Genomic DNA, 96,481 nt, shown 5'->3' with positions numbered 1-96,481 from the left:
ACGTCGATCGTCAGCGGAGGCCCAGCCTCCTGAGACTTGCGGGAGCCCGGCCGAAAGGTCGGGCTCCTTGCATTTGGGCCATCCGCCCGCCCGCGCCGCCCCTGGGATAAAAGTCTCGTGAGACGCGGCTTGCGGCGCACGTTGCGACCCATCATTGTCCATCGCGTAGAAAAATCCACGCGAGGAAGCGCATGGCCTGGGATGATCTTGACGCGGGCAAGTCGCGGGACGAACGCCAGGCCCTGGCCGACCTGCTCGCCGCCCGCCCCCTCGACGACGGCGAACGCGCCGCCGTCCGCGCCGAGGCCGAGATGCTGGTCCGCGCGGCCCGAGCCAGCGCCCGCCGCCAGGGCGTGGTCGAAGGCTTCCTGCAGGAGTTCTCGCTCTCCACCCGCGAAGGCCTGGCGCTGATGTGCCTGGCCGAGGCCCTGCTGCGCACGCCCGACGAGGCGACCCGCGACCGCCTGATCGCCGAGAAGATCGGCTCGGCCGACTGGGCCTCGCATCTCGGCCAGTCCGGCAGCCTGTTCGTCAACGCCTCCACCTGGGGCCTGATGCTCACCGGCAAGCTGGTCGAGGTCGACGACGACGCCCGTCGCGACCTGCCCGGCTTCCTGCGCCGCATCGCCGGCCGCGTCGGCGAGCCGGTGATCCGCGCCGCCGTCGCCCAGGCCATCCGCATCATGGGCGAGCAGTTCGTGCTCGGCCGCGATATCGAGGCGGCGCTGAAGCGCGCCGGCTCGGAAGGCTATCTCTGCAGCTTCGATATGCTGGGCGAGGGCGCCCGCACCGCCGGCGACGCGGCGCGCTACGAGGGCGCCTACGCCGCCGCCATCGAGGCGGTCGGCCGCGCCTCGAAAGGCGCCGGCCCGGAGGCGGGCCACGGCGTCTCGGTGAAGCTCTCGGCCCTGTCGCCGCGCTATGAGGCGACCCATGAGGCGCGGGTCTGGGACGAACTCTATCCGCGCCTGCTGCGCCTGGCCGAGATCGCCGCCCGCCACGACGTCAATTTCACCATCGACGCCGAGGAGGCCGACCGCCTCGTCCTGTCGCTGAAGCTGCTAGACCGGCTGGCGCGCGAGGCGTCGCTGGGCGCCTGGAACGGGCTTGGCCTCGCGGTGCAGGCCTATCAGAAGCGCGGCCCCGCGGTGATCGACGCCGTCGCGGCCCTGGCGCGCGACAGCGGCCGCAGGCTGATGGTGCGCCTCGTCAAGGGCGCCTACTGGGACAGCGAGATCAAGCGCGCCCAGGTCGCCGGCCGGCCCGGCTATCCGGTCTACACCACCAAGGCGGCGACCGACCTGTCCTACCTCGTCTGCGCCCGCCGGCTGATCGCGGCCGCCCCGCACCTCTACGCCCAGTTCGCCACCCACAACGCCCACACCCTGGCCGCCGTGCGCCGCATGGCCGACGAGGCCGGGGTGAAGATCGAGTTCCAGCGCCTTCACGGCATGGGCGAGGCGCTCTACGGCGCGGCCCGCGAGCTCTACGGCGACGTCACCCTGCGCGCCTACGCCCCGGTCGGCGGCCACGAGGACCTTCTGCCCTACCTCGTCCGCCGTCTGCTGGAGAACGGGGCCAACAGTTCCTTCGTCCACCTGCTGCTCGACGAGAACACTCCGCCCGCGACCGTGGTGGTCGATCCGATCGGCGTGGTCGAGGCGGCCGGCGCCGGGCCGCATCCGCGCATCCCCCTGCCGGTCGACATCTACGGCGGGTCCCGCGCCAATTCGATGGGCGTCGACCTCAGCGTCGCCGCCGAGCGCGAGGCCCTGGTCGCCGCCGTCGAACGCTTGCCGCAGGTCGGCTCAGGCCCCGAGGCGGTGCGCAATCCCGCTGACGGCGCGGTGGTCGGCCATGTGAAGGAGGCGACGTCCGAGGAGATCGACCGCGCCTTCGCCGCCGCCCGCAAGGCGCAACCGGCCTGGGACGCCGCCGGCGGCCCGACCCGCGCCAAGGTGCTGCGCGCCATGGCCGACGCCCTGGAGGCCAACCGCGACCGCCTGATCGCCCTCTGCGCCCGCGAGGCCGGCAAGACCCAGGCCGACGGCGTCGCCGAGGTGCGCGAGGCCGCCGACTTCTGCCGCTATTACGCCCACCTGGCCCTGACCAGGTTCGCCGGACCCGAAGCGCTCAAGGGCCCGGTCGGCGAGACCAACACCCTGGAGCTGCGCGGTCGCGGGGTCTTCGCCTGCATCAGCCCGTGGAACTTCCCCCTGGCCATCTTCACCGGCCAGGTCTGCGCCGCCCTGGCCGCCGGCAACGCGGTGGTCGCCAAGCCGGCCGAGCAGACGCCGCTGATCGCCGCCGAGGCCGTGCGCCTCTATCACGCCGCCGGGCTCGACCCGGCGCTGCTGGCCCTCGTCCCCGGCCGGGGCGAGACGGTGGGGGCCGCCCTCGTGTCCCACCCCCTCTGCGCCGGCGTCGCCTTCACCGGCGGAACCGACACCGCCGGCCACATCAACCGCGCGATCGCCCGGCGCTCCGGCCCGATCATCCCGTTCATCGCCGAGACCGGCGGGCTCAACGGCATGTTCGTCGACTCGACCGCGCTCAGGGAGCAGGTGATCGACGACGTCATCCTCTCGGCCTTCGGCTCGGCCGGCCAGCGCTGCTCGGCCCTGCGCTTGCTGTTCGTCCCGCACGATGTCGCCGATTCGCTGATCGAGGGGCTGAAGGGCGCGATGGACGCCCTGGTGGTCGGCGACCCCGCCGATCCGGCCACCGACGTCGGGCCGGTGATCGATCCGGACGCCAAGGCCGCTCTGGAGGCCCACCGCCAGCGCCTGGACCGCGAGGCCAAGGTGCTGCACGCCTTGCCCACGCCCCCGACCGGGACCTTCTTCAGCCCGATGCTGGCCGAGCTGCCGCCTGGCGTCGCCGGCGCCGGCTTCCTCGACCGCGAGGTGTTCGGCCCCATCCTCCACATCGTCCGCTATCGGCCGAGCGAGCTGGCGGCCGTGGCCACCGCCCTGGCCGCCAAGGGCTATGGCCTCACCCTCGGCGTCCACTCGCGCATCGAGGCCTTCGCCGAGGAGGTCCGCGCGGCGGTTCCGGCCGGCAACGTCTACGTCAACCGTTCGATCATCGGGGCGGTGGTCGGGGTGCAGCCGTTCGGCGGCGAAGGCCTGTCCGGCACCGGCCCCAAGGCCGGCGGCCCCAACGCCCTGTCCCGCTACGCGGTGGAGCGGGCGGTGAGCGTCAACATCACCGCCCAGGGAGGCGACCCCAGCCTGTTGAACCTCTGAGCGACCGCCCTCGCCCCCTTCGACGCCGCCTGCGGCGGCGCTCAGGACAAGCTTCGAGGCCGCTTCGCGGCGCCTCAGGGTGAGGACGACTTTCGGCTCAGCATCTCATTCGAAATCCTCACCCTGAGGTGCGAGCGCAAGCGAGCCTCGAAGGGCGAGGGTTTCGCCCCCTTCTAGCCCGCCGCCAGCACCCAGACCCCCACCGCCGCGAAACACGCCGCCGCGCCCCAGCGGATGTATTTCAGCGGCAGCTTCGTCGCCGCCTTCTCGCCGATGAACACCGCCGGCCCGTTGGCCAGCATCATGCCCAGGGTCGTGCCGGCGGCCACCGTCAGCACGTCGTGGAATCGGGCGGCGAGGGCGGCGGTGGCCACCTGGGTCTTGTCGCCCATCTCCACCAGGAAGAAGGCCACGGCGGTGGTCAGGAAGATCGAGCCGTGGCCGATCGGCTTCGGTTCGGCCTCGTCCTCCTCCAGCTTGTCGGGAATCAGCGCCCAGCCGGCGAAGGCCAGGAAGGCGAGGCCCAGGATCCAGCGCATCCACGGGCCTTGCAGAAAGGCGCCGGCGGCGGCCCCCACGGCGGCGGCGAGGGCGTGGTTGGCCAGGGTGGCGACCAGGATGCCCGCCAGAATCGGCCACGGCTTGCGGAAGCGGGCGGCCAGCAGGATGGCCAGCAGCATGGTCTTGTCGCCGATCTCGGCGACAGCCACGAGCCCGGCGGAGACCCCGAGGGTCGAAAGGGCGTCGATCACGATTCGATTCGTCTCCGCGGGGCCTTAAGCACGACCAATGACGCCGCGTCGGCGGCCCCGCATGGTCCGCCCACGGCGTCAAAGGTCTCGCCGAACCGCCCCGGGCCTCGCGGCCCGTCTTGGTCCCGGTGCGCCATGGAGCCGCGGCTCCAAGTGTGTTGACGCATCCCCCGCTGATCGGCGCGGGCGGCTACTCCCCAGTGACGGCGGGGATTTACGCCTTGGCGCCTCTCCGATCAAGCGCCATGGTGCGACTGCGCGTTAACCTTTTGTTGACGAAAAAAATGCGCTCGGCGACCGCTCTGGGCGTTGACGACTCTTTCACGGTCAGGCCCCATATGTAGGGGCAGGTGATGCTTCGCATACCACATGTATGGGCTGCGGAGCGGGGCCGGGGCCGCGCGAAGGCGCTGAAAGGGTTCAGGAATTTACGGCGATGATGGGCGACGCAGCACACCAGATGACTTCCGAGACCAACCCGTCGGCCGACGCCGCGCCGATGGAGCGGGCGCAACCGGTCCTGCACCTGGTGCCGAAGACGCCGGTCGTGGTCGATCGCTCGCGCGACGCCCTGCTGACCGAGTTCGGCAAGACCACCCTGGAGGACCGCTACCTCCTGGCCGGCGAGAGCTATCAGGACATGTTCGCCCGCGTCGCCACGGCCTTCGCCGACGACGATGAGCACGCCCAGCGCGTCTACGACTACATGAGCCGCCTGTGGTTCATGCCCGCCACCCCCGTGCTGTCGAACGGCGGCGCCGGTCGCGGCCTGCCGATCAGCTGCTTCCTCAACGCCGTGAACGACAGCCTCGACGGCATCGTCGGCGTCTGGAACGAGAACGTCTGGCTGGCCGCCAACGGCGGCGGCATCGGCACCTATTGGGGCGGCGTGCGCTCGATCGGCGAGCAGGTGAAGGGCGCGGGCAAGACCAGCGGCATCATCCCGTTCATCCGCGTGATGGACAGCCTGACCCTCGCCATCAGCCAGGGCTCCCTGCGCCGCGGCTCGGCCGCCGTCTACCTCGATATCCACCACCCGGAGATCGAGGAGTTCCTCGAGATCCGCAAACCCTCGGGCGACTTCAACCGCAAGAGCCTGAACCTTCACCACGGCATCTCGATCAGCGACGAGTTCATGCACGCCGTCCGCGACGGCGAGATGTTCGGTCTGCGCTCGCCGAAGACCGGCGAAGTGGTGAAGGAGGTCTCGGCCCGCATGCTCTGGCAGAAGGTGCTCGAGCTGCGCCTGCAGACCGGCGAGCCCTACCTGATCTTCTCCGACGCGGTGAACCGCGCCCTGCCGAGCCACCAGCGCGAGCTGGGCTTCAAGGTCCGCCAGTCGAACCTCTGCAGCGAGATCATGCTGCACACCGGCAAGGACCACCTGAACAACGACCGCACCGCCGTCTGCTGCCTGTCGTCGGTCAACGCCGAGACCTTCCTCGAATGGCGCGACGAGCCGCGCTTCGTCGAGGACGTCATGCGCTTCCTCGACAACGTGCTGCAGGACTTCATCGACCGCGCCCCCGACGCGGCCTCGTCCGCCCGCTACGCCGCCATGCGCGAGCGCTCGGTCGGCCTCGGCCTGATGGGCTTCCACTCCTTCCTGCAGAAGCAGAACGTGCCGTTCGAAAGCGCCCTGGCCAAGAGCTGGAACATGCGCCTGTTCAAGCACCTGCGCCGCGAGGCCGACAAGGCGTCGGTCAAGCTGGCCGAGGAAAAGGGCGCCTGCCCGGACGCCGCCGAGCGCGGCGTGATGGAGCGCTTCTCGCACAAGCTGGCCATCGCCCCGACCGCCTCGATCTCGATCATCTGCGGCGGCACCAGCGCCGGCATCGAGCCGATCCCGGCCAACATCTACACCCACAAGACCCTGTCGGGCTCCTTCGCGGTGAAGAACCCCTACCTGGAGCGCCTGCTCGCCGAGAAGGGCCTGAACACCGACGCGGTGTGGAACTCGATCCTCGAGAACGAGGGTTCGGTTCAGCACCTCGACGGCCTGACCCAGGACGAGAAGGACGTCTACAAGACCGCCTTCGAACTCGATCAGCGCTGGGTGGTCGAACTGGCCGCCGACCGCACGCCGGAAGTCTGCCAGAGCCAGTCGGTGAACCTGTTCATCCCCGGCGATGTGGATAAGTGGGACCTGCACATGCTGCACTGGCAGGCGTGGGAGCGTGGCATGAAGTCCCTCTACTACCTGCGCTCCAAGTCGGTGCAGCGGGCCGCCTTCGCCGGCGCCGACGGCGGGTCGGAAGCGGCCAAGATGGTCGAGGCCGCCGCCAAGACCGACTACGAGGAATGCCTCGCCTGCCAATAGGGCGAACGGCGGTCATCAAAGCTTGTAAGGGAATCTTTCGCCCCGGCGCTCATCCGAGCGCCGGGGCTTTCTTTTTCTCGTCATCAAATCCCTGAATTCCTTGAGGATACGCTCGCTAGGAATCCGCGGAACGAATTCAAGCCCCACTGGTTTGAAAGTTCGTGATGGTGGCTGGCGCGCCGCAGTTTTTTGATGCACCGTCGGCTTGTGGTGGGAAACGGGGGTCCGCGTGCGGATCGTCTTGGGAACGGCCTTAGCGCTGCTGGCGGCACAGACCGCCCAGGCGCAAATGCAATTCTCCGCCGGCGCGTCCGCGTCGGATCGCGGCGCCGACTCCCGCCTCGCCGCCGTTAACGCCGCCGCCTTCGCCAAGCCCCAGAGCCAGGCCCCCACCGTGGTCGGCGTCGCCCTGCGCGGCCAGCGCCCGGTGGACGCCGCGGCGGCCGAGCTGGTCGACGGGCCCTTCGCCACGCCGCTCGCCGGGGCGGCCGACGTCGCCAGCCTGATGGACGGCATGCGCTATGACACCGGCCGTGGCCTGGCCACCTCGTGGGACGCCCAGCAGTTCACCCTGCCCAGCCGCTCCGGCGGCGCGGTCGACAGCGTGCGCCTCTCGGTGGGCTCGCCGACCCTGATCCCGGGCCTCGGCCCGCGCGACCTGCAGGCCGAACGCTTCTCGCCCGACGCCTTCGACGTGACGGTGACGCGCGGCTGGCCTCGCGCCGTCGCCTTCAACGCCGGCAGGCTCAATGTCGACCTGTCGCCCCACGCGGGCCTGGGCATCGGCAACACCGGCGGCTCGGCCGAGGCCGGCGCCGTCGTCCGGGTCGGCCAGAATCTCGAGGACCGCGTCTCCGAGGCCCTGGGCGCCGGCGGGGTGATGAACGGCAAGGCCTTCGGCAATCGCGACCGCTGGTACCTGTTCGCCGCCGCCAGCGGGAAGGCCGTGGGCCTCAACGTGCTGCGGCAGGACGGCGACTGGAGCCGCGCCGGCTGGTCGCAGGACCCGACCTCCACCCTGGTCGGCGACGCCCAGGTGGGTGTCGGCTGGCGACGCGGCGCGATGCAGACCTCGTTCGGCTACGTCCATCGCAAGATGAAGATGAAGGACACCTTCATGGGCCTCTCGACCCAGCAGGACGAGATGCTGGCCCTCAGCTTCAGCTACCGCCCGCATAAGTAGGGCGTCCCCAACCTGTTAAGCGGATCCACATTCCTTAATCCCTCCCCCTGGATGGGGGAGGGGCAGGGGTGGGGGTGGAAGCGGTTCCGCCGTCACTGACTGGCCAAATGGCCACTGCCCAAAGTCACGTTCGAATCGTCGGGAATGCGCGTCATGCCGGCACGCTGCCGTAGCGGACAGGGCGCCACCCCCATCCCTGCCCTTCCCCCATCCAGGGGGAAGGATCGTGTTTCTTCGGACCCGCCGCGAAGGTTTCGATCTCGAACTCGAAGCCGCGCCCTACCCCTCCCAGCCCGCCTCGAACGGATAGCGCTCCGCCCAGAAGGCCTTCAGCCGCGGGTCGGCGTCCACGCGCCGGATGCACGGCGCCATGCGCGGCGCGACCTCGTAGAACCGCCGCCGGCGCGGCCGGAAGCGCGAGACCACGGCGACATAGAGATCGAGCACCGTCAGGGTATCGCCCAGGATATAGCGGCCCGGGTCGACCTGGGCGTCCATCCGCGCCCAGCATTCGGCGATGCGCGCCTCGGTCCGCTCCACCAGCAGGGCCTCCGACGCCGCGCCCTCGGTCAGGCGCGAGGGATCGTCCTTCACCCAATAGAGCGAATAGATCGCCGCCGAGACGTAGGACATCCAGCGCAGGAACTGCGTCCGGTCGGCGTGGCCCGGCGGCGGGGCGAGGTTCGCCTCGGGGAATCGCTCGGCGATCCAGATCAGGATGGCGGCGCTCTCGGTCATCACCTCGCCGCCGTCGATCACCAGCGCCGGCACCTGGCGCATGGGATTGACCTTGGCCACCTTGGCCTGCTCGCCCGGCCCGGCCCAGGTCGCGGCCTCGACGACGGAGAAATCGACGCCGGCCAGGGTCAGCGCCGCCTCGACGGGCACGGAACCGGAGCCGGCGGCTCCAAACAGCTGAATCACGGCTGCGTCACTCCGTCCCCAGGTCGCCCACAACATCTTGATGAAGGGGCGCTTGCCCAACGCAAGATGTCGTAGTCTTCTATTAAGGCTGAATCAGGCCTCCTTCGGCCATTCGCCATCCAACCTTCGTTTCCGGACTCTCGCATGAGCGCCTCGACCCTTCAGACCCTGCCCGGCCTGCTGACCCCGTCAGGCGCCTATAAGCCCTTCCGCTATCCCTGGGCCTACGACTTTTGGAAGAAGCAGCAGCAGGTCCACTGGATGCCCGAGGAAGTGCCCCTCGGCGAGGACTGCAAGGACTGGGCGGTCAGCCTCAACGACCGTGAGCGCAACCTGCTGACCCAGATCTTCCGCTTCTTCACCCAGTCGGACATCGAGGTCGCCGACAACTACATGGAGCGCTACGGCCGGGTATTCAAACCGACCGAGGTGAAGATGATGCTGTCGTCCTTCGCCAATATGGAAACCATCCATATCGCGGCCTACGCCCTGCTGCTCGAGACCATCGGCATGCCGGAGAGCGAGTTCGGCGCGTTCATGGAATACGACGCCATGAAGGCCAAGCACGACTTCATGGGCAGGTTCGGCGTCGAGACCAACGCCGACATCGCCCGGACGCTGGCCATGTTCGGCGGCTTCACCGAGGGCCTGCAGCTGTTCGCCAGCTTCGCCATGCTGATGAACTTCCCGCGCTTCAACAAGATGAAGGGCATGGGCCAGATCGTCTCGTGGAGCGTGCGCGACGAAAGCCTGCACTGCGAAGGCATCATCAAGCTCTACCACGCCTTCAACAAGGAGACCGGCGCGGTGACGCCGCAGGTCGCGGCCGACATCGTCGAATGCTGTAGGACCGTTGTCGAGATGGAGGACAAGTTCATCGACCTCGCCTTCGAGGCCGGCGACGTCCAAGGCATGACCCCGCACGACATCAAGCAGTACATCCGCTTCATCGCCGACTGGCGCCTGCGCCAGCTGGAGCTGCCGATCGTCTATGGCATCAAGGAAAACCCGCTGCCCTGGCTGCAGAGCCTGCTCAGCGGCGTCGAGCACGCCAACTTCTTCGAAGCCCGCGCCACCGAATATTCCAAGGCCGCCACCAAGGGCCAATGGCACGGCGAAGAGGGCGTCTGGGGCGAGTTCGACCGCATGCTGGCCCGCCGCGGCGAGAACCTGCTGCCGGCCGAATAGGCCGTGTCGAAGGTCGCTCCAGGGGGCGCCCCCAGGGTCGCTGTCGTCACCGGCGGCGGCTCCGGCATCGGCCGGGCCTGCGCCCTGGCGCTGGCCGCCGCCGGCTGGTCGGTCGCCGTCACCGGCCGCCGCGCCGAGGCCCTGGACGAGACCGTCGCCCTCGCCGGACCGGGGCAGGCGATGTTCGCCGTCGCCGCCGACATCACCAGGCCCGACGAGGTGGCGCGCCTGTTCGCGGCGGTCATCGACCGCTTCGGCCGCCTCGATCTGCTGTTCAACAACGCCGGCCGCAGCGCCCCGCCGGTGGCCTTCGAGGATCTCGATTTCGCGACCTGGCAGGCGGTGGTCGACATCAACCTCACCGCCAGCTTCCTCTGCGCCCAGGCCGCCGTCCGCCAGTTCAAGGCCCAGTCGCCCCAGGGCGGCCGCATCATCAACAACGGCTCGATCTCGGCCCATGTCCCGCGCCCGAACTCGGCCGCCTATACCTCGACCAAGCACGCCATCACCGGCCTGACCCGCAGCCTCAACCTCGACGGCCGCCCCTTCGACATCACCTGCGGCCAGATCGACATCGGCAACGCCGGCACCGACATGACCGCCCGCATGGCCAAGGGCGTTCTGCAACCGGACGGCACGACCAGGGTCGAACCGACCATGGACGTCGCCAACGTCGCCGACACCGTGGTCTTCATGGCCAGCCGCACCCCCGACGCCAACATGCCGTTCGTCACGGTGATGACCGCCAAGATGCCGTTCTTCGGGCGGGGGTAGGGGGCGGACAATCGAATTTGGGGCGCGACGGCTGAGGCGAAGAGGCCTCAGCGTCCGACCAATGCGCGGGGTGTAGGGTGAAAGTTCTCTATTTTGGGGCGGGCGCTAGCTTTGGGTCGGAAGGCGACCCGAGCATGCAGCCACCTAGGGGCGACGAACTGTTTGGCGCGCTCAGGCGACGTTACCCCACGACGTGGGGAAGAATTTCACCTCCGCAAAACCTTCGTGGATTCGAGCAAATTATGCAGTGGCTCGTTGGCGCATTTAACGCCGGCGGCGTTAGGGGTGTTGCGACCCGAAGCGAGGTCATCGCTCTCAACAAGCAGATGGCCCTTCTGTTGGCCGCCTACTGCCCATCGGAGTTTTCACTTTATCGAAAATTGTTCTCGAGTCTCGGCGGGGCTCCCGATGACCTCGTGCTTGCGTCGCTGAACTACGATTTATTGCTGCAACGAGCGGCGGCGGCTAGTGAAGTAGAGCTGAGCTATCCAGGATATGGGGGATACTTCAACCGAGAATATACCGGGTGTCGCCTCTATCTGCCCCACGGTAGTTCCGGGCTGATTACTAGGAGTGCTATAGCGCGTGATAATATCAATGAGGGCCCCGCTAATCAGGTCATGTTTCGGCTGCAAGATACCGCCGGATCTTACATGGAAACGAATATTTTCAAATTGAATCAACTTTATAAGGAAAATGAACTAAACCCAGTTCTCTCGATGTATCATCCCGAAAAGCCCGATACCGGTCTGGGGGACTCGATACAGCTTTGTCGAGATTCTCTTGCAGAGGAAATTCGTGCCGCGCAGAAAGTCGTCATCGTGGGTGCGCGATACCAGCAACATGATACGCATTTATTTTCGCCATTCTTCAACAGCGAATGTGAGATTGTTGTTTGCTCGGGCCACGAAGATGAGGAAGAGTATCGTCGGATTTTCGGTGGACGTGTAAGGGGGCTAGGTGGCTACTGGCGAGACAACTTTGACACGGTTATCGCCGAGTTGAGATAATCCTATGCAATGCATCCATGACTAAAACAAATATGGATTCCAGCGGGGTGCAGGGCGAGCCTGGAAAGCATCCTCGCCTCAACTAAGCTGATGATGGCTCAGGTGCTGGCGATCACTCACCCGGCACCCACCGTAGCGGTGCTTCGAGGGTCGACTTCGACGACTTTACGTCCGCATCTGACGTTTCCGTCTGCTTCGCTGGATGGGTGACCCCACAGCCCGTCAGTCCTGATGAAACGCCCGCCGCCGACTTCGCGCGGCCGGTGCTGGAGCGCCAGCTCGCCAAGCTGGAGCGTCTGGCCGACATCGGCATGGAGATCGCCGAAAGCCTTCGCGGGCGCGTCGCTGAAGCTTCCGAGCCGGTCGATCCCGTCGCCGTCACCCTGGCCTTCAGCCGGGTCTCGCGCGCCGTGCGCCTGACCTGCGCCCTGCAGGTCGAGGTGATCGACAAGCTGCGCGGCGTCGGCCGGATCGAGGACTACGAAGCGGGCCTCGCCGCTCCTGCGACGCCGACCGCCGCTAAGGAAGATCCGCGCCTGCGCGCCCGCAAGGACGACATCGCCGCCACCGTCACCGGCATCATCGATGAGATTCACAAGGACGCCGAGGGCGGCGAGGCGCACGAGCGCTGCATCCGTGAAGCCACCGAGCGCCTGAAGGAGGCGGAAGACCTCGGGGACATCCTGTCCCGGCCGTTCGAGGAGGTCGTCGAGCAGATCTGCCGGGACCTGGGGCTGTCAAAGGGCGGGGAAGGCGGAGTTATCTTGAAGTCTCCCTCCCCCTGGATGGGGGAGGGATCAAGGGTGGGGGTGGCGCCGCGTCCGGAGGAGGCGCTCCCTGAAGAACGTTGCGACGTTACTTCTGCATCCTCTCCGGTCTACTCACCGCTTGCCGAACCGCTTCCACCCCCAATCCCTGCCCTTTCCCCCATCCAGGGGGAAAGGAGAGAAGTTGCGCCGCCCTACACTCAACCCCCAGACCCCGACGCGCTCCCCGGCTATCCCGTTGGCCTGCCCGGCGAACTGCCGCCCAGGGGGCGCCGCCCCCAACCACCGCCCCGAAACTACACCCACGGCTGGGACTAAGCCGGACGGCGCCGCCGCGCGCCCGTCACCCCGCGACGGTCCCTTCCTCTTCCGGTCCCAGCTGCCCTTCCCACTTGGCGACCACCACCGAGGCGACGGAATTGCCGACCACGTTGGTGGCCGAGCGGCCCATGTCGAGCAGGTGGTCGACGGCCAGAACCAGCAGGAGGCCGGCCTCGGGCAGTTTGAAGTAGGTGAGGGTGGCGCTGATCACCACGAGGCTGGCGCGCGGCACCCCGGCCATGCCCTTGGAGGTGACCATCAGCAGCAGCAGCATGGTGATCTGCTGGGCGATGGAGAGCTCGACGCCGTACACCTGGGCGATGAACAGGGTCGCGAAGGTGCAGTACATCATCGACCCGTCCAGATTGAACGAGTAGCCCAGCGGCAGCACGAAGCTGACGATGCGGCGCGAGACCCCGAACTGCTGCAGCACCTCTAGGGTGCGCGGATAGGCGGCCTCGGAGCTGGCGGTGGAGAAGGCCAAGAGGGCCGGGGTGCGGATGATCCCCACCAGCTTCAGCGCGCGGGCGCCGACGAAGGCGGCGCAGGCGGCGATCAGCACGCACCACAGGATGCCCATCGACAGATAGAAGCCGCCGACGAACTTGGCGTAGGTCAAGAGGACGCCGAGGCCCTGGGTCGCCACCGTCGAGGCCAGGGCGGCGAAGATGGCGATCGGGGCCAGCTTCATCACATAGCCGGTCACCTTCAGCATGATGGCCGTGACCTGCTCGACCAGTTGCAGCACCTGCGGCGCGCGGTCGTCGACGGCCGCCACCGCGGTGCCGACCAGCACCGAGAACACCACGATCTGGATGATCTCGTTGCGGGCCATGGCGTCGATGATCGAGGTCGGCACCAGGTGGGTGACGAATTCCTTCAGGGTGAACTTGGCGGTGTCCACCGTCGCGGCGGCGTCGCCCGCCGGGATGTCCAGATGCATGCCGACGCCGGGCTGGATGATGTGGACCATGATCAGGCCGATGGTCAGCGAGACCAGCGAGGCGCAGATGAACCAGCCCATGGTCTTCACCCCCACGCGGCCGATCTGGGCGGCGTCCTCCATGTGGGCGATGCCGCTGACCAGGGTGGCGAACACCAGGGGCGCGATGATCATCTTGATCAGCCGCAGGAAGAGGTCGGTGAGGATGCCCAGCCCGTCCGCCACCGAGGCGATCTGCCCGGGCGTCAACGTCGCGTTGCAGATCCAGCCTACGACAATGCCGAGCAGCATGGCGCCGACGATGAAGTAGGCGAACAGGCGATTCATGGACGGTTTCTCCCCCCGACCGACATCGCCGGGGTGACAATTGACCCTGTTTGGCCCGCCCGCCGCAAGGCCATGGGCGCGGAATTCTCCTTCCGGGTCCGCCGGATGACCCCGCCGCTCGCAACCCCCACCGTGGCTGAGCTATAAGGGACCATGACAAACGAAGAGAAAGCCGCGGCGGTCGTCGATCAGCTGACCGAACACTACCAGCAGGCCGTCGAGGCCCTGCGCTCCGCCCTGAAGACCTATCTGGAGACCGGCGAGCATCCGGTCGCCCAGACCCGCCTCGAAGGGGTCTTCGCCTATCCCGAGCTTCGCCTCACCTACGCGCCGACCGGGCGCACGCCGAAGCTGCCGCGCGCCTTCGCGCGCCTCAGCCGCTCGGGCGTCTACGCCACCACCGTCACCCGGCCGGAGCTTTACCGCGACTTCCTGATCGAGCAGTTGACCCTGCTGTTCGGCGACTTCGAGGTCGAGGTCGAGGTGCATCGCTCGATGCAGGAGATTCCGTTCGCCTATGTGCTCGACGCCTCCATCGATCTCAACCAGGCCGACGTCCGCTCGGAGGATCTCGCCCGCTACTTCCCCGCCACCGAACTGGCCTTCATCGGCGACGAGGTGGCCGACGGCCTGTGGGACGCGGCCCTGGAGGACCACCGGCCGCTCAGCCTGTTCGACGGCCTGCGCACCGACTTCTCCCTGGCGCGGCTGAAGCACTACACGGGCGCCCCGGCCGAGCACACCCAGCAGTACATCCTGTTCACTAACTACCACCGCTACGTCGACGAGTTCGTGGCCTGGGCCTGCGCGGAGCTGAAGAAGTCGGGCAGCCCCTATTCGGCCCTCTCCTGCGCCGGCAACGTCGTGGTCACCGCCGAGACCGAGGAGCCGGAGCTGACCATCGCCGCCGGCGCCTGGCGCAAGCACCAGATGCCGGCCTATCACCTGATGGCCCCCGGCGGCCGGGGCGTGACCCTGGTCAACATCGGCGTCGGCCCGTCCAACGCCAAGACCATCTGCGACCACCTGGCCGTGCTGCGTCCGCAGGCCTGGCTGATGATCGGCCATTGCGGCGGCCTGCGCGACACCCAGACCATCGGCGACTATGTGCTGGCCCACGCCTATCTGCGCGACGACCACGTGCTCGACGCCGTGCTGCCGCCGGAGATCCCCATCCCCTCGATCGCCGAGGTGCAGCGGGCGCTCTATGACGCGGCCAAGCAGGTCAGCGGCGACACCGGCGAGGCGCTGAAGCGGCGCCTGCGCACCGGCACCGTGGTCACCACCGACGACCGCAACTGGGAGCTTCGCCACACCCTCTCGGCCCTGCGCTTCAACCAGAGCCGGGCGGTGGCCATCGACATGGAGAGCGCCACCATCGCCGCCCAGGGCTATCGCTTCCGGGTGCCTTACGGGACGCTGCTCTGCGTGTCCGACAAGCCGCTGCACGGCGAGCTGAAGCTGCCGGGCCAGGCCAACGCCTTCTATGAGCGGGCGATCAACCAGCACCTGCAGATCGGTCTCGCGGCCGTGGAGCTGCTGCGGCAGGAGGGGGCGCAGCTGCACTCGCGCAAGCTGCGGGCCTTCGACGAGCCGCCGTTCCGGTAAGCCGACGATGCGCCATGTCGCCCGCCTGACCCTGCCCTGGCGCGAGCCGGCGGCGGCCCTGGCGCCCTTCGCGGACGAGCCCTGGGCGCTGGCCCTGGTCTCGGGCGGCGGCGGCCCGCGCGGCCGCTGGTCCTATGTGCTGCGCGCGCCCCAGGCGACCCTGACCGTCGCGCCGGACGCCGCCATCGACGCCTTCGCGGCCCTGCGCGACCTGGCGGGCGAACCGGCGGCGGCGCTCGCGGACGGTCCCCCGTTCCAAGGCGGCCTGGCGGGCCTCGCGGCCTACGAACTCGGCGCCCGCGCCGAAGGCCTCGCCCTGGCGCGCACGACCTGGCCCGACCTGGCGGTCGGCCGTTATGCGGCGCTGCTCGCCTTCGATCACGAGCGGCGCGAGGTCGTCGCCCTCGGCCGGGGGGCCAGCCTCGCGGAGGCCGAGGCGCGCGCCGGCGAGGCGGCCGCCTGGCTCGACGCGCCGTCTCCCGCGCCGGCGGCGGGCGCGCTGTCCTCCACATTCGAAAGCCTCGATGCGCCGTCGTCCTACGAGGCGGCGGTGGCCGAGGTGGTCGAGCGCATCCGGGGCGGCGAGCTGTTCCAGGCCAACATCGCCCGTCGCTGGGCCGGCCGCCTGGCCGCCGACGTCCGGCCGGTCGACGTGCTGCGGCGGCTGATCGCCGAGAGCCCGGCGCCCTTCGCGGCCTACCTGCGCCTCGAGGGCCGCGCCCTGGTCTCCAATTCGCCGGAGCGGTTCGTCAGCGCCGGCGCCGGCGGCGAGCTGGAGACCCGGCCGATCAAGGGCACCCGACGGCGCGGCGCGACACCGGCCGAGGACGGCGCCGAGCGGGACCGGCTGGCGGCCAGCGCCAAGGACCGGGCCGAGAACCTGATGATCGTCGACCTGATGCGCAACGATCTCGCGCGCGTCTCGTCGCCCGGCTCGGTGGCCGCGCCGCGACTGTTCGAAGTCGAGAGCTTCGCCAATGTGCATCACCTGGTCTCGACGGTGACCGGCCGCCTCGCGCCGGGGGCCTCGCCGCTCGATCTTCTCGCCCGGGCCTTCCCGCCCGGTTCGATCACCGGGGCGCCCAAGGTGCAGGCGATGAAGCTGATCGCCGGGCTGGAGCCCCCGCGCGGGCCCTATTGCGGGGCGCTGTTCTGGGCCGGCTGCGACGGCGCCTTCGATTCCAGCGTGCTGATCCGCACCCTGGCGCTTGAGCAGGCCGACGGCGGCTGGGTCTTCGAAGCCCGTGCCGGGGCCGGCATCGTGGCCGACAGCGACCCGCTCGCCGAACGCCTGGAGACCGAGGCCAAGATCGCCGCCCTGCAGGGAGCCCTTCGATGACCGACCTCGTCCCGCTCGACGACCGCGGCTTCACCCTCGGCGACGGCCTGTTCGAAACCCTGTTGGTCGAGGATGGACAGATCGCCTTCTGGCCCGAACACGTCGCCCGGCTGACGGCCGGCTGCGCGACGCTGAGTCTGCCGACGCCGGATCCGTGGGCTCTTAGCTCCGCCGCCGAGGCGGCCATCGCCGGAACGACCGAACGCCTGGCCTTGCGGCTGACCGTGACGGCGGGCGGCGGCGGCCGAGGGCTGGACCGGCCGGCCGAGCCGGCGCTCCGCATCGTCGCCAAGGCCTTCCTCGCCCCGGCCTCCGACGACGCCTTGACGTTGGCGACCTCGACCGTGCGGCGCAACGACGGCTCACCGGCCTCGCGCCTGAAGACCCTGGCCTATCTCGACAATGTGCTGGCGCGCGCCGAGGCGCGGGCGGCCGGGGCCGACGAGGCGGTGATGCTGAACACCCGGGGCGAGGTCGCCTGCGCGGCGGCCGGCAACCTGTTCTGGATCGCCGGGGGACGGCTGTTCACCCCCGCGCTCGATTGCGGGGTGCTGGCCGGGGTGACCCGGGCCCGCGTCGTAAGGGCGGCGGCGGTGCTCGGCGTCGACGCGACGGAGGTGAGGGCGGGGGCCGGGGCCTTGGCGTCGGCGGAGGCGATCGTCGTCACCAACAGCCTGATCGGCCTGCGTCCGGTCTCGGCCCTGGACGGGCGACGCCTGGCGCCGCACGCCCTAGTCGAACGGCTCGCCGGGCGGCTCTAGGAGGTGCGCATCACCTTGCTGGAGCGGCGCGGCTTCAGATAGAGCCTATCGGTGAAGGTGAGCGGCTTCGGGAAGAGTTTCCCGAACGGCGATGTGTAGGTGTAGGTCGATTCCGACACCACGATGCTCTGGCCGTTGGGCACCAGACCGGCCGGCAGCTCGTATGGCCCGCTCGCCTTGTCCATCCCGCTGGCCTCGCTCCAGTCCACGGTGGCGGCGCCCTTGTCGTCGACCGAGACGCTGGTGACCCGCACGCCGAGGGTCTCGGAGGGGAAGGGCGCTATGATCGACTTGGCGATCAGGAAAATGTCGGCGATCTCGGCGTCGGTGAGTTGGCTCGACTGGGTGACGAGGTCGCCCACCGCCGAAGCGACGTGGTTGGCCCGGCGATCAGCCATCATCGCCTGGGTGATGTCGGCGATGCCCAGGTAGCCGCCGATCATCACCGGGGCGATGAACGCGAATTCGATTGCCGAGACGCCGCGCCGATCGCGCCAGAATCTCTTTCCGAAGCTCAGCATTGGGTGAACGGCTCATTGCGGAAGGCGACAGCCGAACTGATCAGCCGGGTGTTGCCCTCCAGATTGATAAGGGCCGAACTCAGCAGCGGCGTGATCAGCGGCCACCTGTAGTAGGTGCGCACCAGCACGATGCTACAGCCGACGCCGGGGATGAAGGTCTCTTCCTGGTCTGGGTTGATGCCGCCGTTCTCGGACCCGCCGGGGTTCCCCTGGTTCGCGAAGCTGCCGAACACCCGCACGTCGATCCTGAGATTGCCGGTGCAACTCGACCCCAGCCAGGCGACCTGGCTACAGACGTCGGCCTTGAAGGCCGCGGCGTCGTCCTTGGCGATCTGCAGCTCGCCGGTGCGGATTCGCCGCGCCGCGTCCTCGGTGGCGTTGTCGAGGTTGGTCTGCACCAGGAACACCAGGCCCAGCTCGACGATCGCGAACAGCAGGACCATGAAAGGCGCCGCAACCAGGGCGAACTCGACCGCCGTCGCGCCACCGTGGGCGCGACGAAACCGGCGCATGAGCTGGACGAGCGTCTTCATGCCGCGACCCTAGCGGGGCAAAGCTAATCGCTATTTAAAAGCCACGCTTAAACTCGGCCTTGCGGTTACTTGACGGGCTGGGCCGCCGAGCGCGTCCGTTCGCTGTAACCCGTATAGGGCGTGCTGCGGTCCTGGTACACCGCTTGCGACTCTCCTGGCATCGCCACATGTTCGCAGCTGGAGCCGCAGACCAGATTGTTGCGGGCCGTGCCCCTAAAGAACGCCACGCGGTTCTCGTCGCCCGGCACCACGACGATTTGTCGGGCGAAGACCGCGCGGCCGCCAGCGTCGAAGGCGGTGACCGTCGTCAGGCCGTATTGCTTGCCGAGCAGGATCGCGCCCCCCGAGTCGAGCAGGGTGACGTCGGCGATCATCGGGTTGCCGACCACCACGTCCCGCGCCGGCGCCGAAAAGCCCACCTTCACGCTCTGATCGATCGGCACGCTGAGCGTGGCCTGGGCGTGGGCGGGTTGCGCCGGAACAAGAATGAGCGCCGGCAGAGCCAGGGCGAAGGCGGCGGCGATGATGTGGCGCATGACGGCGTCCCGGATCGGTCTGTCCGGTCAGGGTCGTGAGATTTGGTCAACAAAGCCTGAAGCGTCTTCCTGGTCTTCACCGATGATTCAGCCGCCTTAACGGCGCTTAAGACGTCAGGGCGCGGACCACATATAGAATTGCGCGGAATATGATTTACATGGGGTATGGTTAACGGAAACTCATAGTAAATAAAAAATAATCATAGAATTCAATTGCCTGCACTTGCCTTGTTTACTGGCCATTAAATGCGGTGCGCGATGTTGTCCCTCGTTTTCGGGGGTAGGCAGGTCGAACGGCTTGTCCCTTCTCAACCTGCTTATTTAATGGAGATTCTCATGTCGAAGTTCGTGACCAAGTTCCTGAAGGACGAGTCCGGCGCCACCGCCATCGAGTATGGCCTGATCGTCGCCCTGATCGCCGTGGTGATCATCACCGCCGTGCAGCTGATCGGCACCAACCTGAATACGAAGTTGAACACGGTTGCTACCAAGCTCGGCGAATAAGCGTCTCGAAGGACAGCATCCTTTGAAAACGGGGGGCCGCGGAGAGATCCGCGGCCCTTCCGCTTTTCCGGCCTGAGCTTCCAGGCCAAGCGCCGCCGCAACGAACTGTTCACCCGCGCGGGCGATGATCCGGCCATGCTCGCCAATCTCATCCTGCTCGTCTTCCCGGCCCTGGCCATCGTGGCCGCGCTGAAGGATGCGACGACCTACACCATCCCCAACTGGATATCGCTGGCGCTGGTGGCGGCCTTCATCCCCGCCGCCCTTGTCTCGCATCTGTCGCTTGGCGCGGCGGGCCTTTCGCTGCTGACCGGCGTCGTCTTCCTGTTGGCGGGCATGGGCATGTTCGCCCTCGGCTGGATCGGCGGCGGCGACGCCAAGTTCATGGCCGCGGCGGCGCTGTGGCTGGGCTGGCCGGCGTCGGCGACCTTCATCCTGGTGACTGCCCTCTGCGGCGGCGCACTGTCGGTGGGGCTGATGAGCCTGCGCTCGAACATGCTGCGGCCTTTCACCCTGCAGGCGCCGCCGTGGATCGGGCGACTGGCCACGCCCAAGGCCGACGCCCCTTATGGCGTGGCGATCTGCGTCGGCGCCCTGTTCGCTTTTCCGCTCAGCGGCCCGGCCGCGGCGCTGTCGAACCTGTTCCCCGGATAACGGCGCCGCTTAGGCGGACGTTAACCATAGGAACGCAAAAGCTGGTTTGGGCGCCAGAAGGCGACCGCCCCCGCGCCGGCCCGCAGAATCAGGCCGGCCGATCGAGTTCACGGCGCCTGACGGCCGCCGACCCGCAAGAGACACGATGAGCCCCGGACGCGTCATCATCATCGTCATCGCCGCCGTGGCCGCCATCGGTTGCGCGCTGCTGCTGCGCGGCGCCCTCGGCGGCAAGGCCGCCGCGCCGTCGCCCGCCGTCGCCGAACGGGCCACGACCCGCGTGCTGGTGGCCAAGCGCGACCTCGCCATCGGCGACCGGCTGCAGGTGTCTGACCTCGGCTGGCAGGATTGGCCGGCCGACGCCTTGAATCCCAACCTGATCACCGACGGCGCCCCGCCGACCAAGGACTCCGAGAAGTCCAGCGCTTCCAAGATCGCCGGCGCCGCCGGCGAGATGATCGGCGGCGCCGGCCCGATGCAGGCGTATCAGGGTTCGATCGTCCGCGACCCGATCCTCAACGGCGAGCCGATCCTTGCCCGCAAGCTGGTCCGCAGCGGCGAGGGCGGCTTCATGTCGGTGGTGCTGGCGCCGGGCAAGCGCGCCATCGCCCTGCCGGTCACCGTCGACATCGCCGCGGGCGGCTTCATCCTTCCGGGGGATCACGTCGACGTGCTCCATAGCCACGAAGTCGACCTGCTCCAGGCCATGGGGGGCTCCCAGCAGACCAAGACCGAGTTCGTCGCCGACACGGTGCTGACCAATGTACGGGTCCTGGCCATCGATCAGGCCACCGAAGTTCAGAAAGACGCCAAGTCGTTGATCGGCGCCACCGCCACCCTCGAAGTGGGGCCGAGCGACGCCGAGCTCCTGACCCGCGCCAAGGCCCAGGGTTCGATTGTCCTCACCCTGCGCTCAATCACCGACTCCGGGGGCTTCTCGGGCGCGACGAAGATCAATCGGGGTGAGCAGAACGATCAGGGCAACCTGGTCCGGATTCATCGCGCCGGGGCCACCGAAATCGTCGGAGTGCGCCCATGATCCGCCTGAACCTGGTCGCCCGCCTGCTGCTGACCGCTGTCCTGGCGGGGACGCCGCTCGCCTCGGCCGTCGCCGACGGCCCCGTCATGGCGCCCGTGCGCCGCGCCGCGCCGCCGCCGGGGGAGCGGGCCGTCGCCGAGCCAGCCCCCACGCCGGTCTCGGTGCTGCGGGTCGATCTGTCGTCCAACGGCTCGCGCTCGCTGGCCATTCCGCTCGGCAAGTCGGCGATCGTCGAGTTGCCGGTCGATGTGCGCGACATGATGGTCACCAGTCCGGACATCGCCGACGCCGTGATCCGCACGCCGCGCCGCATCTATGTGCTGGGCGTGAAGACGGGGCAGACCGACGCGGTGTTTTTCGACGCCGCCGGCCGCCGCATCCTGTCGTTGGACATCCGGGTCGATCAGGACGTCGCCGCGATCGGCGAAACCATTCGCCGGGTGCTGCCCGGTTCGCAGGTGCGGGCCGAGGGTGTCAACGGCGGCGTGATCCTCAGCGGTCTGGTGATGACCGCCTCGGATTCCGACCGCGCGACGCGCATCGCCCAGCAGTTCGTCGGCAAGCCCGAGAACGTCCTGAACATGCTCAGCATCGCCGGCAAGGACCAGGTGATGCTGAAGGTGCGCATCGTCGAGGTGCAGCGGAACATCATCAAGCAGCTCGGCTTCAACTCGAGCGCCCTGCTGAACCAGCTCGGCGAGCCGCAGTACTCCCTGGGCTTCACCCCGACATACGGCGTCAACGGCGGCCTGCTCGGCGGCGCCAACGCGGGTTTCAACCTGGACACCACCCAGGGGCCGGTCATGCAGCGGCCCTGCGGCTACGCGCCGCCGAACGACAGCGTGATGTGCGACTATATCGTGCGGCGGGGCGTCAACGCCGACACCGCCACGGTCAAGAAGGACCTCATAGGCGACCCCGGCCTGAACAAGGCTTCGGCCATGATGCAGGCCTTCGAGCGCGTCGGCCTGGTGCGCACCCTGGCCGAGCCGAACCTGACCGTGGTCTCCGGCGAAGCCGGCAAGTTCCTGGTCGGCGGCGAATTCCCCGTGCCGGTGGGCCAGGACACCACGGGCCGTGTCGCCCTCGAGTTCAAGCCCTACGGCATCGGCCTCGGCTATACGCCGGTGGTGATGTCGGGCGGCCGCATCTCGCTGAAGCTGTCGACCGAGGTCTCCGAGCTCTCCAGCCTCGGCGCCTTCAACCTGACCACCGGCGACTCCACGCTCACGGTGCCCGGCCTGTCGGTGCGCCGCGCCGAGACCACGGTCGAGCTGCCCTCCGGCGGCTCGCTGATGATCGCCGGCCTGCTGCACCAGCAAACGAAGCAGAACATCGACGCCCTGCCGGGGATGACCAGCCTGCCGGTGCTCGGCGCCCTGTTCCGCTCGCGCGACTATCTCAACGGCGAAAGCGAGCTGGTGGTCATCATCACGCCCTATCTGGTCGAAGCTCAGGACGCAGGGCGCCTGCAGACGCCGGCCGACGGCCTGCGCATCGCCAGCGATCCGGAGACGGTGCTGCTCGGCCGCCTGAACTCCGTCGTCAGGGCCGCCCAGAACAGCAATGGGCCGAGCACCCCGGCCAGCCGCCCCTACCAGGGCCCCATCGGCTACGTGATCGAGTAAGGCCATGCGCAAGCCCTTCCCCGCCATCACCCTCCTCGCAACGGCCGCCTCGGCCGCGATCCTCGCCGGCTGCGTCTCGCCGACGCGCGAAGATCCAAGGACCGGCGCCCTGACCGACACCGAGCAATGGGCGGGCAAGATCGCGGTCGACGCCCATCCCGAGGAACTGTTGCTGGCGATCCATCCCACGGGTCTTTCGGTCACGCAGGCCGCGGCCCTGAAGGACTTCATCGAGCAGTGGGCGTTCTCGGAGGGCGGACGGATCACCGTGCGGGCCCCCGAGCCCCGCGCCGCCGCGCCGGCCGGTCCCATCGTCGTGCGGATGGCGGAAGAGGCCCGCGACTTCCTGGTTTCCCAGGGCGCGCCGCCCCAGCGCATCGAGATCGCCGCCTATGACTCGACCGGCGCCGTCGAGGCGCCGCTGGTGGTGTCGTACGACCGCTACGCCGTGACCACGCCGACCTGCGGCGCGGACATGGAAAACCTCACCCGCACGATGACGAACCGGGCGAGCGCCAATTTCGGTTGCGCCGTCACCGCCAACATGGCCGCCCAGCTGGCCAATCCTGGCGACCTGCTGCGGCCGCGCGACAGCACCCCGTCCGATGCCGGCCGCCGCCAGACGGTGCTGGACAAGTACCGTCGCGGCGAGACCACCGCCTCAGCGCGTGAGGAACAGGCGACCGGCGCAATCTCGAGGGCGGTGAACTGATGCGACCCGGCGCTTCGCAGCCTGAAGATTTCGACCTCGATTTCGACGCCGAAGACGAGTTCGCCGCTCCGCCGGCGACCGGCTGGGCCTCGGGCCCCGACGCCGTCGACGCGTTCGCCGAATTCCCGCCCGCCCAACCGGAGCCGTCGGCGGCGAGCTTCACGACCGACGACTTCGCCGATCTCGGCGGCGAGACCGGTTACAATCCGGTGGGCGATCTGATCGCCGGGGCCAAGGCGGCCCTGACTCCCGATGGAGATGCGTTCGCGCCGCCGCCGGTAGCCGCGGCGCAGGCCTATACCCCCACCTATGGCGGCCCGTCCGGCGAGGCCGGCGTGCCGCGCATCGCCATCCACGTCTTCTGCGATCAACCCTCGACCGCCGCGCTGTTCGAGCAGACGGCGCAGGATCGCCGCATGTCGCGCGCCTCGGTGCTGCTGCGCGAAGGCGGCCTGGCGGCGGCGGTGGATTTCTATCAGAACCAGCCGACCCCTTCGTTGATCATCGTCGAGACCCTGGATCCGGCGACCCTGCTGCTGGAGCAGCTCGACCGCCTGGCCGAGGTCTGCGATCCGGGCACCAAGGTGATGGTCATCGGCTCGGCCAACGACATCGCCCTCTATCGCGAGCTGATGCGCCGCGGGGTCAGCGAATACATCGCCCCGCCGCTGCACGGCCCGCTGCAGATCATCAACGCCGTTTCCGGCCTCTACGCCGATCCGGCCGCGCCGTTCATCGGCCGCCAGGTGGCCGTGGTCGGGGCCAAGGGCGGGGTCGGCTCGTCGACCCTGGCGCATAATCTGGCCTATTCGATCTCGGAGCGGATTCAGGCCGGCACCGTGATCGTCGACCTCGACCTGCCGTTCGGCACCGCCGGCCTCGACTTCAACCAGGACCCTCTGCAGGGCGTGGCGGACGCGCTGGGTCAGCCCGATCGCCTCGACCAGGTGCTGATGGACCGGATGATGGTCCGCTGCACGGACCGCCTGTCGCTGTTCGCGGCCCCGGCCAATCTCGACCAGGACTACGAGATCCCGCCCGACGCCTATGAGGAGGTCTCCCAGAAGATCCGCAGCTCGGCGCCCTATGTCGTGCTCGACCTGCCGCATGCCTGGAGCGCCTGGAAGCGCCGGATCCTGCTGTCGAGCGACGACGTGGTGGTCGTGGCCACGCCCGACCTCGCCTCGTTGCGCAACGCCAAGAACATCGTCGACCTGGTGCGCCAGGCCCGCCCGAACGACCAGCCGCCGCGGCTGGTGATCAACATGGCGGGCGTGCCGCAGCGCCCGGAACTGCCGATCAAGGACTTCGGCGACGCGCTGGGCCTGACCCCGTCGCTGGTTCTGCCCTTCGATCCCAAGCTGTTCGGCGCCGCGGCCAACAACGGCCAGATGCTGGCCGAGGTGGGGCCGAAGTCGAAGGCGGCCGAGGGCATCGATCACTTCGCGCAGCTGATCAGCCGCCGCGACCCGCCGCCGGCGCCGAAGACCTCCCTCCTCGCAGGCCTGTTCAAGAAGAAGTAGATCGTGTTCGGCAAGCGCACAGATCCCGGAGGCGATGCGACCCTGGAGGCGCGACGGGCCCCTCCGCCCGCGCCCACCGGCGGAGCCGCCATCGCCACGCGTCCGCAGAAGATCGGGCCGGAGGCCGGCCTGGCCCCGGCGACGGGCGCCAGGCCGACCCCCAAGGCCACGGCCGGCCTCGACCAGCTCCGCGCCGCTCAGGGCGCCGCGCCCAGCCAGGTCGTGCGTGAACAGAGCGACTATTATCACGCCACCAAGACCACGATCTTCAACGCCCTGATCAACACCATCGACCTAGCGGCGCTCGCCCAGCTCGACACCAAACAGGCCGGCGAGGAGATCCGCGACATCGTCGCCGAGCTGGTGGCGATCAAGAATGTCTCGATGTCGGTGTCCGAGCAGGATCACCTGGTTCAGGACATCATCAACGACGTGCTGGGTTATGGCCCGCTGGAGCCCCTGCTGGCGCGCGACGACATCGCCGACGTGATGGTCAACGGCGCGGGCCGGGTGTTCATCGAAGTCAGCGGCAAGGTGCAGCTGACCAATGTGCGCTTCCGCGACAACGCCCAGCTGATGAACATCTGTCAGCGGATCGTCAGCCAGGTCGGCCGCCGGGTCGACGAAGCCTCGCCGATCTGCGACGCGCGCCTGCCGGACGGCTCCCGCGTCAACGTCATCGCCCCGCCCCTGGCCCTCGATGGTCCGACCCTGACCATCCGGAAGTTCAAGAAGGACAAGCTGACGATGAAGCACCTGGTGGACTTCGCGTCCATCAGCCCCGAAGGGGCGCGGGTGCTCGGCGTCATCGGCGCCTGCCGCTGCAACATCGTCATCTCCGGCGGCACCGGTTCGGGCAAGACGACGCTGCTCAACACCATGACGGCGTTCATCGACCCCAGCGAGCGCGTCATCACCTGCGAGGACGCGGCGGAACTGCAGCTGCAGCAGCCGCATGTGGTGCGCTTGGAAACCCGGCCTCCGAACCTCGAGGGCCAGGGCTCGGTCACCATGCGGGATCTGGTCAAGAACTGCCTGCGGATGCGTCCCGAACGCATCATCGTCGGCGAAGTGCGCGGACCGGAGGCCTTCGACCTCCTGCAGGCGATGAACACCGGCCACGACGGCTCGATGGGCACGCTGCACGCCAACAGCCCGCGCGAGGCGATCAGCCGGATCGAGAGCATGATCACCATGGGCGGCTACGGCCTGCCCTCCAAGACCATCCGCGAGATGATCGTCGGTTCGGTGGACGTGATCATCCAGGCTGCCCGCCTGCGCGATGGCTCGCGGCGCATCACCCACATCACCGAGGTGGTCGGCCTCGAGGGCGACGTCATCGTCACCCAGGACCTCTTCGTCTACGAGATCACCGGGGAGGACGAGCACGGCAAGGTGCTCGGCCGCCATCGCTCCACCGGCATCGCCCGCCCCCGCTTTTGGGATCGCGCCCGCTACTACGGGCTGGAGCGCGAACTGGCCGACGCCCTCGACGCGGCGGAATAGGCCATGCTCCCGATCGCCGCCGCGGTTCTGCTGTTCATCACCATCGCCGGCCTGGGCTTCGCCTTCGCCGGCGGCGACTCCCAGCAGGCCCGCACGCTCAAGCGCGCCCAGGCCCTGGTGGCGGCGAATGAAACGGCTGCGCGCGCGCGTGCGCGCGTGAAGGGCGCCTCGGTGAGCCCCGAGGAGCGCCGCAAGCAGATCGTCAAGACGCTGCGCGACCAGGAGAAGCAGGCGAAGAAGGCCTCGCTGACCCTCGCGGCCAAGCTGCAGCAGGCGGGCCTGGCGCCCGACGTGCAGAAGTTCTGGATCATCAGCGGGGGCCTCGGGCTGGTGGTCGCGGCCGCCACGATCGCCCTGAAGCAGGCGCCGCTGATCGCCCTGGGCGCGGGGTTCGCGGCCGGGATGGGCCTGCCGCGCTGGGTGATCGGCTTCATGGCCAAGTCGCGTTTCAAGAAGTTCACGGCCAGCTTCTCGGACGCCATCGACATCATCGTCCGGGGCATCAAGTCCGGCCTGCCGGTGCATGACTGTCTGAAGATGATCGGCCGCGAACTGCCCCAGCCGCTCGCCGGGGAATTCGTCCGCCTGACCGAGAACATGGCCATGGGCATGACCAACGATCAGGCCCTCGAGAGGATGTATGAGCGGATGCCCACCCCCGAGGTGCGCTTCTTCGCCATCGTGCTGGCCATTCAGCAGAAGTCTGGCGGCAACCTCGCCGAGGCGCTGAGCAACCTTTCGGGCGTGCTGCGCGCGCGCCGCATGATGCGCGAGAAGATCAAGGCGATGTCGAGCGAGGCGGTGACCTCCGCCTTCATCATCGGCTCGCTGCCGCCGGCCGTGGTGCTGCTGATCACCATCACGTCCCCCGCCTACATGGCGCCGATGTTCTCGGATCCACGCGGCCACCTGCTGCTGCTGATCGCCGGCGGCATGATGTCGATGGGCGTTTTCGTGATGCGCAGAATGATCAACTTCAAGATCTGAGCGGGGAGGCGTCGTGGACTTCGTCACCTTCCTGACCGACCCCGACAACCTGCTCACGGGGTTCGTGGCGCTGGTGGCCTTCGCCACCATCGTCACCCTGGCCGCGCCGCTGTTCAGCCAGACCAATCTCGAAGGGCGGCTGAAGTCGGTGGCCAACCGTCGGGAAGAGCTGCGGCGGCGCTCGCGCCAGGCCATGGCCGCCAAGGGCAGCAGCCTGCGGCACACCGACGAAGGCCTCTACAAGCAGGTGGTCGACCGCCTGCAGCTGTCCAGGCTGCTGGAAGACCCCAAGGTGGTGGACAAGCTGGCCCAGGCCGGCTTCCGCGGACCGAGGCCGGTGTCGACCTTCTACTTCTTCCGGTTCGTCATGCCGTTCGCCTTCGCCCTGGCGGTGGCGCTCTATCTCTTCGTGATCAACGATTTCGGCCTGCCGGTGATGACGCGGTTCACCGCCTGCGTCGGCGGCCTGACGCTCGGCTACTACGCCCCCAACGTCTACATCACCAACGTCGCCACCAAGCGGCGCGAGTCGATCGTCTCGGCCTTCCCGGACGCGCTCGACCTGCTGCTGATCTGCGTCGAGAGCGGCATGTCCATCGAGGCCGCCATTCAGAAGGTCAGCCAGGAGATCGGCTCGCAGTCGATCGAACTGGCCGAGGAGCTGTCGCTGCTCACCGCCGAGCTCAGCTATCTGCCCGAGCGTCGCCTGGCCTACGACGGGCTCGCCCGCCGCACCAATCACCCGGGCATCAAGTCGGTGACCACGGCGATGATCCAGGCCGAACGCTACGGCACGCCCCTGGGCTCGGCCCTGCGGGTGATGGCCAAGGAGAATCGCGACCTGCGGCTGTCGGCGGCGGAGAAGAAGGCGGCGGCGCTGCCGGCCAAGCTGACCGTGCCGATGATCCTGTTCTTCCTGCCGGTGCTGTTCATCGTCATCCTCGGGCCGGCGATCATCAAGATCCAGGACGTCATGGCCAAATAGGCCCGCGCACCCCGGCTCGGGCGGGTGTGTGAGAGCTTATTCCCTGGAGTTCGACGTTTTGTTGCGACCGCGAGGGGCGCGTGCTATCAGGCGCGCGGCTTTGGGCGGCCGAGGAGCTAACTCCTTATCGCCCGCGTGCTTTCCCAAGCGCATTCAAGCCTTTAAGTCGGTGAAGGTTGATTCCTGAGCCGGCTCGCGCAACGCACCGGCGGGTTGAAAAGAGTGGCTGACGACATCAAGGCGACGGACGCGGGCCAACGCTACGCCCAGGCCCTGTTCGACCTGGCGGACGATAACGGCGCAATTCCGGCCGTGGAGGCGGATCTCAAGTCGCTGAAGGTCATGCTCGCGGAGAGCAAGGACCTGGCCCGCCTGATGTCCTCGCCGGCTTTCTCCAGCGAAGATCGCGCCAAGGGGCTGACGGCCGTGGCCGAGCGCGCCAAGCTGTCGCCGCTGACCCGCAAGTTCCTCGGCGTGCTGGCCGCCAACGGCCGGGCCGCGCTTCTTCAAAGCGCCATCGCAGGCTTCCTGGCCCTGTCGGCCAAGCGTCGCGGCGTCGTCGCCGCCGAGGTGACCACCGCCATCGCCCTGACCCCGGCCCAGCAGAAGGGCGTCGCCGCCGCTCTGCGCACGGCCCTGGGCAAGGACCCTGAAATTTCGACGCGCGTCGATCCCGCCATCCTCGGCGGCATGAAGGTGCGCGTCGGCTCCCGCCTGTTCGACGCCTCGCTGAAGTCGCGGCTCGACTCCCTGAAATTCGCCCTCAAGAGAGCGTAAGAGACCATGGACATCCGCGCCGCCGAAATTTCGGCCATCCTCAAGTCCCAGATCGCCAACTTCGGCGAGGACGCCGACGTCACCGACGTCGGTCAGGTGCTCAGCGTCGGCGACGGCATCGCCCGCGTCTACGGCCTCGACCAGGTGCAGGCCGGCGAGATGGTGGAGTTCCCCAGCGCCGGCGTGAAGGGCATGGCCCTGAACCTCGAACGCGACAACGTCGGCGTCGTGATCTTCGGCTCGGACGCCGCGATCAGCGAAGGCGACGAAGTCCGCCGCCTCGGCGAGATCGTCGACGTGCCGGTCGGCAAGGGCCTGCTGGGCCGCGTGGTCAACCCGCTGGGCGAGCCGATCGACGGCAAGGGCCCGATCCAGGCGACCGAGCGTCGCCGCGTGGACGTGAAGGCCCCGGGCATCATCCCGCGCAAGTCGGTGCACGAGCCGATGCAGACCGGCCTGAAGGCCATCGACACCCTGATCCCCGTCGGCCGCGGCCAGCGCGAGCTGATCATCGGCGACCGTCAGGTCGGCAAGACCGCCGTCGCCATCGACGCCATCCTGAACCAGAAGTCGGTCAACGCCGGCGAGGACGAGAGCGCCAAGCTCTACTGCATCTACGTGGCCATCGGTCAGAAGCGCTCGACCGTCGCCCAGATCGTCCGCACCCTCGAGGAAAAGGGCGCGCTGGAATACACCATCGTCGTCGCCGCGACCGCCTCGGACCCGGCCCCGCTGCAGTTCCTGGCCCCGTTCGCCGGCTGCGCCATGGGCGAGTGGTTCCGTGACAACGGCATGCACGGCCTGATCATCTATGACGACCTGTCGAAGCAGGCCGTCGCCTATCGTCAGATGTCGCTGCTGCTGCGCCGCCCGCCGGGCCGCGAAGCCTATCCGGGCGACGTGTTCTACCTGCACTCCCGCCTGCTGGAGCGCGCCGCGAAGCTGAACGAGGACTACGGTTCGGGCTCGCTGACCGCCCTGCCGCTGATCGAGACCCAGGCCAATGACGTGTCGGCCTACATCCCGACCAACGTGATCTCGATCACCGACGGCCAGATCTTCCTGGAATCCGACCTGTTCTACCAAGGCATCCGTCCGGCGGTGAACGTCGGCATCTCGGTGTCGCGCGTGGGTTCGTCGGCCCAGATCAAGGCGATGAAGCAGGTCGCCGGGCCGATTAAGGGCGAGCTGGCCCAGTACCGTGAAATGGCCGCCTTCGCGAAGTTCGGCTCCGACCTCGACGCCTCGACCCAGAAGATGCTGGCGCGCGGCGAGCGTCTGACCGAGCTGCTGAAGCAACCGCAGTACAGCCCGCTGGCCGTCGAAGAGATGGTCTGCGTGATCTACGCCGGCACCCGCGGCTATCTCGACGGCATCCCGACCAAGTCGGTCGGCCGCTTCGAAAGCGAGCTGCTGGCCCGCCTGCACGGCAAGCACAAGGGCCTGCTGGACGGCATCCGCACCAAGAAGGCCCTGGACGACAAGCTGGAAGGCGAGCTGAAGAGCGCGCTGGAAGCCTTCACCTCGACCTTCGCCTGACCCCGACGACGCGACACGAAAGACGGTAGCGCCGAATGGCCAGCCTAAAGGAAATGCGCAACCGCATCGCCTCGGTTAAGGCGACGCAGAAGATCACCAAGGCGATGCAGATGGTCGCCGCGGCGAAGCTGCGCCGCGCCCAGGATGCTGCGCAGAACGCCCGGCCCTACGCCGAGCGGATGGCCGCCGTGATCGCCAACCTGGCGTCCGGCGTGTCGGGCTCGGCGGCGCCGCGCCTGCTGGCCGGCACCGGCCGCGACCAGGTCCACCTGGTGGTGGTCGCCGCCGCCGACCGCGGTCTGGCGGGGGGCTTCACCACCTCGATCATCCGCGCCGCGCGCGAGCACATCGCCAGCCTGCAGGCCGCCGGCAAGACGGTGAAGATCATCGCCGTCGGCAAGAAGGCCACCGCCCAGCTGCGTCGCCCCTATGGCGACATGGTGGTCGAGAACTTCGACCTCTCGGCGTCGCGAACCTTGACCCTGGCGACGGCTCAGCCCGTGGCCGATCTGGTCATGAGCCTCTACGAGGCCGGCGAGGCCGATGTGGTCAGCCTGGTCTACAGCCGCTTCAAGTCGGTGGTCACCCAGACTCCGACGGTCAGGCAGCTGGTCCCGGCCGTGGTCGAGGCCGGCGCTCCCGTGACCGACCTCGGCGGCGCCACCTACGAGTACGAGCCTTCGGAAGAGGGCATCCTCGAGACCCTGCTGCCGCGCAACATCACGGTGCAGATCCTCGCCGCCCTGCTGGAAAACATGGCCGGCTTCTACGCCAGCCAGATGACGGCCATGGACAACGCCACGCGCAACGCCGGCGACATGATCAGCCGCTACACGCTCGAATATAACCGCTCACGCCAGGCGCAGATCACCAAGGAGCTGATCGAGATCATCTCCGGCGCCGAAGCCATCTGATTTTAGCCTGACGACAGTCTGAAAGACCGAGAAACGAACATGGCCACCGCCCCCAAGGCTCCGAAAGCCGCCGCCCCCAAGACCGCCGCCGTGAAGGCCGCCGCTCCCAAGGCCGCCGCTGCTCCGAAGGCCGCCGCCAAGAAGCCGGCCGCCCCGAAGACCACCAAGGCGACCGCCGCCGCCCCGGTCGTCTCGAACGCCGTGGCGACCGGCCGCATCGCTCAGGTGATCGGCGCCGTGGTCGACGTCGAGTTCGACGGCGCCCTGCCGGCGATCCTCAACGCGCTGGAAACCACCAACGTCGACCAACGCACCGGCGAAACCTTCCGCCTCGTGCTGGAAGTCGCTCAGCATCTGGGCGAGAACGCGGTCCGCACCATCGCCATGGACACCACCGAAGGCCTGACCCGCGGTCAGCCGGTGGTCAACACGGGCGCCTCGATCCGCGTGCCGGTCGGTCCGGCCACCCTCGGCCGCATCATGAACGTCGTCGGCGACCCCATCGACGAAGCCGGCCCGATCGCCACGACCGAGCGCCGCGCGATCCACGCCGAGGCCCCGTCGTTCGCCGACCAGTCGACCTCGGCCGAAGTGCTCGTCACCGGCATCAAGGTCATCGACCTGCTCTGCCCCTACACCAAGGGGGGTAAGATCGGCCTGTTCGGCGGCGCCGGCGTGGGCAAGACCGTGACCATGCAGGAGCTGATCAACAACATCGCCAAGGCCTACGGCGGCTATTCCGTGCTGGCCGGCGTCGGCGAGCGCACCCGCGAAGGCAACGACCTCTATCACGAGATGATCGAGTCGAACGTCAACGTGGCGGGCGGCGGCGAAGGCTCCAAGTGCGCCCTGGTCTACGGCCAGATGAACGAACCGCCGGGCGCCCGCGCCCGCGTGGCCCTGACCGGCCTGGCCCAGGCCGAGTACTTCCGCGACGAAGAAGGCAAGGACGTGCTGCTCTTCGTCGACAACATCTTCCGCTTCACCCAAGCCGGCGCCGAAGTGTCGGCCCTGCTGGGCCGCATCCCGTCGGCCGTGGGCTATCAGCCGACGCTCGCCACCGAGATGGGCAACCTGCAGGAGCGCATCACCTCGACCAACAAGGGCTCGATCACCTCGGTGCAGGCCATCTACGTGCCCGCCGACGACCTGACCGACCCGGCTCCGGCCACCTCGTTCGCCCACTTGGACGCGACCACCGTGCTGAGCCGCGACATCGCCGCCCAAGCCATCTTCCCGGCCGTGGACCCGCTGGACTCGACCAGCCGGATCATGGACCCGCTGGTGATCGGCGAAGAACACTACGGCGTCGCCCGCCAGGTGCAGGAAATCCTCCAGCAGTACCGCTCGCTGAAGGACATCATCGCCATCCTGGGCATGGACGAGCTGTCGGAAGAGGACAAGCTGACCGTGGCCCGCGCCCGCAAGATCCAGCGCTTCCTCAGCCAGCCGTTCCACGTGGCCGAGCAGTTCACCAACAGCCCCGGCAAGTTCGTGTCGCTGGAAGAGACCATCTCGTCCTTCAAGCGCATCGTGGCCGGTGAAGGCGACGCCTATCCGGAAGGCGCCTTCTACATGGTCGGCGGCTTCGACGAAGTCGTGGCCAAGGCCGAGAAGATGGCCGAGGCGGCCTAAGCTCAGTGTCTGATCTCGGCGACGACGTCTCGAACTACTGCTGCGAAGATCTCGAAACCGTCCTGGCGACAGGCGGCGAGGACGCGGCCGTATTCGAACATGAGAGCGGGCTGATCCTGCTCAACGCCGGGCGCATCGAACAGGATGGCGAGGAGGGCGCGCTCCTCCTCACCGTCCAGTTCTGCCCGTTCTGCGGCACGGAGCTGCAGAGCGATGACGATATCGACGCCGCGTTGGAGGCGGTGAACTGATGGCCAAGCTGCATTTCTCCCTCGTGGCCCCGGAGCGTGAAGTGTTCTCGGGCGAGGTCGACCAGGTCGACGCCCCCGGCGCCGAGGGCGACTTCGGCGTCCTGGCCGGGCACGCCCCGTTCATGACCGCCCTGAAGGAAGGCCGCGTCACCGTTCGCGACGGCTCCGCCGTGCGCGCCTTCGACATCCAGGGTGGTTTCGCCGACGTGACCCCGCAAGGGCTGACGATTCTGGCGGAACACGCCTCGGAAGCAGCCTGAAGTCACAACGCCGCCGCAAAAAACGGATAGAAGCCTTGCGAGCCGTTGGCAGTCGGCTTTTTATGCCACGGCCCAGTTCAAGTTAGGGAAGACACCACGATGCGCCTCGCGCTGCTCAGCCTGACCGCCGCCGCGGTCGCCACCGCCGCCTTCGCGCAGGACGCCGCCATGCCCCCGCCGGTCGCGCCGCCTGCCGCCCCGGCGCCCGCCGCCGATCCGATTGCGGCTCCGGCCCAAGCCCCGGCCGCCGACCCGATGGCGGCTCCGCCGGCCGCCCCGGTCGCCGAAGCTCCGCCGGCCCCGCCGGCGCAGGAACTGGCCCCGATGCCGACCGATCCGCAGACGCTCGCGGTGATCGAAGCCGTCGAGAAGGTCTGCAGGCCGGCGACCGCCGGCGGCGACCTCAACCAACTCGCCAAGGCGGACGGCTTCGTCATGAGGCGGAAGCTGTGGACCAAGGCCATGGCCCAAAAGCCCTATCAGATCGTCATTCAGCCGAAGTCGGCCGCCAACCCGAACGTCTGCACCCTGACGATCGACTTCCCGGCCGAGACCGGCCAGGCCTTCGCCAACGGCCTGCACGCCTGGGCTTCGCGCCAGGACCCGATCATGCAATCGCAGAACGTCTACGCCGTGCCGCCGGTCGGCAAGATCAAGCGCACCACCCTGTCTTGGGAAACCAAGACCGCCGGGCCCTATACGGCGATGTCTGTCGGTCTGCTGCGCACCGTGGATGACAAGCCGGTGCTGAAGAACGCCGACCAGGCGGAACTGCTGTTCCAATACCGCCCGCAGTAATGTCGATACCCGATCAGGTCGGCGTCTTCGGCGTCGGCCTGATCCTCGTGGCCTATGCCGGCGGCGCCGTCGGCAAAATGGACCCGACCCGATGGCCGGCGCTGACGCTCAACCTCGTCGGCGCCGTCCTGATTCTGATCTCCCTCGCCTATGACTTCAATGTCGCCTCCTTCCTGATGGAGGCGGCCTGGGCCGCGGTCGCCCTGTTTGGCTTGCTGCGTATCGCCGTGAAGCGGAGGGCCTGATCAGGCCGCCTGCTTCTGCCGTCGGAGCCACTCAAGCCCCGCCGCCGCCACCGCCTCCCAACCCGGCTCGCCGGGCAGCCAGTGGCTCATCTCCTCGAACAGCAGGAATTCGGCGCCAAGCCGTTCGGCCGTCTGTCGCACCGTGGCCGGCGGATGGATGGTGTCGCGCCCCCCGGCCGCCACCAGCGTCGGCGCCGCCGAGGGCGCGAGGCGCGTAGTCATCATCGGGTCCAGCCACCAGTTCAGCGTTTCGAACAGGGCGCGGCCGCTTTCCGAGGTCATGCGGGCGAACAGCCGGGCGCGCTCGGCCTCCGGCAGCCGGTCGACGCTGAACTGGTCCGACAGGGTGCGGTCCGGCGGAATGGACTGCAGCCAGTAGGGGCCGAGGGCGTAGAGCCCGAAGGCGGAGGCCGCCTCCTCCATGCTCGCGCCGGCGACGCCCCAGGGCGCGGAGGGGGCCAGCAGCATCAGTCCCGCCAGCGGCGTGCGGGTCGCCGCCAGGGCCGAGGCCAGGCCGCCCATGGAGTGGCCCACCAGCAGCGGCGGTTCGGTGCAGGCGCGGCAAGCGTGAACCACGGCGTCGGCATAGTCGCGCATGGAAAGGCCGGCGGGGTTCTCGCCAGGGGCGTGACCGGGCAGATCGGGCGCAATCACGCTGTGCCCGGCGGCTTCGAAAGGTTCGCGGAAGCGGTCGAACGTCCAGCCGCCGCAGAAGGCGCCATGGATCATCACCACCGGCGTGGGCGCACGGCTCATGGTCTTGGGCTCATGAACGGGCGAAACCTCGGAAGGCGGCGATCACCTGCCGGTAGGCGTCGCGCTTGAACGGCACCACTTCGTCGAGCGCCTCGTCGATGAGCGCCCAGCGCCAGGCCTCGAACTCCTGCTCGCCGTGGGCCATCAGGTCGACCTCGTCGTCGGTCCCGTCGAAGCGGAAGGCGAACCAGGCCTGGCGCTGGCCTTTCCATCCCTTGGCGGCCTTGGAGCCGTTGTGGCCGGGCGGGAAGTCGTAGACGATCCAGCCTTCGGTGCGGCCGAGCAGAGTGACCGAGCGCACGCCCGTCTCCTCATAGAGCTCGCGGCGAGCGGCCGCTTCCAGGTCCTCGCCGGCGTCGACGCCGCCTTGCGGGAACTGCCAGTTGAACGGCCCCGGGGTCTGGAAGCGCTTGCCCAGCCACACCTGGCCGTCACGGTTGAACAGCGCCACGCCGACGTTGGGCCGATAGGAGGTCAGGTCGAGATCCATGCGCCGCAGATAGCCCCCTGACGGCGCATGTCCAGCGCCGTCGCCCCAACGGCCGCTACTTCTTGATCAGCGCCGAGGCCGGGGCCAGTTGCAGGCCGCGCTGGCCGACGCCGCGCGCCCACCGCGCCGCTTCGTTGATGGTGACCGGATAGGCGAAGCCCGAACCCAGGGCCTGGCCCTTGTCGAAGGCGGAGGCTTCGAGCGCGGCGAACTGGCGCTCGATGGCTTCGGCCGAAAGCTGGTCGTCGACGATGCGGTCGGCCGAGGCTCTCAGGGGGCCGCCGCGACGGCGCGCCTGGCCGTCGTCGATGAAGGCGAGGCCCCGGCGGGCGACCGCGCCGCTGAAGGCGGCCATGGCCGGATCGGAGCCGACGAAGCGAGCGCCGAGATAGTTGGTCAGGCCGAAGTAGCCCGTGGCGCGCGACATCAGCCACTCCAGCTTCTTCACCGTTTCGTCCGGCCGGTTGGCGACCAGCAGGGTGTAGGGGCCGGGGTCGTTGCTCGGATAGTCGGCCGGCTCCATCGGCGTCTCGAGCAGCACCTCGTGGCCGGCGGCGCGGGCCATGTCGATCCAGCCCTGCAGGCCCTCGGAATAGGGCGCGAAGGAGAGGGTCACCTCGGGCGGCAGGGTCTCGATGGCCGCGCGGGTGGTCTGGGCGTTCAGCCCCAGGCCGCCGACCACCAGGGCCACCTTCGGCGCGCCGCTGGAGACGAAGGGGCGGGCGTAGGCCTGGGCCGGCGTGCGGCCGTCGGCCGCGATGATCGGCAGGGGCGCGCCGCCGGGGCCGGGGGCGTAGAGGCCGGCGATCGGGGCGGCGGGCAGGGGGGCGCCCATGGCGAACTGTGGGGCCGCCGCCTCGGCGTGGCCGCCGTCCTCGACGGTGATCACCGCCTCGCCCAGGCCTTCGATGGGGTGATCCGAAAGGGCCAGGGTGTCGGGCGTCAGGGCGGCCTCGCCCTGGGGTTCGTGGCCCAGGGCCTCGCGCCAGCCGACGGGCGCGTGGTCGACGGCGCCGATCTTGGTCAAGGGCACGCGCAGCACCGGCGCGCCGGCGCCGGGGTCGCCGGTGAAACCCACCAGGGCGACCAGGGTGATCAGGAACAGAAGGGCCGCCCCGCCCGCGCTCACGTAGGGGTTCTGGGCCAGCGCCACGGCGCGAGCGCCGACGCCCGGACCGGTGGGCTCCGGTCGGGGAGCGTGGGGGACGAGGACCTTTTTGGAGAACATGCGCGAGGCTCGAAACTTATGGTCCGAGCCTCGCCGATCATGGTTAACGAAGCTTGAGGATCAAGCTTCGCCGGCCTCGCGGCCCCTCGGGCGCGGCTATTTGCTGACCGGCGCCGGAGCCTTGGTCACGGGGGTCACCTTGGCGACCACCTCGGCGATCTTGGCGGCCGGCTTCGGCAGCTTCGGCGTGGCTTCGACCGAGCCGTACTTCAGCACGTCGAGCGCACGGCTCAGCTGGAAGTCCTTCTTCTCGTCGAAGCTCTGAGGCGGGGCCTCGGCGGGCATGTGCACGCCCCGACGCTCCTTGCCGTCCTGCGAGTCGAGGGCGTTGCGGAAGCTGGCTTCCGACATGTAGGCGCGGTTGGCGATGTCCTGCGCCTGATCGCGGGTCTGGGCGACTTCGAGGTCCGGCTCGATGCCGGTCTTCTGGATCGAGCGGCCGGACGGCGTGAAGTAGCGCGCCGTGGTCAGCTTCAGAGCCCCATCGGCGCCGCCGCGCAGCGGGATCACCGTCTGCACCGAGCCCTTGCCGAAGCTGGTCAGGCCGACGATGGAGGCGCGCTTGCGGTCCTGCAGGGCGCCGGCGACGATCTCGGCGGCCGAGGCCGAGCCCGTGTTGACCAGCACCGTCATCGGCAGGCCGCGGGTGATGTCGCCCGGGCGAGCGTTGTAGCGTTCGATGTCGCGCGGATCGCGGCCGCGCTGGCTGACCACCTCGCCGCCGTCGAGGAACAGGTCGGACACGCCCACGGCCTGATCCAGCAGGCCGCCGGGATTGTTGCGCAGGTCGAAGACCAGGCCCTTCATGCCGGGGTTCTTGGTCTGCAGATCCTTGATCGCGGCCGAGACTTCGTCGGTGGCCTTCTCGTTGAAGCCCGACAGGCGCACGTAGCCGTAGTCGCCTTCCATGCGGGCGGTCACCGCCTTCGGCTTGATCACTTCGCGAGTCAGCTTCAGGTCGAACGGATCGACCTTCTCGCGGGCGATGGTGATGGTCACGGCCTCGCCGGCCGGGCCGCGCATCTGCTTGACGGCGTCATTGACGCTGAGGCCGAGCACGCTGGTGCCGTTGACGGCGGTGATGTAGTCGCCGGGTTGGACGCCGGCCTTCTGGGCCGGGGTGCCGTCGATCGGCGAGACGACCTTGATCACGCCCTCTTCGCTGGAAATCTCCAGGCCCAGGCCGCCGTACTCGCCGCGGGTGGTGTCCTGCATGTCGTCGAAGCTGTCGGGCGTCAGATAGTCCGAGTGCGGGTCGAGCGACGAGACCATCCCCTGCAGGGCGGCTTCGATCAGCTTCTTCTCATCGGGCGCGGTGACGTACTGACGCTCGACGGTGTCGAGCACGTCGCCGAACAGCTCCAGCATCTGGTAGGTGCGGGCCTTGGGCTGGGCAGCCGCCTGCACGGCGCTGTTCACGTAAGCCATGGACCCCGCGCCGAGCACAAAGGCCGAGGCGCCGATGATCAGGTACTTCTTCATGCCCAACGAGGCTCCCTGACGGCCCATCGGCCGCCGCTAAACTACGCCCGCCCGTACAACGCCACTCAATCGAGGCCCTATCGAGACGCGGTCTTCTGCGTCGGCAGGGTCAGCCAGCGGCCCGGATCGGCCGGGACGCCGTTCTGTCGAACCTCGATATAGAGATCCGGCGTTGATTTTCCCCTATCCGGCATGCGTCCGACAGGCGCCCCTGCCGCGACGGATTGTCCGGGGGACGCCGAAATCTGTTCAAGGCCCGCCAAGACAAGATGGTAGGCGCCGTTGACGCGGAGAATCAAGACGAGCCCCCAGCCCTTCACCGGACCGGCGAACGCCACCGTCGCATCCGCCGGCGACGCGACCGGCGATCCGCTCGCCGTGCGCAGAAATACGCCATCGGCCGGGCCGAGCGGGCCGGCCTCCTCGCCGAACCCGCGGGTCAGCGTTCCCTTGGCGGGGGGCAGAAGAGACGGCATGGACTCGCCCTGCGGCGGGGCCAGGACGGCCGCCTCGCTCAGCACATTGACGATGCGGTTGCGGCGTTCGGCCGCGCGGCTCTCGGCGGTGAACAGGTCCTCGCTGGCGGCGGCGGCCTGCCGGCGCAGGCCGGAAATTTCGCGCGTGCGGGCCGCCAGGGCTTCGCTGCGGGCCTGAAGCGCGGGAGTCATGGCGCGGATCAGGATGGCGGCGCGCACCGCGTCGCGGGCGTCGGACGAGCGGACCAGCAGGGCGGGCGGCGGATCGCGGCGGAACAGCTGCAGGGCGCCGAGCAGGCGGGAAAGCCGGGCCCGGGCCGCGCCCAGATCGCGGGTCATCGCCCCTTCGCGGCCGGCCAGCTGAGCCAGGCGCTGGCGCTGGGCGGCGATGTCGAGCCCGTCCTTGGCGGCTTCGACTGAAAGGTCGGCGGCTTCGGCCCTCAGGCGCGCGGCGGAGGGTGCGGCCTGACGCGCAGGGGCGGGGGCGGCGAGCGCCAGGCTCGCCGCCACGACCGCCGAAAAGGCTAAAGCCTTAGGCGAGCTTTTGAAGCTCCAGGGCGAGATCGGTCCGCTCCCACGAGAAGCCGCCTTCGTTGTCCGGCGTGCGGCCGAAGTGGCCGTAGGCGGCGGTGCGGGCGTAGATCGGCTTGTTGAGGCCCAGGTGCTCGCGGATGGCGCGCGGGGTGGCGCCGCCGATCAGCTCCGGCAGGATCTTTTCCAGCTTGGCCGGATCGATTTCACCGGTGCCATGGGTGTCGACGTAGAAGCTCAGCGGCTGGGCCACGCCGATCGCATAGCTGATCTGGATGGTGCACTTCTTGGCCAGGCCGGCGGCGACCACGTTCTTGGCCAGGTAGCGGCAGGCGTAGGCGGCCGAGCGGTCGACCTTGGTCGGATCCTTGCCCGAGAAGGCGCCGCCGCCGTGCGGCGAGGCGCCGCCGTAGGTGTCGACGATGATCTTGCGACCGGTCAGGCCGCAGTCGCCGTCCGGACCGCCGATCTCGAAGCGTCCGGTCGGGTTGACGTGCCACTTGGTCTTCTTGGTGATCAAGCCCTGCGGGATCACCTCGAGGACGTAAGGCTTGATCAGGTCGAGCATGCGCTTGGAGGTGGCGATCTTGCCGCCGATCCGCTTGGCGTGCTGGTGGCTGACGACGATCTGCAGCACTTCCTTCGGCACGCCGTTCTCGTAGAGCAGGGTGACCTGGCTCTTGGCGTCGGGTTCGAGGCCTTCGCATTCGCCCGAGTGACGGACCTCGGCCAGGCGCTTCAGGATGTTGTGGCTGTACTGGAGGGTGGCCGGCATCAGCTCCGGCGTCTCGTCGGTGGCGTAGCCGAACATGATGCCCTGGTCGCCGGCGCCTTCATCCTTCTTGTCGGTCGAGTCCACGCCCTGGGCGATATGAGCCGACTGGCCGTGCAGGAAGCAGGCGAACTTGGCCTTCTTGTAGGAGAAGCCCTTCTGGTCGTAGCCGATGTCCTTGATCGCATCGCGGACCTTGGGCTCCAGGCTCTTGATGATGTCCTTGGTCTGCTCCTTCGAGCCGGCGCGGACTTCCCCGGCCAGCACGATGCGGTTGGTGGTCACCAGGGTCTCGCAGGCGACGCGCGCCTGGGGCTCTTGGGCGAGGAAGGCGTCGACGACGACGTCGCTGATGCGGTCGGCGACCTTGTCGGGGTGACCCTCGGAAACGCTTTCGCTGGTGAAGATGTAGGACGAACGGCTCAAGGGGACGCTCCCGGCGTTGAATGCGGCGGCGACCATATAAAGGAAGCTTTATGTCCGCAAGGTGAAGCGCCGGCCGTTTCATTACGTCCGGGGCTGACGCCGGGCGGTGTTTTGCTGCAGGCTGGCGGGGAGGGGCGATGACCAGGGCCAGCTTCGATCTTTCCGCCGCTGAGGCGCGGCGCATCGCCCTGGCCGCCCAGGGCTTCGGCCGGAGTCGTTCCGGCGCGGCGGGTCCGGGCGCGCTTGCGCGCGCGCTGGAGCAGGTGCAGCTGCTGCAGATCGACAGCGTCAATGTGCTGACTCGGGCGCATTACCTGCCGCTGTTTTCCCGGCTGGGCGCCTATCCGCGCGCCCTGCTCGACGTCGCCGCCTGGAGCCTGCCGGGCAGGAGGCCGCGCCGGCTTTTCGAATACTGGGCGCACGAGGCCTCGCTGCTGCCGTTCGAGCTGCAGCCTCTGCTGCGCTGGCGCATGGCGCGGGCGCTGCGCGGCGAAGGGATCTGGAAGAACGTCTCCGAGCACGGAAGCACGCGGCGGGCGCACGCCGAGGCCCTGCTGGAGCGCATACGGGATGAGGGGCCGCTGGCCGCCTCGGAAGTCGGCGAGGCGAAGGGACCCGGCGGCTGGTGGGGCTGGAGCGACGCTAAACGGTCGCTGGAGTGGCTGTTCTGGTCGGGGCAGCTGACCACGGCGACGCGGAAGTCGAGCTTCGAGCGGCTCTACGACCTGCCGGAGCGGGTGCTGCCGGGCGAGGTGCTGAACGCCCCGACGCCGGACGAGGCGGACGCCCACCGGAGCCTGCTGCTGCGCGCCGCCCGGTCGCTTGGCGTCGCCACCGCCGGCGACCTGCGCGACTATTTCCGCCAGAAGCCCGCCGACGCCCTGCCGCGCATCGCCGAACTGGTGGAGGCGGGCGAGCTGACGCCGGTGAAGGTCGAGGGCTGGCGGCAGGCAGCCTATCTGCACCGCGAGGCCAGGACGCCCCGCGGCGCGACCGGCACGGCCCTGCTGGCCCCGTTCGACCCGCTGATCTGGGAGCGCAGCCGCGCCGAGCGGCTGTTCGGCCTCGACTATCGCATCGAGATCTACGTCCCCGCCGAGAAGCGGAAGTACGGCTACTACGTGCTGCCCTTCCTGCTGAACGGGCGGATCGTCGCCCGGGTCGATCTGAAGTCGGATCGCAAGCGCGGCCGGCTGCTGGTGCAGAGCGCGCATTTGGAGCGCCACGCCGAGGCGGGGGCGGTCGCTGAGCCGCTGATGGACGAGCTGGGGCGCATGGCCGGGTGGCTGGAGCTGGAGGGCGTGGAGATCGTTGGGGGCGGGGCGCTGGCGGAGGCGCTGCGTGGTCCCCCTTCCCCCTGTTGAAGGGGGAAGGGGGAAAGCAAAACGGGCGGACCTTGCGGCCCGCCCGTCTCGTAATCGGAACTGGATCGAAGCTTACGGCGTGCCGATCGAGGCGACGTCGATCTTGAAGCCCGGGCCCATCGTCGACGACAGGCTGATGCGCTTCACGTAGGTGCCCTTGGCGCCCGACGGCTTGGCCTTGTTGAGGGCGTCCACCAGGGCCACGACGTTGGCCTTCAGCGCATCCTCGGTGAACGAGGCCTTGCCGATGCCGGCGTGCACGATGCCGGCCTTTTCGACGCGGAACTCGACGGCGCCGCCCTTGGCGTCCTTCACGGCCTGACCGACGTTCATGGTCACGGTGCCGACCTTCGGGTTCGGCATCAGGCCGCGCGGGCCCAGCACCTTACCGAGACGACCCACCAGGGCCATCATGTCCGGCGTCGCGATGACGCGGTCGAAGTCCATGAAGCCGCCCTGGATCTTTTCCATCAGGTCTTCGGCGCCCACGGTTTCGGCGCCGGCGGCGGTGGCTTCATCGGCCTTGGGGCCGCGAGCGAAGACGGCGACGCGAACGTCACGGCCGGTGCCCGACGGCAGGTTGACCACGCCGCGGACCTGCTGGTCGGCGTGACGCGGGTCGACGCCGAGGTTGATGGCGATTTCGATGGTTTCGTCGAACTTGGCCTTGGCGTTGGTCTTCACCAGCGAGATGGCTTGCTCGAGGGCCAGGTTGGCGTTGCGGTCGCCGGTCCAGGCTTGGATGCGCTTGGCTTGCTTGGTCATCGGTTAGGCCTCCACAATCTTCAGGCCCATCGAACGGGCGGAGCCCTCGATGATCTTCGCGGCGTGGTCGAGGTCGTTGGCGTTCAGGTCCTTCATCTTCTTCTCGGCGATCTCGCGCAGCTGCGTGCGGGTGATCTGGCCGACGGTCTCGCGACCGGTCAGCTTGGCGCCCGACTTCAGGCCGGTCGCTTGCTTGATGAAGAAGGTCGCCGGGGGCGTCTTGGTGACGAAGGTGAACGACTTGTCCTGGTAGACGGTGATCACGGTGGGGAGGGGGGTGCCCTTCTCCACGTTCTCGGTGCGGGCGTTGAACTCCTTGCAGAAGCCCATGATGTTCACGCCGCGCTGACCCAGCGCCGGACCGATCGGCGGGGACGGCGTGGCCGAACCGGCCTTCACCTGCAGTTTGATATAGCCCAAGATCTTCTTGGCCATGTCTGTCTCCTCTGAGCGCCGGCCACCTAAGGCCGGCTATGAGCCGTGGTTCGGGCAGCCCCTCCCACGGATTTGACCCTCCCTGGACCGGAGTCCGCGAAGGGAGCGGGGCGTATAACGGACGAAGGGCCCGACCGCAAGGTCGAGCCCTTCGCTAAGTCCTGAACCCGATTGCGAAATCAGGCGATCTTTTCGACCTGGCTGAAGTCGAGGTCCACCGGGGTGGCGCGGCCGAAGATCGACACCGCGACCTTGAGGCGCTGACGCTCGTCGTCGACTTCCTCCACCGAGCCGTTGAAGCCGGCGAAGTTGCTGTCGGTGATCTTCACCTGCTCGCCGATCTCGAAGGTGATGGCGGGCTTCGGACGCTCGACGCCCTCTTCGATGGCGCCGATGATGCGGGCGACTTCCTTTTCCGACACCGGCATGGGCTTGGAGCCCGCGCCGAGGAAGCCGGTCACCTTCGGGGTGTTCTTGATCAGGTGGTAGGCCTCGTCCGAGAGGTGCATCTTCACCAGGACGTAGCCCGGGAAGAACTTGCGCTCGGCGTTGACCTTGCGGCCGCGGCGCACCTCGATGACGTCCTCGGTCGGCACCAGGATCTCGGAGAAGCTGTCTTCCAGGCCCTGGGCCTTGGCTTGCTCACGGATCGAGTCCCGCACCTTCTTCTCGAAGTTCGAGTAGGCGTGGACGATGTACCACTTGTGGTTCGGGTTGGAGGCTTGGGGAGCGGTATCGGTCATTGGGTCGGCTTAGCCCCCGGTCGCGAGCTTGAGGATCTGGTTGATGCTGAAACCCAGTCCCAGGTCGACCAGTTTCAGGAAAATGGCGGTGATCGCCACCATGATGAGCACCATCACCGAGGTGATCCAGGTTTCCTTGCGGGTGGTCCAGGTGATCTTCTTGGCCTCGACGCGCACTTCCTTGAAGAACTGCGCGGGGCTGGTCTTGCGGCGCGGCGCGGCCTCGGAGGGCGCGGGAGCGCCGCCGGCGACGGCCGGCGTCTGCATGGCCGCGGCCGATTTCGCGGCGCGGCTCTTGATGGCGGACGGGCTGGACCCGGGTTTTCTGGCCATAGGCGACTAGTCTTCTCTTGCGCCGGGGGCGGATGACCGCCTTTGGCCGTTTCGGGGCGGCTCGCCGCCCATCGGCGCGCCGTACCGGACATATAGGGTGGCAGGAGTGGAGGGACTCGAACCCACGGCCCTCGGTTTTGGAGACCGATGCTCTACCAGCTGAGCTACACTCCTGTACAACCCGAGCCCTTGAGTTTCGCCGGATGCTCCGTTTCGAGAAAGCGGACGCCCAGAAGTGGGCGGGGCCAGCAGTCCGAGCCCGCCGTGGCGGGGAAGCATCCAACAATCCTCATGGGGGTTGAGCGAGGGCTTATGCCGGAACGCCGGACGTTATTCAAGGCGCTCAGCGCACCTTGCTGATCGGCAACACCGCGAGGGCTCCGGCGGCCGCGAAGGCGCCCGCCGCCGCGAACAGCACGCCGTAGTCGTCGCGGCCGAGAAACAGGATCGCCGGGGCGATGGCGGGGGCGATGGTCTGGGGCAGGGCGCTGGCCATGTTGAACACCCCGAGGTTCTTGGCCGCATCGGTTTCGCGGTCGGGCAGAACGTCGGTGACGAGCGCCAGGTCGACGCCAAGGTAGAGGCCCTGGCCGAGGCCGGCGAGGGCGAAGGCGAACAGATAGCTTTCCACCGTCCCGCTGGCCGCGACGCCCCACAGCGACACGGCGTAGGCGGCGGCGGCCACGGCCACGAAGGCTTTGCGCCGCCGCAGCAGGTCCGACAGCTTGCCGCCGACCAGGCTGGCGACGCAGACCAGGCCCGACGACAGCAGCGCCGAGAGGAAGATGATGCGCGGCACGTCCGCCTCGGGGGCCCTGATGTGGTGGATGAGGAAGAAGGCCTGGTAGTTCAGCAGGAAGGCCAGGCCGAGCATGAATAGGAAGCGGCTGGCCCAGGCCCAGGCGAAGTCCGGCGCCCGGCGCGGATCGATCCAGAAGGCGGCGAGCCACCGCAGCAACGGCTCGCGCGGCCGCGCCGCGGGCGGCGCGCCGTGGTCGGGAACGAGGCAGGCGAAAGCGGCGATCAACGCCAGCGCCGCCAGGGCCGGCGCCATGAGCATCGCCGGAAGGTTGGGACTCAGCGCCTGGGCCAGGAAAGTTCCCAGCACCTGGCCGACGGGCAGGCTCACGCCGAGCACGCCGGAGATCCAGCCGCGCTGACGCTCGGGAACCTGGTCTGGCAGGACGGCGACGAGCCCGGCGAGCGCGGCGTTGATCGACAGCTGGGTCAGGCACCAGCCGGCCAGCAGGATCGCGACGGAGGGCGCCGTGGCCACGACGGCGATTCCGATCACGCCGCCGGCGGCGCCGCCGATCATCCAGGGCCGGCGGCGGCCCCAGGGCGAGATGGTGCGGTCGCTGAGCCGCCCGGCGAGGACGCTGGCGGCCATGGCGACCACGGCGCCGACGCCGAGCACCAGCGACAGGGCGGCCCCCTCGTTGGCTGGCGAAATCCGGTGGATGCGCAGCGGCAGGGTGACGATCAGCGGGGTCAGGATCGCCATCCACGCCCCGATCATCGCCAGGGCGTAGAGGCCTATGAACAGCCAGCTTGGTCTTCGGGGATCGCGCGCGCTTTCGCCTGGTTCGATCACGTCCGCCCTCGCGCCGGGCGTCCCGTCATCGGCGCCTCGGCGCGCCCTTCCTGCCACGACCCCGGCGATCCGTCAGCGCGATCTTCATCCCCAGCCGATCCGGCGGGCCCCTCAGGGGAGAACTGGGGAGCCCGCCGCGGCGCGGCGCGTTGCAGCGGGGAAGCCTTCGAGGAGCCCGACATGACCCAAGCTTCCCCCGACGCCGGCGCCAAGGCCCGGCCCAGCAACCGCTCGGTGGAACACGAGAACCAGCGCCCGACGCGGGAGGGCGAGCCTCCCCGTCCGGCCACCGAACCCGTCGGAGCCGCCAAGTCGTCGCAGACCGGAAAGACCCGGGCCGATCCCGGCTCGGGTCGGAACTAGGCCGTCATCAGCCGGCGGGCGGAGTTTCCGCCGGCGCCTGCGCCACCGGGGCGGTGCAGCTGATGCCGAGATAGTCGAACTTCACGTCGGTCAGCACCGTGCCGCAAGGCGTGGTCTGGCCGTTGTCGCGGCCGGAAAGGGACACGCCCTTGCCGCGGGCCGTGTCGATGCCGGCGTTGGTCACGTCATAAATGGCGCCGCCGGGGCCTTTCATCGTCTTGCAGGCGTTGTCGGCCGAAACCTTCACGCAGCCCATGACGGCGGCCGCCGTTCCCGACACCAGCGTCGCCTTGGCCTCCGCCTCCGCCCGCGCCGAACTGGCGCCCTGGCCGCACGCCCCGCACATCAATCCAAGCACACCGACCGCCGTCGCGGTCGCAAGCCACCGTCCGTTCATAGGTGTCTCTCCCTGGTCTTGTTGGTCCTTTCGGACAGTGAGAGCTTGCGCCGCTTCGATGGGCGTTTCCTTGCGATTTTCGGCCCGCAAGCGCGGCCCCGCCCCTTTCTTTGAAATTTTTGGCAAAAATCTTCTAATCAACGTCAAGATTGCTAATGCGCTCGCGCAGTTGACATCGGGGGCGCCTTCCTCACTTAAGAAGCCGTCGCCGACCTGGGCCGTGGCGGCGCACCTATCGAATTGCTTGAGAGCACGACGGATTTTCCGATGACGGCCACCGACGCCCCCACCGCTCCCGCCGCCGCCGCGCCTTCCGGCGCGCACCATGTCGAAACCGTGCTTTGGGTGAAGCACTGGACCGACCGGCTGTTTTCCTTCGCCATCACCCGGCCCTCGACCTTCCGCTTCCGGTCGGGCGAATTCGTGATGATCGGCCTGCCGCCCCGCGAGGAGCTGGGCGAGAAGAAGCCGATCCTGCGCGCCTATTCGGTGGCCTCGCCGCATTTCGCCGAAGAACTGGAATTCTTCTCGATCAAGGTGCCTGACGGCCCGTTGACCTCGCGCCTGCAGCAGATTCAGGCCGGCGACCAGATTCTGCTCGGCAAGAAGCCGACCGGCACCCTGGTGCTCGACGCCCTTAAGCCGGGCAAGCGCCTGTTCCTGTTCGGCACCGGTACCGGCCTGGCCCCCTTCCTGTCGGTGGCGCGCGACCCCGACGCCTACAGCCGCTTCGACCAGGTGATCGTCGCCCACGGCGTGCGTGAAGTGCAGGAACTAGCCTACCGCGATCTGTTCGGCGGCGAAATCCACGAGGATCCGCTGGTCGGCGACGAAGCCAAGGCGCAGCTGGTCTATTATCCGACCGTGACCCGCGAGCCGTTCGAGCGCCAGGGCCGGATCACCGACCTGATCTCGGGCGGCAAGCTGTTCGCCGACCTCGGTATCCCGGGCGGCAAGTTCGACCCCGAGCATGACCGCGCCATGCTTTGCGGCTCGATGGCGATGATCAAGGACACCGCGGCCCTGCTGGAGGCGCATGGCCTCGTCGAAGGCTCCAACGCCGAACCGGGCGACTTCGTCATCGAGCGCGCTTTCGTCGGCTGACGCCGACTTCGAACGCAGCATTGCCGGCTGACGCCGACGGGGAGCGCACCTTCGCCGGCTGACCGGCGCATCCGGCCCGCGATGATGGCGAGGGCGTCGGCGGCGTGCTAAGCCGCCAGGCGGGGCTAGAAGGAACCGTATGCGCATCCAGTTGCTCGGCCGGGCGGGGAAGTTCGCGGTCCACCTGACGCTGGCCTTCCTGGCCTGGCTGCTGGCGGAGACCATGGCGACCGGTCGCGCCGCCGGTCTCGCGAGCGTCGCCGCCGGCGGCCTGTTCGCCCTCAGCGCGGGCCTGGTCGAGATCGTCTTCCGTGTCGAGCGGGCGCCGTGGCGGTTCGTCGCCGTGCCGGACGTCCTGCGTCTGGCCCGGTCCGCCGTGGCGACCGGTCTGCTGTTCGCGGCCCTTTCGGCGGTCGTCGCGCCGCGCCTGGGCCTGGCTGCGCCGGAGAGCGTCCGCACGCTCGTGCTCGCCGTCATCTTCGCCTTCCTGGCTTTGGCCGGCCTGCGGATCCTGCGGCGCGCCCTGCTCGAAGGCGGCGTGGGCGCCGTTCTGATGCGTCTGCGTCCCGCGCCCCGGGCGGCGGCGGCGCGCACGCCGCTGCTGATCGTCGGCCCGGCCGCAGACGCCGAGGCCTTCCTTCGCGCGCCCGAAGCCGCGCTCGGCGATCGATATTCGGTGATCGGGGTGGTGACGCCCCACGCCCGCCATGTCGGCGACGAACTTCGCGGCGTCTGCGTGCTCGGCGCGACCGACGACTTCGACGAGGTGATGGCCACCCTGAGCGCCGGCAGCGCTCACCCGCGGGCCATCCTGTTCCTCAGCCCGCCGGATATCCTCGGCTCCGAGCGGCTCGGCCGGCTGAAGAGCGACGGCGTGCGCTTCCTGCGCCAGCCGGGGGTGATCGACCTCAACACCGCGCCGGGGGCCGTCGGCCGTCTGCGCGAGATCAGCCTCGAGGAACTGCTCACCCGTCCGCCCGTGGAGCTGGACCGGGAGGCCGGCCGCGCCCTGGTCACCGGCCGCCGGGTGATGGTCACCGGCGCCGGCGGTTCGATCGGCTCGGAGCTGGTCCGCCAGATCGCCGCCGCCGACTGCGAGCGCCTGATCCTGCTCGACAGCAGCGAGGCGGCCCTGTTTCAGATCGAGCGCGAGGTCGCCGAGTCGCGGCCGCAACTGGCCCTGCGCTCGGTGCTTTGCGATGTGCGCGACCCGGCGCGACTTAACGCCGTCTTCGCCGCCGAACGGCCGGGCGTGGTCTTCCACGCCGCCGCCCTGAAGCATGTGCCCCTGGTCGAACACAATCCGGCCGAGGGCGTGCGCACCAATGTGCTGGGCGCGCTCAATGTGGTGCGCGCCGCGCGGGCGGCGGGGGTCGGGCACCTGACCTTCATCTCCACCGACAAGGCCGTGGCGCCGGCCAGCGTCATGGGCGCCACCAAGCGGGTGGCCGAGGCCATCGTCCGCCAGGCCTCCAGCCCGGCGTCCAAGGGGCCGCGCGAGGTCTCGCCCCTGCGCACCAGCGTGGTGCGGTTCGGCAATGTGCTGGGCTCGGCGGGCTCGGTGGCCACCATCTTCCGTCGGCAGATCGAGCGCGGCGGTCCGATCACCGTCACCGACGAGGGCATGGAGCGGTATTTTATGACCATTCCGGAGGCGGTGTCGCTGGTGCTGCGCGCCGCCGCCATGGCCGCCGCCGACGCCAGCACCGAGCCGGGGGTGATGACCCTGGAGATGGGCGAGCCGGTGCGCGTCATCGATCTGGCCCGCCGCATGGTCGAACTGCAGGGCCTGACGCCCGGCCGCGACATCGCCATCGAGATCACCGGCCTGCGCCCCGGCGAGAAGCTGACCGAGGAACTCGTCGACGTGAACGAGGTCCAGACCCCCTGCGCGCCGGGGGTCAACCAGGCCGCCGTCGTCGGCCCGGCCGAGCGGGTCACCGACCACGACCTCTCGGAGTTGGAAGCCCTGGCCCTCACGGGCAGCGAAACCGCCCTGCGCGACGCCCTGTTCGGCCTGGTCGATCGCCTCCGGGGCGTCGACCCCGTCGTCGCCGCGCCGCCGCCGGCCACCCGCAAGCGCGGGGCGCGGGGGTAGGGGTCAACCCCCGGCGTCACCTTGGGACGTAGCGCGGATGTGATCGCGCGGAATCGACTCGACTCCAGGGCTCATTCGTTAATAGAACAAATTGAGAACTTGGAGATGAGCGGACGATGTCCCGCACCATGCGCCTGGCGGCCATGCGGGCCCAGATCGCCGCCCTGGAGGCGGGGACTCGGACTCCGACTCGCGTGCTCCCCTTCGGCGATCCGGCCATCGACGACTGCTTCCCGCACGGCGGCCTGCCGCTCTCGACCTGGCATGAAGTGGCCGGCGAGGGGCTGGAGATCGAGACCGCGGCGGCGGCGGGCGCCTTCGCCGCCCTGCTGGCCCGCCCGCTCGCTCAGAACAGCGTTTCCGGGGGCGCGGTGGTCTGGGTGCTGCGACGCGACGACCTGCATGCGCCGGGCTTGGCCAGCCTCGGTTTTCCGGTCTCCCGGCTGATCCTGGTCAAGGTGAAGGACGAAGCGGAGGCCCTGTGGGCCCTGGAGGACGCGCTCGGCGCGAGCGGGGTGGCGGCGGCGCTCGGCGAGGTGGAGGCCGTGGACCTGACCGCCGGCCGGCGGCTGCAGCTGGCCTGCGAACGCAGCGGGGCGACCGGGGTGGTCGTGCGCCGTCGGCCGTTCGGCGGCCCGCCTTCCCGACGGCGCGAGGCGGCGGGCTCGGCGGCGGCCAGTCGCTGGCGCGTGGCCCCGGCCCCCGGCGGGGAAGAAGACTTCGGGCTGGGCCCCGCGCGCTGGCGCGTGGCGCTCGACCGCTGCCGGGGCGGACGCCCCGGCCAATGGCTGATGGAGGAGGCCCGCAATGGCCCGCATGCTCTGCGTGTGGTCGCCGCTGTGGCCGATCGTGACCTGGCGGCGCAAGCGCACGCCGGGGCGCGACGCCTCGCAGGCTGAACCGCCCCCCTCTCCCTTCGTGCTGATCGAGACCGTCGCCGGGGTGCGGCGGCTTTCGGCCGTCGACGAGGCTGCGGCCGGGCTCGGCCTGTTCGTCGGCCAGAAGGCGGCGGACGCCCTGGCCCTGGTCCCCGAACTCGCCTTCGACGAGGCCGATCCGGCCGGCGACGCGGCGGCCCTGGAGGCGCTGTGCGACTGGGCGGTGCGCTTTTCCCCCGCCGTGGCCGTCTGCGCGCCCGACGGCCTGTTCCTCGACATCGAAGGCGTCTCCCACCTGTGGGGCGGCGAGGACGCCCTGCTCGACGACCTGGTGAGGCGACTGGAGCGTGACGGCGTGCCCGTGCGCGCCGCCGTCGCCGACACCGCCGGCGCCGCCTGGGCCCTGTCGCACCATGGCCCGGCGTGGACCATCGCCCCGCCCGGCGGCCACGGGCCGCTGCTCGAACGTCTGCCGGTGGCCGCCCTGCGGCTGGAGGCGGCCGACGCCGCCCAGCTGGCGCGCCTCGGCCTGGTCCGCATCGGCCGGCTGACCGACCAGCCGCGCGCGGCGCTGGCCCGCCGCTTCGGCCGCGCCCTGATCCTGCGGCTCGACCAGGCCCTCGGCCTGGCCGGCGAGGCCCTGAGTTTCCGCCGCCCCCCGACGCCGTGGGTGCATCGCCTGGCCTTCGCCGAACCGATCAGCGTGATCGACGACCTCCGCCGCGTCGCCCGCGACGTCGCCGAGGCCTTGTGCGCCCGGCTGGAAGAGAAAGGGCTGGGCGCCCGGCGCTTCACCTTCGGCTACCACCGGCTGGACGGCCAGGCGGCCTATCGCACCGTCGGCCTGTCGCGATCCGGCCGCGAGGCGTCCCGCATCGCCAAGCTGGTCGCGCCCAAGCTGGAGGACATCGATCCCGGCTTCGGCATCGAGGCCGTCACCCTGTTCGCCGAGGGAGTGCAGGCGCTGACCGAGGCGCAGGACGGGCTGGAGAGCGCCGGCCGCCTGCCCGCCGAAGCCAGTCTCGCGGCCCTGGTCGACCGTTTGACCAATCGCCTGGGCGAGGACCGCGTCTGGCGCGCCGAGCCCCACGCCAGCCACGTGCCGGAGCGGGCGGTCAGCCGAAAGCCGGCCTTGGATGGCCAGGCCGTCGGCGACTGGGATCCCGACCGCCCGCGCCCCTTGCGCCTGTTCGCCCGGCCCGAGCCGATCACCGCCCTGGCGGAAATCCCCGACAATCCGCCCAGGCAATTCAACTGGCGCGGCCGGTCGCACCGCGTGGTGCGGGCCGAGGGGCCGGAACGCATCGGCGAGGAATGGTGGCGGCGGCCCATCGAGGCGGTCGGTCCCGACCGGGTGCGCGACTACTATCGGGTCGAGGACGACAGCGGCGCCCGTTACTGGCTGTTCCGCGCGGGACTCTACGGCGCCGGCGAGCCGCGCTGGTTCCTGCACGGTCTGTTCGGATGACCGTGCGCTACGCCGAACTGCAGGCGACCAGCAACTTCTCCTTCCTGCGCGGGGCGAGCCACGCCGAGGAGCTGATGCTGACGGCCGAGGCCCTGGGGCTGGAAGCCCTGGGCGTCTGCGACCGCAACACCCTGGCGGGCGTCGTTCGCCCCTGGACGGCGCGCAAGACGCACCACCTCAAGGTGCGGCCCCTGACTGGTTGCCGGCTGGACTTCATGGACGGTCGCCCGAGCGTGCTGGTCTATCCCTCCGACCGCGAGGCCTATGGTCGTCTCACCCGTCTGCTCACCGTCGGGCAACTTCGCGGCGAGAAAGGCGAATGCCACCTCGGCTGGCGTGACTTTCTCGACCACGCCGAGGGGCAGCTTGTGCTCGTCGTCCCGCCCGACCGCCTGGACGAAGCGTTCGAGGCCGACCTCGCCCGCATGGCCGGCGACATGCGCGGCTCGGTGTGGCTGGCCGCCCATCGCGCCTATGCGGCGCAGGACCTGAAGCGCCTCGCCCGGCTCGACGCCCTGGCGCGCGAACACCGCGCCCCGATGGTCGCCACCGGCGACGTGCTCTATCACGGCCCCGAGCGCCGCCCGTTGCAGGACGTGATGACCTGCATCCGGGAGGGCTGCACCATCGAGACCGCCGGCCTGCGTCTGGAGGCCAACGCCGAGCGGCATATCAAGACCCCCGCAGAGATGGCCCGCCTGTTCGCCCGCTGGCCGCAGGCGGCGGAGCGGAGCCTGGAGGTGGTCGAGCGGATCAAGTTCGACCTGGGGCAACTGAGCTACGAATACCCGGACGAGCCGGTGCCGCCCGGCTCCACGGCGATCCGACATCTGACGAAGCTGTCGTGTGAAGGCGCCCGCAAGCGTTACCCCGACGGGACGCCCGCCAAGGTGATCCAGAACCTGTTCACGGAGCTGCGTTTCATCCGCAAGCTCGGCTACGCCAACTATTTCCTGACGGTGCACGACATCGTCGAATGGGCGAGGGGCCAGGGCATCCTTTGCCAGGGGCGCGGTTCGGCGGCCAATTCCTCGGTCTGTTTCTGCCTGGGCGTCACGGCGGTCGATCCCGCCAAGCACAAGCTGCTGTTCACCCGCTTCCTGTCCGAGAACCGCAACGAGCCGCCGGACATCGACGTCGATTTCGAACACGAGCGGCGTGAGGAAGTGATGCAGTACGTCTACCGGCGCTACACCCGCGACCGGGCCGCCATCGTCGCCACCGTCATTCATTATCGTCCGCGCAGCGCCATCCGCGATGTCGGCAAGGCGCTGGGCCTGACCGAGGACATCACCGCCGCCCTGGCCAAGACCGTGTGGGGCAGCTGGGGCTCAGGTCTGCCGGAGGAGCATATCCGCCAGGCCGGGCTCGATCCGGACAATCGCGAGATCAAGCGGGCCGTGGCCCTGGCCACCGAGCTGATGAAATTCCCCCGCCACCTGTCGCAGCATGTCGGCGGTTATGTGCTGACCAAGCGGCGACTCGACGAGACCGTGCCGATCGGCAACGCGGCCATGAAGGACCGCACCTTCATCGAGTGGGACAAGGACGACATCGACAGCATCGGCCTGATGAAGGTCGACGTGCTGGCGCTCGGCATGCTCACGGCCTTGCAGCGTGGGCTGAAGATGCTGGCCAAGGATCACGGCCGCGAAATCCTCGACATCGCCGACATTCCCGAGGAGGACCCGGCGGTCTACGCCATGCTGTCGAAGGCGGACTCCATCGGCGTGTTCCAGGTCGAGAGCCGGGCGCAGATGTCGATGCTGCCGCGACTCCGACCCCACAAGTTCTACGATCTGGTCATCGAGGTGGCGATCGTGCGGCCTGGGCCGATCCAGGGGAACATGGTCCATCCCTATCTGAAGCGCCGCAACGACCCGAAACTGATCGACTATCCGAAACCGTCTCCGGCGCATGGCCCCCAGGATGAATTGGAAGGCGTTCTCGGCGACACGCTCGGCGTGCCGCTGTTCCAGGAGCAGGCGATGCGCCTGGCCATCGAAGCGGCGAAGTTCTCGCCCGCCGACGCCGACGGCCTGCGACGCTGCATGGCGACCTTCAAGAACGAGGGCGATCTCAACGTCTACCGGGACAAGTTTGTGGGCGGGATGGTCGGCCGGGGCTATCCGCCGGAGTTCGTTGAGCGCTGTTTCGAGCAGATCAAGGGCTTCGGCTCCTATGGTTTCCCCGAGAGCCACGCCGCCAGCTTCGCCAAGCTGGTCTACGCCTCGGCCTGGATGAAATGCTTTTACCCGGATGTCTTCTGCGCCGCCCTGCTGAACAGCCAGCCGATGGGCTTCTACCAACCCGCTCAGCTTGTGCGTGACGCGCGGGAGCACGGGGCGGAGGTCCGCGAACCGGACGTGCTGTTCAGCGACTACGACAGCACCCTGGAGACGGCGTCCGATCCGGGTGCTCGGCTGAAGGCGCTTCGCCTCGGGTTGCGGCAGGTGAAAGGCCTGAAGAAGCCGGACGCGGAGGCGATTGTCGACGCCCGCCAACGCGGCGCCCGCACCGTGCAGGACTTCGCGCGGATGAGCGGCGTCAACCGCCGCGCCCTCGAATTGCTGGCCGAGGCCGACGCCTTTCGCTCCACCGGCCTTTCGCGCCGCGAGGCGTTGTGGGCGGTGAAGGGCCTGGCGCCGGAGCTGAACGCCGAGACCGCCGCGCCGCTAATGGCAGGCCTGCCGCTGTTCGAGGCGGCGGCCGCCCTGCCGGTGATGACCGAGCCGCAGGAGGTGACGGAAGACTACCGCACCTACGGCCTCTCCCTGCGCCGCCACCCCTGCGCCTACTTCCGCCGCGCCCTGGACGAGCGCGGCTGCGCCCCGGCCAAGGCCCTGCCCATGCTGAAGGACGGCGCCCGCGTCGCCGTCGCCGGCCTGGTGCTGATCCGCCAGCGGCCAGGGACCGCCAAGAACGTCACCTTCCTGACCCTGGAGGACGAGACCGGGCCTCTGAACGTGGTCATCTGGCAGCGGGTGTTCGAGGCGCACCGCCGCATGGTGATGACCGCGTCGATGCTGCTGGTGAAGGGCGCGATCCAGAGCGAGAGCGGTGTCATCCACGTGGTCGCCGAAGGCTTCGAGGACCTGACGCCTCACCTCGCCAAGCTGCGCGCGGAGCCCGCCGCCGCCGACCAACCGCCGCCGCCGCAGATGCGCTCGCGCGTCAGCGGCCGCCTGGTCCGCAGCCGGGATTTCCATTGAGCAAACAAAAAAGCCCCTCCCGCGAGGGAGGGGCTTTCGGCCTCGTCGGGAACGAGGCGGATCAGAACTTCAGCGCCCGGACTTCCTTCACGTGCGGCAGGCCGGCGATGTCGGCGAGCAGGGCCTCGTGCGGCGCCTGGTCGACGCCGACCAGGGCGATGGCGTCCTCGCCCGCGTCGACGCGGCCGAGGTTGAAGGTGGCGATGTTGACGCCCGCGGTGCCCAGGGCGGCGCCGAGGGCGCCGATGAAGCCCGGCTTGTCGAGGTTGTTGACGTAGAGCATGGCCGGCGAGAAGGCCGCGTCCAGCTCCATGCCCTTCACTTCGACGATGCGCGGCTGGCCGCCGATCACGGTGCCGGCGAAGGCGCGCTTGCCCTTCTCGGTGGTGATGGTGATGCGCATCAGGCTGTCATAGACCGGGCTGTCGTCCTGGCGGCTTTCCGAGACGACGATGCCGCGTTCCTTGGCCACGGCCGGGGCGGAGACCATGTTGATCTCGGCCAGCATCGGGCGCAGCACGCCCGACAGGGCGGCCGCCGACAGCGGCTTCACGTTCAGGCCGCTGACCGCGCCCTCATAGGCGATGTCGATGGCCTTGATGCCGAAGTCGACCATCTGGCCGGCGAAGGCGCCCAGCTTCTCGGCCAGGGCCACGAAGGGCTTCAGGCGCGGGGCTTCCTCGGCGGTCACCGACGGGCTGTTGAGGGCATTGGTCACCGCGCCGGTCAGCAGGTAGTCGCTGATCTGCTCGGCCACCTGCAGGGCCACGTTCTCCTGGGCTTCGTTGGTGCTGGCGCCCAGGTGCGGGGTGGCGACCACCTTGTCCGAACCGAACAGCGGGTTCTCCTTGGCCGGCTCGGCCGAGAACACGTCGAAGCCGGCGCCGGCCACGTGGCCCTCGTCCAGCAGCTTGCGCAGGGCCGCCTCGTCGACCAAGCCGCCGCGGGCGCAGTTGACGATGATCACGCCCTTCTTGGTCTTGGCCAGGGCCTCGGCCGACAGGATGTTGCGGGTCTTGTCGGTCAGCGGGGTGTGCAGGGTGATGAAGTCGGCGCGGGCCAGCAGCTCGTCGAGCTCGACCTTCTCGACGCCCATTTCCACGGCGCGTTCCGGCGACAGGAAGGGGTCGTAGGCCACGACCTTCATCTTCAGGCCGCGGGCGCGGTCGGCCACGATGCCGCCGATGTTGCCGGCGCCGATCAGGCCGAGGGTCTTGGCGTAGAGCTCCACGCCCATGAAACGGTTCTTCTCCCACTTGCCGGCCTGGGTCGAGGCGTCGGCGGCGGGCACCTGGCGGGCGACGGCGAACATCATGGCGATGGCGTGCTCGGCGGTGGTGATCGAGTTGCCGAACGGGGTGTTCATCACGATGATCCCCTTGGCCGTGGCGGCGGGGATGTCGACGTTGTCCACGCCGATGCCGGCGCGGGCGATGACCTGCAGCTTACCGGCGGCGGCGATCACGTCCTTGTCGAGCTTGGCGCCCGAACGGATGGCGATGCCGTCATAGTCGCCAATCACGGCGATCAGCTCGTCCTTGGTCAGGCCGGTCTTGGTGTCGGTTTCGACGCCGCGATCCTTGAAGATGGCGACGGCGGCGGGGCTCAGTTTGTCGGCGATGAGAACGCGGGGGGCCATGGGGCTTGGTTCCTTCTGAACCCTTCCCCCTCGAAGGGGGAAGGGCAGGGATGGGGGTGATGCTGAGTGGGAGGCCGTGCGTTGGTTGACGCCGTAGTCACCCCCACCCTCGATCCCTCCCCCTTCGAGGGGGAGGGAAGAAGATCAGGCGGCTTGCAGTTCGGCGGAGACCTGGGCGAAGGCCCAGTCCAGCCACGGCGTCAAGGCTTCGACGTCGGAAACCTCGACCGTCGCGCCGCACCAGATGCGCAGGCCCGGAGGGGCGTCGCGATAGCCGCCGACGTCGAGGGCGACGCCTTCCTTCTCGAGCTTGGCCGCCAGCTTCTTGGCGAAGTCGGCCTGGGCGTCGGCCGAGAGGCCAGTCACCTTGGGATCGACCACCTTGAGGCAGACGGAGGTGTTGGAGCGAATCTCGGCGCTTTCGGCCAGGAAATCGACCCAGTCGGTCTTGGCGACCCAGTCGGCCAGGGCGCCGACATTGCGGTCGGCGCGGGCCTTCAGCTCGGCGAGGCCGCCGATCGAGGTCGCCCAGCGCAGGGCGTCCAGGTAGTCCTCGACGCAGAGCATCGACGGGGTGTTGATCGTCGCGCCCTCGAAGATATCGGCCGAGATCTTGCCGCCTTTAGTCATGCGGAACAGCTTCGGCATCGGCCAGGCCGGGGTGTAGCTCTCCAGGCGGGCGACCGCGCGGGGCGACAGGATCAGCACGCCGTGGGCGGCTTCACCGCCGAGGGCCTTCTGCCAGGAGAAGGTGACGACATCGAGCTTGGCCCAGTCGAGGTCCTGGGCGAAGGCGGCGCTGGTGGCGTCGCAGATCGTCAGGCCTTCGCGGTCGGCGGCGATGAAGTCGGCGTTCGGGACGCGGACGCCCGAGGTGGTGCCGTTCCAGGTGAAGATGATGTCGGCGTCGGCGCGAACCTTCGAGGTGTCCGGCAGCTTGCCGTAGGGGGCGTCGAGCACTTCGACGTCGGCCAGCTTCAGCTGCTTGGTCACGTCGGTGACCCAGTCCTTGCCGAACGATTCGAAGGCGAGCAGTTGCACCGGGCGCTGGCCCAGCAGCGACCACATGGCCATCTCCATGGCGCCGGTGTCCGAACCGGGCACGATGCCGATCAGATAGTCGGCCGGAACGCCCAGCACTTCACGCGTGCGATCGATGGCGTCCTTCAGCCGGCCCTTGCCGAGCTTGGAGCGGTGCGAGCGGCCGAGGACGGCGGTGCTCAGATTTTCGGGGGTCCATCCGGGGCGCTTGGCGCACGGGCCGGAAGAGAACTCGGGGCGCGCGGGGCGCATAGCCGGGGTCGGCTTTTGGTCAGTCACTGCGATGTCTCCCATCCTTGCAGATGAGCAGCGCCCCGTTGGGAGGGCGTGGCCCGCCGCGTAGAGACCCGTTTCCCGGTCGAAAGACAAGCGCCTTTTTCGGAGACCGTCGGTCGGTGGGATTCAGGCGTCGCGCGAAGGCTCGGCCGCCTCCGCCGCCTGGCGCGCGCGACGGCCCATCCAGCGCGCCAGCGTGGCGAGCAGGATCACCAGGAAGATTCCGAGGGTGATCAGATTGTTGATGACGGCGTAGCGGCGGTCGGGGGCGAGTTCGCTGGCGGTGTAGATGGCGTGCAGGGCGAACTGGCCGGCCTGCAGGATCATCGCCGCCCCGAGCCAGAGGCTGGCGTAACGCACGGCGAGGAAAAGGAAGCCGCCCGCAAGGGCCGCATCGGCGGCCAGCAGTAGAAGTGGCGCGATGTCAGGTGAAGTGAGGTCGTGGATCAGTAAGGCGACGAGAGCGCCAGCAATGGAGAAGGCCGCGCCAAACCGTTCCGGCCACTCACCTCGCCACACGGCGAGAGCGAATATGGCGACCAGGGCAATCCAAGATATCTGCGAAAGCAGCGACGTTGGCATAACTTGCGCCTCTAACCGAAATTAGAGGCGCAAGCGCGTTAAATCATCGACAGATTGTCGATCAGCCAACTTCCCGCAGGTGCGAGTCCTTGGCGGGGGCGACTTCCGGCGGCTTTTCTTCGATGCCGACCATGGTGGTGCGGACGCCGAGGCGCAGGCGGGCGTCGTTCAGTTCGGCGTGGCAGCCGACCATGGCGGTGCGGGCTTCGCCGAGCGCCGAGATGGCTTCGATGAGCTTGGCGGCGGCGGCGTCGCCGAAGACGGCCGACAGGTTGAGGTCGCGACGGGCCTTGATGAGACCGGCCATCAGCTCGGACGCTTCCACCAGGGTGGCGTCGAGCGAACGCTCGGTGTCGATCAACTTCTTGGCGACTTGCTTAACGACGAAGGCTTTTTCCATGACACCCTCCAGCGGTGTGTGTGACGCCTTCAAACCTTAATCAAAACTTAACCTTAAGCAAACGTAAATTTATGTGTTGGGCCGTTCTGTCGCACCCGGAAGCAAATTCTTAAAAGGACTGCGGCATGGTCGATCCCCATCCGGGGAACGAAAACGGGCGCATGCACGGCAGAGGCAGGCATATTGCGGGGGCGGCTCCGACCTCCCAGGCGTCGCTGCAGACCCGCATCGCCAGCGCGGCCCTGGTCACCGCCCTGGCCGTGCTGCTGGCCGCCTGCGTCAGCTTCGTCGCCGTGCAATGGGCCGAGGCCCGGCAGGACGCCGAGCACGCCCAGGCCACCCTGACGGAGGCGATCGCCGCCGGCCTGGCCCCCTCCGTCGCCGCCGGGTCCAACAGCCCCACCATGAAAATGGCCTTCACCCGGGTGATGGAGACCGCCCACGTCCGAAGCGCGCGGCTTGTCGGTCGCGACGGGACCGTTCTGGCCGAATACCGCGAGCCTGAAGTGAAGGGGCGCGCGGCGCGCCCCGCATCCAAGACCTCGACGGCGCCGATGACGATGAACGGCCGCCAGGTGGGCGAACTGACCCTGGTGGCCGACCCGCCGCGCCTGAACGCCATTCTGATCCGCGGCATGCTGCTGGGCTGCGCGCTGTTCTTCGCCTCGGCCGGCCTGGCGCTGTTTCTCGGCCGCAGCCTCGCCCGCAAGGTGGTCGAGCCGATCCAGCGCCTGACCGACGGCATCGGCGAGGTGGCGCGCTCCGGCCGCTTCAACCCCGTTCCGGTCAGCGCCGACGATCCGATGATCGAGCGCCTCACCGGCGCCTTCAATCATCTGCTGAAGCAACTGGACGCCAACGACCAGGATTTGCGCGCCGCCATGGCCGAGCTGGTCAAGGCGCGCGACGCCGCCGACGCGGCCAGCGTGCTGAAGTCGCAGTTCCTGGCCAATATGAGCCATGAAATCCGCACGCCACTGAACGGCGTGCTGGGCATGGCCGAGGTGGTGGCCATGGGCGATCTTTCGCCTGTGCAGCGTCAGCGCGTCGAGGTCATCCGCCAGTCGGGTCAGGGCCTGCTGGCCATTCTCAACGACGTGCTCGACCTTTCGAAGATCGAGGCCGGCAAGCTGGATATCGTCCAGAGCGATTTCGACCTCGCCGCCCTGGCGGAGGGGGCGCGCCAGACCTTCGCCGGCCCGGCCGCCGAGAAGGGCCTGGCCATGACGGTCGAGGTCGAGCCGGCGGCGCTCGGCGTCTGGCATGGCGACGCCGATCGCCTCCGCCAGATCCTCAACAACCTCTTGTCCAACGCCGTGAAGTTCACCGCCGAGGGCGCGGTGCACGCCCGTTTCTCCGCCGTCGCCGGCGGGCTGAAGCTGGTGGTGCGCGACACCGGGATCGGCATTCCCTCGAGCGCCCTTCCGAGCCTGTTCGACAAGTTCGTGCAGGCCGACGCCACGACCACGCGCCGCTTCGGCGGCACGGGCCTGGGCCTGGCGATCTGCCGTGAACTGGCCTTGCTGATGGGCGGCGTCGTCACCGTCGATAGCCGTGAAGGGGTCGGCTCGGCCTTCACCCTGCAGCTGCCGCTGAAGCACGGGCGCGCGGTCAACGCGGCGGACACCGTCGAGGAGCCCGCCCGTTCGCGTCGCCTGCGCCTGCTGGCGGCGGACGACAATCCGACCAACCAGAAAGTGCTCGCCGCCCTGCTGACGCCCCTCCAGCCGGACCTGCACATGGTCGACGATGGGCGGCAGGCGGTCGAGGCGTGGCGTAGCGGCGATTTCGACGCCATCCTCATGGACATCCACATGCCGGTGATGGACGGCGTGGACGCGACCCGACAGATCCGCGCCGAGGAGGCCGCCGGCGGCCGGCGCCGCACCCCGATCCTGGCGGTGACCGCCGACGCCATGTCGCACCAGGTGGCCTCGTTCCTGGCCGCCGGCATGGACGATCACGTGGCCAAGCCGGTCGAGCTGGCCAAGCTGCACGCGGCGATCCTGCGGGCCGTCGCCGGCCGGGCGACCCTGGCGGCCTGAGGCCGCTCGCCCGCGGCGGAAGATCGCGAATCTGAACCCCAGACAACGGCCGGCTCAGAACCATTTCAGGCTCGAAGGTGTTTCCTACACCCGTCGTCGTCGCAGTGATGGCGTGTGCAAGAGGAACCCGACCATGAAAAAGATCCTGATTCCGATCGTCGCGGTGTCGGCCCTGGCGGCCACGACCGTTCCCGCCCTGGCCCAGCCCTGGGCCTCGATCAACCAGCGCCAGGCCAACCTCGATCGCCGGATCGACATGGGCGCGCGCAACGGCTCGCTGAGCCGTCCGGAAGCCATGCGCCTGCGCGGCGAGTTCAGGCAGCTTGTCCGTCTGGAAAGCAACTATCGTCGCGGCGGCCTGAACGCCTGGGAGCGCAACGACCTCGACCGTCGCTTCGACCGCCTCAGCGCCCAGATCCGCATCGAGCGCCGCGATCGTAACTACGGTTACGGCTACGGCCGCCGCTAAACCTCTCGCGTCTTCGGACGCCACACCTCTGAGCGCCGGCTTCCCGTCCCCCCTGCCGGCGCACACGGCGAACGCCCCGACCCCGCGTCGGGGCGTTTTCGCGTTCAGGCCTCGACGGTGACTTCCGGCCACCGCGCCTTCACCCCGGCGACGACCTTCTCCCAGCCCTTGCCGCGCGGGCGATTGGGGTTGGGGCGCAGGCGCAGGGCGAACAGGTCGTCGAGTCCGAAGGGCGCGGCGTAAAGATTGGTGGAGCCTTCGCGGCGGACAGCGATGGCGAAGGCCGGGGCCAGGAAGCGGTCGAGCGCCTCCGCGCTGCAAGACAGCGGAGCGTAGGGCTCCCCGAAATGCTGCTCGAACCACAGGTGCACCCGCGCCTGGTTGCGGACCTCGACCATCACGTCGAGTGGTGGCGGCAGGGACGCGGCGACGCGTTTGATGACCACGTCCTCCGCCTCGTAGCTGAGGTCCGACCCATCGAAATAGGCGAGATCGTAGTCCTTCAGCCCATGATCGAGCGGCCGGCCGGTCAGGGCGTTCCAGACCGGCTGGTAGATCGCGCCGGAAAACAGCATCCAGTCCGGCAGGCCGAGGGCGGCGGCGCGGTCGAGCACGCCGCTCAGGCCGGGCGTGCGGCCGAGGATGTCGTCGAGCTCGGTCAGGCGGCCGTCGCTCATGCCTTCCCCCGCAGCGGCCAGCCGTGGTCGAGCGGGCCGTGGCCGGCGCCGAAGCCGGGCGCGCGGGCCATGGCTTCCTGCACATAGGCCCAGGCGCGAGCGACCGCCTCGACGAGGCCGAGGCCCTGGGCAAGGCCGGCGGCGCAGGCCGAGGCCAGCGTGCAGCCGGTGCCATGGGTATGGCGGGTGTCCATGCGGTCGGCTTCGAATTGGGTCTCGCCATCGGCGGTCAGCAGCAGGTCGACGACGCGCCGCCCTTCCAGATGCCCGCCCTTCATCAGCACGGCCCTCGCGCCGAGCGCCAGCAGGGCCTCGCCGGCGCGGCGCAGGTCGTCCACGGTCTCGACGTCGAAGCCGGTGAGGGCCGCCGCCTCGGGGGCGTTGGGGGTCAGGAGGGCGGCGTTGGGGATCATCAGGCGCTTCACCGCCGAGATGGCCTCGGCGGCCAACAGGGGCGCGCCGCCCTTGGCGATCATCACCGGATCGACCACGGCGGGGATGGCCGGCGCGCCCGCCAGCACCTCGGCCACCGCCGTGACCATGGCCGCGTCGCCGAGCATGCCGGTCTTGAAGGCGTCGGCGCCGATGTCGTCGAGCACCGCCCGCGCCTGGGCGACGACGATGGCCGGCGGGATCGGGAAGACGTCGCTGACGCCCAGGGTGTTCTGCACGGTGATGGCGGTGATCGCCGTGGCCGCATAGCCGCCCAGCGCGGTGACGGCCTTGACGTCGGCCTGGATGCCCGCGCCGCCGCCGGAATCGGACCCGGCCAGAATCAGCACCCGGCCCTTTGCTGAGGAATTCGTCATGGCCCTGTCTTAGACGGCCGCCCGCCACACCGCGAGGGCCTGCCGCGTCGCCCGCACGTCATGCACCCGCAGGATCGACGCCCCGCCCTGGGCGGCGATCAGGGCGGCGGCGATGGAACCGCCGAGCCGCTCGTCCGGAGCGGCGCCGGGATCCAGGGCGCCGATGAAGCGCTTGCGGCTGGCGCCGACCAGCAGGCGGTAGCCGTGGCCGGCGAGGCGCGGCGTCGCGGCCAAGAGGGCCAGGTTGTGCGTGGTGGTCTTGCCGAAGCCGAGACCGGGGTCGAGCACGATGCGCTCGCGCGCCACGCCGGCCGCCTCGGCGGCGGCGGCGCGGGCCAGCAGGAAGGCTTCGACCTCGGCGACCACGTCGTCGTAGCGCGGGTCGTCCTGCATGGTGCGCGGCTCGCCGCGCATGTGCATCAGGCAGACGTCGCAGCCGAGCTCGGCGGCTGTCGCCGGGGCGTCGGGAGCGAAGCCGAGGCCGGTTACGTCGTTCCAGAGGCTCGCGCCGGCCGACACCGCGGCGCGGGCCACGGCCGGCTTCATGGTGTCGACGGAGATCACCACCGGGCTCTCGGCGCGGATGGCCGCGATCAGCGGGACGACGCGGTCGATCTCCTCCGCCTCGCCGACCGGCTCGGCGCCGGGCCGGGTCGACTCGCCGCCGATATCGAGAAGGTCGGCGCCTTCCGCGATCAGTCGGCGGGCGTGGGCCAGGGCGGCCTCGGGCGCGAGAAACCGCCCGCCGTCCGAGAAGCTGTCGGGCGTCACATTGACGATGCCCATGACCTTGGGCGCAGCGTTCAAGATCATCGCCTCCCTCGGGCTCGTCCCGAGGGCCTCTCTATCGGCCGCAATGCGCCGCAGGAACAGGCCCAAACGAAACCGCCGCCCGAACCTGCGAGGCTCGGGCGGCGGAAACAGAGGCCCTCGGGACGAGCCCGAGGGAAGCGGGGAAGGGAAGGTGTCAGGCCGTGGCCGGCTGCTCCGGGCGCGGCGAGATCGGCACGGCGACGGCGGGGCCGCTCGGCTTCTTCTCCTCCGGCTCGTCGCGCACCGGCGGCACGCCGGCGATCACATTGACGATCTCCTCGCCCGAGAGGGTTTCGTACTCGAGCAGGTTGCGCGCCAGGATGTGCAGGTGCTCCAGTTTCTCGGTGAGGATGCGGCGGGCGTCCTCCAGGCCGGCGTCGACCAGGCGGCGGACCTCGGCGTCGATCAGGCGGGCGGTCTCTTCCGAGACGTTCTGGGTGCGTGCCACCGAGTGGCCGAGGAACACCTCGTCCTGATTGTCGCCGTAGGCCACGGTGCCCAGGCTGTCGGAATAGCCCCAGCGGGTGACCATGTTGCGGGCCAGGTCCGTCGCGGCCTTGATGTCCGAGCTGGCGCCCGAGGTGATGTTCTCCTTGCCGAAGATCAGCTCCTCGGCCACGCGGCCTCCCATCATGATGGCCAGGCGGCTGGTCATCTGCTGGTACTTCATCGAGTAGCGGTCGCCTTCCGGCAGCTGCATCACCATGCCGAGGGCGCGGCCGCGCGGCACGATGGTCGCCTTGTGGACGGGGTCGGCGGCCGGGACGTTCAGCGCCACGATGGCGTGGCCGCCCTCGTGATAGGCGGTCAGGCGCTTTTCTTCCTCGTTCATGGCGAGGCTGCGGCGCTCGGCGCCCATCATCACCTTGTCCTTGGCCTGCTCGAAGTCGTGCATGGTGACCATGCGGCGGTTCTTGCGGGCGGCCATCAGGGCCGCTTCGTTGACCAGATTGGCCAGGTCGGCGCCCGAGAAACCGGGGGTGCCGCGGGCCAGGGTCTTGACCTCGACGTCGGCCGACAGCGGCACGTTGCGCATGTGCACGCGCAGGATCTTCTCGCGGCCCGAGACGTCCGGGTTCGGGACCACGACCTGGCGGTCGAAGCGGCCGGGGCGCAGCAGCGCCGGGTCCAGCACGTCCGGGCGGTTGGTGGCGGCGATCAGGATGATGCCTTCGTTGGCCTCGAAGCCGTCCATCTCGACCAGCAGCTGGTTGAGGGTCTGCTCGCGCTCGTCGTTGCCGCCGCCGAGGCCGGCGCCGCGATGGCGGCCGACGGCGTCGATTTCGTCGATGAAGATGATGCAGGGGGCGTTCTTCTTGGCCTGCTCGAACATGTCGCGCACCCGGCTGGCGCCGACGCCGACGAACATCTCGACGAAGTCCGAGCCGGAGATGGTGAAGAACGGCACGCCCGCCTCGCCGGCGACGGCGCGGGCGATCAGGGTCTTACCGGTGCCGGGCGGGCCGATCAGCAGGGCGCCCTTCGGGATCTTGCCGCCCAGGCGCTGGAACTTCGACGGGTCCTTCAGGAAGTCGACGATCTCGTTGAGCTCTTCCTTGGCTTCGTCGACGCCGGCCACGTCCTCGAAGGTGACGCGGTTCTTGTTCTCGGTCAGCAGGCGGGCCTTGGACTTGCCGAAGCCCATGGCGCCCTTCGTGCCGCCCTGCATCTGGCGCATGAAGAACACCCAGACGCCGATCAGCAGCAGGATCGGCAGCATGTTCAGGATGATGCCGACCAGCGACAGGCCGCCCGGCTGCTTGAACTGGATGTCGGCGCCGCGCGCCTCCAGGCGCTTGACGAGGTCGTCGGAATTCTCCGGCGCCATGACCTGGAAGGCCTTGCCGTCCGAGCCGCGGGCCTCGACCACCGAGCCATGGATCACGGCCTGTTTGATCTCGCCGTTGTCGATCCGGCGCAGGAGCTGGGAATAGCTCAGCTCGCCGCCCGAGCCGCCCGGCCGGGAGCCCTGGGTGAACATGGTGTAGACACCGATCAGGACGAAAACGACGACGCCCCAGATCGCAAGGTTCTTCAGGTTCATGCCGATTCCGGCCTTCCGCTCAAACTACGCCCGGACAAGATAGGCCTTCGCGCTTCATTTCGCCACGCGCCCGATCGCCGCCATCGCGTTCGCGCGTCACCAGGCCGCAAGCGGCGGCGAAGCGTTCGGTTACGAGGCAGGCGATCCGCACCCCTGAACGATCTGCAAGGATCGGGCAAGTCACGGCGCCATCGGCGTCGATGACGGCGGGCAGGGCGGCGCGGGCGAAGGCGGGAACGCGGGCCAGGGCGGCGCGCTGCTCGGGCGGCAGGCGCGCGGCCAGGCCGCCCAGGCCGCGCACGGCGAGGCCTGGGCGATCGGCGGCGATCTCGAAACGGCCATCCCAGACCGTGACGCCGCCGGGGAGCAGCCGGGTTTCGGGCAGGCCCTGGCGGCCGGGCTCGCGGGCGACGCGCACCTCGGCTTCGTCGGCCTCGATGCGGGCGCCGGCCAGGGTCGCGACGACCGGGCCGCCTTCGGCGAGGCGGGCGGCCAGGGCCTCGACCTCGCGCCGACGCGGCGGCCGGTCGTGACCGGCGGCGCAGAGGCAGGCGGCGGCGAGCGTGGCGGGGGTGAGGGATGGGCGCTCAAGCCGAATCCCTCCCCCCTCGAGGGGGAGGGGGCAGGGGTGGGGGGCGCGCGGCGTCGCCGACGGCAAAGCCATCTTCGGAAAGTCTGCACCCCCATCCCCAGCCCTTCCCCCTTCAACAGGGGGAAGGGAGAGGCGCGCCCGCGCCCGCGCAAACCTGGGATCGTCGTTGGCCGGATCGTCGAGCCAGCTTTCGCCGCGCTTGCGCAGGACGGTCCGCAGGTCGGCGCGGGAAACGCCCAGCAGCGGGCGCAGCAGGAAGACGCCGCGTCCTTGCGGCCAGACGGGCGAGGGCGACCACTCGCGCGGGTCGCCGACGCTGGAGCCTTCGGCGCGCATGGCGGCGGCCTCGGCGCGGTCGTCGGCCGTGTGGCCGAGCAGCAGGACTTCCGCGCCCGCCGCGCGGGCCGCCTCGGCCAGCAGGCGGTGCCGGGCGTCGCGCGCCGCGGCGGGCAGGCCGGCGGCGGGCTTCGGGCCCTCCCAGGCCAGGGCGCGGGCCTCGGCCCCCAGGCGGCGGGCGGTGGCGATGGCCGAGGCTGTCCAGGCGGCGCTGACAGGCTGCAGCTGGTGGTCGACGGTCAGGGCCAGCACCGGGCGGCGATGGGCGCGCGCCCAGGCGAGGGTCAGGATCAGCAGCGCCAGGCTGTCGCCGCCGCCGGAGAACCCGACCGCCAGGGGACCCGGGGCGGCGGGATCGAGGCGCCGGTCGAAGGCGGCGCGAGCCGCGGCCTCGACCGCGCCGTGGTTCGTCAGGCCGAACACTTGGCCTGGTTGCGGGTGGTCGCCGCCCGGCCGGCGATCGCGGACGGCGCTTTGGGATAACGCCGGGGCAGTTCGGCCAGGGTCTGGCAGGCGCCGGCGCTGTTGCCGAGCGACAGCAGGCTGCGGGACAGCTCGACCAGGGCGTCCGGCGCCCAGGCGGTCTGCGGCCAGCCGCGCACCGCGGCCAGGTAGCTGTCGGCAGCGTCGGCGTAGGCGCGGCGGGCGGTCAGGGTCTTGCCCAGCCAATAGCGGGCCTCGGCCGCGCGGGGGGTGTCGCCGAAGCGCGACACATAGTCGGCGAAGCCGGCCTCGGCGCCGGCCGTATCGCCCTCATTGAGCAGCCGGCGGGCGTTGGCGAAGGTGTCGGCGGCGTTGGTCGTCGCCGGCGGCGGGGCGTTGACCGGGCCGGCCATCGGCAGGCCGGGGCTCAAAGGCAGCCCGTCGGTCGGGACGGCGGCAGCGGCGGCCTCCATGTCGGCGGCCTTCTTCTCCAGCACCGCCAGGCGTTGTTCGAGGCTGTCGGCGCGTTGGCGCGAGGCGTTCAGGTCGCTGCGGGCCTGGGCGAGGTCGCGGGTGACGACCTCGTTGTCGCCGTTCGAGCGCCGCAGCGACTGCTCCAGGTCGTCGATCCGCTGGCTGAGGCTGAAGATCAGCTGGTCGGTCTCGGCCGGCTGCACGACCACGGGCTTGCCGGTGTCGCGGCCCTGGAAGACCACGGCGCGCAGCTCGCGCATCACCTTTTCCATATTGTCGAGGCGCCGCTTGGAGCGGTCGTCCAGCGGGTCGTCAATGATCGGCGTCTGGGCGAAGGCCGGGGCGACGGCGGTCGCCAGGGTTCCCGTCGCGAGGACGGCGGCGAAGGCGGAGGCGGCGAGCAGGCGGACTTTCATGGGGGCAGTCTCTGAACGTGCGGCGTCGAAATCATGGCCTCCATGGAGCGTGGGGGCCCAGAATTGAAAAAGGGGGCGCGAGCGTGAGCCCGGCCCCCTCATTCACGGGTTCGGCGAACCGAGCTTAGCGAGCGCCGCCGGTGATGGCGGTGCCGGCGTTACGGTTCTTGGCCCAGGCGTCTTCGCCCGAACCGCCGTCGATCGGCTTTTCCTTGCCGTACGAGATGGTCTCGATGCGGCTGGCGGCGACGCCGCGCGCGGTCAGGAAGTCGCGCACGGAGTTGGCGCGGCGGTCGCCGAGGGCCAGGTTGTATTCGCGGGTGCCGCGTTCGTCGGCGTTGCCTTCGATGCGGATGGTCACCTGCGGATAGCGCGACAGCCAAGCGGCCTGGGCGGCGAGCACCGGCTGGGCGTCGGCGCGGATCGAGTAGCTGTCGGTGTCGAAGTAGACGCGGTCGCCCACGTTGACGGTGAAGTCCTGCATCGAGCCCGGCAGGATGCCCTGGGCCACCGGCGGCGGCGGGGGAGCCGGGGTCGGGGCGGGCGCCGGAGCCGGCGCGGGGGCGGGCGGCGGCGGGGGCGCCGCGGGCTCGGGCTTCGGCCGGGAGGCGCAGGCGGCGAGGGAAGCGGCGGCTGCCGCGATCAACGCCAGTCTAACGGCGCGCTTGGTGTCGAAGCTCATAGGCTCTGCTCCTGGATGCGTCTCAAACTCATGTCACGCATACTGAAGCTTGGCGCTCAGCACGCGACAAAAAACCTCAACTTGACCTCACAATAAGGTCATCGCCGCCGTGAGGCGGCGGTTGATTTCGTTCTGGGGGGCCCTCCAAGCGCTCCCTGTCGGGCCTGCAACGTGCAAGCTCGACTTTGGTTGCAGCCTTTAGTCGAGCAGCGGCGACCAGGCCGGGTCGGAACCCGAGCCCGCATAGGGGGCGGGGCGCAGGATGCGGCCGGTGACGTCGACCGTCCACAGCCGCGGGCCGCCGCCGTTGGCTTCCCGGAAGAACATCAGCACCCGGCCGTTCGGCGCCCAGGTGGGGCCCTCATCGAGGAAGCTGGTGGTCAGCAGGCGTTCCTCCGAGCCGTCGGCGCGCATGACGCCGATGTGGAACTCGTTGCCGGTCTGTTTGGTGAAGGCGATGTAGTCGCCGCGCGGCGACCAGACCGGGGTGGTGTAGCGCCCGCCGCCGAACGAGATGCGGCGCACGTTCGAGCCGTCGGCGTTCATCACATAGAGTTGGGGGGCGCCGCCGCGGTCGGAATTGAACACGATCTGCGAGCCGTCCGGCGAGAACGACGGCGAGGTGTCGATCGAGGGGTCGGTGGTGATGCGGCTGGAGGCGCGGCTGCGCAGGTCCATCACATAGATGTCGCTGTTGCCGGCCCGCGAGACCGAGAACGCCACGCGGCGGCCGTCCGGCGAGAAGCGCGGGGCGAACACCATGCCCGGGTAGTTGCCCAGGCTTTCCTGACGGCCGGTCTCGATGTTGAACAGATAGATCGAGGCGCCGCTCGGGCGCAGCGCCATGTAGGTGATCTCCTGACTGGTCGAGGAGAACCGCGGGGTCATGACGATGTAGGAGCCGTCGGTCAGGTAGGAGGGGTTGGCCCCATCCTGGTCCATGATCGCCAGGCGCTTGGTGCGGCCGACGCGGCCGCCGCTCTCGGCCACGAACACCACGCGGGTGTCGAAATAGCCCTTTTCGCCGGTCAGTCGCTCATAGACGGCGTCGCTGATCTTGTGGGCCACGCGGCGCCAGTTCTCCGGGGTGGAGGTGAACTGCAGGCCGAGCAGCTGCTGCTCGGAGAACACGTCCCACAGGCGGAAATCGACGCGCAGCCGGCCGTCGGCCTCGACCGTCACCTGGCCGTTGACCAGGGCTTGGGCGCCGGTGCCCTTCCAGGCCGGAAAGCGCGGCTGCACATTAACGTCGAGGGCGGTCTCGGTGAACCGGGCCGGCGGCACGGGGGCGAACAGGCCCGAACGCTCGAGGTTGTCGGAGATTACCTTGGCGATGTCCGGCCCGCGCTGCTGGCCGCCGAAAGCCGGCACGGCGATCGGCAGGGGAGCGACGGCGCCCTGGTTGACGTTGACCTCGATCTGCGCGCGCGCCTCGGGGGCGGCCACGAGACCGGCGAAGACCAAAGCGACTGCGGCGAGAACGGCGCGGAACATCATTCGGGTCACCTCGTGGAGCACGCCTGTTTGGCGTCGAACGTCACAACGATCGACTGGCCAAAAAGGTCTGAAGGAAGACTTTCGAACGGCGCGGCCTGGCGCACGGCGCGCAGGGCCCGTTCGGCGGAAATGCGGTTCTGTTGCGGGTCGGCCCCGGTCACGCCCTGCAGCGAGGGATCGCCGACCAGGACGCCCCCATTGCCCAGGCGGAAGCCGACGCGGACGATCACCGCGCCACCGCCCTCGACCTCGCAATTGGGATTCCAGCGGCGCTGCAGCTCGGAGGCCAGGCCGTTGAGCGCCGTGGCTGACAGCGCCGTCGCGGCGCCGATAGCCGGGCGGGCGTTGACCGCCGTCTCCGCCTGGGCGGCGCCGCGCGCGGCCGGGCTGGGGCGGGGCGGGGATGGATTGCGCGCACGGCTGCGCGTGATGCTCTTCTGCAGGCTGTCGAAGTCGAAGGTCTGCTGCGGCGCGGGCGGCGCCGGCTTGGGCCTGGGGGCGGGCGCGGCCTTCGGCGTCGGCGTCGGGGGCTTGGGCGTCGGAGTGGGCGGCGGCGGGGCCGGTGCGGGCGGGGGCGGCGTAGGCTCCGGCGGCGCCTCGGGCACGGGCTCTTCCGCCAGGGCCATCTGATCCTGCGGCGCCTGCTCGGCCGGCCGTACGTTGGCCGGGCCTTCCGCGACGATGGTCACCGGCACGACCGAGCCGATGACGATCGGCTTGCGCCATGGCCAGGGAACGACCAGGGCGACCGCCACGGCGACGTGCAGCAGCACCGAGCCGACAAAGGCGGGCGACATCTTCCTCGCCCGGGTATCGGGGCGCGCGAACGCCATCAGTTCAGCGCCTGCCCCTGATCCTGCTGCCCGGAATCTTCAGGCGCGGCGCCGGAGGAAGGGCCGCCGGTGTCGGTGATCAGGTTGATCTTGGAAAAGCCCGAGGTCGACAGCGAGGCCATGACCTGGGCGACTATGGCGTAGGGCGCCTGGCCATCGGCCCGCACGAAGATCGGCTTCTCGCTGGCGTCGTTCGACCGCAACTTCACCTGCGACGCCAGGGCGGAGAACGCGATCTCCTCCTCGCCGATGAAGATCGCGCCATCCTTGCGGATGCTCAGGGTCAGGGGCTCGTTCTGGTCCTGCAGGGCGCCGGCCTCGGTCTTGGGCAGCTCGATGGGCACCCCGGCGGTCAGCAGCGGCGCGGAGATCATGAAAATGATCAGCAGCACCAGCATCACGTCGACGAGCGGGGTGACGTTGATTTCGGACAGGGCGCCGCGTCCGCGGCGGCGTCGCCCGCGTCGCTTGCCCGCCGAGAAGGCGTCGTTGGCCGAAAGCGCCATGCCCTTACGCCTTGTCCGCCACGCGCCGTTGAATGGCGGTGGAAAGGTCGTCGGCGAAGCCCTCCAGACGGCCGGCGAACTTGCCGGCGTCGGTCGAGAACTTGTTGTAGGCGATGTAGGCCGGGATGGCGGCGATCAGGCCGATGGCGGTGGCGAACAGGGCTTCGGCGATCGACGGGGCGACCACGGCCAGCGAGGTGTTCTTCTGGATGGCGATGTTCTGGAAGGCGTGCATGATGCCCCAGACGGTGCCGAACAGGCCGATGAACGGCGAGGCGGTGGCCACGATGGCCAGGCTGCCGAGACCGTCCTCCACCTTCGAACTCTCGCGGGCGATCATCGAATCAAGCACGCGGTCGACGCGCTGGATCAGGAAGGCGGCCTGGCTGTCGCCGACCTGGCCCTTGGCGCGCACGTCGCGCCATTCGCGCAGGGCGGCCTGCAGCATGCGGGGCAGGGGGTGGCGTGCGGCGGTGCCGGCCTCGTTGGCGACCTCCTCCAGCGAGCGGCCGCCGCCGACGGCCTGCTCGAAGCGGTCGGCCTCGCGGTTCAGGCCGGTGAAGCGCACGGTCTTGTCGATGATCACCGCCCACGACCACAGGGACGCGAAGCCGAGGCCGATCATCACCCCCTTCACGACCCAGTCGGCCTGCAGGAACAGGTGGAGGAAGGAGAAGCTCTCGGGAGAGGCGGCGGCGGGGTCCATGAGCAAGCGGGCTCCGTTCGTCGGTTAAGGATATCCGCCTTGTGGCATAGGCCGGCGGAATGATGAAACTATGGCGCCGGTTGCGGGGCGCCGTCGGAATCGTCCTGGAAAAACCAGGGCCGGAGCCGTTCGACAAGGGCCGGCGTCGGCTTTCTCGGCCGTCCGCCCCCGATCAGGGCCACCTGCACCGCCGCGCGGGCGATGGCGTCGCCGCCGCGTAGGATGGTCTGATCGATGATGAAGCGGGGACCTTTCACCGCGATGAATCGGGTCCGGACCACCAGGGCGTCGTCGATCGTCGCGGCGCGGGAGAAATCGATCTCCATGCGGGTCACCGCGAAGGCCAGGGGCGTTTCGCCGGCGAACAGGTCGGCGTGCGATACGCCGGCCAGCCGCAGGAAGTCGCTGCGGCCGCGCTCGAAATAGCGGACGTAGTTGGCGTGATAGACCACGCCGGAGAAATCGGTGTCCTCGTAGTAGACCCGCACCGGCAGCAGATGGTCGCGGCCGTCGAAGACACCCGAGGTGGGGGCCGGCGCGGCGGTCACGCCTGGGCCTCCAGCGCCCTGACCAGCAGGTCGGGCAGGTTGCGCGGCCGCACGATCTCGTCGGTGGCGCGCAGCTCCTCGAGGCTCCACCAGCGCACCGCTTCGATCTTGGCCTTTTCTTCCTCGGTCCAGCCTTCGTCGCTGATCGCCTCGTCCGGCGCCCGGGCGATGAAGAAGGTCTCGGTCAGGGCGGTGTCCTCGCCCTCGATGGTGATGACCACGTCGCGCACGTGGATCGCCGCGCCCAGGGCGATGTCGCTTCGGCCGGTTTCCTCGACGCCTTCGCGCGCCGCGCAGTCTTCCGGGGTCTCGCCCGGCTCCAACCGCCCGCCGAAGGTCACCCACACCGAGCCGCCTCCGAACCCCGGTACGCGCATCAGCGCCAGACGACCGGCGGGGCTGGTCAGCAGCAGACGGGCGGTGACGCGGGTTTTCACGCGGCGATCTCGAAGGGAGTGCGGAGCATGGCCTTCCTTAGCGGGCGTCGGCGGATGTGTTCCACCCCCATCGGCCAGCTCAGTCGAAGAGATCGCCGCTCGGAGTCTTGGGCGCGGCCGGAGCGGTCAGGCCCAGGTGCTCGTAGGCGCGGGCGCAGGCGACGCGGCCGCGCGGGGTGCGCTGGATGAAGCCCTGCTGCATCAGGAAGGGCTCGATCACGTCCTCGACGGCGTCGCGCGCCTCGGCGATGGCGTAGGCCAGGGTCTCCACCCCGGCGGGGCCGCCGGCGTAGTTCTCGATCAGGGCGCGCAGATAACGACGGTCCAGGCTGTCGAGTCCGGCTTCGTCGACCTCCAGCCGGGCCAGGGAACGGCCGGCGACGGCGCGGTCGATCACAACGGCCCCCTCGGCGGCGGCGAAGTCGCGCACCCGGCGCAGCAGGCGGCCGGCGACGCGCGGGGTGCCCCGGGCCCGGCCGGCGATCTCCAGCGCCCCGTCCTCGCTCAGGGGCGCGCCCATCTTGCGGGCGGCGCCCAGCAGCACGGCCTGCAGCTCCCGCGGGGAATAGAATTCCAGGCGCAGCGGAATGCCGAAGCGGTCGCGCAGGGGCGTGGCCAGCAGGCCCGCGCGGGTGGTGGCGGCCACCAGGGTGAAGGGCGCCAGGTCGATGCGCACCGAGCGGGCGCTCGGCCCCTCGCCGATCATCAGGTCCAGCACGAAATCCTCCATGGCCGGATAGAGGATTTCCTCGACGTTGGCCGGGAGGCGGTGGATCTCGTCGATGAACAGCACGTCGCGCGGTTCGAGATTGGTCAGGATCGCCGCCAGGTCGCCGGCCTTGGCCAGCACGGGGCCGCTGGTCGAGCGGAAGTTCACCCCCAGTTCGCGGGCGACAATCTGCGCCAGGGTGGTCTTGCCGAGCCCGGGCGGGCCGAACAGCAGCACGTGATCCAGCGGCTCGCCGCGATCGCGCGCCGCGTCGATGAACACCTTGAGGTTGGCCTTCACCGCCCCCTGGCCGACGAACTCGGCGAGGGTCTGGGGCCGCAGGGCGCGGTCGAAACCTTCGGCGGGCTCGGCGTCGGGCGAGACGATGCGGGTCACCGCCCGATCTCCTGCAGGGCGGCCTTGATCAGGCTGGAGATCGAGACCTCCTCACCGAGACGGGCGAGCGCGGCCTCGACGTGGCGGCGGGCCAGGGCCTCGGCGACGCCCAGGCCCATCAGAGCGACCACGGCCTCGCCGGCGATCGAGGGCGGCGGGGCGGCGGGCGCTTCGGAGGCCGAGAGGGCGCCGGGCGCGAACGGCGTGTCGCTGAGCGGCTTGTCCTTGAGCTCCTGGGCGATGCGGGCGGCCAGCTTCGGCCCCACGCCGTTGGCGCGGCCGATGGCGGCCTTGTCGTCGCGGGCCACGGCGGCGGCCAGTTCGGCCGGGGGCAGGACGTCGAGCACGGCCATCGCCGCCTTGGGGCCGACGCCCTGGATGGCCTGCAGCGCCACGAAGGCGCGGCGTTCGTCGCGGGTGGAAAAGCCGTAGAGGCGCAGGCCCTGGCTCTCGCTCCACTGGCTTTCGATGTGCAGCAGGGTTTCCTCGCCGAGCGCCGGCAGGCGCGAGAGGGTGCGCGCGCCGCAGCGCACGACATAGCCCACGCCCATGACGTCGATCAGGGCCTCTTCCTCGCCGACCTCGCCGACGGCGCCGCGCAGTCTTCCAATCACGCCACGAGCCTTTTGACCGACCGCGCATGGGCGTGGGTGATGGCGATGGCCAGGGCGTCCGCGGCGTCGGCGGTCGGGCCGGCCCCCTTTGCATTGACGGCGGCCGGCAGCAGGCGGGCGATCATGAAGGCGATCTGATCCTTGTCGGCCCCGCCGGCCCCGACGATGGCCTTCTTGACGTAGCGGGCGGCGTATTCGGCCACCGGAAGGCCGGCGCGGGCCGGCGCGACCATGGCCATGGCGCGGGCCTGGCCGAGTTTCAGGGTCGACTGGCCGTTGGCGGTGACGAAGGTCTCTTCCACGGCCGCCTCATGTGGGCCGTGGGCGGCGATCACCTCGGCGATGCCGTCGAACAGGCGCAGCAGCCGTTCGGCCAGGGGCAGGGTGTCCGGCGGGGCGATGACCCCGTGGGCGACCCAGGAGAGGCGCGCGCCGTCGGCCGCCACCACGCCCCAACCGGTGCGGCGCAAGCCGGGATCGAGCCCGAGGATGCGAATCGGCGCGTTCATCATGTGTTCTCCTCGCCATCGGTAGATGCCACGAGACCGGGCGGCAAGGGTTAACGGCGGCGAAGATTGCGTCAGCCGTGGCGCAGATCGGTGGTGAAGCTGACCACGCGCGGATCGTGGGCGAGCCGCTCGCCGAGGTCTTCAGCCCTGCGAGCGTCAGGCGCGCGGACGGTGGTCGAAAGCTCGATGGTGGCGGGATCGCCGTCCAGGGCGTGGCTTACCCGCTCGCATTTCAGCTGGTGCTCATGCAGCATCCGCCGCAGGCCTTCCGGCCCTGGCGAATCTTCCGGACGAAAACGCACCGCCAGCTGCACCACCGTTGTCTTCGGCATGTGGGCGTCCGCCCATTTCGCGACGCTGAGCAGCGCGAGCAACAATACCGTGCCGATGACGCCAATGCCGTAGCGCTCGGCCCCGAACGCCATTCCGAGCACCGTCACGCACCAGAGCGACGCCGCCGTCGTGAGCCCGTGGATCGACACGCCGCTGCGGAAGATCACTCCGCCGCAGACAAATCCTATGCCGGCCAGAACGCCCTGGACGGCGCGGCCGGGGTCGATGTCGAGGTCGAGCCCGCTACGAGGTCCGACCCATCCGACGCCATGCCCGCTGAGCAGCATCAAAAGGCAGCAACCGACGCAGAGCAGCGCGTGGGTGCGCAGGCCCGCGGCCTGGCCGCGATGCTCGCGCTCGGCCCCGATGGCCAGGCCGGCGACGGTGGCCCCGCCCAGCGGTAAAATCAGATCGAAGACAACGCTCATGTCGCCTCCTTAACGCGGATCACCCCCCGAAGGCGGCGGCGTCTTCGTCCGAAATATCAGCGTTGGAGTAGACGTTCTGCACGTCGTCGTCCTCGTCGAGGGCGTCGAGCAGCTTCATCACCGTCACGGCCTGGTCGCCGGTGACCGGGGTCAGGCTCTTGGGGCGCCAGACGGTCTTGGTCGATTGGGCCGGGCCGAACCTGGCTTCCAGGGCGGCGGCGACCTCGCCCAGATCCTCGAAGCCGGTGTAGATCGAGTGGCCTTCGCCCTCCTCGTAGCGGCCGTCGCCCATGTCGCTCTCGACATCCTCGGCGCCGGCCTCGATGGCGGCCTCCATCATCTCGTCTTCGCTGGCCGCCTTGGACGGGTAGATCACCTGGCCCATACGGTCGAAGTTGAAGGTCACCGAGCCGGTGGCGCCCATGTTGCCGCCCAGCTTGGTGAAGATGGAGCGGACGTTCGCGGCGGCGCGGTTCTTGTTGTCGGTCAGCACCTCGACGATCACGCCGACGCCGCCCGGGGCGACGCCTTCATAGCGGATCTCGGAATAGTCGGCCGCGTCGCCCATCTGCGACTTCTTGATGGCGCGGTCGATGACGTCCTTCGGCACCGATTCGGCCTTGGCGTTGGCCACGGCCAGGCGCAGGCGCGGGTTCATGTTGGGGTCGGGCAGGCCCGCCTTGGCCGCCACGGTGATTTCCCGCGACAGCTTGGAGAACAGCTTGGAACGCGCGGCGTCGGCGCGGCCCTTGCGGTGCATGATGTTCTTGAATTTGGAGTGGCCGGCCATTCGAGAGCCCGTGTCGGTCGAAAAATGAGGTGGCGGCGCTTCTATCGCGGGCGGCGGCCGAACGCCAGTCGGCCGGAACCTGCGCCATGGGCGCGCGTTCGACGCCAGGAACCCCGAGAGGCGCCGCCATGACGCAGGCCGACTTCGAAACCGACAGCATAGATTGGGACCAGGCCCCCGCCGAGCCGGTGGTTCATTGGCTGCCCAAGCCGCGCCACGCGTCCGGATCGGTCGCGATCCCGGCGGCCGCGCTCGGCGCGCTCGCCTTGGGGGCGTTCGCCATCGGCGCTCTCGCCATCGGGGCGCTGGCCATCGGCCGCCTGAAGGTGGGGCGGGCCCGCGTCCGCGAGCTCGACGTCGAGCAGCTCAACATCGGGCGGCTGACGCTGCTGAAGCGCTAGCCGCGAAACCCTCGATACCGCTCACCCCCGCCTGCGCGGGGATGAGCGGAGTGTTTGGGATCGCTAGGCGACTTCCAGCGTCACGTCGACGTTGCCGCGGGTGGCCTTGGAGTAGGGGCACACGGCGTGCGCCTTCTCCAGCAGGTCGCGGGCGGTCGCCTCGTCGAGGTCCGGGGCGTTCAGCTTCAGGCGGACGGCGATGTGGAAGCTGGTGTCGTCCTTGATCAGGTCGACCTCGGCGTCGAGCGAATGCTCGCCGAGCTTCACACCGGCATTGCGGGCCACGAGGCCGAGCGCGCCGAGGAAGCAGGCGCTGTAGCCGGCCGCGAACAGCTCTTCGGGATTGGTGCCCTGGTCGTTGCCGCCTAGCGATTTGGGCAGGGCGAGGTTGACGTCGAGAAAGCCGCTGTCGCCCTTGGACGTGCCGGCGCGGCCGCCGATGGAGTGGGCGTGGGCGGTGTAGATGGCGTCGGACATGGGGCGCTCCCTATGGTTGGACCTCCTAGATGGGGTCCGGCCCAGCTTGCGCCAGATGTTTGGCGAGCAGAAGACGGTCGCCGCCGAACAGGCGATCGACGAGCGCTTGCACCTCGCCATCGATGTAGGCGTCGCGGCCGATCAGCGGGCGGTAGCGCTGGCGGCCCTCCAGCTTCTCCGAGCGGATCGCGCCCTTGCGCATCAGGCGCCCGAGCAGGGTCTTGATGGTGGCGTCGCCCCAGGCCTGCGCCGTCTTCACCTCGTCGATGAGGTCGGCGTAGGAGAGCGGGCCGCGCCGCCACAGCGCGGCCAGCACCTCGCTCTCGGCCGGCGTGACCGGGATCGCGCGCCCAGGGTTCACGAGCGAAGCACCGCGCGGTCGATGCGGGCCTCGACGATTCCGTGGCCGATCACGGCGACGACGCCGGCGGTCAGGCCCAGGGTGAAGAGGAAGAAGGCTTCGGCGAAGCCGGGGGCGAGCACAGGCAGGGGCACGGTTTCGTTGATGTTCGCGATGCCGATGAAGGTGTTCAGGCCGGTGTAGCCCGCGCCAAACAGGCCGAGAAGCGGTCCGCCGAGGCGCAGGGACGAAAGGAAGGTCGACCCGCCCGTCAGGTGCGGCCCTTGGCTGAGCTTGCGGGCGGTGATGGCGATGGCGGCGAGGATGGCGGCGCCGAGCACCACCATCACCAACTTCATCAGGATGGTGGCGTCGAGAAACACCACGACGGGCGTCAGCTTCGTCGCGGCGTGAGCGGATGCGGCGACGGCGGCGGAGCCGAGGCCGAGCGAGAGACGGGAAATCAAGCGAACCATAAGCGAACCTCCCAAAAGATTACGTTTGTAGTTCATGACGATTACGCGCGTAATCTTCGCTGTCAAGAGCGCCGGTCGACGGCTCCCGCGACGCAGGCCAAGATCGCGCCGCCTCAGGGGAGCCCTCGCATGATCCGTCTCGTGTTTCCGATGCTGTTGGCCGCCGCGGCCGGGGCGGGCGTGGTGCTGCAGGCGACGGTCAACAGCCAGCTGCGCTTCCACGTCGGCTCGCCGGCGTGGGCCGGGCTGATCAGCTTCGCGGTCGGCAGCGTCTGCATGATCGCCTACGTCACGGCCACACGGGATGCGCCGCCGACGGTAGCGGCCATGGCGAAGGTTCCGTGGTGGGGCTGGATCGGCGGCCTGTTGGGCGCGCTCTACATCGCCGCCGCCATCCTGCTGACGCCCCGGCTGGGGGCGGCGACCATGATTTCCTGTATCGTCGCCGGCCAGATGGTCGCCGCCGTGCTGTTCGATCAGTTCGGCCTGTTCGGCCTCGCCCAGCGCAACCTCGACCTGCCCCGCCTGGCCGGCATCGCCCTGGTGATCGGCGGGGTGGTGCTGATCCGGCGCTAGACTGCCGTCCTCGCCCTTCGAGGCCGCTTCGCGGCGCCTCAGGGTGAGGACTACTGTAACCGCAGCGCTTCAGTCGAAATCCTCATCCTGAGGTGCGAGCGACGCGAGCCTCGAAGGACGAGGATTTCGCGTTAGACGACCGGAACCGTTTCCTTCAGCCGACCGCCCACGCGGATCGGCTCGATGCGGACGGCGAGGCCCGTCCTGTCGTCGGTCTCGACATAGACGCCGCACACCGTCGCCGGGCCGCTAGCCGGCTGATAGCGGCCGCCGCTGATCTTGGTGGTGAACCGGCGCAGCGGCTCGTCCTTCTGGTTGCCGATGACGCTGTCGTAGTCGGCGCAGGCGCCGGCGTCGCATTGGAAGGCGGTGCCGCCGGGCAGCACCTGGGCGTCCGCCGTCGGAACGTGAGTGTGGGTGCCCACCACAAGGCTGGCGCGGCCGTCGCAGAAATGGCCCATGGCCATCTTCTCGCTGGTCGCCTCGCAATGCATGTCGACGATCACCGCGTCGGCCACCATGCCCAGGGGCGCCTTGGCCAGCTCGCGGTCGGCGGCGGCGAAGGGGTCGTCCATGGCGTCCATGTGCACCCGGCCGAGCAGGTTGACCACGAAGACGGTGCGGCCGTTTTCGGTCTGGTAGAGATGGCTGCCGCGCCCCGGCGCGTCCGACAGGATCGGATAGTTGGCCGGCCGGATCAGCCGTTCCTCACGCACGATGTAGGTCAGGGCCTCGCGCTGGTCCCAGCTGTGGTTGCCCAGGGTCAGGCAGTCGGCGCCGGCCTCGAAAATCTCGCGGGCGGTGTTCTCGGTGATGCCGAAGCCGGCGGCGGCGTTCTCGGCGTTGACGATCACGAATTCCAGGCCGAGGTCCCGGCGAAGGCGCGGAAGATGATCGGCCAGGCCGTCGCGGCCCGACTTGCCGACCACATCCCCGAAGAAGGCGAAGCGCATATCTAGTCCTGCTCGGGCTCGGCCAGCTGGTAGCCGGCCTCGGTGAGAATGGCGTCCAGCCGCTGATCGTGGTCCTCGGCCGGCACGCGCGCCACCTCCTGGCCCGAATAGGCGAGGCCGACAACCCAAACGTCGTGGACGGCCCGCAGGTCCGCGAGCGCGCGGTCGTACCAGCCGGCCCCCTGGCCGAGCCGCCCGCCGGCCCGGTCGAAGGCCAGCAGGGGGGAGACGATCAGGTCGGGCCGCAGCGCCTCGGCGTGCGGCTCGGGCGCGGGAAGCCCGGCGACATCGTGGCCCATGGCGTCGCCGACGGTCCAGCGGCGGAAGGTCATCCGCTCGCCCGCCTCGCAGAACGGCAGGGCCAGGGTCCAGCCGCGCGCCGCCAGCAACTCGCCCAGCGGCATGGGGTCCAGCTCCGAGCCCATGGCGCGGTAGAGGGCCGCGACCTTGCCGGCCCCGGGGCCGAACTTCGCGTCGATGGCGGCGACGCCCAGCTCGGCGGCCATCCAGTCGGCTTCCGGATGGCGGGCGACCAGAGCCTTGCGGCGGTTGCGCACCGCCAGCCGGAGCGTGGCCTTGGCGGAGGCGACGGTGGCGTGGGTCATGAAATCGTCAGCAGGGGAAAGGGTGGCGGCGCCGCGAAAACCGTGAAGATCATTTCAATCCCCTCGAGCCTGGCTAACCAGGTGGGCGCCGTATACCCGCAGCCACGGCCACGGACAGGGACAGCTCCCTTCGAGTGAATTAAGGCCGGAGGGATATGGTCGTCTCCGACGAGAGCCGCAGCAGGACCCGCCGGGAGCCAATGTAGGGCGCCGAGGCCGGAAACGTAAGCCGCCGAAACGCGGGTGCGTCAGGCCGCCTCGCCCCCCGTCGCCAGAATCTCGATCCGCTTGGCCGCCGCCTCCAGCGCCGCCACCGCCTTGACCTCGGCCCGGCTCTGGTCGGCCTGAAGGCGCGCGTGCTCGGCCTGCAGCCGGGCCATGCGATTTTTGAGGTCGGCCAGTTCGTCGGCCAGCATCAGGGCGCCCATCAGGAACAGCCGCGTCTCGCCGAGCGAGCCCACGTCGGAGGACAGTTGCCGCACCTGGTTGTCGAACAGCCGGGCGATCTCGCGCAGATGCTCTTCCTGGCCGTCCTCGCAGCCGACCAGATAGGGCTTGCCGTTCACCTCGATGGTCAGTTGCGCCATGTCATTGGCCTCCCGCAGCCGCCTGGGCGGCGTCGTCGCGGGCCAGGGCCGCGCGGATTTCCGAGATGGCGCGTCCGAGGGCCGCGGAGGCCTCGACTCCGGCGGCCTCCAGCGCCTTTTCGCGGGCGCGGGCCGCGTCGAGGGCGGTGGCCAGGTTGGCGCGGTCCTGATCGAACAGGCCGCCCCCTTCGGCGCCGGCGCGGGCCAGCTGCTCGCCCACCCGCTGTTCGAGGAGACCCACCGCCCGCTCCAGTCGCCGCGCGGCGAGGTCCAGGGCGCTTTCGCCGTCTGCGCTCATGGCATCGACCTCATCGTCATCGTCCCCATATAGACCTGCGTCGCGCGCGACCGGAAGCGTCGATGGGGCGGAGCCGTCGTTCCCTGGACGTGTTTCACGCGCGCGGGGTTGACTTCCCCCTTCGCAGCCGCAAAACGCGCTGCAAAATTAAAATAACCGGACCGCAGTCCGTGCGGTCGTCCTCAGGAGAACACCATGGCCCTTCGCGTCGCGATCAATGGTTTTGGCCGCATCGGCCGCCTCGTCCTGCGTTCGATCGCCGAACACGGCCGCACCGACATCGAAGTCGTGGCCATCAACGACCTCGGTCCGGTCGAGACCAACGCCCACCTGTTCCGCTACGACAGCGTGCACGGCCGCTTCCCCGGCGAAGTGAAGGTGGCGGGCGATACGATCGACGTCGGCTTCGGCCCGATCAAGGTGACCGCCGAGCGCGACCCGTCGAAGCTGCCGCACGCCGACCTCGGCGTCGACATCGCCTTCGAATGCACCGGCATCTTCACCGCCAAGGACAAGGCCAGCGCCCACCTGACCGCCGGCGCCAAGCGCGTGCTGGTCTCGGCCCCGGCCGACGGCGCCGACAAGACCATCGTCTACAAGGTCAACCACGACACCCTGACCGCCGACGACATCATCGTCTCCAACGGCTCGTGCACGACCAACGCCCTGGCCCCGGTGGCCAAGGTGCTGCACGACCTGTTCGGCATCGAGCGTGGCTACATGACCACCATCCACAGCTACACCGGCGACCAGCCGACGCTGGATACGATGCACAAGGACCTCTACCGCGCCCGCGCCGCGGCCCTGAGCATGATCCCGACCTCGACCGGCGCGGCCAAGGCGCTGGGCCTGGTGCTGCCGGCCCTGAAGGGCAAGCTCGACGGCTCGTCGATCCGCGTGCCGACCCCGAACGTCTCGGTGGTCGACCTCAAGGTCGTCGCCGGTCGCGACACCTCGGTGGAAGAGATCAACGCCGCGCTGAAGGCGGCCGCCGAGGGTCCGATGAAGGGCGTGCTGGCGACCACCACCGAACCGCTGGTCTCGCACGACCTCAACCACGTGGCGGCCAGCTCGACGGCGGCCCTGCCGCAGACCCAGGTCATCGAAGGCAAGCTGGCCCGCGTGCTCAGCTGGTACGACAACGAGTGGGGCTTCGCGACGCGCATGAGCGACACGGCCCTGCAGATGGCCAAGTTCCTCTAAGAGGGCGGAGCAGCGGAGCCGCCCTCGTCCTTCGAGGCGCGCTTCGCTCGCACCTCAGGATGAGGGCTACTTCGGCGTCGCAGTCGAATGCCTGATCCTGAGGCGCCCGCGCGAGCGGGCCCAGGTTACGTCCGATGACCGCACCAAAGGGGCGGTCGGGGGACGAGGAATTCGAATAGAGGTCGACGCCATGCCCTTCCGTTCCCTTGAGACCGCCGAACTCTCCGGCAAGACCGCCCTGGTCCGCGTCGATTTCAACGTGCCCGTCGAGAACGGGGCGGTGACGGACGACACCCGTCTGCGCGCCGCCCTGCCGACTATCCACTTCCTGTCGTCCAAGGGCGCCAAGACGGTTCTGCTGGCGCACTTTGACCGGCCCAAGGGCAAGCGCGTTCCGGAGATGAGCCTCGGCTTCGTGGCCGAGCCGCTGTCGAAGCTGCTGGAGCAGCCGGTGGCCTTCGCCGCCGATTGCGTGGGCGAGGACGCCAAGGCGGTGATCGACGGCCTGGAGGCCGGCGGCGTGGCCCTGCTGGAAAACGTCCGCTTCCACGCGGGCGAAGAAAAGAACGATCCCGAGTTCGCCGGCCAGCTGGCCGCCCTCGGCGACCTCTACGTCAATGACGCCTTCTCGGCCGCCCACCGCGCCCACGCCTCGACCGAAGGCCTCGCCAGGCTGCTGCCCGCCTATCCGGGCCTGTCGATGCAGCGGGAGCTGGAAGCGCTGGACGCGGCCCTCGGCCAGCCGCGGCGGCCGGTGATCGGCATCGTCGGCGGCTCGAAGGTCTCGACTAAGCTCGACCTGCTGCAGAACCTGGTCGGCAAGCTCGACAAGCTGGCCATCGGCGGCGGCATGGCCAACACCTTCCTGTTCGCCCAGGGCCACGACATCGGCGCCTCCTTCGCCGAGAAGGACATGGCCGACACCGCCCGCGAGATCTTGGCCAAGGCCGAGGCCAACGGCTGTGAAATCCTGCTGCCGATCGACGTGGTCGTCGCCGAGAAGATGGAGGCCGGCGTTCCCTCCTTCACGCGCGACCTCGACGAGGTCGGCGCGGCCGACCGCATCCTCGATGCCGGCCCGAAGAGCGCCGAGCGCCTGATCGCCGCCATGGCCGAGTGCAAGACCCTGATCTGGAACGGCCCGCTCGGCGTGTTCGAGATCCCGCCGTTCGACGCCGCGACCGTGGCGGTGGCCAAGGAAGCCGGGCGCCTCGCCAAGTCGGGCGGCCTGATCGCCGTCGCCGGCGGCGGCGACACCGTGGCGGCCATGAACCACGCCGGGGTGGCGGGCGAACTCACCTTCGTCTCCACGGCGGGTGGCGCCTTCCTTGAATGGATGGAAGGCAAGGTTCTGCCGGGTGTCGAAGCGCTACAGGCGTAACGGCCCCCAGGGTAAATGAGAGGACGGGCCGCCCCCCGGTTGGGCGGTAACCGCACGAATGTGTATACAGTTGCGTAAGCAGCGGGCGTGGCGGCGATCGAACGCCATGGCCCTTGGCGCATTCATTCAGTGACCGGCCCCTCCCACCTCGCCGGTCCAAACGGGGGTTGTTGAGATATGGCGCGCATCACTCTGAGGCAGTTGCTGGACCACGCGGCGGAGCACGACTACGGCCTGCCCGCGTTCAACATCAACAACATGGAGCAGGGCCTGGCGATCATGGAGGCGGCCGACGAGCTCGACGCTCCGGCGATCATCCAGGCCAGCCGCGGAGCCCGCAGCTACGCCAACGACATCATGCTGGCCCGCCTGATCGACGCCCTGGTCGAAATCTATCCGCACATCCCGGTGTGCATGCACCAGGACCACGGCAACAGCCCGGCCACCTGCGCCACCGCCATCCAGTACGGCTTCACCAGCGTGATGATGGATGGTTCGCTGGAGGCCGACGGCAAGACTCCCGCCTCTTACGAGTACAACGTCGCCGTGACCCGCGAGGTGGTCGACACCGCCCACGCCTGCGGCGTGTCGGTGGAAGGCGAGCTCGGCGTGCTGGGCAGCCTGGAGACCGGCATGGGCGAGGCCGAGGACGGACACGGCTTCGAGGGCGTGCTCGACCATTCGGCCCTGCTGACCGACCCGGACCAGGCGGTCGACTTCGTGGAGCGCACCCAGGTCGACGCCCTGGCCATCGCCATGGGCACCAGCCACGGGGCCTACAAGTTCACCCGCAAGCCGGACGGCGAGGTCCTGGCGATGAACGTCATCGAGGACATTCACCGCCGCCTGCCCAACACCCACCTCGTCATGCACGGCTCGTCGTCGGTGCCGCAGGACCTGCAGGACATCATCAACCAGTACGGCGGCGAGATGCCCCAGACCTGGGGCGTGCCGGTGGAGGAGATCCAGCGCGGCATCCAGCACGGCGTGCGCAAGATCAACATCGACACCGACAACCGGATGGCCATCACCGGCGCCATCCGCAAGGTGCTGGCCGAACGTCCGGGCGAGTTCGACCCGCGCGCCTATCTGAAACCCGCCAAGGAAGCGATGCGCAAGGTGGTGAAGCAGCGCTTCATCGAGTTCGGCGCCGCCGGCAAGGCCTACAGCATCCGCGCCCTGCACACCTCGGCCATGGCCAAGCGCTACCTGACCGGCGAACTGACGCCTCGCACCGGCGCGAAAGTCGCGGCGGAGTAAAGGTTACAATCCTTCCCCCTTGATGGGGGAAGGGTAGGGATGGGGGTGAAGGCGGCCTTTCAGCCCGCGTCCTCGCGTGTCGTCTGGCTCAGCATCACCCTCACCCCTGCCCCTCTCCCATCAAGGGAGAGGGAAGCTGTCACTGAGAGGCGTCGACGCCCCGGCGTTTCCATAGCTGTTCGTTCAGCACATTGGCGAAGCCCATCCAGCCGACATAGGGGCTGGCGAGGCCGGTAAGCGGCTGTTCGACCTTGCGCGCGTTGAGGGCGTAGGCGACGGCCGCGCCGATGGCGGCGGCGCCGGCGGTGACCTGGCCGCCGACCCGGCGGGAGCCGAAGGTCATCCAGGCGGCGTTGAAACCCTGCAGCAGGCTCCAGATGGTCAGCGCCCGCGTGCGCGCTTGGCTCGGCGGAGCGCTCCACACCCGCAGGCCGGACAGCGCCAGCGCCATGAAGACCGGCGGCCAGATGAGATTCATCATCGGACGCGGCGGGGCGTGGACGATGGTCGGCGGCACGGCCTCGATCGCCTCCGCATGCTCGGCGTTGTAGTCGATATCGAAGACGTCCGGCTTGGGCTCGCGCGAGGCCAGGAAGGCCAGGGCCACGGCGGCCCCCGCCAGGCCGACGCCAAGCGCCAGATGGGCGACCGGGCCGGCGGGCCGATGAGCGACCTTGAAGTCGCGCGCGGACGTGTAGGCGTTCATTGGGCGCGGGCCTCCTCCAACTAAAGCCTAACCCTAATCAACGCTGCAGGTTCCCCAAAGATCGCGGGTCATGAAAAAGGGCGCGGCCTCGCGGCCACGCCCGATTTCAAACCACGAGCGGTGGGTTCAGTGCCCTTCGCCGCCTTCCAGTTCGCCCAGGGCGCTCTGCAGGTAGTTCTGCTCGCCGAGGAGGGAGACGAGGCCGAGCTGGGTCTCGAGGAAGTCGATGTGCTCCTCGGTGTCGGACAGGATCTCGACCAGAAGCTCGCGAGAGACGTAGTCCTGGGCGTCCTCGCAGGCCTTGATGCCCGGGATCAGGGTGGCGCGGCCGGCGACTTCCACCGCCAGGTCGGCCGCCAGGCCTTCCGGCACGGTCTCGCCGATCTTCAGCTTGTGCAGGTCCTGCAGGTTGGGCAGGCCGTCGATCAGCAGGATGCGCTTGATGAGCTTGTCGGCGTGTTTCATCTCGCCGATCGACTCGTCATAGGTGATCTTGCCGAGCTTGGTCAGGCCCCAGTGTTGATACATCCGCGCATGCAGGAAGTACTGGTTCACCGCCGTCAGCTCGTTGGTGAGCACAGCGTTCAGGATGCGGATAATATTGATGTCGCCTTGCATGGCCGGGCCTCATGTCTGTCGGTCTGCGGGACGAGTATGCGACGAAGGCTTTGTGCCGCAACAACAATGTCTGCGAGTGTTTCGCGGTTGCGCAGAAATATTCGCGAACGTCTCGCGTTAGCGCAAAAACACCGAAAACGATTCTGAGTAGCGGCCTTGACCGCGACTACTCCGCGGCGAAACGCAGGGCTTCGCGGCTCTCGTCGATCATCGCGCGCATGTCGCAGACGCACTTGGCGCACTGAGCCTGGCACTGGTGATGACGGAAGACCTCGGCCGGACGGTTGGCGCCCGCATCGATTGCGGCGCGCACCTGGCGTTCGCGAAGCCCGTTGCAGTTGCAGACGTACAAGACGCTCTTCCGACCCGAGTTGGACGATCAGCAGATAGCTACATGCGAAAGGGTTTGCAACTCATTTGCATCTGACGGGCTGTCGCGGGGCGTAAGTAATTTTACGGATTTGACGCGCCTTCAGGCGCGGCGTCTCCTACGGGCATCGGAGGTGGCGCGTGGACGCTCTCATCCTGGCGAGGCTGCAGTTCGCCTTCACCATCGCTTTCCACATCATCTTCCCGGCCTTCACCATCGGGCTGGCGAGCTATCTCGCCGTGCTCGAGGCCCTATGGCTGACCACCCGCCGCGAGGCGTTCCAGCGGCTCTACCTGTTCTGGCTGAAGGTCTTCGCCCTGTCGTTCGGCATGGGCGTCGTTTCCGGCGTGGTGATGAGCTACGAGCTCGGCGCCAACTGGAGCGTCTTCTCGCGCGTCGCGGCCCCGGTGATCGGCCCGCTGCTCGGCTTCGAGGTGCTGACGGCCTTCTTCCTGGAGGCCAGCTTCCTGGGGATCATGCTGTTCGGCTGGAAGAAGGTGGGGCCGGGCCTTCACTTCACCGCCACCCTGCTGGTCGCCATCGGCACCTTCATCTCGGCCTTCTGGATTCTCTCCGCCAACAGCTGGATGCAGCACCCGACCGGCCACGCGGTGCTGGCGGACGGCAGCCTGATCGCCGTCGACTGGTGGAAGGTGGTGTTCTCGCCCACCTTCCCGAGCCGCCTCGTTCACATGCTGCTCGGAGCCTACCTGACCACCGCCCTGGTGGTCGGCGGGGCCAGCGCCTGGCGCCTGATGAAGCAGCCGAAGCAGGCGGAATCGCGCATCGCCCTGCGCATGGCCATCGGCATGCTGGCCATCGTCGCGCCCCTGCAGCTGGTCGCCGGTCACGTCTCCGGCGAGGTGGTGCGTCACCATCAGCCGCTGAAGCTCGCCGCCATCGAGGCCTATTGGGAGACGCGCGCCGATCCGCCGCTCAGCCTGATGGGCCTGCCCGACCGCGCGGCGGGCAAGACGCACTTCGAGATCGCCGTTCCGGGCGTCGGCGCCATCACCCAGGGCGTCTCGCGCGACACCGTGCTGACCGGCCTCGACGCCTTTCCGAAGTCGGACTGGCCGGTGGTCTGGCTGGTCTACTGGGGCTTTCGGGTGATGGTCGGGCTCGGCATGGCGATGATCGGGCTCGGCCTGTGGGGCGCGTTCCTCGTCTGGCGCGGCGGGCCGGAGCGCTCGCCTCTGTTTCTCAAGGCGGCGACGCTGATGGCGCCGGCCGGCTTCGTGGCGGTGATCGCCGGCTGGATCGTCGCCGAGGCCGGTCGCCAGCCTTGGGTGATCTATGGCCTCCTGCGCACGCGCGACGCCGTCTCGCCGGTCGGGGCCGGTCAGGTCTCGACCTCGCTGCTGGCCTTCCTGATCGTCTACGCCATCGTGTTCAGCGCCGGCGCCCTTTACATCCTGCGCCTGCTCGATCGCGGGCCGGTGGAGGTCGAGCCGGCGCCGACGCCGGAAGACCGCGCCCCGGGTTCGCCGCTTTCCGCGCCCTCGGAAGCCGGGGAGACGCCGCCATGAGCCTCGATCTGCCGTTGATCTGGATCGGCGTCCTCGGCGTCGCCGTCTGCCTCTATGTGATGCTCGACGGCTTCGACCTGGGGGTCGGCATCCTGTTTCCCTTCGCGCGCAGCCCGCGTGAGCGCGACACGATGATGAGCGCCATCGCCCCGGTGTGGGACGGCAACGAGACCTGGCTGGTGCTCGGCGGCGGCGGCATGATGGCCGCCTTCCCGGTCGCCTACGGCATTCTCATGCCGGCCTTCTACCTGCCGGTGATCCTGATGCTGCTGGCCCTGATCCTGCGCGGCGTCGCCTTCGAGTTTCGTCTGCACGGCCGCAAGCGCGGCAAGGCGTTCTGGACGGCGGCCTTCACCGGCGGCTCGGCGACCGCCGCCCTCGCCCAGGGCCTGATCCTCGGCGGTTTCGTCCAGGGCGTGACGGTGCGGGGCGAGGCCTTCGCCGGCGGGCCGTTCGACTGGCTGACGCCCTACAGCCTGCTGGTCGCCTGCGGCGTCGTCGCCGGCTACGCCCTGCTCGGCGCGGGCTGGATGATGCTGAAGGCCGAGGGCCAGCTGCACCGCGACGCCCGCCGCTGGGCCGCCATCGCGGCCGGGGCCACCGCCGGGTTCCTGGCCGCCGTCAGCCTCGCGACCCTGTGGATTCATCCGCGCGTCGCCGCCCGCTGGGGGTTCGACGGTCACGCCCTGGATCTCGACCGCCTGCCGCCCCTGCTGCCGATCCCCCTGCTCGGGCTCGCCGGTCTCGCCCTGGTCGCCTACGGCCTGGCGCGCGATCGCTGGGCGCTGCCGTTCGTCGGCGGGCTTATGGTCTTTCTCTCGGGTTTCGCGGGGCTGGCGGCGGGCTTCTTCCCGCTGATCGTGCCCTACGACATCGATTTCCGGACGGCCGCCAACGCCGACAACGCCTTGGCCTTCCTGCTGGTTGGAGTCACCATCCTGTTGCCGGTGATCCTCGGCTACACCGCCTGGGTCTACTGGCTGTTCCGCGGCAAGGTTGACGCCGATGCCCACTATCATTGAGGGCCCGCCCGGGCGGGGAGAACCGAAACCTTCCCTCGCGCGCCGCATCGCCTGGTTCGTCGGCCTCGCCGCGGCCTCCACCCTCGCGACGATCGTCGTCGCCTACGCCCTGAAGGCCCTGCTGCCCCCGCTGTGAAAACCGGCTAGACGGAGCGGATGACGAAGCCCGCCGACTGCCGCCTCTACCTGATCACGCCGCCCGCCCTGGACGACCTGGCGAAATTCGGCCACGCCCTGGCCCAGGCGCTGGAGGCCGGCGACGTCGCCGCCCTGCAGGTGCGGCTGAAGGATATGCCGGAGACGGTGATCGCCGCCGCCGTCGACCTCGTCCTGCCGATCTGCCACGCCCGCGACGTGGCGGTGATCCTCAATGACCGGCCCGACCTCGCCGCCCGCCTCGGTTGCGACGGGGTGCATGTCGGCCAGTCGGATACGCCCTATGCCGAGGCCCGCCGCCTGATGGGCCGCGACCGCATGGTCGGGGTCACCTGCCACGACAGCCGGCACCTGGCGATGGAGGCCGCCGAGGCCGGGGCCGACTACGTCGCCTTCGGCGCCTTCTTCCCCACCGACACCAAGGACGCCCCGACCCGCGCCGATCCGGAAATCCTCTCGATCTGGCAGGAGACGATGGAAACGCCCTGCGTCGCCATCGGCGGGATCACGGCCGACAACGCCCGCGGCCTCGCCGCCGCCGGCGCCGACTTCCTGGCCGTCAGCGCCGGGGTGTGGCGCCACGCGGCCGGGCCGGCCGCCGCCGTCGAGATGCTGAACCGCGAGATCGCGCTTGGCCTCTCGGACCGAGGCTGAGGCGCGGATTCATCCGCCACGTCTTCCGTTCGCGCCGTTCGCGCACTAGGTTCCGCCGCCTCGCGAAAGACCCTTACCCATGACCACGCCCTCCGCCCTTCTGAACGTGATGATCGACGCCGCCCGCAAGGCCGGCCGCGGGCTTGCTCGCGACTTCGGCGAGGTGGCCGAGCTGCAGGTCTCCAAGAAGGGGGTCGCCGACTATGTCTCGGCGGCCGACATCAAGGCCGAGAAGGTGCTGCTCGAGGCCCTGACCAAGGCGCGGCCCGGCTACGGCTTCATGGGCGAGGAAAGCGGCCTCGTCGAAGGCACCGACAAGAGCCACACCTGGATCGTCGACCCGCTCGACGGCACCACCAACTTCCTGCACGCCATGCCGCACTTCGCGATCAGCATCGGGCTGGAGCGGGAGGGCAGCGTGGTCGCCGGCGTTGTCTACAATCCGGCCACCGGCGACCTGTTCTGGGCCGAAAAGGGCAAGGGCGCCTTCCTGGGGGCGGAGAAGCGCCTTCGCGTCGCCGCCCGGCGCACCCTGGACGAGTCGGTGATCGCCACCGGCATCCCGTTCGCCGGCCACGGCCAGCACGGCCGCTTCTTCAAGGAATTGCACCAGCTGACCCAGCGCGTCGCCGGGATTCGTCGTTTCGGAGCTTGCTCCCTGGACCTCGCCTGGGTGGCCGCCGGCCGCTTCGACGCCTTCTGGGAACGCAGCCTGAAGCCGTGGGACCTGGCGGCGGGCCTGCTGCTGGTCACCGAGGCGGGCGGCAAGGTGACCGACGCCGACGGCGGCGAGGACATGCTCGGCGGCGGCTCGGTGCTGGCCTCCAACCTCGATCTGCACCCGCTGATCCTGGAACGCCTGCAGGCCGCCAACGCCTGACTTTTCCCGAGGGGGCTGGATGAATTTCTCCGGCCCGCTACAAGGACTCCCAGCATAATGAGCGCGCGCGGCGGCCGTACGGCACGGACTTGCCCGCGACGCGCCGTTCGGGAGGATTCCAATGCCCCGCCAACTGACCCTCGCCGCTGTCGCGGCCGTCTCGGTCCTCGCGCTCGCCGCCTGCAAGCCGCCGGCGCCGGCGGCGTCGCAGGCCGCCCTGCTCGATCCCATCGGCCGCGACTTCGTCGCCCTGGCCCTGGAGGTCGATAACTACGATCCGGGCTTCGTCGACGCCTACTATGGCCCGCCCGAGGCCCAGGCCACGGCCAAGACCAAGCCGCGCACCGCCGAGCAGCTGATGGCCGAGGCCCAGCGCCTGGTGGCCGCGGCCGAGAAGGTCGATCCGGCCACCCTGACGCCCATCGAGGCCAAGCGCCGCGCCTATCTGATCGGTCAGAGCAAGGCGGCCTTCACCCGCCTGGAGATGAAGGGCGGCAAGAACATGCCGTTCCAGGACGAGGCCGAGGCGCTGTTCGGCGTGCGGCCGGACCTGAAGCCGCTGGAAAGTTACGACGCCGTCCTGGCCAAGATCGAGGCGCTGGCCCCCGGGCCGGGCGACCTGTCGACCCGCGTCGACAATTTCAACAAGCGCTACATCGTGCCGTCCGACAAGCTGGACGCGGTGATGAAGGCGGCCATCGCCGAGTGCCGCAAGCGCACGGTCGCCCACATCGCCCTGCCGGCGAACGAGAAGTTCGACCTGGAGTTCGTCAAGAACAAGCCGTGGAGCGGCTACAACTGGTACAAGGGGAACGGCCACAGCCTGATCCAGGTGAACACCGACCTGCCGGTGCGGATCGGCCGCGCCGTCGACCTGGGCTGCCACGAGGGCTATCCCGGCCACCATGTGCTGAACCTGCTGACCGAAGAAAACCTGACCAAGAAGCGCGGCTGGGTCGAGTTCGCCGTCAATCCGCTCTACGGTCCGCAGTCGCTGATCTCCGAGGGCTCGGCCAACTACGGCATCGATCTCGCCTTTCCCGGCGACGATCAGCTGAAGTTCGAGAAGGAGGTGCTCTACCCCCTGGCCGGCCTCGATCCTAAGACCGCCGACGCCTACGACCAGATGCGCAAGGCCAGCGCCGGTCTCGTGGGGGCGCAGAACACCATCGCCGACGCCTATCTCGCCGGCCGCATCGACAAGGCGACGGCCATCGCCCAGCTGATGAAGTACGGCCCCAGCGCCCAGGCCACCGCCACCCAGCGCCTGAGCTTCATCGACACCTACCGCAGCTACATCATCAACTACGGCATCGGTAAGGACATGGTGCAGGCCCACATCGAGAAGGCCGGCGACCAGGCCGAGCGCTGGAAGGCGATGGAGGCTCTGCTGTCGGAGCCCAGCGTTTCGACGGACCTGAACTAGGCGAGGGCTCGGGGAGGGGATGATGCAGCGGCGTCTGATCGCGGCCATGGCCGCCACCGTCTCGGTGGCCGCCTGCGCCTATAACGAGGACCTGGGGCGCAGGCAGTTCCTGCTGGTCGGCAACGACTCCCTGGTCGCCGCCTCCAACCAGGCCTGGGCCGAGACCCTGCGCCAGGGCCGCGTCTCGCAGAACACCGGCTACAACGCCCGCGTCACCACCGTCGGCCAGAAGCTCGTGCGGGCGGCGGGCGTGGCGGATCGCCCCTGGCAGTACGTGGTCTTCGAGGACCCCAGCGCCAACGCCTTCGTGCTGCCCGGCGGCCAGATCGGGGTGAACACCGGCCTGCTGGCCCTGGTGCAGAACGACGACCAGCTGGCCGCCGTCATCGGCCACGAGATCGGCCACTTGACCGCCCAGCACGCGGCCGAGCGCTACTCCCAGACCGCCGCTTCGCAGACCATCGTCGCCGCGGGGGCCTCGGCGGTGGGCGGCAATGGGACAGAGAAGGCGCGTCTGCTGTCCAGCCTCGGTGGGGCCGGCGCCCAGGTCGGGTTCCTGCTGCCGTTTTCGCGTCGTCACGAACTGGAGGCCGACGCCCTGGGCGTCGACTACATGGCCCGCGCCGGCTATCGGCCGAGCGAGGCCGTCGCCCTCTGGCGGCTGATGGCCCAGAACCGCTCCGCCGGCGGCCCGCCGCAGATGCTCTCGACCCATCCGTCGGAAGAGTCCCGCATCCAGGCCCTAGAGGCCCTGATCCGCCAGCGCGGCCTGAGCTAGGCGCGCAGCCGCGTCAGGCTGGCGACAGCGGCCAGGGCCGCGATGACGGCGCCGATCCCGAGCGCGAGCGTCGTCGGGCTCGGCTGGCCGACGTGGAACAGCACCGCCATGCCGACCGCGCCGCTGGTCTGGCCGAGCAGGCGGGCGGTGGCGAGCATGCCGCCCGCCCCGCCGCTGCGGGCGCGCGGGGCCGCCGAGACGATGGTGCGGTTGTTGGGCGACTGGAAAAAGCCGAACCCGACGCCGCAGAGCGCCATCCGCCAGACGATGTCGAAGTCGCTCGCCCCGGCCGGCAGCAGGGCCAGCAACGCCAGCCCGAGCGCGAAGGCGCCGAGGCCGATGGCGCCCAAGGCGCCGGCGGGATAGCGGTCGGAGAGGCGTCCCGCGATGGGGGCGGCGACGCCCACGGCGATGGGCCAGGGCGTCATCAGGAGGCCGGTGGCGACGGCGTCGCGGCCCATCATGCCCTGAAAGAAGAACGGCAGGGCGACGAGCGCCAGCATCTGGGCCGAGAACGAGATGATCGAGGTGAGGATCGACAGGCGGAAGATGCGGATCTTCAGAAGGTCGATGGGCACCATCGGCGCCGTCTGACCCAGCGCCCGCCGCACCAGCAGCGCCGCCGCGACGGCGCCGACCACTAGCGCGGGCAGGGCGGGCGCCAGGCCGTCGCGCGCGAACCGCTCGGCGCCCAGGATCAGCCCGCCGAACGCGAGGGCGTTGAGGATCGCCGACGGGAAGTCGAGCGGCGCGCGCGAGCCTTCGATATGCGGCAGGGCGCGCGAGGCGACCAGGATGGCCAGGAGGCCGATGGGCACGTTGACGGCGAACAGCCACTGCCAGCCGGCCACGGCCAGGATGGCGGAGGCGACGGTCGGGCCCGCCGCGCTGGCGATGGAGATGATCACCGCGTTCAACCCGATGCCGCGCCCGAGCAGCCGGGTCGGATAGATGTGGCGCACCAGGGCGGCGTTGATGCTCATCACCCCGGCGGCGCCCAGACCCTGGATCACCCGCGAGCCGATCAGCTGCGGCAGGTTGTGCGACAGGGCGCAGGCCAGCGAGCCGACGGTGAAGAGGGTCAGTCCGGCCAGATAGACCTTACGGTAGCCGATCTTGTCGCCGAGCGAGGCCAAGGGCAGCAGGGCGGCGGTGATCGCCAGCTGATAGGCGTTGATGATCCAGATCGAGGCGGCCGGATCGGCGCCCAGCTCCCGTCCGATGGTCGGCAGGGCGACGTTGGCGATGGCTCCGTCCAGCACCGCCATGCCGATGGCGAGCCACACGGCCAGGACGGCGAAGTAGCGCTGCGGCTTCGGCAGGCCGTCGGCCTCGGGCGGCGAAAGCGGCGGCCCCACGGGCGGATCGGGATCGACGACTAGACTCACGCGCGCGGCCTCCTGGCGCGCGCAGTAGCACACCCGGCCGCCGGAAGGCGCCGCGCCGCCGCGTCGGTCATCTTTCCGCCCTCATCCAAGCTCCACCTTGGCCGTAAACAGCAGCGGCAAGCGGCGGACCGTGGCGCGACAACGACGCCTGAAACCCTGGATGGTCGCCACGCCCCTGGCGGCGGGGATCAATCTGGCGCTGCTCGCCCTGCTGGCCTTCACGCCGGAGCCCGCGCCGGTCGAGGTCTACGATCCCGTCGTCGTCGCCTTCGAGCTTTCGCCGCGCGAAAGCCGCGCCCGCCCGCGCAGTCTCGTGCGACAAGCGGGGGCGGCCCCATCCAACCGGGCGCCGCTGCCGGCCCCGCCCTCGATCCTGCCGCCCAGCGAGGAGACCGAGGGCGACGCGCCGACCGGCTCGTGGATCGATCCGGAATGGCGGGTCAATC

The 96,481-nt window shown here is 69.3% G+C and carries 100 protein-coding genes, 1 tRNA gene, 1 other RNA gene and 1 riboswitch (1 of these 103 cut by a window edge); of the genes, 49 read left to right on the top strand and 53 right to left on the bottom strand.

Annotation, left to right across the window (positions count from 1 at the left end; all coding sequences use genetic code 11):
* Window positions 1–191 precede the first annotated feature (191 nt).
* The gene (putA, locus tag ACFLIT_RS17770) at window positions 192–3,248 is read left to right on the top strand and encodes a bifunctional proline dehydrogenase/L-glutamate gamma-semialdehyde dehydrogenase PutA (protein ID WP_479912598.1); all 3,057 of its coding nucleotides are present in this window, start codon (window positions 192–194) and stop codon (window positions 3,246–3,248) included.
* A gap of 173 nt (window positions 3,249–3,421) precedes the next feature.
* Here the strand turns inward: putA and ACFLIT_RS17765 are convergent, their stop codons facing one another.
* Window positions 3,422–4,000, bottom strand: a complete 579-nt coding sequence (locus ACFLIT_RS17765; RefSeq protein ID WP_479912597.1) for a TMEM165/GDT1 family protein — start codon at window positions 3,998–4,000, stop codon at window positions 3,422–3,424.
* A 121-nt stretch (window positions 4,001–4,121) separates the two neighbouring features.
* Window positions 4,122–4,211: riboswitch (yybP-ykoY riboswitch) on the bottom strand.
* A 249-nt stretch (window positions 4,212–4,460) separates the two neighbouring features.
* Here ACFLIT_RS17765 and ACFLIT_RS17760 point away from each other — a divergent pair.
* Together ACFLIT_RS17760 and ACFLIT_RS17755 are read left to right on the top strand one after the other, a co-directional pair.
* Window positions 4,461–6,320: a ribonucleoside-diphosphate reductase subunit alpha gene (locus tag ACFLIT_RS17760; RefSeq protein WP_479912603.1), complete on the top strand. Its 1,860-nt coding sequence runs from the start codon at window positions 4,461–4,463 to the stop codon at window positions 6,318–6,320.
* A gap of 289 nt (window positions 6,321–6,609) precedes the next feature.
* Window positions 6,610–7,503, top strand: coding sequence for a lipid A-modifier LpxR family protein (locus ACFLIT_RS17755; protein ID WP_479912596.1), 894 nt, complete (start codon window positions 6,610–6,612; stop codon window positions 7,501–7,503).
* Window positions 7,504–7,782: 279 nt separating this feature from the next.
* On the opposite strand, the gene ACFLIT_RS17750 is transcribed toward ACFLIT_RS17755, so the two are convergent.
* Window positions 7,783–8,463 carry a glutathione S-transferase family protein gene (locus tag ACFLIT_RS17750; RefSeq protein WP_479912602.1) on the bottom strand — a complete coding sequence of 227 codons (681 nt, stop codon included), beginning with the start codon at window positions 8,461–8,463 and terminating at the stop codon, window positions 7,783–7,785.
* A 108-nt stretch (window positions 8,464–8,571) separates the two neighbouring features.
* Here ACFLIT_RS17750 and ACFLIT_RS17745 point away from each other — a divergent pair, with 108 nt between their 5' ends.
* From ACFLIT_RS17745 to ACFLIT_RS17730, 4 genes are all read left to right on the top strand, one after another.
* Window positions 8,572–9,615 (top strand): ribonucleotide-diphosphate reductase subunit beta, encoded by a 1,044-nt coding sequence (locus tag ACFLIT_RS17745; RefSeq protein ID WP_479912595.1) that lies wholly within the window; start codon window positions 8,572–8,574, stop codon window positions 9,613–9,615.
* A 3-nt stretch (window positions 9,616–9,618) separates the two neighbouring features.
* The gene (locus ACFLIT_RS17740) at window positions 9,619–10,389 is read left to right on the top strand and encodes an SDR family oxidoreductase (RefSeq protein WP_479912594.1); all 771 of its coding nucleotides are present in this window, start codon (window positions 9,619–9,621) and stop codon (window positions 10,387–10,389) included.
* Window positions 10,390–10,631: 242 nt separating this feature from the next.
* Window positions 10,632–11,399: a hypothetical protein gene (locus ACFLIT_RS17735; RefSeq protein ID WP_479912593.1), complete on the top strand. Its 768-nt coding sequence runs from the start codon at window positions 10,632–10,634 to the stop codon at window positions 11,397–11,399.
* A 206-nt stretch (window positions 11,400–11,605) separates the two neighbouring features.
* Window positions 11,606–12,484: a hypothetical protein gene (locus ACFLIT_RS17730; protein WP_479912592.1), complete on the top strand. Its 879-nt coding sequence runs from the start codon at window positions 11,606–11,608 to the stop codon at window positions 12,482–12,484.
* A 25-nt stretch (window positions 12,485–12,509) separates the two neighbouring features.
* Here ACFLIT_RS17730 and ACFLIT_RS17725 read toward each other — a convergent pair whose 3' ends face one another.
* The gene (locus ACFLIT_RS17725) at window positions 12,510–13,757 is read right to left on the bottom strand and encodes a dicarboxylate/amino acid:cation symporter (protein ID WP_479912591.1); all 1,248 of its coding nucleotides are present in this window, start codon (window positions 13,755–13,757) and stop codon (window positions 12,510–12,512) included.
* A gap of 153 nt (window positions 13,758–13,910) precedes the next feature.
* Between ACFLIT_RS17725 and ACFLIT_RS17720 the strand changes: the two genes are divergently transcribed.
* From ACFLIT_RS17720 to ACFLIT_RS17710, 3 genes are read left to right on the top strand one after another with little or no spacing between them, the layout of a single operon-like run.
* A complete protein-coding gene (locus tag ACFLIT_RS17720; protein WP_479912590.1) occupies window positions 13,911–15,365 on the top strand; it encodes an AMP nucleosidase in 1,455 nt (484 codons plus the stop codon).
* Window positions 15,366–15,372: 7 nt separating this feature from the next.
* Window positions 15,373–16,704: an anthranilate synthase component I family protein gene (locus tag ACFLIT_RS17715; RefSeq protein WP_479912589.1), complete on the top strand. Its 1,332-nt coding sequence runs from the start codon at window positions 15,373–15,375 to the stop codon at window positions 16,702–16,704.
* Window positions 16,701–17,465, top strand: a complete 765-nt coding sequence (locus ACFLIT_RS17710; protein WP_479912588.1) for an aminotransferase class IV — start codon at window positions 16,701–16,703, stop codon at window positions 17,463–17,465. The genes ACFLIT_RS17715 and ACFLIT_RS17710 overlap by 4 nt, the downstream gene beginning before the upstream one ends.
* On the opposite strand, the gene ACFLIT_RS17705 is transcribed toward ACFLIT_RS17710, so the two are convergent.
* From ACFLIT_RS17705 to ACFLIT_RS17695, 3 genes are all read right to left on the bottom strand, one after another.
* Window positions 17,462–17,986 carry a TadE/TadG family type IV pilus assembly protein gene (locus ACFLIT_RS17705; protein ID WP_479912587.1) on the bottom strand — a complete coding sequence of 175 codons (525 nt, stop codon included), beginning with the start codon at window positions 17,984–17,986 and terminating at the stop codon, window positions 17,462–17,464. The two genes, ACFLIT_RS17710 and ACFLIT_RS17705, sit on opposite strands and share 4 nt — an antisense overlap.
* A complete protein-coding gene (locus ACFLIT_RS17700; protein WP_479912586.1) occupies window positions 17,980–18,519 on the bottom strand; it encodes a TadE/TadG family type IV pilus assembly protein in 540 nt (179 codons plus the stop codon). Before ACFLIT_RS17700 ends, ACFLIT_RS17705 begins: the two co-directional genes overlap by 7 nt.
* 65 nt (window positions 18,520–18,584) lie before the next feature.
* Window positions 18,585–19,055: a pilus assembly protein N-terminal domain-containing protein gene (locus ACFLIT_RS17695; RefSeq protein ID WP_479912585.1), complete on the bottom strand. Its 471-nt coding sequence runs from the start codon at window positions 19,053–19,055 to the stop codon at window positions 18,585–18,587.
* A 336-nt stretch (window positions 19,056–19,391) separates the two neighbouring features.
* Here ACFLIT_RS17695 and ACFLIT_RS17690 point away from each other — a divergent pair, with 336 nt between their 5' ends.
* From ACFLIT_RS17690 to ACFLIT_RS17610, 17 genes are all read left to right on the top strand, one after another.
* Window positions 19,392–19,559 (top strand): Flp family type IVb pilin, encoded by a 168-nt coding sequence (locus tag ACFLIT_RS17690; RefSeq protein ID WP_479912584.1) that lies wholly within the window; start codon window positions 19,392–19,394, stop codon window positions 19,557–19,559.
* Window positions 19,560–19,694: 135 nt separating this feature from the next.
* Window positions 19,695–20,213 carry an A24 family peptidase gene (locus ACFLIT_RS17685; RefSeq protein WP_479912583.1) on the top strand — a complete coding sequence of 173 codons (519 nt, stop codon included), beginning with the start codon at window positions 19,695–19,697 and terminating at the stop codon, window positions 20,211–20,213.
* A 145-nt stretch (window positions 20,214–20,358) separates the two neighbouring features.
* A complete protein-coding gene (gene cpaB / locus ACFLIT_RS17680) occupies window positions 20,359–21,252 on the top strand; it encodes a Flp pilus assembly protein CpaB (protein ID WP_479912582.1) in 894 nt (297 codons plus the stop codon).
* Window positions 21,249–22,880 carry a type II and III secretion system protein family protein gene (locus ACFLIT_RS17675; RefSeq protein WP_479912581.1) on the top strand — a complete coding sequence of 544 codons (1,632 nt, stop codon included), beginning with the start codon at window positions 21,249–21,251 and terminating at the stop codon, window positions 22,878–22,880. The genes cpaB and ACFLIT_RS17675 overlap by 4 nt, the downstream gene beginning before the upstream one ends.
* 4 nt (window positions 22,881–22,884) lie before the next feature.
* Complete coding sequence (locus ACFLIT_RS17670) at window positions 22,885–23,592, top strand: CpaD family pilus assembly protein (protein ID WP_479912580.1); 708 nt, start codon at window positions 22,885–22,887, stop codon at window positions 23,590–23,592.
* Window positions 23,592–25,115 (top strand): CpaE/TadZ family protein, encoded by a 1,524-nt coding sequence (locus tag ACFLIT_RS17665; RefSeq protein WP_479912579.1) that lies wholly within the window; start codon window positions 23,592–23,594, stop codon window positions 25,113–25,115. Before ACFLIT_RS17670 ends, ACFLIT_RS17665 begins: the two co-directional genes overlap by 1 nt.
* A gap of 42 nt (window positions 25,116–25,157) precedes the next feature.
* Window positions 25,158–26,621, top strand: coding sequence for a TadA family conjugal transfer-associated ATPase (locus tag ACFLIT_RS17660; RefSeq protein WP_479912601.1), 1,464 nt, complete (start codon window positions 25,158–25,160; stop codon window positions 26,619–26,621).
* A gap of 3 nt (window positions 26,622–26,624) precedes the next feature.
* The gene (locus ACFLIT_RS17655; RefSeq protein WP_479912578.1) at window positions 26,625–27,608 is read left to right on the top strand and encodes a type II secretion system F family protein; all 984 of its coding nucleotides are present in this window, start codon (window positions 26,625–26,627) and stop codon (window positions 27,606–27,608) included.
* Between the two features lie 13 nt (window positions 27,609–27,621).
* Window positions 27,622–28,593, top strand: coding sequence for a type II secretion system F family protein (locus tag ACFLIT_RS17650; protein ID WP_479912577.1), 972 nt, complete (start codon window positions 27,622–27,624; stop codon window positions 28,591–28,593).
* Window positions 28,594–28,815: 222 nt separating this feature from the next.
* Complete coding sequence (locus tag ACFLIT_RS17645) at window positions 28,816–29,370, top strand: F0F1 ATP synthase subunit delta (RefSeq protein ID WP_479912576.1); 555 nt, start codon at window positions 28,816–28,818, stop codon at window positions 29,368–29,370.
* A gap of 6 nt (window positions 29,371–29,376) precedes the next feature.
* Entirely contained in the window at window positions 29,377–30,909 is a 1,533-nt protein-coding gene (gene atpA / locus ACFLIT_RS17640) for a F0F1 ATP synthase subunit alpha (protein ID WP_479912575.1), read from the top strand.
* A 35-nt stretch (window positions 30,910–30,944) separates the two neighbouring features.
* On the top strand, window positions 30,945–31,823 hold the full coding sequence (locus ACFLIT_RS17635) for a F0F1 ATP synthase subunit gamma (RefSeq protein WP_479912574.1): 879 nt from the start codon (window positions 30,945–30,947) through the stop codon (window positions 31,821–31,823).
* Between the two features lie 39 nt (window positions 31,824–31,862).
* On the top strand, window positions 31,863–33,458 hold the full coding sequence (gene atpD, locus ACFLIT_RS17630; protein ID WP_479912573.1) for a F0F1 ATP synthase subunit beta: 1,596 nt from the start codon (window positions 31,863–31,865) through the stop codon (window positions 33,456–33,458).
* 5 nt (window positions 33,459–33,463) lie between these two features.
* Window positions 33,464–33,709 (top strand): hypothetical protein, encoded by a 246-nt coding sequence (locus tag ACFLIT_RS17625; RefSeq protein ID WP_479912572.1) that lies wholly within the window; start codon window positions 33,464–33,466, stop codon window positions 33,707–33,709.
* Window positions 33,709–33,969 (top strand): ATP synthase F1 subunit epsilon, encoded by a 261-nt coding sequence (locus ACFLIT_RS17620; RefSeq protein WP_479912571.1) that lies wholly within the window; start codon window positions 33,709–33,711, stop codon window positions 33,967–33,969. Before ACFLIT_RS17625 ends, ACFLIT_RS17620 begins: the two co-directional genes overlap by 1 nt.
* A 99-nt stretch (window positions 33,970–34,068) precedes the next feature.
* Complete coding sequence (locus ACFLIT_RS17615) at window positions 34,069–34,767, top strand: hypothetical protein (protein WP_479912570.1); 699 nt, start codon at window positions 34,069–34,071, stop codon at window positions 34,765–34,767.
* Window positions 34,767–35,012 carry a CBU_0592 family membrane protein gene (locus ACFLIT_RS17610; RefSeq protein WP_479912569.1) on the top strand — a complete coding sequence of 82 codons (246 nt, stop codon included), beginning with the start codon at window positions 34,767–34,769 and terminating at the stop codon, window positions 35,010–35,012. Before ACFLIT_RS17615 ends, ACFLIT_RS17610 begins: the two co-directional genes overlap by 1 nt.
* Here ACFLIT_RS17610 and ACFLIT_RS17605 read toward each other — a convergent pair whose 3' ends face one another.
* From ACFLIT_RS17605 to metK, 6 genes are all read right to left on the bottom strand, one after another.
* The gene (locus ACFLIT_RS17605; protein ID WP_479912568.1) at window positions 35,013–35,768 is read right to left on the bottom strand and encodes an alpha/beta hydrolase; all 756 of its coding nucleotides are present in this window, start codon (window positions 35,766–35,768) and stop codon (window positions 35,013–35,015) included.
* A 10-nt stretch (window positions 35,769–35,778) separates the two neighbouring features.
* Window positions 35,779–36,258, bottom strand: coding sequence for an RNA pyrophosphohydrolase (locus ACFLIT_RS17600; RefSeq protein WP_479912567.1), 480 nt, complete (start codon window positions 36,256–36,258; stop codon window positions 35,779–35,781).
* 55 nt (window positions 36,259–36,313) lie between these two features.
* Window positions 36,314–37,486, bottom strand: coding sequence for a divergent polysaccharide deacetylase family protein (locus tag ACFLIT_RS17595; protein WP_479912566.1), 1,173 nt, complete (start codon window positions 37,484–37,486; stop codon window positions 36,314–36,316).
* A 96-nt stretch (window positions 37,487–37,582) separates the two neighbouring features.
* Window positions 37,583–38,968, bottom strand: coding sequence for a S41 family peptidase (locus ACFLIT_RS17590; RefSeq protein WP_479912565.1), 1,386 nt, complete (start codon window positions 38,966–38,968; stop codon window positions 37,583–37,585).
* Between the two features lie 77 nt (window positions 38,969–39,045).
* Window positions 39,046–39,954: a murein hydrolase activator EnvC family protein gene (locus tag ACFLIT_RS17585; RefSeq protein WP_479912564.1), complete on the bottom strand. Its 909-nt coding sequence runs from the start codon at window positions 39,952–39,954 to the stop codon at window positions 39,046–39,048.
* Between the two features lie 22 nt (window positions 39,955–39,976).
* Window positions 39,977–41,173: a methionine adenosyltransferase gene (gene metK, locus ACFLIT_RS17580; RefSeq protein WP_479912563.1), complete on the bottom strand. Its 1,197-nt coding sequence runs from the start codon at window positions 41,171–41,173 to the stop codon at window positions 39,977–39,979.
* Between the two features lie 137 nt (window positions 41,174–41,310).
* Here metK and ACFLIT_RS17575 point away from each other — a divergent pair, with 137 nt between their 5' ends.
* Window positions 41,311–42,537 (top strand): winged helix-turn-helix domain-containing protein, encoded by a 1,227-nt coding sequence (locus ACFLIT_RS17575; RefSeq protein WP_479912562.1) that lies wholly within the window; start codon window positions 41,311–41,313, stop codon window positions 42,535–42,537.
* Between the two features lie 72 nt (window positions 42,538–42,609).
* Here ACFLIT_RS17575 and rplA read toward each other — a convergent pair whose 3' ends face one another.
* The 6 genes from rplA to ACFLIT_RS17545 form a co-directional block, all read right to left on the bottom strand.
* Complete coding sequence (rplA, locus tag ACFLIT_RS17570) at window positions 42,610–43,302, bottom strand: 50S ribosomal protein L1 (protein ID WP_479912561.1); 693 nt, start codon at window positions 43,300–43,302, stop codon at window positions 42,610–42,612.
* Between the two features lie 3 nt (window positions 43,303–43,305).
* On the bottom strand, window positions 43,306–43,737 hold the full coding sequence (rplK, locus tag ACFLIT_RS17565; RefSeq protein ID WP_479912560.1) for a 50S ribosomal protein L11: 432 nt from the start codon (window positions 43,735–43,737) through the stop codon (window positions 43,306–43,308).
* 179 nt (window positions 43,738–43,916) lie between these two features.
* Window positions 43,917–44,480, bottom strand: coding sequence for a transcription termination/antitermination protein NusG (nusG, locus tag ACFLIT_RS17560; RefSeq protein ID WP_479912559.1), 564 nt, complete (start codon window positions 44,478–44,480; stop codon window positions 43,917–43,919).
* 9 nt (window positions 44,481–44,489) lie between these two features.
* On the bottom strand, window positions 44,490–44,813 hold the full coding sequence (gene secE / locus ACFLIT_RS17555; protein ID WP_479912558.1) for a preprotein translocase subunit SecE: 324 nt from the start codon (window positions 44,811–44,813) through the stop codon (window positions 44,490–44,492).
* 98 nt (window positions 44,814–44,911) lie between these two features.
* A tRNA-Trp gene (locus ACFLIT_RS17550) sits at window positions 44,912–44,987 on the bottom strand.
* 169 nt (window positions 44,988–45,156) lie between these two features.
* Window positions 45,157–46,407, bottom strand: a complete 1,251-nt coding sequence (locus tag ACFLIT_RS17545) for an MFS transporter (RefSeq protein ID WP_479912557.1) — start codon at window positions 46,405–46,407, stop codon at window positions 45,157–45,159.
* A gap of 180 nt (window positions 46,408–46,587) precedes the next feature.
* Between ACFLIT_RS17545 and ACFLIT_RS17540 the strand changes: the two genes are divergently transcribed.
* Entirely contained in the window at window positions 46,588–46,770 is a 183-nt protein-coding gene (locus ACFLIT_RS17540; RefSeq protein WP_479912556.1) for a hypothetical protein, read from the top strand.
* A gap of 7 nt (window positions 46,771–46,777) precedes the next feature.
* Here the strand turns inward: ACFLIT_RS17540 and ACFLIT_RS17535 are convergent, their stop codons facing one another.
* On the bottom strand, window positions 46,778–47,167 hold the full coding sequence (locus ACFLIT_RS17535; protein WP_479912555.1) for a hypothetical protein: 390 nt from the start codon (window positions 47,165–47,167) through the stop codon (window positions 46,778–46,780).
* Between the two features lie 267 nt (window positions 47,168–47,434).
* Here ACFLIT_RS17535 and ACFLIT_RS17530 point away from each other — a divergent pair, with 267 nt between their 5' ends.
* The 5 genes from ACFLIT_RS17530 (at window position 47,435) to ACFLIT_RS17510 (ending at window position 55,927) form a co-directional block, all read left to right on the top strand.
* Entirely contained in the window at window positions 47,435–48,271 is an 837-nt protein-coding gene (locus tag ACFLIT_RS17530; protein WP_479912554.1) for a ferredoxin--NADP reductase, read from the top strand.
* Window positions 48,272–48,410: 139 nt separating this feature from the next.
* Complete coding sequence (locus tag ACFLIT_RS17525; RefSeq protein ID WP_479912553.1) at window positions 48,411–50,369, top strand: polysaccharide biosynthesis protein; 1,959 nt, start codon at window positions 48,411–48,413, stop codon at window positions 50,367–50,369.
* A gap of 116 nt (window positions 50,370–50,485) precedes the next feature.
* A complete protein-coding gene (locus ACFLIT_RS17520) occupies window positions 50,486–51,268 on the top strand; it encodes an ImuA family protein (protein ID WP_479912552.1) in 783 nt (260 codons plus the stop codon).
* Window positions 51,177–52,715, top strand: a complete 1,539-nt coding sequence (locus ACFLIT_RS17515; protein ID WP_479912551.1) for a Y-family DNA polymerase — start codon at window positions 51,177–51,179, stop codon at window positions 52,713–52,715. The genes ACFLIT_RS17520 and ACFLIT_RS17515 overlap by 92 nt, the downstream gene beginning before the upstream one ends.
* Window positions 52,712–55,927: an error-prone DNA polymerase gene (locus ACFLIT_RS17510; protein WP_479912550.1), complete on the top strand. Its 3,216-nt coding sequence runs from the start codon at window positions 52,712–52,714 to the stop codon at window positions 55,925–55,927. Before ACFLIT_RS17515 ends, ACFLIT_RS17510 begins: the two co-directional genes overlap by 4 nt.
* Before the next feature lie 61 nt (window positions 55,928–55,988).
* On the opposite strand, the gene serA is transcribed toward ACFLIT_RS17510, so the two are convergent.
* From serA to ACFLIT_RS17490, 4 genes are all read right to left on the bottom strand, one after another.
* Window positions 55,989–57,566 (bottom strand): phosphoglycerate dehydrogenase, encoded by a 1,578-nt coding sequence (serA, locus tag ACFLIT_RS17505; RefSeq protein ID WP_479912549.1) that lies wholly within the window; start codon window positions 57,564–57,566, stop codon window positions 55,989–55,991.
* 144 nt (window positions 57,567–57,710) lie between these two features.
* On the bottom strand, window positions 57,711–58,901 hold the full coding sequence (locus ACFLIT_RS17500; RefSeq protein WP_479912548.1) for a phosphoserine transaminase: 1,191 nt from the start codon (window positions 58,899–58,901) through the stop codon (window positions 57,711–57,713).
* A 108-nt stretch (window positions 58,902–59,009) separates the two neighbouring features.
* On the bottom strand, window positions 59,010–59,243 hold the full coding sequence (locus ACFLIT_RS17495) for a hypothetical protein (RefSeq protein ID WP_479912547.1): 234 nt from the start codon (window positions 59,241–59,243) through the stop codon (window positions 59,010–59,012).
* Between the two features lie 283 nt (window positions 59,244–59,526).
* Entirely contained in the window at window positions 59,527–59,865 is a 339-nt protein-coding gene (locus ACFLIT_RS17490; RefSeq protein ID WP_479912546.1) for a hypothetical protein, read from the bottom strand.
* A gap of 125 nt (window positions 59,866–59,990) precedes the next feature.
* Here ACFLIT_RS17490 and ACFLIT_RS17485 point away from each other — a divergent pair, with 125 nt between their 5' ends.
* Both ACFLIT_RS17485 and ACFLIT_RS17480 read left to right on the top strand, forming a co-directional pair.
* A complete protein-coding gene (locus ACFLIT_RS17485) occupies window positions 59,991–61,910 on the top strand; it encodes an ATP-binding protein (protein WP_479912545.1) in 1,920 nt (639 codons plus the stop codon).
* A gap of 133 nt (window positions 61,911–62,043) precedes the next feature.
* Window positions 62,044–62,379 (top strand): hypothetical protein, encoded by a 336-nt coding sequence (locus ACFLIT_RS17480; RefSeq protein ID WP_479912544.1) that lies wholly within the window; start codon window positions 62,044–62,046, stop codon window positions 62,377–62,379.
* 104 nt (window positions 62,380–62,483) lie between these two features.
* Here ACFLIT_RS17480 and ACFLIT_RS17475 read toward each other — a convergent pair whose 3' ends face one another.
* The 18 genes from ACFLIT_RS17475 to ACFLIT_RS17390 form a co-directional block, all read right to left on the bottom strand.
* A complete protein-coding gene (locus ACFLIT_RS17475) occupies window positions 62,484–63,056 on the bottom strand; it encodes a nucleotidyltransferase family protein (protein WP_479912543.1) in 573 nt (190 codons plus the stop codon).
* Window positions 63,053–63,865: a bifunctional hydroxymethylpyrimidine kinase/phosphomethylpyrimidine kinase gene (thiD, locus tag ACFLIT_RS17470; RefSeq protein WP_479912542.1), complete on the bottom strand. Its 813-nt coding sequence runs from the start codon at window positions 63,863–63,865 to the stop codon at window positions 63,053–63,055. The genes ACFLIT_RS17475 and thiD overlap by 4 nt, the downstream gene beginning before the upstream one ends.
* A gap of 9 nt (window positions 63,866–63,874) precedes the next feature.
* On the bottom strand, window positions 63,875–64,678 hold the full coding sequence (gene folP, locus ACFLIT_RS17465) for a dihydropteroate synthase (protein ID WP_479912541.1): 804 nt from the start codon (window positions 64,676–64,678) through the stop codon (window positions 63,875–63,877).
* Window positions 64,679–64,832: 154 nt separating this feature from the next.
* Entirely contained in the window at window positions 64,833–66,722 is a 1,890-nt protein-coding gene (ftsH, locus tag ACFLIT_RS17460; RefSeq protein WP_479912540.1) for an ATP-dependent zinc metalloprotease FtsH, read from the bottom strand.
* A 19-nt stretch (window positions 66,723–66,741) separates the two neighbouring features.
* Entirely contained in the window at window positions 66,742–68,064 is a 1,323-nt protein-coding gene (tilS, locus tag ACFLIT_RS17455) for a tRNA lysidine(34) synthetase TilS (RefSeq protein WP_479912600.1), read from the bottom strand.
* Window positions 68,061–68,963, bottom strand: coding sequence for a tol-pal system protein YbgF (ybgF, locus tag ACFLIT_RS17450; RefSeq protein WP_479912539.1), 903 nt, complete (start codon window positions 68,961–68,963; stop codon window positions 68,061–68,063). The genes tilS and ybgF overlap by 4 nt, the downstream gene beginning before the upstream one ends.
* Window positions 68,964–69,087: 124 nt before the next feature.
* On the bottom strand, window positions 69,088–69,645 hold the full coding sequence (gene pal / locus ACFLIT_RS17445) for a peptidoglycan-associated lipoprotein Pal (protein ID WP_479912538.1): 558 nt from the start codon (window positions 69,643–69,645) through the stop codon (window positions 69,088–69,090).
* Window positions 69,646–69,843: 198 nt separating this feature from the next.
* Window positions 69,844–71,142, bottom strand: coding sequence for a Tol-Pal system beta propeller repeat protein TolB (tolB, locus tag ACFLIT_RS17440; RefSeq protein WP_479912599.1), 1,299 nt, complete (start codon window positions 71,140–71,142; stop codon window positions 69,844–69,846).
* Between the two features lie 5 nt (window positions 71,143–71,147).
* Entirely contained in the window at window positions 71,148–71,939 is a 792-nt protein-coding gene (locus ACFLIT_RS17435) for an energy transducer TonB (protein ID WP_479912537.1), read from the bottom strand.
* Window positions 71,940–71,974: 35 nt separating this feature from the next.
* On the bottom strand, window positions 71,975–72,481 hold the full coding sequence (locus ACFLIT_RS17430) for an ExbD/TolR family protein (protein WP_479912536.1): 507 nt from the start codon (window positions 72,479–72,481) through the stop codon (window positions 71,975–71,977).
* A gap of 4 nt (window positions 72,482–72,485) precedes the next feature.
* Window positions 72,486–73,187 (bottom strand): protein TolQ, encoded by a 702-nt coding sequence (gene tolQ / locus ACFLIT_RS17425; protein ID WP_479912535.1) that lies wholly within the window; start codon window positions 73,185–73,187, stop codon window positions 72,486–72,488.
* 68 nt (window positions 73,188–73,255) lie between these two features.
* Entirely contained in the window at window positions 73,256–73,735 is a 480-nt protein-coding gene (locus ACFLIT_RS17420; protein ID WP_479912534.1) for a YbgC/FadM family acyl-CoA thioesterase, read from the bottom strand.
* Complete coding sequence (locus ACFLIT_RS17415; RefSeq protein WP_479912533.1) at window positions 73,732–74,172, bottom strand: NUDIX hydrolase; 441 nt, start codon at window positions 74,170–74,172, stop codon at window positions 73,732–73,734. The genes ACFLIT_RS17420 and ACFLIT_RS17415 overlap by 4 nt, the downstream gene beginning before the upstream one ends.
* A gap of 79 nt (window positions 74,173–74,251) precedes the next feature.
* Window positions 74,252–75,277 carry a Holliday junction branch migration DNA helicase RuvB gene (ruvB, locus tag ACFLIT_RS17410; protein ID WP_479912532.1) on the bottom strand — a complete coding sequence of 342 codons (1,026 nt, stop codon included), beginning with the start codon at window positions 75,275–75,277 and terminating at the stop codon, window positions 74,252–74,254.
* Window positions 75,274–75,891, bottom strand: a complete 618-nt coding sequence (ruvA, locus tag ACFLIT_RS17405) for a Holliday junction branch migration protein RuvA (protein WP_479912531.1) — start codon at window positions 75,889–75,891, stop codon at window positions 75,274–75,276. Before ruvA ends, ruvB begins: the two co-directional genes overlap by 4 nt.
* Complete coding sequence (ruvC, locus tag ACFLIT_RS17400) at window positions 75,888–76,403, bottom strand: crossover junction endodeoxyribonuclease RuvC (protein WP_479912530.1); 516 nt, start codon at window positions 76,401–76,403, stop codon at window positions 75,888–75,890. The genes ruvA and ruvC overlap by 4 nt, the downstream gene beginning before the upstream one ends.
* Window positions 76,404–76,471: 68 nt before the next feature.
* Entirely contained in the window at window positions 76,472–77,161 is a 690-nt protein-coding gene (locus tag ACFLIT_RS17395) for an MgtC/SapB family protein (RefSeq protein WP_479912529.1), read from the bottom strand.
* Window positions 77,162–77,180: 19 nt separating this feature from the next.
* Entirely contained in the window at window positions 77,181–77,951 is a 771-nt protein-coding gene (locus ACFLIT_RS17390) for a YebC/PmpR family DNA-binding transcriptional regulator (RefSeq protein WP_479912528.1), read from the bottom strand.
* A gap of 128 nt (window positions 77,952–78,079) precedes the next feature.
* On the opposite strand from ACFLIT_RS17390, the gene ACFLIT_RS17385 reads away from it, so the two are divergent.
* Window positions 78,080–78,352, top strand: a complete 273-nt coding sequence (locus ACFLIT_RS17385; protein ID WP_479912527.1) for a hypothetical protein — start codon at window positions 78,080–78,082, stop codon at window positions 78,350–78,352.
* Window positions 78,353–78,415: 63 nt separating this feature from the next.
* On the opposite strand, the gene ACFLIT_RS17380 is transcribed toward ACFLIT_RS17385, so the two are convergent.
* From ACFLIT_RS17380 to ACFLIT_RS17370, 3 genes are read right to left on the bottom strand one after another with little or no spacing between them, the layout of a single operon-like run.
* On the bottom strand, window positions 78,416–78,829 hold the full coding sequence (locus ACFLIT_RS17380) for an organic hydroperoxide resistance protein (protein ID WP_479912526.1): 414 nt from the start codon (window positions 78,827–78,829) through the stop codon (window positions 78,416–78,418).
* 25 nt (window positions 78,830–78,854) lie between these two features.
* The gene (locus tag ACFLIT_RS17375) at window positions 78,855–79,190 is read right to left on the bottom strand and encodes a BlaI/MecI/CopY family transcriptional regulator (protein ID WP_479912525.1); all 336 of its coding nucleotides are present in this window, start codon (window positions 79,188–79,190) and stop codon (window positions 78,855–78,857) included.
* A complete protein-coding gene (locus ACFLIT_RS17370) occupies window positions 79,187–79,645 on the bottom strand; it encodes a MotA/TolQ/ExbB proton channel family protein (protein WP_479912524.1) in 459 nt (152 codons plus the stop codon). Before ACFLIT_RS17370 ends, ACFLIT_RS17375 begins: the two co-directional genes overlap by 4 nt.
* Window positions 79,646–79,774: 129 nt before the next feature.
* On the opposite strand from ACFLIT_RS17370, the gene ACFLIT_RS17365 reads away from it, so the two are divergent.
* Window positions 79,775–80,221 (top strand): DMT family transporter, encoded by a 447-nt coding sequence (locus tag ACFLIT_RS17365; protein WP_479912523.1) that lies wholly within the window; start codon window positions 79,775–79,777, stop codon window positions 80,219–80,221.
* A gap of 131 nt (window positions 80,222–80,352) precedes the next feature.
* Here the strand turns inward: ACFLIT_RS17365 and ACFLIT_RS17360 are convergent, their stop codons facing one another.
* From ACFLIT_RS17360 to ACFLIT_RS17340, 5 genes are all read right to left on the bottom strand, one after another.
* Entirely contained in the window at window positions 80,353–81,174 is an 822-nt protein-coding gene (locus ACFLIT_RS17360; protein WP_479912522.1) for a TIGR00282 family metallophosphoesterase, read from the bottom strand.
* A gap of 2 nt (window positions 81,175–81,176) precedes the next feature.
* A complete protein-coding gene (locus ACFLIT_RS17355; protein ID WP_479912521.1) occupies window positions 81,177–81,779 on the bottom strand; it encodes a 5-formyltetrahydrofolate cyclo-ligase in 603 nt (200 codons plus the stop codon).
* Between the two features lie 24 nt (window positions 81,780–81,803).
* Window positions 81,804–81,966, bottom strand: a non-coding RNA gene (ssrS, locus tag ACFLIT_RS17350) — 6S RNA.
* A 61-nt stretch (window positions 81,967–82,027) separates the two neighbouring features.
* The gene (locus ACFLIT_RS17345; protein WP_479912520.1) at window positions 82,028–82,366 is read right to left on the bottom strand and encodes a cell division protein ZapA; all 339 of its coding nucleotides are present in this window, start codon (window positions 82,364–82,366) and stop codon (window positions 82,028–82,030) included.
* A gap of 1 nt (window position 82,367) precedes the next feature.
* Entirely contained in the window at window positions 82,368–82,664 is a 297-nt protein-coding gene (locus ACFLIT_RS17340) for a DUF4164 family protein (RefSeq protein WP_479912519.1), read from the bottom strand.
* A gap of 195 nt (window positions 82,665–82,859) precedes the next feature.
* Between ACFLIT_RS17340 and gap the strand changes: the two genes are divergently transcribed.
* From gap to fba, 3 genes are all read left to right on the top strand, one after another.
* Window positions 82,860–83,867 (top strand): type I glyceraldehyde-3-phosphate dehydrogenase, encoded by a 1,008-nt coding sequence (gap, locus tag ACFLIT_RS17335; protein ID WP_479912518.1) that lies wholly within the window; start codon window positions 82,860–82,862, stop codon window positions 83,865–83,867.
* A 190-nt stretch (window positions 83,868–84,057) separates the two neighbouring features.
* A complete protein-coding gene (locus tag ACFLIT_RS17330; RefSeq protein ID WP_479912517.1) occupies window positions 84,058–85,248 on the top strand; it encodes a phosphoglycerate kinase in 1,191 nt (396 codons plus the stop codon).
* 177 nt (window positions 85,249–85,425) lie between these two features.
* On the top strand, window positions 85,426–86,508 hold the full coding sequence (gene fba / locus ACFLIT_RS17325; protein WP_479912516.1) for a class II fructose-bisphosphate aldolase: 1,083 nt from the start codon (window positions 85,426–85,428) through the stop codon (window positions 86,506–86,508).
* A 139-nt stretch (window positions 86,509–86,647) separates the two neighbouring features.
* Here fba and ACFLIT_RS17320 read toward each other — a convergent pair whose 3' ends face one another.
* The 3 genes from ACFLIT_RS17320 to ACFLIT_RS17310 all read right to left on the bottom strand — a co-directional run bounded on the left by ACFLIT_RS17320 (window position 86,648) and on the right by ACFLIT_RS17310 (window position 88,184).
* Window positions 86,648–87,214: a tryptophan-rich sensory protein gene (locus tag ACFLIT_RS17320; RefSeq protein WP_479912515.1), complete on the bottom strand. Its 567-nt coding sequence runs from the start codon at window positions 87,212–87,214 to the stop codon at window positions 86,648–86,650.
* Window positions 87,215–87,340: 126 nt separating this feature from the next.
* Window positions 87,341–87,832, bottom strand: a complete 492-nt coding sequence (gene bfr, locus ACFLIT_RS17315; RefSeq protein WP_479912514.1) for a bacterioferritin — start codon at window positions 87,830–87,832, stop codon at window positions 87,341–87,343.
* Between the two features lie 166 nt (window positions 87,833–87,998).
* Window positions 87,999–88,184 carry a (2Fe-2S)-binding protein gene (locus tag ACFLIT_RS17310; protein ID WP_479912513.1) on the bottom strand — a complete coding sequence of 62 codons (186 nt, stop codon included), beginning with the start codon at window positions 88,182–88,184 and terminating at the stop codon, window positions 87,999–88,001.
* 158 nt (window positions 88,185–88,342) lie between these two features.
* On the opposite strand from ACFLIT_RS17310, the gene ACFLIT_RS17305 reads away from it, so the two are divergent.
* From ACFLIT_RS17305 to ACFLIT_RS17275, 7 genes are all read left to right on the top strand, one after another.
* The gene (locus ACFLIT_RS17305) at window positions 88,343–89,731 is read left to right on the top strand and encodes a cytochrome ubiquinol oxidase subunit I (RefSeq protein WP_479912512.1); all 1,389 of its coding nucleotides are present in this window, start codon (window positions 88,343–88,345) and stop codon (window positions 89,729–89,731) included.
* Complete coding sequence (cydB, locus tag ACFLIT_RS17300) at window positions 89,728–90,753, top strand: cytochrome d ubiquinol oxidase subunit II (protein ID WP_479912511.1); 1,026 nt, start codon at window positions 89,728–89,730, stop codon at window positions 90,751–90,753. The genes ACFLIT_RS17305 and cydB overlap by 4 nt, the downstream gene beginning before the upstream one ends.
* The gene (locus ACFLIT_RS17295) at window positions 90,737–90,889 is read left to right on the top strand and encodes a hypothetical protein (protein ID WP_479912510.1); all 153 of its coding nucleotides are present in this window, start codon (window positions 90,737–90,739) and stop codon (window positions 90,887–90,889) included. Before cydB ends, ACFLIT_RS17295 begins: the two co-directional genes overlap by 17 nt.
* Before the next feature lie 20 nt (window positions 90,890–90,909).
* Window positions 90,910–91,563, top strand: coding sequence for a thiamine phosphate synthase (gene thiE, locus ACFLIT_RS17290; protein WP_479912509.1), 654 nt, complete (start codon window positions 90,910–90,912; stop codon window positions 91,561–91,563).
* A gap of 79 nt (window positions 91,564–91,642) precedes the next feature.
* A complete protein-coding gene (locus ACFLIT_RS17285; RefSeq protein WP_479912508.1) occupies window positions 91,643–92,443 on the top strand; it encodes an inositol monophosphatase family protein in 801 nt (266 codons plus the stop codon).
* A gap of 121 nt (window positions 92,444–92,564) precedes the next feature.
* Window positions 92,565–93,869 carry a hypothetical protein gene (locus ACFLIT_RS17280; protein ID WP_479912507.1) on the top strand — a complete coding sequence of 435 codons (1,305 nt, stop codon included), beginning with the start codon at window positions 92,565–92,567 and terminating at the stop codon, window positions 93,867–93,869.
* A 22-nt stretch (window positions 93,870–93,891) separates the two neighbouring features.
* Window positions 93,892–94,647: a M48 family metallopeptidase gene (locus ACFLIT_RS17275; protein WP_479912506.1), complete on the top strand. Its 756-nt coding sequence runs from the start codon at window positions 93,892–93,894 to the stop codon at window positions 94,645–94,647.
* On the opposite strand, the gene ACFLIT_RS17270 is transcribed toward ACFLIT_RS17275, so the two are convergent.
* Window positions 94,644–96,035, bottom strand: a complete 1,392-nt coding sequence (locus ACFLIT_RS17270) for an MFS transporter (protein WP_479912505.1) — start codon at window positions 96,033–96,035, stop codon at window positions 94,644–94,646. The genes ACFLIT_RS17275 and ACFLIT_RS17270 overlap by 4 nt on opposite strands.
* 160 nt (window positions 96,036–96,195) lie before the next feature.
* Here ACFLIT_RS17270 and ACFLIT_RS17265 point away from each other — a divergent pair, with 160 nt between their 5' ends.
* On the top strand, window positions 96,196–96,481 hold the 5' end (the start) of the coding sequence (locus ACFLIT_RS17265) for a hypothetical protein (protein WP_479912504.1). 338 nt of this gene lie beyond the right edge of the window; only the first 286 of its 624 coding nucleotides appear in the window; the start codon lies at window positions 96,196–96,198; its stop codon lies beyond the right edge, outside the window.

The organism is Caulobacter sp. HJHS_5, from assembly GCF_056683955.1.
This window is presented reverse-complemented; position numbering and strand designations above follow the sequence as displayed.

Coding starts and splice junctions, on each gene's coding strand:
- secE (WP_479912558.1), bottom strand. CDS start 44,813: ATGGCCAGAAAACCCGGGTCCAGCCCGTCCGCCATCAAGAGCCGCGCC.
- ACFLIT_RS17320 (WP_479912515.1), bottom strand. CDS start 87,214: ATGAACGCCTACACGTCCGCGCGCGACTTCAAGGTCGCTCATCGGCCC.
- ACFLIT_RS17390 (WP_479912528.1), bottom strand. CDS start 77,951: ATGGCCGGCCACTCCAAATTCAAGAACATCATGCACCGCAAGGGCCGC.
- ACFLIT_RS17345 (WP_479912520.1), bottom strand. CDS start 82,366: ATGGCGCAACTGACCATCGAGGTGAACGGCAAGCCCTATCTGGTCGGC.
- ACFLIT_RS17725 (WP_479912591.1), bottom strand. CDS start 13,757: ATGAATCGCCTGTTCGCCTACTTCATCGTCGGCGCCATGCTGCTCGGC.
- ACFLIT_RS17295 (WP_479912510.1), top strand. CDS start 90,737: ATGCCCACTATCATTGAGGGCCCGCCCGGGCGGGGAGAACCGAAACCT.
- thiD (WP_479912542.1), bottom strand. CDS start 63,865: ATGACGAATTCCTCAGCAAAGGGCCGGGTGCTGATTCTGGCCGGGTCC.
- ACFLIT_RS17655 (WP_479912578.1), top strand. CDS start 26,625: ATGCTCCCGATCGCCGCCGCGGTTCTGCTGTTCATCACCATCGCCGGC.
- ACFLIT_RS17500 (WP_479912548.1), bottom strand. CDS start 58,901: ATGGGAGACATCGCAGTGACTGACCAAAAGCCGACCCCGGCTATGCGC.
- folP (WP_479912541.1), bottom strand. CDS start 64,678: ATGATCTTGAACGCTGCGCCCAAGGTCATGGGCATCGTCAATGTGACG.
- ACFLIT_RS17535 (WP_479912555.1), bottom strand. CDS start 47,167: ATGAACGGACGGTGGCTTGCGACCGCGACGGCGGTCGGTGTGCTTGGA.
- thiE (WP_479912509.1), top strand. CDS start 90,910: ATGACGAAGCCCGCCGACTGCCGCCTCTACCTGATCACGCCGCCCGCC.
- ACFLIT_RS17715 (WP_479912589.1), top strand. CDS start 15,373: ATGCGCCATGTCGCCCGCCTGACCCTGCCCTGGCGCGAGCCGGCGGCG.
- tolB (WP_479912599.1), bottom strand. CDS start 71,142: ATGATGTTCCGCGCCGTTCTCGCCGCAGTCGCTTTGGTCTTCGCCGGT.
- cydB (WP_479912511.1), top strand. CDS start 89,728: ATGAGCCTCGATCTGCCGTTGATCTGGATCGGCGTCCTCGGCGTCGCC.
- ruvC (WP_479912530.1), bottom strand. CDS start 76,403: ATGATGAACGCGCCGATTCGCATCCTCGGGCTCGATCCCGGCTTGCGC.
- serA (WP_479912549.1), bottom strand. CDS start 57,566: ATGGCCCCCCGCGTTCTCATCGCCGACAAACTGAGCCCCGCCGCCGTC.
- ybgF (WP_479912539.1), bottom strand. CDS start 68,963: ATGAAAGTCCGCCTGCTCGCCGCCTCCGCCTTCGCCGCCGTCCTCGCG.
- ACFLIT_RS17735 (WP_479912593.1), top strand. CDS start 10,632: ATGCAGTGGCTCGTTGGCGCATTTAACGCCGGCGGCGTTAGGGGTGTT.
- ACFLIT_RS17510 (WP_479912550.1), top strand. CDS start 52,712: ATGACCGTGCGCTACGCCGAACTGCAGGCGACCAGCAACTTCTCCTTC.
- atpD (WP_479912573.1), top strand. CDS start 31,863: ATGGCCACCGCCCCCAAGGCTCCGAAAGCCGCCGCCCCCAAGACCGCC.
- pal (WP_479912538.1), bottom strand. CDS start 69,645: ATGAGCTTCGACACCAAGCGCGCCGTTAGACTGGCGTTGATCGCGGCA.
- atpA (WP_479912575.1), top strand. CDS start 29,377: ATGGACATCCGCGCCGCCGAAATTTCGGCCATCCTCAAGTCCCAGATC.
- ACFLIT_RS17610 (WP_479912569.1), top strand. CDS start 34,767: ATGTCGATACCCGATCAGGTCGGCGTCTTCGGCGTCGGCCTGATCCTC.
- ACFLIT_RS17605 (WP_479912568.1), bottom strand. CDS start 35,768: ATGAGCCGTGCGCCCACGCCGGTGGTGATGATCCATGGCGCCTTCTGC.
- ACFLIT_RS17690 (WP_479912584.1), top strand. CDS start 19,392: ATGTCGAAGTTCGTGACCAAGTTCCTGAAGGACGAGTCCGGCGCCACC.
- ACFLIT_RS17430 (WP_479912536.1), bottom strand. CDS start 72,481: ATGGCGCTTTCGGCCAACGACGCCTTCTCGGCGGGCAAGCGACGCGGG.
- ACFLIT_RS17490 (WP_479912546.1), bottom strand. CDS start 59,865: ATGGAAAAAGCCTTCGTCGTTAAGCAAGTCGCCAAGAAGTTGATCGAC.
- ACFLIT_RS17380 (WP_479912526.1), bottom strand. CDS start 78,829: ATGTCCGACGCCATCTACACCGCCCACGCCCACTCCATCGGCGGCCGC.
- ACFLIT_RS17540 (WP_479912556.1), top strand. CDS start 46,588: ATGACCCAAGCTTCCCCCGACGCCGGCGCCAAGGCCCGGCCCAGCAAC.
- ACFLIT_RS17475 (WP_479912543.1), bottom strand. CDS start 63,056: ATGAGCGACGGCCGCCTGACCGAGCTCGACGACATCCTCGGCCGCACG.
- ACFLIT_RS17480 (WP_479912544.1), top strand. CDS start 62,044: ATGAAAAAGATCCTGATTCCGATCGTCGCGGTGTCGGCCCTGGCGGCC.
- ACFLIT_RS17760 (WP_479912603.1), top strand. CDS start 4,461: ATGACTTCCGAGACCAACCCGTCGGCCGACGCCGCGCCGATGGAGCGG.
- cpaB (WP_479912582.1), top strand. CDS start 20,359: ATGAGCCCCGGACGCGTCATCATCATCGTCATCGCCGCCGTGGCCGCC.
- ACFLIT_RS17705 (WP_479912587.1), bottom strand. CDS start 17,986: ATGCTGAGCTTCGGAAAGAGATTCTGGCGCGATCGGCGCGGCGTCTCG.
- ACFLIT_RS17485 (WP_479912545.1), top strand. CDS start 59,991: ATGGTCGATCCCCATCCGGGGAACGAAAACGGGCGCATGCACGGCAGA.
- ACFLIT_RS17750 (WP_479912602.1), bottom strand. CDS start 8,463: ATGTTGTGGGCGACCTGGGGACGGAGTGACGCAGCCGTGATTCAGCTG.
- ACFLIT_RS17665 (WP_479912579.1), top strand. CDS start 23,592: ATGCGACCCGGCGCTTCGCAGCCTGAAGATTTCGACCTCGATTTCGAC.
- ACFLIT_RS17525 (WP_479912553.1), top strand. CDS start 48,411: ATGCGCATCCAGTTGCTCGGCCGGGCGGGGAAGTTCGCGGTCCACCTG.
- ACFLIT_RS17515 (WP_479912551.1), top strand. CDS start 51,177: ATGGCCCGCATGCTCTGCGTGTGGTCGCCGCTGTGGCCGATCGTGACC.
- ACFLIT_RS17590 (WP_479912565.1), bottom strand. CDS start 38,968: ATGAAGAAGTACCTGATCATCGGCGCCTCGGCCTTTGTGCTCGGCGCG.
- ACFLIT_RS17520 (WP_479912552.1), top strand. CDS start 50,486: ATGTCCCGCACCATGCGCCTGGCGGCCATGCGGGCCCAGATCGCCGCC.
- bfr (WP_479912514.1), bottom strand. CDS start 87,832: ATGCAAGGCGACATCAATATTATCCGCATCCTGAACGCTGTGCTCACC.
- ACFLIT_RS17435 (WP_479912537.1), bottom strand. CDS start 71,939: ATGTCGCCCGCCTTTGTCGGCTCGGTGCTGCTGCACGTCGCCGTGGCG.
- ACFLIT_RS17675 (WP_479912581.1), top strand. CDS start 21,249: ATGATCCGCCTGAACCTGGTCGCCCGCCTGCTGCTGACCGCTGTCCTG.
- ACFLIT_RS17615 (WP_479912570.1), top strand. CDS start 34,069: ATGCGCCTCGCGCTGCTCAGCCTGACCGCCGCCGCGGTCGCCACCGCC.
- ACFLIT_RS17360 (WP_479912522.1), bottom strand. CDS start 81,174: ATGCGCTTCGCCTTCTTCGGGGATGTGGTCGGCAAGTCGGGCCGCGAC.
- rplK (WP_479912560.1), bottom strand. CDS start 43,737: ATGGCCAAGAAGATCTTGGGCTATATCAAACTGCAGGTGAAGGCCGGT.
- ACFLIT_RS17340 (WP_479912519.1), bottom strand. CDS start 82,664: ATGAGCGCAGACGGCGAAAGCGCCCTGGACCTCGCCGCGCGGCGACTG.
- ACFLIT_RS17635 (WP_479912574.1), top strand. CDS start 30,945: ATGGCCAGCCTAAAGGAAATGCGCAACCGCATCGCCTCGGTTAAGGCG.
- ACFLIT_RS17745 (WP_479912595.1), top strand. CDS start 8,572: ATGAGCGCCTCGACCCTTCAGACCCTGCCCGGCCTGCTGACCCCGTCA.
- ACFLIT_RS17685 (WP_479912583.1), top strand. CDS start 19,695: ATGCTCGCCAATCTCATCCTGCTCGTCTTCCCGGCCCTGGCCATCGTG.
- tolQ (WP_479912535.1), bottom strand. CDS start 73,187: ATGGACCCCGCCGCCGCCTCTCCCGAGAGCTTCTCCTTCCTCCACCTG.
- ACFLIT_RS17575 (WP_479912562.1), top strand. CDS start 41,311: ATGACCAGGGCCAGCTTCGATCTTTCCGCCGCTGAGGCGCGGCGCATC.
- ACFLIT_RS17710 (WP_479912588.1), top strand. CDS start 16,701: ATGACCGACCTCGTCCCGCTCGACGACCGCGGCTTCACCCTCGGCGAC.
- nusG (WP_479912559.1), bottom strand. CDS start 44,480: ATGACCGATACCGCTCCCCAAGCCTCCAACCCGAACCACAAGTGGTAC.
- ACFLIT_RS17670 (WP_479912580.1), top strand. CDS start 22,885: ATGCGCAAGCCCTTCCCCGCCATCACCCTCCTCGCAACGGCCGCCTCG.
- ACFLIT_RS17695 (WP_479912585.1), bottom strand. CDS start 19,055: ATGCGCCACATCATCGCCGCCGCCTTCGCCCTGGCTCTGCCGGCGCTC.
- ACFLIT_RS17370 (WP_479912524.1), bottom strand. CDS start 79,645: ATGGTTCGCTTGATTTCCCGTCTCTCGCTCGGCCTCGGCTCCGCCGCC.
- putA (WP_479912598.1), top strand. CDS start 192: ATGGCCTGGGATGATCTTGACGCGGGCAAGTCGCGGGACGAACGCCAG.
- gap (WP_479912518.1), top strand. CDS start 82,860: ATGGCCCTTCGCGTCGCGATCAATGGTTTTGGCCGCATCGGCCGCCTC.
- ACFLIT_RS17600 (WP_479912567.1), bottom strand. CDS start 36,258: ATGGATCTCGACCTGACCTCCTATCGGCCCAACGTCGGCGTGGCGCTG.
- ACFLIT_RS17720 (WP_479912590.1), top strand. CDS start 13,911: ATGACAAACGAAGAGAAAGCCGCGGCGGTCGTCGATCAGCTGACCGAA.
- fba (WP_479912516.1), top strand. CDS start 85,426: ATGGCGCGCATCACTCTGAGGCAGTTGCTGGACCACGCGGCGGAGCAC.
- ACFLIT_RS17355 (WP_479912521.1), bottom strand. CDS start 81,779: ATGACCCACGCCACCGTCGCCTCCGCCAAGGCCACGCTCCGGCTGGCG.
- ACFLIT_RS17275 (WP_479912506.1), top strand. CDS start 93,892: ATGCAGCGGCGTCTGATCGCGGCCATGGCCGCCACCGTCTCGGTGGCC.
- ACFLIT_RS17595 (WP_479912566.1), bottom strand. CDS start 37,486: ATGTTCTCCAAAAAGGTCCTCGTCCCCCACGCTCCCCGACCGGAGCCC.
- ACFLIT_RS17365 (WP_479912523.1), top strand. CDS start 79,775: ATGATCCGTCTCGTGTTTCCGATGCTGTTGGCCGCCGCGGCCGGGGCG.
- ACFLIT_RS17280 (WP_479912507.1), top strand. CDS start 92,565: ATGCCCCGCCAACTGACCCTCGCCGCTGTCGCGGCCGTCTCGGTCCTC.
- ACFLIT_RS17755 (WP_479912596.1), top strand. CDS start 6,610: ATGCAATTCTCCGCCGGCGCGTCCGCGTCGGATCGCGGCGCCGACTCC.
- ACFLIT_RS17620 (WP_479912571.1), top strand. CDS start 33,709: ATGGCCAAGCTGCATTTCTCCCTCGTGGCCCCGGAGCGTGAAGTGTTC.
- ftsH (WP_479912540.1), bottom strand. CDS start 66,722: ATGAACCTGAAGAACCTTGCGATCTGGGGCGTCGTCGTTTTCGTCCTG.
- ACFLIT_RS17395 (WP_479912529.1), bottom strand. CDS start 77,161: ATGAGCGTTGTCTTCGATCTGATTTTACCGCTGGGCGGGGCCACCGTC.
- rplA (WP_479912561.1), bottom strand. CDS start 43,302: ATGACCAAGCAAGCCAAGCGCATCCAAGCCTGGACCGGCGACCGCAAC.
- ACFLIT_RS17530 (WP_479912554.1), top strand. CDS start 47,435: ATGACGGCCACCGACGCCCCCACCGCTCCCGCCGCCGCCGCGCCTTCC.
- ACFLIT_RS17700 (WP_479912586.1), bottom strand. CDS start 18,519: ATGAAGACGCTCGTCCAGCTCATGCGCCGGTTTCGTCGCGCCCACGGT.
- ACFLIT_RS17330 (WP_479912517.1), top strand. CDS start 84,058: ATGCCCTTCCGTTCCCTTGAGACCGCCGAACTCTCCGGCAAGACCGCC.
- ACFLIT_RS17385 (WP_479912527.1), top strand. CDS start 78,080: ATGACGCAGGCCGACTTCGAAACCGACAGCATAGATTGGGACCAGGCC.
- ACFLIT_RS17285 (WP_479912508.1), top strand. CDS start 91,643: ATGACCACGCCCTCCGCCCTTCTGAACGTGATGATCGACGCCGCCCGC.